The 110215-nt window shown below is 72.7% G+C and carries 110 protein-coding genes and 3 pseudogenes (1 of these 113 cut by a window edge); 70 read left to right on the plus strand and 43 right to left on the minus strand.

Annotated elements, in window-relative coordinates; genetic code table 11:
- Nucleotides 1-278, minus strand: a pseudogene (locus ACFYX3_RS33580) (RNA polymerase sigma factor SigF); the annotation flags it as partial.
- An 87-nt stretch (nt 279-365) separates the two neighbouring features.
- Here ACFYX3_RS33580 and ACFYX3_RS33585 point away from each other — a divergent pair.
- The gene (locus ACFYX3_RS33585) at nt 366-752 is read left to right on the plus strand and encodes a DUF3040 domain-containing protein (RefSeq protein WP_389021677.1); all 387 of its coding nucleotides are present in this window, start codon (nt 366-368) and stop codon (nt 750-752) included.
- Between the two features lie 85 nt (nt 753-837).
- On the opposite strand, the gene ACFYX3_RS33590 is transcribed toward ACFYX3_RS33585, so the two are convergent.
- Nucleotides 838-993: a hydrophobic protein gene (locus tag ACFYX3_RS33590; protein ID WP_389021680.1), complete on the minus strand. Its 156-nt coding sequence runs from the start codon at nt 991-993 to the stop codon at nt 838-840.
- Nucleotides 994-1178: 185 nt separating this feature from the next.
- On the opposite strand from ACFYX3_RS33590, the gene ACFYX3_RS33595 reads away from it, so the two are divergent.
- The 5 genes from ACFYX3_RS33595 (at nt 1179) to ACFYX3_RS33615 (ending at nt 5849) form a co-directional block, all read left to right on the plus strand.
- The gene (locus ACFYX3_RS33595; protein ID WP_382660533.1) at nt 1179-1769 is read left to right on the plus strand and encodes a type 1 glutamine amidotransferase domain-containing protein; all 591 of its coding nucleotides are present in this window, start codon (nt 1179-1181) and stop codon (nt 1767-1769) included.
- Nucleotides 1770-1792: 23 nt separating this feature from the next.
- Entirely contained in the window at nt 1793-1981 is a 189-nt protein-coding gene (locus ACFYX3_RS33600) for a CsbD family protein (protein WP_382660534.1), read from the plus strand.
- Nucleotides 1982-2313: 332 nt separating this feature from the next.
- On the plus strand, nt 2314-3108 hold the full coding sequence (locus ACFYX3_RS33605; protein ID WP_389021685.1) for a polysaccharide deacetylase family protein: 795 nt from the start codon (nt 2314-2316) through the stop codon (nt 3106-3108).
- Between the two features lie 76 nt (nt 3109-3184).
- Nucleotides 3185-5371: a hypothetical protein gene (locus ACFYX3_RS33610; protein WP_389021688.1), complete on the plus strand. Its 2187-nt coding sequence runs from the start codon at nt 3185-3187 to the stop codon at nt 5369-5371.
- A gap of 172 nt (nt 5372-5543) precedes the next feature.
- Nucleotides 5544-5849, plus strand: a complete 306-nt coding sequence (locus ACFYX3_RS33615; RefSeq protein ID WP_376583104.1) for a hypothetical protein — start codon at nt 5544-5546, stop codon at nt 5847-5849.
- A 74-nt stretch (nt 5850-5923) separates the two neighbouring features.
- On the opposite strand, the gene ACFYX3_RS33620 is transcribed toward ACFYX3_RS33615, so the two are convergent.
- Nucleotides 5924-6415 carry a carboxymuconolactone decarboxylase family protein gene (locus ACFYX3_RS33620; RefSeq protein ID WP_382660537.1) on the minus strand — a complete coding sequence of 164 codons (492 nt, stop codon included), beginning with the start codon at nt 6413-6415 and terminating at the stop codon, nt 5924-5926.
- Between the two features lie 114 nt (nt 6416-6529).
- Between ACFYX3_RS33620 and ACFYX3_RS33625 the strand changes: the two genes are divergently transcribed.
- The 5 genes from ACFYX3_RS33625 (at nt 6530) to ACFYX3_RS33645 (ending at nt 12025) form a co-directional block, all read left to right on the plus strand.
- Nucleotides 6530-7453: a pirin family protein gene (locus ACFYX3_RS33625; RefSeq protein ID WP_382660538.1), complete on the plus strand. Its 924-nt coding sequence runs from the start codon at nt 6530-6532 to the stop codon at nt 7451-7453.
- 41 nt (nt 7454-7494) lie between these two features.
- The gene (locus ACFYX3_RS33630) at nt 7495-7836 is read left to right on the plus strand and encodes a GNAT family N-acetyltransferase (protein ID WP_389021694.1); all 342 of its coding nucleotides are present in this window, start codon (nt 7495-7497) and stop codon (nt 7834-7836) included.
- Between the two features lie 383 nt (nt 7837-8219).
- Entirely contained in the window at nt 8220-9629 is a 1410-nt protein-coding gene (locus ACFYX3_RS33635; protein ID WP_389021697.1) for a family 2B encapsulin nanocompartment shell protein, read from the plus strand.
- A 95-nt stretch (nt 9630-9724) separates the two neighbouring features.
- Complete coding sequence (locus ACFYX3_RS33640) at nt 9725-11131, plus strand: family 2 encapsulin nanocompartment cargo protein terpene cyclase (RefSeq protein WP_389021702.1); 1407 nt, start codon at nt 9725-9727, stop codon at nt 11129-11131.
- 15 nt (nt 11132-11146) lie between these two features.
- The gene (locus tag ACFYX3_RS33645; protein ID WP_389021706.1) at nt 11147-12025 is read left to right on the plus strand and encodes a geranyl diphosphate 2-C-methyltransferase; all 879 of its coding nucleotides are present in this window, start codon (nt 11147-11149) and stop codon (nt 12023-12025) included.
- Nucleotides 12026-12081: 56 nt separating this feature from the next.
- On the opposite strand, the gene ACFYX3_RS33650 is transcribed toward ACFYX3_RS33645, so the two are convergent.
- Complete coding sequence (locus tag ACFYX3_RS33650) at nt 12082-13566, minus strand: MFS transporter (protein ID WP_389021709.1); 1485 nt, start codon at nt 13564-13566, stop codon at nt 12082-12084.
- 155 nt (nt 13567-13721) lie between these two features.
- Between ACFYX3_RS33650 and ACFYX3_RS33655 the strand changes: the two genes are divergently transcribed.
- A complete protein-coding gene (locus ACFYX3_RS33655) occupies nt 13722-14162 on the plus strand; it encodes a MarR family winged helix-turn-helix transcriptional regulator (RefSeq protein ID WP_184933033.1) in 441 nt (146 codons plus the stop codon).
- Between the two features lie 75 nt (nt 14163-14237).
- Here ACFYX3_RS33655 and meaB read toward each other — a convergent pair whose 3' ends face one another.
- The 4 genes from meaB to ACFYX3_RS33675 all read right to left on the minus strand — a co-directional run bounded on the left by meaB (nt 14238) and on the right by ACFYX3_RS33675 (nt 19957).
- The gene (gene meaB, locus ACFYX3_RS33660) at nt 14238-15215 is read right to left on the minus strand and encodes a methylmalonyl Co-A mutase-associated GTPase MeaB (protein WP_389021714.1); all 978 of its coding nucleotides are present in this window, start codon (nt 15213-15215) and stop codon (nt 14238-14240) included.
- Nucleotides 15212-17386: a methylmalonyl-CoA mutase gene (gene scpA / locus ACFYX3_RS33665; RefSeq protein ID WP_389021718.1), complete on the minus strand. Its 2175-nt coding sequence runs from the start codon at nt 17384-17386 to the stop codon at nt 15212-15214. Before scpA ends, meaB begins: the two co-directional genes overlap by 4 nt.
- A complete protein-coding gene (locus ACFYX3_RS33670; RefSeq protein WP_389021721.1) occupies nt 17386-19197 on the minus strand; it encodes a methylmalonyl-CoA mutase family protein in 1812 nt (603 codons plus the stop codon). The genes scpA and ACFYX3_RS33670 overlap by 1 nt, the downstream gene beginning before the upstream one ends.
- Nucleotides 19198-19300: 103 nt before the next feature.
- Nucleotides 19301-19957: a class I SAM-dependent methyltransferase gene (locus ACFYX3_RS33675; RefSeq protein WP_376583131.1), complete on the minus strand. Its 657-nt coding sequence runs from the start codon at nt 19955-19957 to the stop codon at nt 19301-19303.
- Nucleotides 19958-20170: 213 nt separating this feature from the next.
- Between ACFYX3_RS33675 and ACFYX3_RS33680 the strand changes: the two genes are divergently transcribed.
- Complete coding sequence (locus ACFYX3_RS33680; RefSeq protein ID WP_389021725.1) at nt 20171-22453, plus strand: MMPL family transporter; 2283 nt, start codon at nt 20171-20173, stop codon at nt 22451-22453.
- A gap of 4 nt (nt 22454-22457) precedes the next feature.
- Here ACFYX3_RS33680 and ACFYX3_RS33685 read toward each other — a convergent pair whose 3' ends face one another.
- Together ACFYX3_RS33685 and ACFYX3_RS33690 are read right to left on the minus strand one after the other, a co-directional pair.
- Nucleotides 22458-23381, minus strand: a complete 924-nt coding sequence (locus tag ACFYX3_RS33685; RefSeq protein WP_389021728.1) for a TIGR03564 family F420-dependent LLM class oxidoreductase — start codon at nt 23379-23381, stop codon at nt 22458-22460.
- Between the two features lie 384 nt (nt 23382-23765).
- Nucleotides 23766-24683 (minus strand): glycerophosphodiester phosphodiesterase, encoded by a 918-nt coding sequence (locus ACFYX3_RS33690; RefSeq protein WP_376583137.1) that lies wholly within the window; start codon nt 24681-24683, stop codon nt 23766-23768.
- 167 nt (nt 24684-24850) lie between these two features.
- Between ACFYX3_RS33690 and ACFYX3_RS33695 the strand changes: the two genes are divergently transcribed.
- Both ACFYX3_RS33695 and ACFYX3_RS33700 read left to right on the plus strand, forming a co-directional pair.
- On the plus strand, nt 24851-25579 hold the full coding sequence (locus ACFYX3_RS33695; RefSeq protein WP_389021732.1) for an IclR family transcriptional regulator: 729 nt from the start codon (nt 24851-24853) through the stop codon (nt 25577-25579).
- Nucleotides 25580-25734: 155 nt separating this feature from the next.
- The gene (locus ACFYX3_RS33700; RefSeq protein ID WP_376583141.1) at nt 25735-26205 is read left to right on the plus strand and encodes a hypothetical protein; all 471 of its coding nucleotides are present in this window, start codon (nt 25735-25737) and stop codon (nt 26203-26205) included.
- Between the two features lie 64 nt (nt 26206-26269).
- On the opposite strand, the gene ACFYX3_RS33705 is transcribed toward ACFYX3_RS33700, so the two are convergent.
- The 4 genes from ACFYX3_RS33705 to ACFYX3_RS33720 form a co-directional block, all read right to left on the minus strand.
- Complete coding sequence (locus ACFYX3_RS33705; RefSeq protein WP_352029366.1) at nt 26270-27712, minus strand: GH1 family beta-glucosidase; 1443 nt, start codon at nt 27710-27712, stop codon at nt 26270-26272.
- Nucleotides 27713-27760: 48 nt separating this feature from the next.
- Nucleotides 27761-28636, minus strand: a complete 876-nt coding sequence (locus ACFYX3_RS33710; RefSeq protein ID WP_389021737.1) for a carbohydrate ABC transporter permease — start codon at nt 28634-28636, stop codon at nt 27761-27763.
- Between the two features lie 4 nt (nt 28637-28640).
- Nucleotides 28641-29648 carry a carbohydrate ABC transporter permease gene (locus tag ACFYX3_RS33715; RefSeq protein WP_389021740.1) on the minus strand — a complete coding sequence of 336 codons (1008 nt, stop codon included), beginning with the start codon at nt 29646-29648 and terminating at the stop codon, nt 28641-28643.
- Between the two features lie 102 nt (nt 29649-29750).
- Nucleotides 29751-31094 (minus strand): ABC transporter substrate-binding protein, encoded by a 1344-nt coding sequence (locus ACFYX3_RS33720; RefSeq protein WP_389021744.1) that lies wholly within the window; start codon nt 31092-31094, stop codon nt 29751-29753.
- Between the two features lie 343 nt (nt 31095-31437).
- On the opposite strand from ACFYX3_RS33720, the gene ACFYX3_RS33725 reads away from it, so the two are divergent.
- Nucleotides 31438-32472, plus strand: a complete 1035-nt coding sequence (locus tag ACFYX3_RS33725; RefSeq protein WP_389021748.1) for a LacI family DNA-binding transcriptional regulator — start codon at nt 31438-31440, stop codon at nt 32470-32472.
- Between the two features lie 83 nt (nt 32473-32555).
- Here the strand turns inward: ACFYX3_RS33725 and ACFYX3_RS33730 are convergent, their stop codons facing one another.
- The 3 genes from ACFYX3_RS33730 to ACFYX3_RS33740 all read right to left on the minus strand — a co-directional run bounded on the left by ACFYX3_RS33730 (nt 32556) and on the right by ACFYX3_RS33740 (nt 37362).
- The gene (locus tag ACFYX3_RS33730; protein ID WP_389021751.1) at nt 32556-34298 is read right to left on the minus strand and encodes a glycoside hydrolase family 6 protein; all 1743 of its coding nucleotides are present in this window, start codon (nt 34296-34298) and stop codon (nt 32556-32558) included.
- A gap of 16 nt (nt 34299-34314) precedes the next feature.
- Entirely contained in the window at nt 34315-35832 is a 1518-nt protein-coding gene (locus ACFYX3_RS33735; RefSeq protein ID WP_389021754.1) for a cellulase family glycosylhydrolase, read from the minus strand.
- Nucleotides 35833-36252: 420 nt separating this feature from the next.
- Nucleotides 36253-37362: a WD40/YVTN/BNR-like repeat-containing protein gene (locus ACFYX3_RS33740; RefSeq protein ID WP_389021757.1), complete on the minus strand. Its 1110-nt coding sequence runs from the start codon at nt 37360-37362 to the stop codon at nt 36253-36255.
- A 313-nt stretch (nt 37363-37675) separates the two neighbouring features.
- Between ACFYX3_RS33740 and ACFYX3_RS33745 the strand changes: the two genes are divergently transcribed.
- The 5 genes from ACFYX3_RS33745 (at nt 37676) to ACFYX3_RS33765 (ending at nt 42282) form a co-directional block, all read left to right on the plus strand.
- Entirely contained in the window at nt 37676-38437 is a 762-nt protein-coding gene (locus tag ACFYX3_RS33745; protein ID WP_389021760.1) for a MerR family transcriptional regulator, read from the plus strand.
- Between the two features lie 289 nt (nt 38438-38726).
- Nucleotides 38727-39371, plus strand: a complete 645-nt coding sequence (locus ACFYX3_RS33750; protein ID WP_389021997.1) for a hypothetical protein — start codon at nt 38727-38729, stop codon at nt 39369-39371.
- A gap of 151 nt (nt 39372-39522) precedes the next feature.
- Entirely contained in the window at nt 39523-41349 is a 1827-nt protein-coding gene (locus ACFYX3_RS33755; protein WP_389021765.1) for an endonuclease/exonuclease/phosphatase family protein, read from the plus strand.
- 71 nt (nt 41350-41420) lie between these two features.
- Complete coding sequence (locus ACFYX3_RS33760) at nt 41421-41885, plus strand: pyridoxamine 5'-phosphate oxidase family protein (protein WP_389021768.1); 465 nt, start codon at nt 41421-41423, stop codon at nt 41883-41885.
- 97 nt (nt 41886-41982) lie between these two features.
- Complete coding sequence (locus ACFYX3_RS33765) at nt 41983-42282, plus strand: hypothetical protein (RefSeq protein ID WP_389021771.1); 300 nt, start codon at nt 41983-41985, stop codon at nt 42280-42282.
- Between the two features lie 41 nt (nt 42283-42323).
- On the opposite strand, the gene ACFYX3_RS33770 is transcribed toward ACFYX3_RS33765, so the two are convergent.
- The 4 genes from ACFYX3_RS33770 to xylA all read right to left on the minus strand — a co-directional run bounded on the left by ACFYX3_RS33770 (nt 42324) and on the right by xylA (nt 46439).
- The gene (locus ACFYX3_RS33770; RefSeq protein ID WP_389021774.1) at nt 42324-42959 is read right to left on the minus strand and encodes a lactate utilization protein C; all 636 of its coding nucleotides are present in this window, start codon (nt 42957-42959) and stop codon (nt 42324-42326) included.
- A gap of 43 nt (nt 42960-43002) precedes the next feature.
- Entirely contained in the window at nt 43003-44406 is a 1404-nt protein-coding gene (locus ACFYX3_RS33775; RefSeq protein ID WP_389022000.1) for a LutB/LldF family L-lactate oxidation iron-sulfur protein, read from the minus strand.
- A gap of 71 nt (nt 44407-44477) precedes the next feature.
- Nucleotides 44478-45194, minus strand: coding sequence for a (Fe-S)-binding protein (locus tag ACFYX3_RS33780; RefSeq protein WP_389021776.1), 717 nt, complete (start codon nt 45192-45194; stop codon nt 44478-44480).
- A gap of 78 nt (nt 45195-45272) precedes the next feature.
- Complete coding sequence (xylA, locus tag ACFYX3_RS33785) at nt 45273-46439, minus strand: xylose isomerase (protein ID WP_389021779.1); 1167 nt, start codon at nt 46437-46439, stop codon at nt 45273-45275.
- Nucleotides 46440-46541: 102 nt separating this feature from the next.
- Here xylA and xylB point away from each other — a divergent pair, with 102 nt between their 5' ends.
- The 4 genes from xylB to ACFYX3_RS33805 all read left to right on the plus strand — a co-directional run bounded on the left by xylB (nt 46542) and on the right by ACFYX3_RS33805 (nt 49637).
- Complete coding sequence (gene xylB, locus ACFYX3_RS33790) at nt 46542-48020, plus strand: xylulokinase (RefSeq protein ID WP_389021782.1); 1479 nt, start codon at nt 46542-46544, stop codon at nt 48018-48020.
- A 77-nt stretch (nt 48021-48097) separates the two neighbouring features.
- The gene (locus ACFYX3_RS33795) at nt 48098-48325 is read left to right on the plus strand and encodes a hypothetical protein (protein ID WP_389021785.1); all 228 of its coding nucleotides are present in this window, start codon (nt 48098-48100) and stop codon (nt 48323-48325) included.
- Nucleotides 48326-48337: 12 nt separating this feature from the next.
- Nucleotides 48338-48925: a histidine phosphatase family protein gene (locus tag ACFYX3_RS33800; protein WP_389021788.1), complete on the plus strand. Its 588-nt coding sequence runs from the start codon at nt 48338-48340 to the stop codon at nt 48923-48925.
- Between the two features lie 214 nt (nt 48926-49139).
- A complete protein-coding gene (locus ACFYX3_RS33805) occupies nt 49140-49637 on the plus strand; it encodes a DUF1877 family protein (RefSeq protein WP_389021792.1) in 498 nt (165 codons plus the stop codon).
- Here the strand turns inward: ACFYX3_RS33805 and ACFYX3_RS33810 are convergent.
- From ACFYX3_RS33810 to ACFYX3_RS33820, 3 genes are all read right to left on the minus strand, one after another.
- A complete protein-coding gene (locus ACFYX3_RS33810; RefSeq protein ID WP_389021795.1) occupies nt 49618-50139 on the minus strand; it encodes a hypothetical protein in 522 nt (173 codons plus the stop codon). The two genes, ACFYX3_RS33805 and ACFYX3_RS33810, sit on opposite strands and share 20 nt — an antisense overlap.
- A gap of 103 nt (nt 50140-50242) precedes the next feature.
- Nucleotides 50243-51190 (minus strand): ketopantoate reductase family protein, encoded by a 948-nt coding sequence (locus tag ACFYX3_RS33815; RefSeq protein WP_389021798.1) that lies wholly within the window; start codon nt 51188-51190, stop codon nt 50243-50245.
- Entirely contained in the window at nt 51190-51756 is a 567-nt protein-coding gene (locus ACFYX3_RS33820) for a winged helix-turn-helix transcriptional regulator (RefSeq protein ID WP_389021801.1), read from the minus strand. The genes ACFYX3_RS33815 and ACFYX3_RS33820 overlap by 1 nt, the downstream gene beginning before the upstream one ends.
- Before the next feature lie 80 nt (nt 51757-51836).
- Between ACFYX3_RS33820 and ACFYX3_RS33825 the strand changes: the two genes are divergently transcribed.
- Together ACFYX3_RS33825 and ACFYX3_RS33830 are read left to right on the plus strand one after the other, a co-directional pair.
- Nucleotides 51837-53048, plus strand: a complete 1212-nt coding sequence (locus tag ACFYX3_RS33825) for an ROK family protein (protein ID WP_389021804.1) — start codon at nt 51837-51839, stop codon at nt 53046-53048.
- A 21-nt stretch (nt 53049-53069) separates the two neighbouring features.
- Nucleotides 53070-53633, plus strand: a pseudogene (locus tag ACFYX3_RS33830) (ABC transporter ATP-binding protein); the annotation flags it as partial.
- Between the two features lie 23 nt (nt 53634-53656).
- Here the strand turns inward: ACFYX3_RS33830 and ACFYX3_RS33835 are convergent.
- Both ACFYX3_RS33835 and ACFYX3_RS33840 read right to left on the minus strand, forming a co-directional pair.
- A complete protein-coding gene (locus tag ACFYX3_RS33835) occupies nt 53657-54565 on the minus strand; it encodes a M23 family metallopeptidase (RefSeq protein ID WP_389021808.1) in 909 nt (302 codons plus the stop codon).
- An 8-nt stretch (nt 54566-54573) separates the two neighbouring features.
- A pseudogene (locus ACFYX3_RS33840) lies at nt 54574-55581 on the minus strand (SPFH domain-containing protein); the annotation flags it as partial.
- 221 nt (nt 55582-55802) lie between these two features.
- On the opposite strand from ACFYX3_RS33840, the gene ACFYX3_RS33845 reads away from it, so the two are divergent.
- Together ACFYX3_RS33845 and ACFYX3_RS33850 are read left to right on the plus strand one after the other, a co-directional pair.
- Nucleotides 55803-57239, plus strand: a complete 1437-nt coding sequence (locus ACFYX3_RS33845; RefSeq protein ID WP_389021812.1) for a WGR domain-containing protein — start codon at nt 55803-55805, stop codon at nt 57237-57239.
- Nucleotides 57236-57718, plus strand: coding sequence for a hypothetical protein (locus tag ACFYX3_RS33850; RefSeq protein WP_389021816.1), 483 nt, complete (start codon nt 57236-57238; stop codon nt 57716-57718). The genes ACFYX3_RS33845 and ACFYX3_RS33850 overlap by 4 nt, the downstream gene beginning before the upstream one ends.
- Nucleotides 57719-57728: 10 nt before the next feature.
- Here ACFYX3_RS33850 and ACFYX3_RS33855 read toward each other — a convergent pair whose 3' ends face one another.
- The 3 genes from ACFYX3_RS33855 to ACFYX3_RS33865 all read right to left on the minus strand — a co-directional run bounded on the left by ACFYX3_RS33855 (nt 57729) and on the right by ACFYX3_RS33865 (nt 60337).
- Complete coding sequence (locus tag ACFYX3_RS33855; RefSeq protein WP_030694261.1) at nt 57729-58151, minus strand: DUF350 domain-containing protein; 423 nt, start codon at nt 58149-58151, stop codon at nt 57729-57731.
- Nucleotides 58152-58286: 135 nt separating this feature from the next.
- Nucleotides 58287-58901: an HdeD family acid-resistance protein gene (locus ACFYX3_RS33860; RefSeq protein ID WP_389021820.1), complete on the minus strand. Its 615-nt coding sequence runs from the start codon at nt 58899-58901 to the stop codon at nt 58287-58289.
- Nucleotides 58902-58960: 59 nt separating this feature from the next.
- Nucleotides 58961-60337, minus strand: a complete 1377-nt coding sequence (locus ACFYX3_RS33865; RefSeq protein ID WP_389021823.1) for a dipeptidase — start codon at nt 60335-60337, stop codon at nt 58961-58963.
- 172 nt (nt 60338-60509) lie between these two features.
- Here ACFYX3_RS33865 and ACFYX3_RS33870 point away from each other — a divergent pair, with 172 nt between their 5' ends.
- The gene (locus ACFYX3_RS33870) at nt 60510-61049 is read left to right on the plus strand and encodes a DoxX family membrane protein (protein WP_389022003.1); all 540 of its coding nucleotides are present in this window, start codon (nt 60510-60512) and stop codon (nt 61047-61049) included.
- A 65-nt stretch (nt 61050-61114) separates the two neighbouring features.
- Complete coding sequence (gene opcA, locus ACFYX3_RS33875) at nt 61115-62026, plus strand: glucose-6-phosphate dehydrogenase assembly protein OpcA (RefSeq protein WP_376583200.1); 912 nt, start codon at nt 61115-61117, stop codon at nt 62024-62026.
- Between the two features lie 37 nt (nt 62027-62063).
- Here the strand turns inward: opcA and ACFYX3_RS33880 are convergent, their stop codons facing one another.
- Nucleotides 62064-62819 carry a class I SAM-dependent methyltransferase gene (locus ACFYX3_RS33880; RefSeq protein WP_389021827.1) on the minus strand — a complete coding sequence of 252 codons (756 nt, stop codon included), beginning with the start codon at nt 62817-62819 and terminating at the stop codon, nt 62064-62066.
- 11 nt (nt 62820-62830) lie between these two features.
- Complete coding sequence (locus ACFYX3_RS33885) at nt 62831-63955, minus strand: cytochrome P450 (protein WP_389021830.1); 1125 nt, start codon at nt 63953-63955, stop codon at nt 62831-62833.
- A gap of 357 nt (nt 63956-64312) precedes the next feature.
- Between ACFYX3_RS33885 and ACFYX3_RS33890 the strand changes: the two genes are divergently transcribed.
- From ACFYX3_RS33890 to ACFYX3_RS33910, 5 genes are all read left to right on the plus strand, one after another.
- The gene (locus tag ACFYX3_RS33890; RefSeq protein ID WP_389021833.1) at nt 64313-65485 is read left to right on the plus strand and encodes a cytochrome P450; all 1173 of its coding nucleotides are present in this window, start codon (nt 64313-64315) and stop codon (nt 65483-65485) included.
- 388 nt (nt 65486-65873) lie between these two features.
- Entirely contained in the window at nt 65874-66155 is a 282-nt protein-coding gene (locus ACFYX3_RS33895; RefSeq protein ID WP_376583208.1) for a hypothetical protein, read from the plus strand.
- Nucleotides 66156-66294: 139 nt separating this feature from the next.
- Entirely contained in the window at nt 66295-66633 is a 339-nt protein-coding gene (locus ACFYX3_RS33900; protein ID WP_389021837.1) for a hypothetical protein, read from the plus strand.
- On the plus strand, nt 66630-66992 hold the full coding sequence (locus ACFYX3_RS33905) for a hypothetical protein (protein WP_389021840.1): 363 nt from the start codon (nt 66630-66632) through the stop codon (nt 66990-66992). The genes ACFYX3_RS33900 and ACFYX3_RS33905 overlap by 4 nt, the downstream gene beginning before the upstream one ends.
- Before the next feature lie 41 nt (nt 66993-67033).
- Nucleotides 67034-67642, plus strand: coding sequence for a response regulator transcription factor (locus tag ACFYX3_RS33910; RefSeq protein WP_389021843.1), 609 nt, complete (start codon nt 67034-67036; stop codon nt 67640-67642).
- A gap of 88 nt (nt 67643-67730) precedes the next feature.
- Here the strand turns inward: ACFYX3_RS33910 and ACFYX3_RS33915 are convergent, their stop codons facing one another.
- From ACFYX3_RS33915 to ACFYX3_RS33930, 4 genes are all read right to left on the minus strand, one after another.
- On the minus strand, nt 67731-69047 hold the full coding sequence (locus ACFYX3_RS33915; protein WP_389021846.1) for a sensor histidine kinase: 1317 nt from the start codon (nt 69045-69047) through the stop codon (nt 67731-67733).
- Between the two features lie 96 nt (nt 69048-69143).
- Nucleotides 69144-70601 carry a SagB family peptide dehydrogenase gene (locus tag ACFYX3_RS33920; RefSeq protein WP_389021849.1) on the minus strand — a complete coding sequence of 486 codons (1458 nt, stop codon included), beginning with the start codon at nt 70599-70601 and terminating at the stop codon, nt 69144-69146.
- A gap of 52 nt (nt 70602-70653) precedes the next feature.
- A complete protein-coding gene (locus ACFYX3_RS33925; protein ID WP_389021852.1) occupies nt 70654-72939 on the minus strand; it encodes a TOMM precursor leader peptide-binding protein in 2286 nt (761 codons plus the stop codon).
- Entirely contained in the window at nt 72936-73226 is a 291-nt protein-coding gene (locus ACFYX3_RS33930; RefSeq protein WP_352029327.1) for a hypothetical protein, read from the minus strand. The genes ACFYX3_RS33925 and ACFYX3_RS33930 overlap by 4 nt, the downstream gene beginning before the upstream one ends.
- Before the next feature lie 296 nt (nt 73227-73522).
- Here ACFYX3_RS33930 and ACFYX3_RS33935 point away from each other — a divergent pair, with 296 nt between their 5' ends.
- The 14 genes from ACFYX3_RS33935 to ACFYX3_RS34000 all read left to right on the plus strand — a co-directional run bounded on the left by ACFYX3_RS33935 (nt 73523) and on the right by ACFYX3_RS34000 (nt 84652).
- Nucleotides 73523-75073 (plus strand): acyl-CoA carboxylase subunit beta, encoded by a 1551-nt coding sequence (locus tag ACFYX3_RS33935; RefSeq protein ID WP_376583223.1) that lies wholly within the window; start codon nt 73523-73525, stop codon nt 75071-75073.
- A 14-nt stretch (nt 75074-75087) separates the two neighbouring features.
- The gene (locus ACFYX3_RS33940; RefSeq protein ID WP_389021856.1) at nt 75088-75261 is read left to right on the plus strand and encodes an acyl-CoA carboxylase epsilon subunit; all 174 of its coding nucleotides are present in this window, start codon (nt 75088-75090) and stop codon (nt 75259-75261) included.
- A 78-nt stretch (nt 75262-75339) separates the two neighbouring features.
- A complete protein-coding gene (locus tag ACFYX3_RS33945; protein ID WP_389021859.1) occupies nt 75340-75597 on the plus strand; it encodes a DUF6059 family protein in 258 nt (85 codons plus the stop codon).
- 95 nt (nt 75598-75692) lie between these two features.
- Complete coding sequence (locus tag ACFYX3_RS33950; RefSeq protein ID WP_389021861.1) at nt 75693-77441, plus strand: fatty acyl-AMP ligase; 1749 nt, start codon at nt 75693-75695, stop codon at nt 77439-77441.
- 18 nt (nt 77442-77459) lie between these two features.
- Nucleotides 77460-79253 carry an acyl-CoA dehydrogenase family protein gene (locus ACFYX3_RS33955; RefSeq protein WP_389021865.1) on the plus strand — a complete coding sequence of 598 codons (1794 nt, stop codon included), beginning with the start codon at nt 77460-77462 and terminating at the stop codon, nt 79251-79253.
- The gene (locus ACFYX3_RS33960) at nt 79250-79570 is read left to right on the plus strand and encodes an acyl carrier protein (protein ID WP_382660590.1); all 321 of its coding nucleotides are present in this window, start codon (nt 79250-79252) and stop codon (nt 79568-79570) included. The genes ACFYX3_RS33955 and ACFYX3_RS33960 overlap by 4 nt, the downstream gene beginning before the upstream one ends.
- Complete coding sequence (locus tag ACFYX3_RS33965) at nt 79567-79884, plus strand: acyl carrier protein (RefSeq protein ID WP_382660591.1); 318 nt, start codon at nt 79567-79569, stop codon at nt 79882-79884. The genes ACFYX3_RS33960 and ACFYX3_RS33965 overlap by 4 nt, the downstream gene beginning before the upstream one ends.
- A gap of 45 nt (nt 79885-79929) precedes the next feature.
- A complete protein-coding gene (locus tag ACFYX3_RS33970; protein WP_389021869.1) occupies nt 79930-80787 on the plus strand; it encodes a 4'-phosphopantetheinyl transferase family protein in 858 nt (285 codons plus the stop codon).
- 145 nt (nt 80788-80932) lie between these two features.
- A complete protein-coding gene (locus ACFYX3_RS33975; protein ID WP_359517533.1) occupies nt 80933-81763 on the plus strand; it encodes an AfsR/SARP family transcriptional regulator in 831 nt (276 codons plus the stop codon).
- A 126-nt stretch (nt 81764-81889) separates the two neighbouring features.
- A complete protein-coding gene (locus ACFYX3_RS33980; RefSeq protein WP_389021872.1) occupies nt 81890-82642 on the plus strand; it encodes a thioesterase II family protein in 753 nt (250 codons plus the stop codon).
- A 38-nt stretch (nt 82643-82680) separates the two neighbouring features.
- Nucleotides 82681-83511 carry a BTAD domain-containing putative transcriptional regulator gene (locus tag ACFYX3_RS33985; RefSeq protein ID WP_389021875.1) on the plus strand — a complete coding sequence of 277 codons (831 nt, stop codon included), beginning with the start codon at nt 82681-82683 and terminating at the stop codon, nt 83509-83511.
- A 40-nt stretch (nt 83512-83551) separates the two neighbouring features.
- Nucleotides 83552-83815, plus strand: a complete 264-nt coding sequence (locus ACFYX3_RS33990; RefSeq protein ID WP_116157716.1) for an acyl carrier protein — start codon at nt 83552-83554, stop codon at nt 83813-83815.
- Nucleotides 83815-84195, plus strand: coding sequence for a SchA/CurD-like domain-containing protein (locus ACFYX3_RS33995; RefSeq protein WP_389021880.1), 381 nt, complete (start codon nt 83815-83817; stop codon nt 84193-84195). The genes ACFYX3_RS33990 and ACFYX3_RS33995 overlap by 1 nt, the downstream gene beginning before the upstream one ends.
- Nucleotides 84196-84205: 10 nt before the next feature.
- Nucleotides 84206-84652, plus strand: a complete 447-nt coding sequence (locus ACFYX3_RS34000; RefSeq protein WP_389021883.1) for a DUF1772 domain-containing protein — start codon at nt 84206-84208, stop codon at nt 84650-84652.
- 50 nt (nt 84653-84702) lie between these two features.
- Here the strand turns inward: ACFYX3_RS34000 and ACFYX3_RS34005 are convergent, their stop codons facing one another.
- Nucleotides 84703-85083, minus strand: coding sequence for a SchA/CurD-like domain-containing protein (locus ACFYX3_RS34005; protein ID WP_389021887.1), 381 nt, complete (start codon nt 85081-85083; stop codon nt 84703-84705).
- A 163-nt stretch (nt 85084-85246) separates the two neighbouring features.
- Between ACFYX3_RS34005 and ACFYX3_RS34010 the strand changes: the two genes are divergently transcribed.
- The 10 genes from ACFYX3_RS34010 (at nt 85247) to ACFYX3_RS34055 (ending at nt 91856) form a co-directional block, all read left to right on the plus strand.
- The gene (locus tag ACFYX3_RS34010; protein WP_116157712.1) at nt 85247-85582 is read left to right on the plus strand and encodes a TcmI family type II polyketide cyclase; all 336 of its coding nucleotides are present in this window, start codon (nt 85247-85249) and stop codon (nt 85580-85582) included.
- The gene (locus ACFYX3_RS34015; protein WP_389021891.1) at nt 85579-86025 is read left to right on the plus strand and encodes a cupin domain-containing protein; all 447 of its coding nucleotides are present in this window, start codon (nt 85579-85581) and stop codon (nt 86023-86025) included. The genes ACFYX3_RS34010 and ACFYX3_RS34015 overlap by 4 nt, the downstream gene beginning before the upstream one ends.
- A complete protein-coding gene (locus ACFYX3_RS34020) occupies nt 86022-87311 on the plus strand; it encodes a beta-ketoacyl-[acyl-carrier-protein] synthase family protein (RefSeq protein WP_389021894.1) in 1290 nt (429 codons plus the stop codon). The genes ACFYX3_RS34015 and ACFYX3_RS34020 overlap by 4 nt, the downstream gene beginning before the upstream one ends.
- Nucleotides 87312-87313: 2 nt before the next feature.
- Nucleotides 87314-88537 carry a ketosynthase chain-length factor gene (locus ACFYX3_RS34025; protein ID WP_376583252.1) on the plus strand — a complete coding sequence of 408 codons (1224 nt, stop codon included), beginning with the start codon at nt 87314-87316 and terminating at the stop codon, nt 88535-88537.
- An 18-nt stretch (nt 88538-88555) separates the two neighbouring features.
- Nucleotides 88556-89017 (plus strand): SRPBCC family protein, encoded by a 462-nt coding sequence (locus tag ACFYX3_RS34030; protein ID WP_376583254.1) that lies wholly within the window; start codon nt 88556-88558, stop codon nt 89015-89017.
- Nucleotides 89014-89475: an anthrone oxygenase family protein gene (locus tag ACFYX3_RS34035; RefSeq protein WP_382660600.1), complete on the plus strand. Its 462-nt coding sequence runs from the start codon at nt 89014-89016 to the stop codon at nt 89473-89475. The genes ACFYX3_RS34030 and ACFYX3_RS34035 overlap by 4 nt, the downstream gene beginning before the upstream one ends.
- Before the next feature lie 33 nt (nt 89476-89508).
- Nucleotides 89509-90261, plus strand: a complete 753-nt coding sequence (locus tag ACFYX3_RS34040; protein ID WP_389021899.1) for an SDR family NAD(P)-dependent oxidoreductase — start codon at nt 89509-89511, stop codon at nt 90259-90261.
- Nucleotides 90261-90581, plus strand: coding sequence for an antibiotic biosynthesis monooxygenase family protein (locus tag ACFYX3_RS34045; protein ID WP_376583258.1), 321 nt, complete (start codon nt 90261-90263; stop codon nt 90579-90581). Before ACFYX3_RS34040 ends, ACFYX3_RS34045 begins: the two co-directional genes overlap by 1 nt.
- Complete coding sequence (locus tag ACFYX3_RS34050; RefSeq protein WP_116157706.1) at nt 90574-90882, plus strand: antibiotic biosynthesis monooxygenase; 309 nt, start codon at nt 90574-90576, stop codon at nt 90880-90882. Before ACFYX3_RS34045 ends, ACFYX3_RS34050 begins: the two co-directional genes overlap by 8 nt.
- Before the next feature lie 113 nt (nt 90883-90995).
- Nucleotides 90996-91856 (plus strand): NAD(P)-dependent oxidoreductase, encoded by an 861-nt coding sequence (locus ACFYX3_RS34055; RefSeq protein ID WP_382660602.1) that lies wholly within the window; start codon nt 90996-90998, stop codon nt 91854-91856.
- A gap of 28 nt (nt 91857-91884) precedes the next feature.
- Here ACFYX3_RS34055 and ACFYX3_RS34060 read toward each other — a convergent pair whose 3' ends face one another.
- Entirely contained in the window at nt 91885-93492 is a 1608-nt protein-coding gene (locus tag ACFYX3_RS34060; RefSeq protein WP_389021906.1) for an FAD-dependent monooxygenase, read from the minus strand.
- 178 nt (nt 93493-93670) lie between these two features.
- Here ACFYX3_RS34060 and ACFYX3_RS34065 point away from each other — a divergent pair, with 178 nt between their 5' ends.
- The gene (locus tag ACFYX3_RS34065; protein WP_382660604.1) at nt 93671-94012 is read left to right on the plus strand and encodes an antibiotic biosynthesis monooxygenase family protein; all 342 of its coding nucleotides are present in this window, start codon (nt 93671-93673) and stop codon (nt 94010-94012) included.
- Nucleotides 94013-94132: 120 nt separating this feature from the next.
- Here the strand turns inward: ACFYX3_RS34065 and ACFYX3_RS34070 are convergent, their stop codons facing one another.
- Together ACFYX3_RS34070 and ACFYX3_RS34075 are read right to left on the minus strand one after the other, a co-directional pair.
- Nucleotides 94133-95371, minus strand: a complete 1239-nt coding sequence (locus ACFYX3_RS34070) for an IS701 family transposase (protein WP_389021911.1) — start codon at nt 95369-95371, stop codon at nt 94133-94135.
- Between the two features lie 65 nt (nt 95372-95436).
- A complete protein-coding gene (locus tag ACFYX3_RS34075) occupies nt 95437-96174 on the minus strand; it encodes an SDR family NAD(P)-dependent oxidoreductase (protein ID WP_376583265.1) in 738 nt (245 codons plus the stop codon).
- A gap of 174 nt (nt 96175-96348) precedes the next feature.
- Here ACFYX3_RS34075 and ACFYX3_RS34080 point away from each other — a divergent pair, with 174 nt between their 5' ends.
- The gene (locus ACFYX3_RS34080; protein ID WP_389021915.1) at nt 96349-97524 is read left to right on the plus strand and encodes a nucleotide disphospho-sugar-binding domain-containing protein; all 1176 of its coding nucleotides are present in this window, start codon (nt 96349-96351) and stop codon (nt 97522-97524) included.
- A gap of 25 nt (nt 97525-97549) precedes the next feature.
- A complete protein-coding gene (locus tag ACFYX3_RS34085) occupies nt 97550-98407 on the plus strand; it encodes an LLM class flavin-dependent oxidoreductase (protein ID WP_116157700.1) in 858 nt (285 codons plus the stop codon).
- Between the two features lie 57 nt (nt 98408-98464).
- On the opposite strand, the gene ACFYX3_RS34090 is transcribed toward ACFYX3_RS34085, so the two are convergent.
- Nucleotides 98465-100072 (minus strand): FAD-dependent monooxygenase, encoded by a 1608-nt coding sequence (locus tag ACFYX3_RS34090; RefSeq protein ID WP_389021920.1) that lies wholly within the window; start codon nt 100070-100072, stop codon nt 98465-98467.
- A gap of 238 nt (nt 100073-100310) precedes the next feature.
- On the opposite strand from ACFYX3_RS34090, the gene ACFYX3_RS34095 reads away from it, so the two are divergent.
- Nucleotides 100311-101327 (plus strand): methyltransferase, encoded by a 1017-nt coding sequence (locus ACFYX3_RS34095; protein WP_389021923.1) that lies wholly within the window; start codon nt 100311-100313, stop codon nt 101325-101327.
- Between the two features lie 75 nt (nt 101328-101402).
- Here the strand turns inward: ACFYX3_RS34095 and ACFYX3_RS34100 are convergent, their stop codons facing one another.
- Genes ACFYX3_RS34100 through ACFYX3_RS34110 form a run of 3 tightly spaced genes read right to left on the minus strand, consistent with a single transcriptional unit; the run spans nt 101403 to nt 104969 of the window.
- On the minus strand, nt 101403-102413 hold the full coding sequence (locus tag ACFYX3_RS34100; RefSeq protein WP_389021926.1) for a methyltransferase: 1011 nt from the start codon (nt 102411-102413) through the stop codon (nt 101403-101405).
- Nucleotides 102410-103900, minus strand: a complete 1491-nt coding sequence (locus ACFYX3_RS34105; RefSeq protein ID WP_389021929.1) for an MFS transporter — start codon at nt 103898-103900, stop codon at nt 102410-102412. Before ACFYX3_RS34105 ends, ACFYX3_RS34100 begins: the two co-directional genes overlap by 4 nt.
- Before the next feature lie 40 nt (nt 103901-103940).
- Nucleotides 103941-104969: a methyltransferase gene (locus ACFYX3_RS34110; RefSeq protein ID WP_389021932.1), complete on the minus strand. Its 1029-nt coding sequence runs from the start codon at nt 104967-104969 to the stop codon at nt 103941-103943.
- Between the two features lie 188 nt (nt 104970-105157).
- Between ACFYX3_RS34110 and ACFYX3_RS34115 the strand changes: the two genes are divergently transcribed.
- The 6 genes in view from ACFYX3_RS34115 to ACFYX3_RS34140 are tightly spaced (at most 35 nt apart) and all read left to right on the plus strand, a layout consistent with a single transcriptional unit that may run on beyond the window.
- A complete protein-coding gene (locus ACFYX3_RS34115) occupies nt 105158-106357 on the plus strand; it encodes a cytochrome P450 (RefSeq protein WP_389021936.1) in 1200 nt (399 codons plus the stop codon).
- 5 nt (nt 106358-106362) lie between these two features.
- Nucleotides 106363-106593 (plus strand): ferredoxin, encoded by a 231-nt coding sequence (locus tag ACFYX3_RS34120; protein ID WP_389022006.1) that lies wholly within the window; start codon nt 106363-106365, stop codon nt 106591-106593.
- Nucleotides 106590-107987 carry an FAD-dependent oxidoreductase gene (locus ACFYX3_RS34125; RefSeq protein ID WP_389021939.1) on the plus strand — a complete coding sequence of 466 codons (1398 nt, stop codon included), beginning with the start codon at nt 106590-106592 and terminating at the stop codon, nt 107985-107987. The genes ACFYX3_RS34120 and ACFYX3_RS34125 overlap by 4 nt, the downstream gene beginning before the upstream one ends.
- A gap of 35 nt (nt 107988-108022) precedes the next feature.
- Complete coding sequence (locus ACFYX3_RS34130) at nt 108023-108880, plus strand: LLM class flavin-dependent oxidoreductase (protein WP_389021942.1); 858 nt, start codon at nt 108023-108025, stop codon at nt 108878-108880.
- 8 nt (nt 108881-108888) lie between these two features.
- A complete protein-coding gene (locus tag ACFYX3_RS34135) occupies nt 108889-110091 on the plus strand; it encodes an FAD-dependent monooxygenase (protein WP_389021945.1) in 1203 nt (400 codons plus the stop codon).
- A 19-nt stretch (nt 110092-110110) separates the two neighbouring features.
- A protein-coding gene (locus tag ACFYX3_RS34140) for an NAD(P)H-binding protein (protein ID WP_389021949.1) crosses the window boundary here: on the plus strand, nt 110111-110215 show its 5' end (the start). Its footprint extends 747 nt past the window's final position; 105 of the gene's 852 nt are visible here — the first part of the coding sequence; the start codon lies at nt 110111-110113; its stop codon lies off the right edge, out of view.

The following is a 110215-nucleotide window of genomic DNA, read 5'->3' on the forward strand; positions in this document are numbered from 1 at the left end:
AACCTCCGGGCGGCGAACCTGACGAGGCTGAGGTTGAGCTCGATCAGCGTGTTGCGGACGTACGCGTACTCGGGAGTTCCCTCCTCCAGGGCCCGTAGCCGGGCGAACAGCGCGACGGACAGGGCCCGGGCGTCGTCCGTGGAGACGGCGGACGGGCAGGCGGGCTCGGGGATCCCGTCGAGCGCCGTCCGGCGGGTGGCGGCCCCGGTGGTGTCGGGCCCCGGGCCGGGGCCGACGGCGGTGAGCGTGGTGTGGGAGCGTTCTCCGGCGGTGGACATGAGGGCTCCTTCATCTGAGGAAAGGATGCCCTTCTTGTGGCGCTTTGACACGAATCCAGGGGGAAGCTGTAGAGACACGACGCGCCCATGTCGGCGCGCCTGGATCGGGAGGAGGTGTCCGCGATGGACGAGGCCCGGCTCTCGGCGCACGAACGGCGCGTTCTGGCGGAGATCGAGGAGCAGCTCAACCAGCAGGACGTCTCGCTGGCCCGCAGCCTGCGCACGATGCGGCGGGCTCCGCGCCTGCACGTTCCCTCGATCGCCCGGGCCCGCCGACACCTTCCCTCCCTCGGCGTCGCGGCGCTCGGCGCCACGACCCTCGCCCTGCTCGTCCTCGCGGTCGCCACCGAGGCGCCGGTGCTCATCTGGACGTTCGCCGCGGTGTGGGTGCTGACCCTGGTCGCCCTGCTGATCCTCGTCGTGCGCTGGGCGCGGCGCCGGACGGCGCGGTCACGACCAGGGGCCGGCGAGTGAGGCACCGGCCCCGGCCCGGACGCACGCACCGCCGCCCCGGACCCTCCGGGGCGGCGGTGCGTGCGATTCCGGGGCCGCGACCCGCTCACCAGCGGTACCAGCGGCCGCTGCCGCTCCTCATCAGGAAGCCGAGCAGCCACAGCACGAGGACCGCGAGGGCGATGTACCAGAGGACGTGGAGGGCGAATCCTCCGCCGAACAGCAAGAGAATCACGAGGAGGACGAGAAGAAGGGCAACCATGGCGGCACCTCCGCTGCCTTCGGAATCCGGCCGGTCGGTGGTCGGCACGGGAACTCGGTACCAGCGCGGTTGCCCCCTTCCTCCGGGAACATGCACGCAGGAGGGACGGAGCTCGACGTTTGAGACGCGTGCGCGGGGTGAGGCGCAGAAGTGGTGGGGGAGCGCCGCCCGAGAGGAGGCCCATCGTGTCGTCCGACGGAAAGCACGACGGAAAGCTCGACGGCAGGAGCGTGCTCGTCCTCACGACGAACCACGGCACGGAACAGGACGAGCTGCGCAAGCCCGTGGCCGTCCTGCGGGAGCACGGTGCCCGGGTCACCGTCGCCGCGCAGAAGGACGCGCCCGTCCGGACCGTCGTCGGCGACCGGCGTCCCGGCGCCGTCGTCCCACCGGACACGACCTTGGCACGGGCGACGGCGGACGGCTTCGACGCCGTGATCGTGCCGGGCGGCACCCTCAACGCCGACCGGCTGCGGACCGACGCCGAGGCGCGACGCCTCGTCTCCGCGTTCGCCGAGGCCGGCAAACCGGTGGCCGCGATCTGCCACGGGCCCTGGATCCTCGTGGACTGCGGGCTCGCCCGGGGCCGCGAACTGACCTCGTACCCCTCCCTCCGCCCCGACCTGGAGAACGCGGGCGGGACCTGGCGGGACCGGGAGGTCGTGGTCGACGGCTCGGCGGGCCACCCCCTCATCACCTCCCGCCGGCCGGCCGATCTCGACGCCTTCGCCGCGGCGATCGTCGAGACCCTCGACGGCGGCGGGACGCCGGCATGACGAGAGAGAAAGGAGTTCGACCCATGCGTGAGAGCGGGATGGAGAAGAGCAAGGGCAAAGCCAAGGAGGCCATGGGGAAGGCGACGGGCGACCGGCGGATGGAGGCGGAGGGCAAGGCCGACCGCGCGAAGGGCAGCGCCCGTGAGGCGATGGAGAAGGTGCACGAGGCGGCCGAGAAGGCCCACGACGCCATGAAGCGGCGCGCGTCCTAGGGCAGGGCCGTACGAGACGGGCGATGGCCGTGACCACCGCCCGGGACATGACGACCGTCGCCCGCGCGATGCCCGACCCGCAGGTCGGCGACCTCGTCGGGACGGTCTCCGCGGACTCCTGAGGCTCCGGCACCGCACGAGCGCCCCGCTGCCCCGTCGGCGGCGGGGCGTTCCGCCGCCCGTTCGGCACGAGCTGAGCGGCCGTCAGCGGGGCGGACGCGATCCGGCCCACCGCCGTCCCGCCAGTTGATCCGGATTCGGTGAAACCTTCCGGCTCCTCGTACCGTCCTCTCACCAGGGAGATGGACGGAAACACGGGGAGTGGGGATTCCATGGGGCAGGGCAAGTACACGGCGCACATAGCCGTGGTGGCTTCGGCGGTAACACTGAGCCTGGCGGTGTGGGGCGCGGCGGCGCTGATGGACGACGAGGCCGTCGCGAAGATGGGGGACACGTCGATCTCGCAGACGCCCGACGGGAAGCCGAAGGGGCCGGCCCAGGTGCGGCCCGCGAAGGTCCCCGAGAGCATCGCGCACGCGGCCGAGCAGGGGGGCTCGGCCGTGAACATCACCATCGACGACGGCCCCGACGCACGGTGGACGCCGCAGATGCTGGACATCCTCAAGGAGAACGGCGTCAAGGCCGTGTTCTGCATGGTCGGCCCGATGGCCAAGCAGAACCCCGACATCGTCAAGCGGATCGTCGCCGAGGGCCACCGGCTCTGCGACCACACCGTGTCCCACGACACCACGATGGACAAGAAGCCCTTCGCGTACCAGAAGCAGGAGATCCTCGACGCGAAGAAGATGATCGAGGACGCGGCCGGGGGAGCGAGGATCGACTATTACCGCGCGCCCGGCGGCGCGTTCACCCCGGACAGCCGCCGCCTCGCCTCCGGCCTGGGGATGCGGCCGCTCGGCTGGAACGTGGACACGAAGGACTTCGAGCAGCCGGGCACGGCCTCGATCGTCAACACCGTCAAGAACGAGCTGTCGAACGGTCCGACGATCCTCTTCCACGACGGCGGCGGCGACCGCAGCCAGACCGTCGCGGCCCTGCGGCAGGTGCTCCCGTGGCTGAAGCAGAACGGGCACACCTTCAGCTTCCCCGTACGCACGACCCCTTGAGTCCCACGCCCGCGCGCCCGCCCCACGGCCCGAAATCCGCATGCACCGGGCCGTGCCGGGCTGGCAGCATGCCGGAATGGTCCACGCTCTCGAACGTCTGATCGTCCGGCACACCCACCGTCTTCCCCTCCCGGCCCACACCGCCCGGAACAGCGGGAACGACGACGGGGGCGTCGCGGCACGGCGGTTCGACGCCGCCCTGATGTCGGCCGGGTTCAAGCTGTCGGCCGGGCTGCTCGAAGAGCTGGCCCGGCTGCCGGAGGAGACGGTGGTCGCCCTCGCCGCCCGCACCCTCGACACGGTCCGCGAGACGGTCGGCGACCACGTCCGGCACAACGTGTACTTCGTCGACTTCCCGGCCAACGTGCCCGACACCTTCGAGTTCTGGATGCGCTGCGTCGCCGAGACCCTCGACGACGACACCGCGCGCCCCGGCGTGCTCCAGCGGCTGCGGGCCGGCGTGCTCGACCTCCTCACCCTCCCGTCGTACGGCGTCTACCGCCACACGTACGAGCAGATGCTCGCCGCGCACGACGAACTGATCGCCGCGGCGGACGACCGCATGACGGTCCTGCACCCCGGCGGCACCCTCGACGACGAGGTCACCGCCCTCTATCTGTCCCTGGCCGGAAGCACCACCCCGCTCGGCGACGACCACCTGCGCGACCTCGCCGTCCTCGCCGCCCACCGGATCGACGGGCCGCAGCCCGAGGCGATCCCGGTCCGGGAGATCCGAGCCGTCGTCAACCGGGCCCGCCTCGACGCCGGCGCGGATCTCCTCCTGGACACCGTCACCGACGTGCTGCGCCTGGCCTGCGCGCTCTCCGACGGGGACGTCACCCTGCGCGAGCCGACCCGGTTCCGCGCGCTGTCCCGGCCCGTCCGCCGCGCCCTGCTCGGCGGCCTCGACGCCGTCGTCGCCGAAGCCCCCGCGAAGCTCGCCGACGTCGCCGCCCACCGCGAGGCGTGGAAGCGCCTCGGCGAGCGGCTGCACCCGCACGAGTACCCGCGCCGGCCGTCTGCCGCGGAGGTCTTCGCCGTCGCCCGGGGCGAGAAGAAGGCGCCGTCCTTCGACAGCCGCGTCGAGGAACTCCTCGGCCGCGGCGACGTCGCCGCGGCCGCCGCACTCCTGACGGCCGCCCCCGGCAGACTGCTGCGCGCACTGGACCGGCTGCTGTGCGCGGCGGACGGGCCGAAGGAACTCGACGCCGTCCTCGCCGCGTTCGAGAGCGCCGTCCCCCAGGTCTCCGGCCGCGTCGTCCTCTCCCTGCGCGAGCACGTCCAGAACCGGGCGGGGACGACGGGGGACCGGCGGGTGTTCGTGAACCGGCTCGGCGGCGCCTGGGTCACCGCCGACACCCGGCCGCCGCTGCCGTCCGCCGTACGCGAACGGCTGTGCGCCGTCCTCGACGCAGAGACGCGGCGCCGGCTGCCCGCCCCCGGCCGGCTGCTCGTCGACCCCGCCGTCCTGGACGTGGCGCTCCCGCTCAGCGGCCGCGCGACCGCCGCGGGGTTCGGCGTCCTGCCGCGCGGCTCCGTCTCGCCCGTAGAGGGCGAGCTGCTGCGCTTCTTCACGTACTGGAAGCAGACCGCGTGCAGCACCGACTACGACCTGTCGGCACTGGTCCTGGACGACGACTACGCGACCGTCACCTGGCTCTCGTACACCGCTCTCACGGCCGTCGAGGGCAGCCACTCGGGCGACATCACCGACGCGCCGGACGGCGCCTCGGAGTTCATCGACCTGCGGCTCGGGGCGGTCCGCGGCAGCTTCGTCGTGCCGCAGGTGAACCTCTTCTCCGGGGAGGGCTTCGAGCAGGTCGAGGAGTCGTTCTTCGGCTACATGCTGCGCGAGACCGAGCAGCGGGGCCGCCCGTTCGAGCCGCGCACGGTCCGCATGAAGTCCGACCTCCGCGGACCCGGCCGGGTCGCGCTGCCGCTCGCGTTCGAGCGCGGCGAGGACGGCCGCTGGCGCGCGCGGTGGCTGCATCTCCACCTGAGGGGCAATCCGTCGGCGAACCGGGTCGAGGAGAACCGGGTGTCGGTCTCCGTGCTGCTCCGGGGCCTGCTCGCCCGCACCCCGCTGACGGTCCGCCACCTGATCGACCTGATGGCCGCCGACGCCACCGCGACGACCTGGTGGGACGGCTCGACGCTGCCGGACGGGCCCGTCACGTACATCGGTCTGGAGCGCCCCGACGGCCTGCCGGAGGGCTCGCGCGTCCTCACCCCCGAAAATCTGCGCGACCTGATCCCCGCCTGACTGCTACGGTCGTCCCGGGCGAGGCCATGAAGAGGCTTCCTTCTCAAAACCACTTGAAATAGTCTCTTCGCTTTCCTCGCCCCTCAGCTTGCGGGACCCCCCGTTCGGACGGTGAGAACGGTCGGAGCGGGGGTAGGGCGTGACCCGCGGCAGGCCGGCCCGTTGTGAGGGTGTGACCTCAACACGACGCATCTCCTCGATCCTCGCCGTCGCCGCCGCCTTCTCGTGCCTCGGCGCGTCCGCGGCGTCCGCCGCGACCACCGCCGACGCGACCGGCCCCCTCGGTCCCAAGATCAACCCGATCAGCGAGCTCGACTCCCTCGCCACGACCGGCATCCCCGAGGAGTCCCGCGGGCGGTTCCCCGGCATCGCGGGCCAGCTGAACGGACTCGACGGGCTGAACCAGCTGGGGCAGCTGCACCAGCTCACCGACCAGGCGGCGCCGGTCACCGGACTGCTCCCCGCGGTCTCCGCCTGACCGACCCGACAGGAATCCCCCGGAGGTCCGGTGCCCCGACGGCACCGGACCTCCGCCGTGTCCGCCGCCCGGGATCAGCGCTTGGCGGGTGTCTCCCGTACGGGGTGCTTGCTCATGATCGAGACCCGGTTGAAGGCGTTGATCGTGATCGCCACCCAGATCACCGCCGAGATCTCGTCGTCGCTCAGCGACCGGCGCGCGCTGTCGCAGGCACGCTCCTGCGCGAGGGCGTCGGCGGGGGCGGTGGTGGCCTCCGCGAGGTCGAGCGCGGCGCGCTCGCGGTCCGTGAAGAGCTCGGTGTCGCGCCAGGCGGCGAGCACGCCCAGACGGCGGGCCGTCTCGCCCGCGCGCAGGGCGGCCCTGGTGTGCACGTCGAGGCAGTACGCGCAGCCGTTGATCTGGGACACGCGGATGTTGACGAGCTCCACCAGAATGCGGTCGAGCCCGGCCTCGGCGGCCGTCGCGCGCACGGCGTCGGCCGTCTGGACCAGCGCGTGATAGGCCTTGGGGCTCTGCTTGTCGACGTAGATCCGCTTGTCCGCCGGGGCTCCTGCCGTGTCGCTCACCGTGCGCTCCTTCCGGGCCGTGCCCGCCTCGTCCGCGAACAGTGCGTGTCACCGTCGCAAGGGCTATCATCGTCCATGATTGTTGAAAATGGAACTATCTCTGGAGGGGTCGGCATGAGTATCGCGGAGATCGAGGTCCTGACGGCGCGGGACGTCCCGCTCGGGGGGCCCCGGGCCATGACCGTACGGCGCACGCTCCCGCAGCGCGCCCGGACGCTCATCGGCGCCTGGTGCTTCGCCGACCACTACGGCCCCGACGACGTCGCCGAGTCCGGCGGCATGGACGTCGCCCCTCACCCGCACATAGGACTGCAGACCGTGAGCTGGCTGTTCAGCGGCGAGATCGAGCACCGCGACAGCCTCGGCAGCCACGCGTACGTACGCCCCGGCGAACTGAACCTCATGACCGGCGGGTACGGCATCAGCCACACCGAGGTCTCCACCGCCCGCACCACCGTCCTGCACGGCGTACAGCTGTGGGTGGCCCTCCCCGAGGAGCACCGGAACACCGCCCGGGACTTCCAGCACCACGCCCCCGAGACGGTCCGCGTCGACGGAGCGGACCTCAGGGTCTTCCTCGGGTCGCTCGCCGGCTCGGCCTCCCCGGTCCGCACCTTCACCCCGCTCCTCGGCGCCGAACTCGTCCTCGACCCGGGCGCGACCGTCACCCTCCCCGTCGACCCCGCCTACGAGCACGGCCTGCTCGTCGACACCGGCGAGGTCCGCATGGCCGGAACGCTCCTGCGCCCCGCCGAGCTCGGATACGCCCCCACCGGGGCCGACGCCCTGACCCTGACGAACGAGTCGGACGCCCCCGCCCGCGCGGTCCTCCTCGGCGGCACTCCGTTCGAGGAGGAGATCGTCATGTGGTGGAACTTCATCGGCCGCAGCCACGAGGACATCGTCGAGGCCCGAGAGGAGTGGGAGAAGGAGTCCGACCGCTTCGGCGAGGTCGAGGGCTACCCCGGCGACCGTCTCCCCGCCCCCGCCCTGCCCAACGCCCGGATCGCGCCGCGCAGGAACCCCGCGCGCCACTGACCGTTCACGGCCCGCACCCACACCCTACGAAAGGCACTCCCATGACCGAGCAGTCCACCACCCCCGTCGTCCGGCGCGTGGACGCCCGTCACCGGTACGAGATCCTCGTCGACGGCGAGCGCGCGGGTCTGACGGCCTACCGCGACCGCGACGACCGCCGGGTCTTCTTCCACACCGAGGTCGGCGAGGCCTACGCGGGCCGGGGTCTGGCCTCGATCCTCATCGAGCAGGCCCTCACCGACGTCCGCGCCTCCGGGATGCGCATCGTCCCCGTCTGCCCCTACGTCGCGAAGTTCCTGAAGAAGCACGACGAGTTCGCCGACATCGCCGACCCGGTGACGCCCGAGGTCCTCCAGTGGCTGGAAGGACAGCTCAAGCGCTGACCCCCGGTCGCTCCGGTCAACACGACGCACGCGAGGGCGAACGCTTCCCCCGTATGGACCAGTCGCGTCCGCCCGGGCCCGCAGGCCCCCCGACCCGGGGGGTCGAACGGGCGACCGAACCTCGGGCGCGGGGTGCGTCGCTGGCCGACTCCCGATGGGTTGGCCGGAAACCTGCAGATGGCAGGGGTAAACATCATTTCGAGCAAGATCACTGCAAGGAGTTAATGCCCTCGGACTCTCTGAGCGAGGCGGGCTCGGCGGCCGTTAATGTTCCCCGAGATCTGGACCGATTCCCGGATCTTCGCCCCCCTTTCATCTTCTTCAGCCGGTTTTCGACGCCTTCGTGCGCCGATCGCCGCCCTCGCCAAGGAGAGCTCGTCCCGATGACCGTTGACGACCGCCCGGTACGGCTGGAGCCGCCCCGGCAGTCCAGCCTCAGCACCGCGGCCGCCCGCAACCTCGCCACCACGACCAAGTCCGCCCCGCAGATGCAGGAGATCAGCTCCCGCTGGCTGCTGCGGATGCTCCCCTGGGTGGAGACCAAGGGTGGCGCCTACCGGGTGAACCGCCGGCTGAGCTACACCGTCGGCGACGGACGCATCGAGTTCGTCCAGGACGGCTCCCGCGTCCGCGTGATCCCCCGCGAGCTCGGCGAACTGGCCCTGCTGCGCGGCTTCGAGGACGTCGACGTGCTCAACGCGCTCGCCGACCGCTGCGTCCAGCGCGACTTCGGCGTCGGCGAGGTGCTCGTCCAGCGCGGGGCGCCCGCCGACCAGATCCACCTGATCGCCCACGGCCGCATCAACCAGACCTCCGTCGGCAAGTACGGCGACGAGGTCGCGGTCGCGACGCTCGCCGACGGCGACCGGTTCGGTGAGAACGCCCTCCTCGACGGCGACGCGGGCTGGGACTACACCGCGACCGCCGAGACCTCCGGCACCCTGCTCACCCTCTCCCGCGCCGACTTCACGAACATCCTCGACTCGGCGCCGAGCCTGCAGGCCCACATCCGGGAGTTCAGCTCGCTGCCCGACCAGCGGCAGAACAAGTACGGCGAGGCCGAGATCGCGATGTCGGCCGGCCACAAGGGCGAGGCCGAGATCCCCGGCGCCTTCGTCGACTACGAGCTCAAGCCGCGCGAGTACGAACTCTCCGTCGCCCAGACCGTCCTGAAGGTCCACACCCGGGTCGCCGACCTCTACAACGGGCCGATGAACCAGACGGAGGAGCAGCTCAGGCTCACCATCGAGGCGCTGCGCGAGCGCCAGGAGCACGAGCTCATCAACAACCCGGAGTTCGGCCTGCTCCCCAACGCCGACTTCAAGCAGCGGATCCAGCCGCACTCCGGCCCGCCCACCCCGGACGACCTCGACGAGCTGCTCTGCCGCCGCCGCAGCACCAAGCTCTTCCTCGCCCACCCCAAGACGATCGCCGCGATCGGGCGCGAGTGGAACCGTGCCGGGCTCTACCCGGACACCATCGAGCTCCAGGGCCACCGGGTCCCGGCCTGGCGCGGGGTCCCGATCCTGCCCTGCAACAAGATCCCGATCAGCAAGGAGAACACCAGCTCCATCCTCGCCATGCGTCTCGGCGAGGACAACCAGGGCGTCATCGGTCTGCGCCAGACCGGTCTGCCCGAGGAGTACGAGCCGGGCCTGTCGGTGCGGTTCATGGGGATCAGCGAGCAGGCGATCATGTCGTACCTCGTCACGACGTACTACTCCGCCGCCGTCCTCGTCCCGAACGCGCTCGGCGTCCTGGAGAACGTACAGATCGCGCGCCGGCGCGACTAGGCCCTCCCCGCAGGCCACCACCACCCGGACCATCCGGGCCGGGCCGGCGTGCCCGGAATCCGGGACGGCCCACCCCTCTCTCCAAGGAGTCACGGATGCCCGATCCCGGGCTTTCCCCTCTGCAGTCCAGCCTGCCCGGCGCCGCGGCCTCGTTCACCGCCCGAGTCCTCGCCGACGCGGCGGCCCACGGCATCGCCCTCCCCCACCTCCTCGCCGACGCACCGGACCTTCCGGCGGCCCCCCACCCGGAAGCCCCGGCCGGGCCCCCCACGGGGCTCACCGCCGGGGTCCCCACCGGGCCCCCCACCGGGCTCGCCGCCGCGGCTTCGGCCGGGGCACCGGTCGAGGCCCCGGCCTCCTCTGCGGTCCCCGCGGTCGACGCCGCCGCCGTAGCGGCGCCGACCCGGCCCGATCCGGGATGGGTGCCGCGCGGTCCCAGCGGTCTCGGTACGGCGGGCCTTTCCCTGGTCCCGCGTGCGGAGCCCCTGGCACCCCGGGCGGCGGCCGTCGAGGCGCCGGCGGACGCCCTGATCATCCCGGGCCTCTACTGGCATCCGGTGCCCGAGCCCGACCCGGTGCGCGTGGAGGAGGTCAGCCTCCGCATCAAGTCCTGGGCGCTGGACGAGATCCAGCTCTACCCCGAGGACTGGGAGGGCGACTTCGACGGGTTCCACGTCGGCCGCTACATGGTGGCCTGCCACCCGGACGCCCCGACCATCGAGCACCTCATGGTCGCCGCCCGGCTGATGGTCGCCGAGAACGCCGTGGACGACTGCTACTGCGAGGACCTCGGTGGTTCGCCCATCGGTCTGGGCGGACGCCTCCTCATGGCGCACACCGCCCTGGACCCGCTGCACTCGACGGCGGAGTACCAGCCGGTGTGGGCGGAGTCGCTCCACGCGGACGCGCCCCGGCGCTCCTACCGCTCGGCCATGGAGTACTTCGTCCGCATGGCGACCCCGTCCCAGGCCGACCGGTTCCGGCACGACATGGCCCGGCTGCACCTGGGCTACCTCGCCGAGGCCGCGTGGGACGAGACGGACCACGTGCCGGAGGTCTGGGAGTACCTGGCGATGCGGCAGTTCAACAACTTCCGCCCCTGCCCCACGATCACCGACACCGTCGGCGGCTACGAACTCCCCGCCGACCTGCACGCCCAGCCGGCCATGCAGCGGGTCCTCGCGCTCGCCGGCAATGCCAGCACCATCGTCAACGACCTCTACTCGTACACCAAGGAACTCGCCAGCCCCGGCCGGCACATGAACCTGCCCGTGGTGCTCTCCGAGAAGGAGTCGCTGTCGGAGAAGGACGGCTACCTGAAGGCCGTCGAGGTCCACAACGAGCTCATGCGCGACTTCGAGGCCGCGTCCGCCGAGCTGGCCGCCGCCTGCCCCGTCCCGAGCGTGCTCCGCTTCCTGCGCGGAGTCGCCGTCTGGGTCGACGGCAACCACTACTGGCACCAGACCAATACGTACCGCTACAGCCTGCCCGATTTCTGGTAAGAACGGATTCCATCTGTGACCAACACCGAGCTCCCCACCGTCGACTCCGCGTTCGTTCCCGCCCCGGCGACGCCGTACCAGGGAGACATCGCCCGTTACTGGAACGCCGAGGCCAGGCCCGTGAACCTGCGCCTGGGCGACGTCGACGGGCTGTACCACCACCACTACGGCATCGGCGCCGTCGACCACGCCGCCCTCGGGGACGTCGAGGACAGCGAGTACGAGAAGAAGCTGATCGCCGAGCTGCACCGCCTGGAGTCGGCGCAGGCCGAGGTCCTCCTGGACCACCTCGGCCCCATCGGCAGCGAGGACACCCTCGTCGACGCGGGCTGTGGCCGCGGTGGTTCGAGCGTGATGGCCCACCAGCGCTTCGGCTGCAAGGTCGAGGGCGTCACCCTCTCCTCCACGCAGGCCGAGTTCGGCAACAAGCGTGCCAAGGAGCTGGGCATCGAGAGCCACGTCCACGCCCAGGTGTGCAACATGCTCGACACCCCCTTCGAGAAGGGCAGCATCGCCGCCTCGTGGAACAACGAGTCGAGCATGTACGTCGACCTGGACGACCTGTTCGCCGAGCACTCCCGCTTCCTGAAGGTCGGCGGCCGCTACGTGACCATCACGGGCTGCTGGAACCCGAAGTACGGCCAGCCGTCGAAGTGGGTCTCGCAGATCAACGCGCACTTCGAGTGCAACATCCACTCGCGCCGCGAGTACCTGAAGTCGATGGCCGACAACCGGCTCGTCCCGCAGGCCGTCATCGACCTGACGCCGGACACCCTGCCCTACTGGGAGCTGCGGGCCACGTCCTCGCTGGTCACCGGCATCGAGGAGGCGTTCATCGAGTCGTACAGGGACGGCTCCTTCCAGTACGTCCTGATCGCGGCCGACCGCGTCTGACGTACCGGTCCACGGCCGAGGGGCGGGTCCGTCATCCGACGGACCCGCCCCTCGTGTCATGCCGCGGCCGTCGCCTTCTCGGCCGCCGGTGCGTTCACCCGCTCGGTACGGGGCGCCTGGCCGGTCCGCAGACCGAGGCGGGCGATGACCGCGACCAGCGCGAAGGCGACGGCGCCGATCCAGAAGGTGAGGGTGAAGCCGGACTCCGCGGGCAGCGGCGGGACGCCGGCGGGGAGGTGCCCGATGGTCTGCGAGGCCAGGATCGTGGTGACCACGGCGCTGCCGATCGCGCTGCCGGTCGAGCGGGAGATGGAGTTGATGCCGTTGGCGATGCCGCTCTGGTGGTGCGGGACGCTCGACATGATGACGGCGGGCATGGCCGCGTAGCCGAAGCTGACGGCCGCGCCGACGATCACACCGGCGCCGATGACCGAGGCGGTGTGGCCGTGGTCGAGGGCGAGCCAGCCGAAGCCCACGGCGCCGAGGGCGGCGGCCAGGGTCAGCGCGGTGCGCGGGCCGCGGTGGCGGACGAGCCGGCCGCCGATCGGCGAGGCGAGCAGGGAGACGATCGCGCCGGGCAGCAGGAACTCGACGGAGGCCCGCAGGATGGACGCGCCGAAGCCGTAGCCGGTGAGGGCCTCGGGCATCTGGACGAGGTACGAGACGCCCAGGAAGTTCGCGAACATGCCGAAGCCGACGAGGACGCCGGCCAGGTTCGCCATGAGCACCGGCCGGTGCACGAACATCCGCATGTCGACGAGGGGCTCGCGGACCTTGAGCTCGGTGAGGACCCATACGACGGTCATGACGGCCGCGGCCGCGAAGCTGCCGAGGGTGCGGCCCGAGGTCCAGCCCCACTCGTGGCCCTGCGAGATCGGCAGCAGGAGCAGCAGCAGGGTGGCGCCGAGGGTGAGCGCGCCGAGGAAGTCGGTGCGGCCGCCGGTCTTGTGGCGGGTCGCGGGGACCAGGAACACGACGGCGAGCAGGGCGATCGCGGCGAAGCCGGTGGCCATCCAGAAGGCGCTGCGGTAGTCGGCGTCGGAGCCGGAGGTGAGCAGGCCGGTGGCGACGAGCGCGAGGCCGCTGCCGAAGGCCAGGGTGCCGCTGACCAGCGACATCGCGCCGGGCAGCTTCTGCGGGCGGACCTCCTCGCGCAGCACGGACAGGGCCAGCGGGAAGATCGCGGTGGCGGCGCCCTGGAGGACGCGGCCGAGGATCAGCAGGGGGAGCGAGGTCGCCAGGGCGGCGACGACGGAGCCGGCGACCATGACGCCGAGGACGGCGACGAGGGTGGGCTTCTTGCCGTGCTGGTCGCCGAAGCGCCCGAGCAGCGGGGTGAAGACGGCGGCGGAGAGCAGCGTGGCGGTGGTCACCCAGCTCACGTTCGCGGCCGAGGTGCCCAGGTCGGCGCGGATGAGGCCGAGGATCGGGACCGGCAGGGTCTGCATCATCGACACGACCATGGCGGCGAGGCTCAGCGCGAAGACGATGAGCGTCTCGCGCCGGGGATCGGCGGCGGGCGGGGTGGTCTCGTGACTCATGGGTGGGGGCCTTCTCAGTGCTTCACGTCGTAGATGTTTGACGTCATCAAGTAATGCGACGAAGGTAGGCCTCGATGGTTGAGGAGGTCAAGTGAATGATTGAGGTGCTTAAGTAAATAATTGATAATGTCAACGATCGTGAGTACGCTCGACGCATGAGCGCGACCACCCCCGAGACGCCCACCAAGCTCCAGCTGCTTGAGCTCCTCGCCGCCATCGGCACGGCCCAGTGGCGCGACTTCGCCGCGGCCGCCGCCCATCACGGACTGACGTCCACGCAGGCCAAGGTCCTCGCCCAGCTGAACGGCCCGCTGCCGATGCGCGCCCTCGCCACGCTCCTCGTGTGCGACGCGTCGAACGTCACCGGGATCGTGGACCGCCTGGAGGGGCGCGGGCTCGTGCGCCGCGAGGCCGACGCCTCGGACCGGCGCGTCAAGAACGTCGTGGCGACCGACGAGGGCCGGGAGGTCATCCGTCGGGTCCGCGAGGAGATGCAGGCCACCCACGGCGCCCTCGACACGCTCGGCGCGGAGGACAGCGCCACCCTGTACGGGCTGCTCGCGCGGCTGCGGCCGGGCATGGAGAACAACGCCTGAGAGCGCCTGCCGCCGGGCATGGAGAAGGGCGCCCGACGGGAATCCCCGTCCAGGCGCCCTTACCCCGTCTCGGTCTCAGCGCTCCCCGAAGGCCTTCAGGATCTGCTCGGCCGCCAGCGTCGCCGTCAGCTCGCCGTCCCTGACCCGCCGCTCGAGCGAGGGCGTGACCTCCCGGACCGCCGGGTCCGTGTGCAGCCGGCGCAGCAGCTCGTCGCGGACCATCGACCACGTCCAGTCGACCTGCTGGTCTTGCCGCTTGGCCGCGAGGCGCCCCGTCGAGTCGAGGAGCGCGCGGTGCGCCCGCAGCCGCTCCCAGACCTCGTCGAGGCCCGCCGACTCCCGCGCGCTGCAGCTGAGCACCGGCGGCGTCCACACGGCGTCGGCGCCGTGCATCAGCCGCAGTGCGCCCGCCAGTTCCCGCGCGGCGGCGCGGGCGTCGCGCTCGTGCGGGCCGTCCGCCTTGTTGACGGCGACCACGTCGGCCAGCTCCAGGACGCCCTTCTTGATGCCCTGGAGCTGATCGCCCGTACGGGCCAGGGTGAGCAGCAGGAACGAGTCGACCATGTTGGCCACGGCGGTCTCGGACTGCCCGACGCCCACCGTCTCCACGAGCACCACGTCGTAGCCCGCGGCCTCCATCACGACCATCGACTCGCGGGTCGCCTTCGCGACCCCGCCGAGCGTGCCGGCGCTGGGGGAGGGGCGGACGAAGGCCGCCGGGTCGACGGCCAGCCGCTCCATGCGGGTCTTGTCGCCGAGGATCGAGCCGCCCGTACGGGTCGACGACGGGTCGACGGCGAGCACCGCCACCCGGTGGCCGAGCCCCGTCAGCATCGTCCCGAACGCGTCGATGAAGGTCGACTTCCCGACCCCGGGCACCCCGCTGATCCCGATCCGCACGGCCTTGCCGCTGTGCGGCAGGAGCTCGGTGAGGAGCTCCTGCGCGAGGGCCCGGTGCTGGGGGCGCGTCGACTCGACGAGGGTGATCGCGCGCGCGATCACCGCCCGCTTCCCGTCGAGCACGCCCTTCACGTACGTGTCGAGACCGATCACAGGTCGTGCCCGAGGTCGGCCGAGAGCCGGGTCACCAGGTCGTGGGCCGCGTCGGGGATCACCGTCCCCGGCGGGAACACGGCCGCCGCGCCCATCTCCAGGAGCGTCGGCACGTCCTGCGGGGGGATGACACCGCCGACCACGATCATGATGTCCTCGCGGCCCTCCGCCGCGAGCTCCTCCCGCAGCGCCGGCACGAGGGTGAGGTGACCCGCGGCCAGCGACGAGACCCCGACGATGTGCACGTCCGCCTCGACGGCCTGACGCGCCACCTCGGCCGGGGTCTGGAACAGCGGGCCGACGTCCACGTCGAAGCCCAGGTCGGCGAAGGCCGTGGCGATCACCTTCTGGCCTCGGTCGTGGCCGTCCTGGCCCATCTTGGCGACCAGGATGCGCGGCCGGCGCCCCTCGGCCTCGCCGAAGGCGTCGACCAGGGCCCGGGTGCGCTCCACGGAGGGGGACTCGCCTGTCTCGTTGCGGTACACGCCGGAGATCGTACGGATCTGCGCCGCGTGCCGGCCGTACACCTTCTCCAGGGCCTCCGAGATCTCGCCGACGGTGGCCTTCGCGCGGGCCGCGCGCACGGCGAGCTCCAGGAGGTTGCCGTCGCCGCCCGCGGCCCGGGTGAGCGCGTCGAGCGCGTCCCGGCAGGCGGTCTCGTCGCGCTCCTCGCGCAGCCGCCGCAGCTTCTCGATCTGCTGGGCGCGGACCGAGGAGTTGTCGACCTTGAGGACCTCGATCTGCTCGTCTGACGCCACCCGGTACTTGTTGACGCCGATCACCGGCTGCCGTCCGGAGTCGATGCGGGCCTGGGTGCGGGCCGCCGCCTCCTCCACGCGGAGCTTAGGGATGCCCGCGTCGATGGCCTTGGCCATGCCGCCGGCCTGCTCGACCTCCTGGATGTGCTTCCAGGCGCGGCGGGCCAGGTCGTGGGTGAGCTTCTCGACGTACGCGCTGCCGCCCCACGGGTCGATCGTCCGGCAGGTGCCCGACTCCTGCTGGAGGAGCAGCTGCGTGTTCCGGGCGATGCGGGCGGAGAAGTCCGTCGGCAGTGCGAGGGCCTCGTCGAGGGCGTTGGTGTGCAGCGACTGGGTGTGGCCCTGGGTCGCCGCCATCGCCTCCACGCACGTCCGCGTGACGTTGTTGAACACGTCCTGCGCGGTCAGCGACCAGCCGGAGGTCTGCGAATGCGTGCGGAGCGACAGGGATTTGGCGTTCTGCGGGTCGAACTGCTTCACCAGCTTCGCCCACAGCAGGCGGGCGGCGCGCAGCTTCGCGATCTCCATGAAGAAGTTCATGCCGATCGCCCAGAAGAACGACAGCCGCGGCGCGAACGCGTCGACGTCCAGGCCCGCTTCACGCCCGGCGCGGATGTACTCCACACCGTCCGCGAGCGTGTACGCCAGCTCCAGGTCGGCCGTCGCACCCGCCTCCTGGATGTGGTACCCGGAGATGGAGATGGAGTTGTAGCGCGGCATCCGCTGCGAGGTGTACGCGAAGATGTCGGAGATGATCCGCATCGACGGACCGGGCGGATAGATGTACGTGTTGCGGACCATGAACTCCTTGAGGATGTCGTTCTGGATGGTCCCGGCCAGCTTCTCCGGCGGTACGCCCTGCTCCTCGGCGGCCACGATGTACAGCGCGAGGACCGGAAGGACCGCGCCGTTCATCGTCATCGACACGGACATCTTGTCCAGCGGGATGCCATCGAACAGCTGCCGCATGTCGTAGATGGAGTCGATGGCCACGCCGGCCATGCCGACGTCACCCGTGACGCGCGGGTGGTCGCTGTCGTAGCCGCGGTGGGTCGGCAGGTCGAAGGCGACCGACAGGCCCTTCTGGCCGGCGGCGAGGTTGCGCCGGTAGAAGGCGTTCGACTCCTCGGCCGTGGAGAAACCCGCGTACTGACGGATCGTCCAGGGCTGGTTCACGTACATCGTCGGGTACGGGCCGCGCAGGTACGGGGCGATGCCCGGGAGGGTGTCCAGGAAGTCCAGGCCCTCCAGGTCCTGCCCGGTGTACAGCGGCTTGACGGCGATGCCCTCCGGGGTCTCCCACAGCAGGTCGTCACCGCCCGCCGCCCTCTTCACGGCCGAGCGCCACTCGTCGGGACCGCCCCCGGCGGCCTGTGCCCCGAGCTCGATCCCGGAGAAATCGGGGATGGACATCAGGACACTCCCATGCGGTCGAGGGTCGTGGAGAGCAGGGCGACGGCGTCGCAGCCGGCGAAGACGTACGTGTCGACACCGGCGTACGACCCGGGGCGCCCGGCGAGGAGGACGTGCTCGGCCCCGGACGCGCGCAGCTCCCCGGCGGCGGCCTCCGCCCCCTCCTCGTACAGCGCGTCGCTGGAGCAGAGGCAGGCCTCGCGGGCGCCGCTCTCCTCGAACGTGCCCTCGGTGACGGCCTCGATGCCGCCCGCCTGGAAGAGGTTGGCGGCGAAGGCGAGCCGGGCCGAGTGCGCGGCCGCCGGGCCGAGCGCCGCAAGGAACACGCGGGGCCGGGCTCCGGTCGCCGCGAGGTGGGCGTCCGAGCGGGCGCGCAGCGCCTCGTACGCCTCGTCGCGCCGGACGCGGGGAAGACCGCCGGACAGCGGCTCCGGCGCGGGCACGCGGTCCACGGGCTTCTCCGCCAGGTGCGGGAACTCGCTGACACCGGTGATCGGTTCGCGGCGCGTGGCGAGCTTCCTGCTGCGGGCGGCCCAGGTCTCGGCGAGCCGCTCGCCGATCGCACCGGAGCGCAGCGCGGCCTCCTGACCGCCTTCGCGCTCGATCGTCTGGAAGAACTCCCAGGCGGCGTGCGCGAGTTCGTCGGTGAGACGCTCCACGTACCAGGAACCGCCCGCCGGGTCGATCACCCGGGACAGGTGGGACTCCTCGATGAGGACGGTGGAGGTGTTGCGGGCGATCCGCCGGGCGAACGCGTCGGGCAGGCCGAGCGCCTCGTCGAAGGGCAGCACGGTGACGCTGTCGGCGCCGCCCACGCCCGCGGCGAGCGTCGCGATGGTGGTGCGCAGCATGTTCACCCACGGGTCGCGGCGCGTCATCATCACCGGCGAGGTCACCGCGTGCTGGCGCTGCGCGCCCGCCTCCGGGGCCCCGCAGGCCTCGGCGACACGGGCCCACAGGCGGCGCGCGGCGCGCAGCTTCGCGATCGTCAGGAACTGGTCGGCGGTGGCCGCGTAGCGGAACTCCAGCTGCCCGCACGCCTCCGTGACGCTCAGTCCGGCCGCGGTCAGACCCCGCAGGTACGCCACGCCTGTCGCGAGCGAGCAGCCGAGCTCCTGAGCGGCCGAGCCGCCCGCCTCGTGGTACGGCAGGGCGTCCACGGTCAGGGCCCGCAGCCCCGGGTACGTGTCGGCGCAGCGGCGCGCCAGACCGGCGACGGACGCCAGGCCGTAGGCCGCGCGGCCGGTACGGGCCTCGTGGCCCAGCGGGTCCGCGCCCAGGTTGCCCCGGGCCGCCTCAGGGGTGACGCCCCGCTCCTCGTACAGCCGCAGCAGCCGCTCGGCGGCCGCCTCCGTCTCGTCGCCCGCGTCGAGGACGACGGGTGCGAGGTCGAGGTAGACGCCGTCGAGGACGGCGTCGAGCGAGGACACCGGGATGCCGGAGCCGCCGACACCGAGCCACAGCGAGGTGACGCCGTTCTCCAGGTCGGCGAGGACCGCCTCGCCGTCGGCCGTCAGGTGGCGCTGGCGCACGTCCCAGCCGCCGGTGGTGTTGCCCTCGGCCCGCCCGCCGCGCACGAAGGGCGCGAAGCCGGGCAGACCGGGGGCGGACGCGGAGTCGCGCGCGGTGTACAGCGGGCGGGTGTCGAGGCCGTCCTCAAGGAGGGTGGACAGGGCGTCCTCGGCGGCGTCGCCGGAGACCTCCTTGCCCGACTTGCGCAGGACACCCGCCACGAGGTGTTGCCACTGCTCATGTGGCGCGTCTGGGAATTCGGACGCCAGGGAGAGCCCGTCGTCAGGCAGGACCGTCATGGCTCGGATGCTAGGGGAGATCCACAAAGGAGCAGAGGGCGTACGACTGTGACCTTCTTCTCTTCCGCATCCCGAGACGGCTGCCCGACCACTGGGACACCCCTCAGACGGGCTCGACCCGCCGCGCGAAGCAGAAGAGATGCTCCTCCGGCGCCGCGCGCTCGTCGTCCGGCCGGAACACCGACACCTCGTGCCGCAGGACCTCGAGACCGCAGTCCTCCCGCAGCGTCCGCACGTACTCCTCGACCGGGAAACTGGACACCCTGACCGGCCGGCCCATCCACTCGATCTCCAGCCCGTCCACGTCCGCCGGCACCGTGGCGGTCACGAGATAGCCCCCGGGCGCCACCCAGCCCGCCATCCGCTCCAGGGAGGCGACGGCCTCCGCCCGGCTCATCATCAGCAGCGGGAAGAACGCGCACACGGCGTCGAAGCTCCCCGGGGCGGCGTCGTAGTCGCGCACGTCCACCTGCTCGAACCGGGCCTCCGGCACCTGCGCGCGGGCGAGCCCCACCATCTCCCCGGACACGTCGATGCCCGTCACCGCGCACCCGGCCCGTACCAACCGGTCGGCGACCGGCCGCCCCGTTCCGCTGCCGACGTCCAGGACGCGGGCCCCCGCGCCCAGTCGGTCCGTCAGCCAGTCCACCGCCGCCAACTGCTCCGGCAGACGGCCGAAAGCCCGCTCGTACGCGATGCCCAGACCGTCGAACAGTTCGGCCGCCGACAGCGGCTTCCGCTCGGAACCCTCTTCCCGCATGCTGCTCCCCTTTCCCGGATGGCACGAGTTCCCGGGATGGCACGAGCTTCCCGGACGTCACGGGCGGACTACCCGCCGCGAGCAGTCTCCTACCCGGCCGCGCGCAGGCCGAGATGCCGGAGCGCGGCGCGAGGCGAAGAATGGACGGGTAGGCCCGCACGACGCGGGTGCCGGAACCGCTCGGGGACTTCCCTATCCGGACACGGCCACGCCATGAACGCAGGAAGCCAGGCCAAGAGCCGGCCAGCACCCTCCCAAGGCGTCCTCTACCGACTCGGCCACTGGTGCGCCCGCCACTTCATCGTCGTCATCGCCCTCTGGCTGGCGGCCGTCGCGGGACTCCAGATCACCGACCGGGCCGTCGGCGGCATGTTCTCCGACGACTTCGCGCTCCCCGGAGTGCAGTCGGCCGAGGGTCTCGACGTCCTCAAGGCGCACGATCCCGCCGCCGGCGGATACAGCTCCCAGGTCGTCCTGAACGACCCCTCGAAGCCCCTCACGCAGGAGTCGTCCGCGGTCAACTCGGCCGTCGCCGCCCTGGCGAAGCTCCCCGACGTCATCGGAGTCCAGAACCCGCTGCCGCCGCCCGGAAGCACCCCGCCCCCGCTCCCGGCCGGGACGCCCAACACCGGCCCGCTCTCCACGGACGGCAAGACCGCCTACATCACCATCCGCTTCAGCGTGGCGCCCTCCACCCTCGGCACCGACTACCTCAACGGCGTCGACGCCGCCGTGCAGCCCCTCAGGGACGCCGGCGTCACCGTCGAGTACGGCGGCTCCCTCGGCGAACTCGCCCGGCCGACCGCGGACGACCGCAGCAGCGAGGCCATCGGCTTCGCCGTCGCGATCGTCGTCCTGCTCATCGGCTTCGGCAGCGTCATCGGCGCCGTCCTGCCGCTGATCACCGCACTCCTCGGAGCGATCTGCGGGCTCGCCCTGCTCGGCCTGATGGCCGCCGCCTTCACCTTCGGGACCGTCTCACCCACCCTGGCCACCATGATCGGCCTCGGCGTCGGCATCGACTACGCGCTGTTCCTCATCACCCGCCACCGCCAGAACCTCATGAACGGCCACGATCCCGCCGACTCGGCCGCCCTCGCGACGACCACCAGCGGCCGCGCCGTGCTCGTCTCCGGCTGCACCGTCATCATCGCCCTCTCCGGCCTCTGGGTCTCCGGCGTCACCTTCATCGGCAAACTCGGCCTCGCGGCCGCCTTCACGGTCGTCACCGCCGTCATCGCCGCCCTCACCCTCGTCCCGGCCATGCTCGGACTCGTGGGCAGACAGATCGACCGCTACCACGTCCGCAAGCCCGTCGCGGAGACCGACGCCGAGCCCGGCGCAGCCGCGCACGGCACCTGGCACCGGTACGCGCAGCGCGTCGAGAAGCGCCCCTGGTGGTTCCTGACCGGCGGCGTCCTGGTCCTGCTCGTCCTCGCCTTCCCCCTGCTCTTCATCCAGCTCGGCCACATCGGCGACGGCGCCGACCCCGAGTCCTTCACCGACCGGCGGGCCTACGACCTGATCTCCACGTCCTTCGGCCCCGGCGCGAACGGGCCGCTCACCGTCGTCGTCGACCAGTCGGCCGTACCCGCCTCCGACCGGGCCGCCCTCGCCACCAAACTCCAGCAGTCGCTCACGGGCGTCCCGAACGCCGCCTTCGTCACCCCGCTCCAGACCACCTCCGACGGGGACGTGCTCGTCGGCACCGCCTACTCGGTGGCCTCGCCGCAGGACGAGAAGACGACCCAGCTGACCAACCACCTCGTCGACGACGTCCTCCCGCAGGCCGTCGCCGGCACCGACGCCCAGACCTACGTCACCGGGAACACGGCCGCCCAGGTCGACTTCCTCGACATCGTCTCCAGCCGCCTGCCGCTGATCATCGCCGTCGTCGTCGCGCTCGCCTTCCTCGTCATCCTGATCGTCTTCCGCGGCCTCCTCGTCGCGGTCAAGGCGGCCGTGCTCAACGTGCTCTCCATCGCCGCCTCGTACGGCGTCGTCGTGGCCGTCTTCCAGTGGGGCTGGGGCGGACCCGCGCTCGGCGTCAACGGGAAGGTGCCCATCGAGAGTTACGTGCCGATGATGATGTTCGCCATCGTCTTCGGCCTGAGCATGGACTACGAGATCTTCCTGCTGTCCCGCGTCCGCGAGGCCTGGCTGCGCACCGGAGACTCCAAGGCCAGCGTGGCCCACGCCCTGGAGATCACCGCCCGGGTCATCACCTGCGCCGCACTGATCATGGTCAGCGTCTTCGCGGCCTTCATCGTCTCCGACAACATCGTCGTCAAGATGCTCGGCCTCGGCCTCGCCGCGAGCGTCCTCATCGACGCCACCGTGGTCCGCCTGCTGCTCGTACCCGCCGTGATGACCCTCCTCGGCAGCCACGCCTGGTGGACCCCGCGCTGGCTGGACCGCATCCTGCCCCACCTGGACACGGAGGGGGAGGAAGCGCTCCAGGCCGCGGAAGAACCCCAAAGCGTCTCGAAGACCTAGTGGTTCAGCCGCGCGACAGCTCGCCGAGCAGCCTCCAGGTGCGGCGGCGGTCCTCCTCGCCCCCGAGGTCCGTCGCGGTGAACACCACCTCCGTCGCGCCCGCCTCGCGGTAGCGCCGCACCTCTGCCGCGACCGTCTCCTCGTCCCCGATCGCGGCCACTCCGGCCGCACCGTCGGCGCCGGAGAGCTCGATCGCCCGCTGGTACGAGGGAATCCGCTCGTACAGCGCGAGCGCCTTCGCCGCCTTCTCCCGTACGCCCTCGGCGTCCGCCGTCACCACGCCCGGCACGAGCGCCACGATCCGGGGCGCCGGCCGGCCCGCCGCCTCGGCGGCCGCGGTCACGGCCGGGACGATGTCCCTCTCCAGCGCCCGCGGACCCGCGAGGAACGGCAGGACGCCGTCCGCGAGTTCACCGCTGACACGCAGCGCCTGCGGGCCCATCGCGGCGACGAGCACCGGTACCGGGGCCGCCCCCGGAACCGCGGCCGGGTAGGGCGTCGTCGCGGTCAGCAACTCCCCGTGGAAGTCCGCCTCGCCCGTCTCCAGGAGCGGCCGCAGAGCGGTGAGGAACTCCCTGAGCAGCCCGATCGGCCGCTCGTACGGCAGACCGAACGCGGTCTCGGTCAGATGCCGGGTGCCGAGGGCGAGCCCGAGGTGGTAGCGGCCGCCGGTGGCGGCCTGCGCGGTCTGCGCCTGGCTGGAGACGAGCAGCGGATGGCGACCGAAGACGGGTATCGCGGACGTCCCGACATGCAGTCCGGGCACCTCGCGCCCGACGATCGCGGCGAGCGAGGGAGAGTCGTAGGCGAAGGTCTGCCCGAACCACGCCGAGTGCAGCCCGGCGCCGTACGCCTCCCTCGCGAGCCGCACGGTGTCGTCGACGGGAAGCTGCCGGGAGGTGGAACTGAGGGTCACGCCAAGAGTCATGCACGGGGCAACGGGCGGTCGGGGGAGGGGCATTCCCGTCTGCGTGTGAACACCATGTGTCGCGCCCGCGCCCCCGTTGTGGGCATGCGTTCCGCCGGGGCGGAACGGGTGGGCACAACGGAACGGCGCCCGTGCCGGCGCCAGAGGCTCCCGCGCCCTGAACCCGCATCGCGAGCGACGGCGCCCTGGTGGTGCGGGTCCAGGCGCGGGACGCGGAGGCGCCGCTGAGGGCGCCGTCCCGTGTGCCCACCCTCCCCCGAGCTCTCGGCTTCGATCGAGCAGGGGGGACCCCCCTCGCCCCGGCGGGACGATTGCCCACACGGCAGTGGGCACCGCCCCGCCGGGTGCGGGCTCACACGGGTGGGGGCGCCGGACCGGTGTCGGTCAGTTCCCCTGGCCCGACGACCAGCCGCCCAGTTCCGTCGGCCGGTTCGTGATGACGCCGTCCACGCCCAGCGCGTCCAGCGCCTTCCAGCGCGCCGGCGTGTCGACCGTCCACACGTTCACGGCCACGCCCGCCGCGTGAAGGTCGCCGACCGCCTGCGGACGGGTGGCGAGCGCGGTGTCCGCGACGTTGTACGCGGCGAGGTCCAGATCCTTGGCGACCGCGACGGGGTCGGCGTCCAGGGTGCTGCGCAGCAGGCCCAGCGGCAGCTCGGGCGCCAGTTCGTGCGCGTACCGCAGGGACGGGACGTCGAAGCTCTGGACGAAGACCCGGTCCGTCATGTCCTGGTCGCGGACGTCCCGGACGATCCGGGCCACCTCGGCGCGCGTGTGCCGGCCCTTGATCTCCAGGAGCAGCTTCCCGCCGCGCTCCCGCAGGTCCGCGAGCTGCGCGGCCAGGGTCGGCACCCGGGTGCCCGCGTAGGCGGGGGCGAACCAGGACCCGGCGTCCAGGGCGTCCAGCTGGGCGGAGGTCAGCGAGCGGATCGCCCCCGTGCCGTCCGTGGTCCGGTCGACGGTCGTGTCGTGGAGGATGTACGGCACGCCGTCCTTGCTGGGCTGCACGTCGTTCTCGATCCAGACCGCCCCGCCCCGCCGGGCCACCTCGTCCGAGACCAGCGTGTTCTCCGGGGCCGCGGACGGCGCACCCCGGTGGGCGATCACCGTCAGCGGCGCCCCCGCCGCGCGCATCCACGGGCTCGCCGCCGCGGCGGACGCCGCCGGGCGGGGCTCGGACTGCGACGGCGGTGCGGCGACGACGAACACGGTCGCGAGCCCCGCGACGGCGGTGGCCACGGCCACCAGTGCGGCGGTCCTGCGCCGACGGGACCGGGCTGCGGGCGGTTGGGCGTCTCTCATGTCCGACCACCCTACGGGGTCCCCCGCCGATCGGGCCGGGCGCGCGGCGACACGACCGGCAGCGCAAGCCCTTCGTCGCAATGGCCGGGTCTGGGGCACTCTGTGACGTGTGCCCGCAGCCGTGCCATCGGGGGACCACGGCCGGGCGTACCGAGTCAGGGGGACTCATGGACACCGGAACGGCACGGAGAACCGGCGGCGTCGCGGAGACGGCCGCGCCGCAGCGCCAGGAGCGCGGCCGGGGAGTGCTCGAAGGAGCGTTCGCGCTGCTCGACGCCCTGCGCCGGAACGGCGACGAGGCCGGGGTGACCGAACTCGCACTCGCCTGCGGCGTGCCCAAGGGCAGCGTCCACCGGCTGCTCGACCAGCTGATCGGCGTCGGCGCCGTCGAAAGGAAGGGCAACCGCTACCGGGTCGGCCCGCAGCTCTACCGCCTCGGCCAGGCCTGGGAACCGCACCCCGGCCTGCGTCCCGCCGCCCGGCTGCCGCTCCAGCGCCTCCGGGCCGCCACCGGCGCCAGCGTCGTCCTCGCCGTGATGCGCGAGGACATGGCGATCACGGTCGGCTCCGTGCCCGGCGACCTGGAGCCGCTGCTCCCCGTACGCGACGGCATCGCGTTCCGCCTCGACACCGCCGCCGGAAAGGCACTGCGCGGGCCGCTCAGGGGCGGGCCGGTGCTCGACCGCGAGGACGTCATGGACGGGGTGTGCTGCGCCGCGCTGCCGGTCCGCGCTCCGGACGGCCGTACGGTCGCGGCGCTCGCCGGCATGGTCCCGGCCGGCCGCGGACTCGACGTCCTCGCCCAGGCCGTCGCCGAGGCGGGAGCCGCGGTGACCCGCGCGCTCGCCCGTGGCGGGCACCGGGGGCCGGTCCCGCCGAGAACGATCGCCTTCTAGCGGCTGTTCCGCCCAGTGGAACGCGCGTAGAGCCGGGGCGGGACCGCCGGGCACAGTGAGTGTCGTGCCCGGGGGGAAACGGCACACCGGGCCCGCCGGGGAAGGCGGACCGGACACCACGTCACACCCGTGACCCGAATGTGTGGGGGGACCACATGCGCAAGAACCGAGTCGTCCGAACGGCCGCCACCGCCCTGCTCGGACTCGGCAGCCTCGGCGCCTTCGCCGGCACCGCGCACGCCGAGCCGATCGACTACGTGAAGATCGAGCTGTTCGAGCTGCACTGCCAGCAGAACAGCGAGGGCGACCACGACGAGGCCTACCTCAAGATCACCGACGCCAACGGCAACGCCGTCAAGGTCTGGCCCGGCAACGGCATCAAGTACCAGACCATGGGAACCGGTTACGTCCGCTCCATGGAGGACGGCAACGGCAACGCCGCGCTCATCCTCGGCAAGGAGCAGGCCCGCACCCTGACCCTGTGGGACTACGACACCACCAGCAGCGACGACAAGCTCGGCGCCACGCTCGTCACCGGCAGCGAGGTCGGCGCCGAGACCCAGTGGCGCACGGTCGAGGGCTCCGGCGGCATCTACGTCATCGGCTACCGCGTCGTCGACATCTGACAGGCGATCAGTACGTGAGCGAGGGCCGTGCCGGACGTCCGGCACGGCCCTCTCCCGTTCCGCCTCAGTGCCCGCCCGGCGCGTGCAGCTCGCCCGAGCGCGCCACCCGCGCGTACCAGCGGGCGCTGGACTTCGGGGTGCGCTCCAGGGTGTCGTAGTCCACCCGCACCGCGCCGAACCGCTTCGCGTAGCCGTACGACCACTCGAAGTTGTCGAGCAGCGACCAGAGGAAGTAGCCCCGCACGTCCACCCCGTCCGCCATCGCCCGGTGCACCGCCTCCAGGTGCGCGTGCACATAGGCGGCGCGCTCCGGGTCGTGCACCGCACCGTCCGGACCCACCACGTCCTCGTACGCCGCACCGTTCTCGCTGATCACCAGCGGGAGTTCGGGGTACGCCGCGGAGACCCGGGTCAGCAGGTCGTACAGCGCGCTCGGGTCGACCGCCCAGCCCATCGCCGTAGGCTCGCCGGGCGCCCGGTGGAAGGCGACCGCGTCCGCGCCCGGCCACGGCGAGTGGTCGCTGTTGCCGTGCCCGTCGTCCTGCGGCTTCTCCGCACCCTCGGGGACGGTCGAGACGACCGTCGGCGTGTAGTAGTTGATCGCAAGGAGGTCCAGCGGCTGGTGCGCCGTCGCGGTGTCGCCGTCCCGGACGAAGGACCAGTCGGTGAGGTGCGCCGTGTCGGCGAACAGGTCCTCCGGGTAGGCGCCCTCCAGCATCGGGCCCAGCCAGATCCGGTTGCCGACGGCGTCGATCCGTCGGGCCGCGTCCAGGTCCTCCGGCGAGGAGGTCAGCGGACGGATCTCGTGCAGGTTGAGCGAGACCGCGATCTGCCGGTCCGCGGGCAGCGCGGCGCGCAGCGCCTGGACCGCAAGGCCGTGCCCGAGGTTGAGGTGGTGGGCGGCACGCAGCGAGGCCACCGGCTCGGTCCGGCCGGGGGCGTGGACCCCGGAGCCGTACCCCAGGAAGGCGCTGCACCACGGCTCGTTGAGCGTGGTCCACCGCTTCACCCGGTCGCCCACGGCGTCGGCGACGATCCCCGCGTACTCGGCGAACCGCTCGGCGGTCGCCCGCTCGGGCCAGCCGCCGGCGTCCTCCAACTCCTGCGGCAGGTCCCAGTGGTAGAGCGTCAGGGCCGGTTCGATGCCGGCGGCGAGCAGCTCGTCGACGAGCCGCCGGTAGAAGTCGAGGCCCTGCTGCACGGCAGGCCCCCGGCCTGTGGGCTGGACCCGGGACCAGGAGACGGAGAACCGGTAGGCGTTCAGGCCGAGTTCGGCCATGATCCCGACGTCCTCGCGGAACCGGTGGTAGTGGTCGACGGCCACGTCACCGGTGTGGCCCTCGAAGACCTTGCCGGGGGTGTGCGAGAAGGTGTCCCAGATGGAGGGGGTACGGCCGTCCTCCGCCGCCGCTCCCTCGATCTGGTACGCGGCGGTGGCGGCGCCCCACAGGAAGTCGGCGGGGAACGAACGGGTGGCGGTGAGCGGCCGGGTTTCGGGCGCGGTCATAGGAGAGGGCTCCCAACACGGGTACGGGGTAATGGAACAGAGGGCTCGTCAGCTCTTCACGGCGCCGGCCGTGATGCCGCCGACGATGTGCTTGCCGAGGAGGGTGAAGACGAGCAGCAGCGGCACGGTGGAGATCAGCGCCCCGGTCAGCACCACGGCCTGGTTCACGCTGTGGTTGCCCGCGCCGAGCCCGGCGAGCGCCACCTGAAGGGTGGGGTTGCCGTCCGGGGTGAGCGCGATGAACGGCCAGAAGAAGTCGTTCCAGGCCTGGACGAAGACCAGCATGCCGAGCACGGCCATCGCCGGCCGGGCCACGGGGAAGACCACGTGCCAGATGATCCGCAGGCTGTGCGCCCCGTCCATCCGAGCGGCCTCCACCAGCTCCATCGGCAGCGCCTCCACGAGGAACTGGCGCATGAAGAACACGCCGAAGGCGGCGACGAGCGAGGGCAGCACCACCGACTGGAGCTGGTCGAACCAGCCGAGGTCCGTGATGATCTGGTAGAGCGGGATCACGCTGAGCTGCGGCGGGACCGTCATCGTGGCGACCACGAGCGAGAGCAGCATGCCCCGGCCCCGGAAGGGCAGTTTGGCGAAGGCGAAGCCGGCGAGGGTGGAGAAGAGCACGGTGGACAGCGCCACCAGGCTCGCCACGACCGTGGTGTTGACCAGCGCCTCGCCCATGTCGACCTGGTTCCAGGCGAATTCCAGGTTGTCCAGGAGCCGCTTGCCGGGCAGCAGCGGCGCCGGGGCCTCCACGACCCGCTCGCCGGTGTGGGAGGCGGCGACCACGTTCCAGTACAGCGGGAAGAGCGAGACGACGGCGGCGACGGTGAGCAGGACGTACGTCAGCGGTCCCGCGTGGTGCTGACGGCCGGCCGACGGGCGGAACCCGGTGCGGCGCGGGGTGAGTGTGCGGGCCATGAGGTCATCCCCCCAGCTTGGTGCGGTTGCGGCGGGAGACCAGCGCCTGGACGCCGCCGATCAGGAGGAGGAGCAGGAGCATGACCCAGGCGATCGCGGAGGCCTGCCCGAGCGCGCCGGTCACCCAGCCCTTCTCGTACATCAGCAGGCTCAGCGTCTGGAACTGGTTGCCGCTGCCGCCGCTGATGCCGACGCTGCCGCCGAAGAGCATCGGCTCGCCGAACAGCTGGGTCGCGCCGATGGTGGAGACGATGATCGTGAAGAGGATCGTCGGCCGGATCGACGGGATGGTGACGCTGAGGAACTGCCGCCAGCGCGAGGCCCCGTCGAGCGAGGCCGCCTCGTACAGGTCCTGCGGAACGGCCTGCATCGCGGCCAGGTAGATCAGCGCGTTGTAGCCGGTCCAGCGCCAGGTGACGATCACCGAGATCGCGATCTGCGCCGGCCACTTGGACGACTCCCAGTCGACCGGGCCGATGCCGGTCCAGTCGAGGATGCCGTTGATCATCCCGTAGTCGGTGTTGAACAGCTGGGCGAAGACCAGCGTCGCCGCCGCGATCGAGGTGGCGTACGGGGCGAGGATCGCGACCCGGAAGAAGCCGCGGCCGCGGAGCTTGTAGTTGAGCAGGTGCGCCAGGCCCAGGGCCATGAGCAGCTGCGGAACGGTCGATATCACCCCGATGGTGAAGGTGTTGAGGAGCGCGTTCCAGAAGAACTCGCTGGTCGCGAGGTCGGTGTAGTTCTCCAGGCCCTTCCACGTCGGGTCGCCGCCGAGCTCGACCCGGTTCAGCGAGAGCCAGCCGGTGTAGAGCAGCGGGAAGAGCCCGAAGGCCGCGAAGGTGAGGAAGAAGGGGGCGACGAAGACGTACGGGATCGCCTTGACGTCCCAGCGGTAGAGGGCGCTGCGCCAGCCGCCCGGGGCGGCACGGCGGCCGCGGGGGCCGCCGGGGGAGGAGGGCGGTGCGGCGGGCGGCGGGGAACCGGCCCGCTTCGCCCGAAGGGAGGTGGCCACGGGGGCGTCCTTCCAGGTCGATGCGTGCGGTGGTGCGGGCGGTGCCGGTCCGCCGCCCGGCAGGCGGCGGCGGACCGGCGGGCGCCCCCGTCCGGACGGGGCCTAGTGGTCGATCTTGTCGTCGACCAGCTTCTTGACGTTCTCCCAGGCCTTGGCCGGGTCGGTGCCCCGCTGCTCGATGTCGAGGATGCCGTTGTCGGTGAGGAAGGTCTTCACCTGGCCGTCGTAGCGGCTGATGACGGCGGGGGTGATGCCGACCGCCGCGCTGGAGAAGATCTTGCCGACCGGGGTGTCGCCGAAGTACGGCAGCTTCGCCTCCTGGACGGCCGAGGAGAGCAGCGTGTCCTTGGACGAGGGGATGTTGCCGTTGACCGCGAAGACCTTGGCGTGCTGCGCCGGGGCGGTCAGCCAGGCGGCGAGCTCGGCGGCCTCCTTGGTGTGCTTGCCGGCCTTGGGCACGGCGAGGAAGGAGCCGCCCCAGTTTCCGGCGACCGGCGGCGCGGCGATGTCCCACTTGCCCTGGTTGGCGGGGCCGGCCTGGTCCTTGATGATGCCGGTCATCCAGCTCGGGCAGGCGACCGTGGCGAACTTCGAGTTCTTGAAGGCCGCGTTCCACGTGCCCTTCTCGTCGAACTGGCGCAGCTTGGCGGTGAGTCCGCCCTGGGCCGCCTTCACGGCGGTGTCCCAGGCCTTCTTCACGCCGGGGCTGTTCTCCCAGTCGAGCTCGCCGCTCGCGTTGGCGTACTGCACCGGGTCGCTGGAGACGACGGCGTTGAAGAGGCCGCTCGCGGAGTCGTGGAAGGCGGTGCCGGCGGGCGCGGCCGCCTTGTACTTCTCGCCGGTCTCGATGAACTTGGACCAGTCGCCGGCCCACAGCTTGCCGACCTCCTCGCGGGTGGTCGGCAGCTTGGCCTTGGCGAAGAGGTCCTTGTTGTAGCAGATGGCCATGGGCCCGATGTCGGTGCCGAGGCCGATGACCTTGCCGTCGGCCGTCGTGGCCTGCTTGACCTTCCAGTCGAGGAAGTCGCCGAGGTTCGCGCCGCCCTCCTTGCCCAGGTCGACCCACTTGTTCGCCATGGCGGTGCCGGTCGCCTCGGCGATGTAGCCCACCTCGACGGCCTGGATGTCGGCGACGCCGCTGTTCTGGGTGAGGCGCAGCTTCAGCGTGTCCCAGTACTTCTGGCCGTCGGAGACGTTCGACTCCTCGATCTTGATGTTCGGGTGGAGCCGCTCGTACTCGGCGTACAGCTTGGCGCCGGTCTTGTTGTCGTAGCCGAAGGAACCGAAGGTCCCGATCCGCAGCGTGATCTTCCCGGAGCCCGAGCCGCTCGCGCCGTCGCTGTCCTCGTCGCTGCCGCAACCGGTGAGCAGGGTCGTGCCGGTCACGACGACGGCGACCGCCGCGAGCGCCGCACGGCGTCCGCGTCTGCTGCTGGAAGTGCGCATTCCACTCTCCTCGTCCAAGGTGGTGCTCTTTGTGCGCCAAGAGGCCCGGCCGGCGTAGGGGGCGTATGGGCTTATGGGGCTGCGTGGGCTGCATGGGAGCGCTCCCACGTCGTTGCCGGAAGGTTGCTGCCTGGCGGGTGTGAGTGTCAAGACATGAACGCGGATTCGTTACCGGAAGGTTTACGGGGGGTTTCGCGGCGCCCGGCGGGTGTCGCGCCGTCATCTCCTGAACGCGGGCGCGTGGCGCGACGAGCTCGCGGTGGACTAGTGTGGGAGCGCTCCCATCCGGTTCGGGGGCGCCGTGGTGTGCCACGAGTGGTCCTACGAGGGGAGTTCGGGAGTCGTGAGCGGACGGCAGAGCGGCAGACCCACCCTGGAGCAGGTCGCGGCCAGGGCCGGCGTCGGCCGGGGTACGGTCTCCCGGGTCATCAACGGCTCCCCCCGGGTCAGCGAGCAGACCAGGACGGCCGTCGCCCGGGCCGTCGCCGAGCTCGGCTACGTGCCCAACCAGGCCGCCCGCGCCCTCGCGGGCAGCCGCACCGACGCGATCGCGCTCGTCATCCCCGAGGCCGAGGCCCGCCTCTTCGCCGAGCCCTACTTCCTCGACCTCATCCGAGGGGTCAGCGCCGAACTCGCCGAGGCCGACAAGCAGCTCCTGCTCACCCTGGTCCGCAGCGAGCAGGAACGGCACCGCTTCGAGCAGTACCTCGCCGCCCAGCGCGTCGACGGCGTCCTGCTCGCCTCGGTCCACGGCGACGACCCGCTGCCCGACCGCATCAGGGAACTGGGCCTCCCGGTCGTCCTCAACGGCCGCCGCGCCGAGGCCGAACCCGTGCCGTACGTCGACTCCGACAACATCGGCGCCGGGCGCGCGGCCGTCGCCCACCTGGTGGGGCGCGGCCGGAGCCGTATCGCGACCGTCACCGGCCCCCTCGACATGTACGTGGCGCGCGCCCGGCTCGGCGGCTACCGGGCCGGTCTCACGGAGGCCGCGCTCCCGCCCGACGAGGCCCTGGTGGCGACCGGCGACTTCACCGAGGAGGGCGGCCGCCGCGCCATGCGGCAGCTCCTCGACCACAGACCGGACCTGGACGCCGTCTTCGCCGCCTCCGACGTGATGGCCGCCGGCGCGCGCGGAGCCCTGCGGGAGGCGGGCCGCCGGGTGCCGGAGGACGTGGCGCTCGTCGGGGTCGACGACTCCCCGGTGGCGCGGCTCATGGACCCGCCGCTGACGAGCGTGCGCCAGCCCATCGAGGAGATGGGCCGCACGATGGCGCGGATGCTGATCCAGGAGATCCACGAGGGCACGGGGGCCGCGCCGGAGGAGCCGCGCCGGCACGTGCTGCCGACGGAGCTGGTGGTGCGCGAGTCGTCCTGAGCTTCCCCCGGCCGGGCTTCGTACGGCACCGCGGCCGGCGGGACCCGAGGGGTCCGGCCGGCCGCGGTCCTCGTGCGAGGGGGCTACAGCGCCGGGTGGGCGTTCTTCAGGAGCTCCTGGAACTGGGCCGAGAACCACTGGCCCGCGAGCGGGGCGTCCGGCAGCGCGCCCGACATGCTGTTCCCGTTACGGACGTTGCCCGTGTACGTCGGGTCGCACATCCGGTCGAAGCCCTTGCCCTCGTTGTTCGGGATCTCCTTGGAGGCGCCGTCGGACTCGCCCGGGGGCTTCATCCAGACGTACGCGTCGATGCCCGCGGCCGGAGCCGCCTGGGGGCGTTCGCCGAGGCCCGCACCGGACTGGTTGCACCAGTTCCCGGGGTTGAGGCGCCGGTCGTAGCGGCCGCCGTCGACGTACGTGTCGACGCTGGTCGTCGCGCCCGGTCCGGTGGGCCGGGCGGTGCCGCCCCAGCCGTTGCGGGAGGTGTCGATCAGCATGCCGATGCCGCTGTCGAAACCGAGCGATACGAGCTTGGCGCGCATGGCCTGGGCGTACGACAGTTCGTCGGTGTACCGGTTCCAGTCCACCCACTTGGACTGGCGTACGGACACGCCGTTCACGCTGTCGCCGATCGAGAAGTGGTCCTCCTTGAGGGCGCTGTAGTTGGCGGTGTTGACGATGAAGCCGTGCACGTTCGAGAGGGTCGAGCCCTCGGCGGTGGCGGCCTGCTTGAACAGTTCGGCGGAGGCGCCGAAGTTGTCGTCCCAGCCGAGCCAGCCGTGGTGGCCGGCGTCGACGTAGTTGTAGACGTTGGCGATCGCGCCGAGCTTCTTGAGCGCGTATCCGACGCCGGTGATGTAGTTGCCGTTCGCCTTCATGACGTCGCAGTTCGGGGTGGCCGTGGGACGCCCGGAGACGTTGGTGACCAGGTTGGGCAGCGAGTCGATCTCGACCGTGGTGACGATCCGCAGCCCCGCGTACCTGGAGTCGGCGAGGATCGCGGCGATCGGGTCGATGTACTCGGTCTTGTAGCGGCCGATCTCCGTCGGGCCGAGCTCGCCGTTGGAGGCGAGGGCGGCGCAGTCGCGGCCCGGAAGGTCGTAGACGACCAGCTGGACGACGAGCTCGCCGGAGCCCTTCTGCTTCAGGGCCTCGTCGAGGTGGGCGCGCAGGCCCATGGACGTGCCGGAACCGTTGATGGCGGCGATCCGGTCCAGCCAGACGCCGGTGGGCTGGTTCGAGACCTTGGTCCCGCCGGGCTCGGCCGCCGCCTTCGCGGACCACTCGGGATTCACGTACACCTTGGCGCCGGCGTACGGGTTGTCGGCCTTGCCGCCGGTCGGCGGGGTCGTCGGGGGTGTGGTGGGAGGCGTGGTCGGGGGAGTGGTCGGAGGTGTCGTGGGCGGCGTGGCGCCGTTGCAGACGACCCCGTTCAGCTTGAAGGTCGCGGGCACGGCGTTGGTGCCGCTGTACGAGCCGTTGAAGCCGAAGGAGGTGGAACCGCCCGTCGCCAGGGTCCCGTTGTAGGAGACGTTCCGGGCGGTGACGGCGGCGCCGGACTGGGTGAGGGTGGCGTTCCAGCCCTGGGTGACCTGCTGGTTGCCGGCGAAGGACCACTCCAGGGTCCAGGCGGCCACCGGGTCACCGGTGTTGGTGACGGTCACGTTGGTGCCGAAGCCGGTGTTCCACTGGTTGGTGATCTGGTAGTCGACCGTGCAGCCGGGGGTGGCGGCGCCGGCGGTGGCGCCGAAGACCGTGGCGGTGGCGCCGGTCGCGGTGACGAGACCGAGGGCCGCCAGGAGGGCGGTGCGGCTGGTGCGGCTCATGAGTCGGGGGTTCCTCTCAGGGGGTGAGGGCGCGCAGGTGGTCGCGCAGCCCGATGCCGAACGGGGTGGGGGTTCCGTCGTACGAGGTGATCAGTGCGGGACCGGACCCGCAGTTCCAGGTGTTCCAGGTCCAGCCCAGGTACGAGAGGCCGCGGTCGTCGAACCACCGCATGACGCGGTCGATGAACGCGTGCCCGCAGGTGTTCTCGCCGATCTCGCCCGCGAGGAGCGGTACGTGGGCGGCGACCGGGGCGAGGGTGTCGCTCCAGCACGTCTCGTCGGCACAGGCGTTGAAGTCGTAGACGTGCCAGGCGGCGGCCAGATTGCCCGCCGGGTCCGTGGGGCGGTACGCGAGCCACTGACCGAGGTCGTTGGAGTACGCGAGACCCGGGACGAGGACGAGGTTCCTCGCCCCCGTGGCGCGGACGGCGTCCACCAGGTCCTGCATGCCGGCGACCTCGTAGCCGATGCCGGGGCAGGCGCCGCCGTCGCGCCAGCAGGACCAGGCCTGCGTGGCGGTGGAGGTCGCCCGGTCCGGATAGGGCTCGTTGAACAGGTCGAAGACGATCCGCCTGTCGTTCTTGAAGGTGTTCGCCACCGAGGTCCAGAACGCCGGGGTGTACTGGGCGTCCGGCATCGGTTTCTGGCAGGAGGCGTACACGTCGGAGCAGGCCGCCGAGTTCCCGGTGTACTGGCCGTGCGTCCAGTGGAGTTCGACCACGGGGGTCATGCCGTGGGCGAGCACCTTGGCCACCAGGTCCTTGACGGCGGCGATGTAGTCCGTACCGCGGTACTCGGGCCTGATGTTGTCGAGACCGAGCCAGCACTCCTCGTTGAGGGGAATGCGGACCGTGTTGGCCTTCCAGCCGGCGATGGCCTGGACGGAGGCGTCGTCGACGGGCCCGTCGAAGAAGCCGTGGCCCTGGACGCACATGAACTCGCCGCCGGAGCGGTTGACGCCGAGGAGCCGGCGGGTGGCGCCGTTCTGATCGGTGAACCTGTTGCCGGAGACGGAGAGTTCGGGCGCGCCGGTGACCGGCGGCGGGGTGGTCGGGGGAGTGGGGGTCGGGCTGGTCGGTGTCGGCGTCGTGGGTGTCGGGGTGGGGGGCGGCGCATCCGTGGTGCAGGGCGTGCCGTCGAGCGTGAAGGCGGTGGGCGCCGTGTTGGCGCCGGTCCAGGAGGCGATGAAGCCGCCCGAGACCTTCGCACCCGTGCCGAGCGCGCCGTTCCAGCTCTCGTTGACGACCGTGACCGATTTCCCGGACTGGGACCAGACGCCTCCCCAGCCCTGACTCACGACCTGGCCGGCCGGTAAGTCGAAGCCGAGTCTCCAACCGTTCAGCGCCGCACCGTTGTTGGTGACGGTCACGCCACCCTGGAAGCCGCCGGCCCACTGGCCGACGACCGAGTACTCCACCGTGCAGGCGGGTGCGGCCGCGGCTCCGGAGGCCGTACCCATGAGGGCGAGCGCGGTGCTCGCCATGGTGAGCGCTGCTCCTGCGAGCAGCGCGGACGGACGCGGGGGATGTCGCATGAGCGAGTCCTCACAGCGAGGGCACACCACGGACGGTGTGCCGACTGGATGGAATCGCTCCCACTGGGTCGGGCAGACCGTAGCGTCAACTGGCGCCAAGGAAAAGAGGAGTTGGGAAGATTCCCCGGCGTTTGGCTTCGACTCCCGCACACACCTTGACGGCACGGGACCCCCATTGCACAGTGGGAGCGCTCCCACTGGTTCAGGGCTTGACCGTCGCACCCCCCGCTCTTCGCACCCCCGTGCCCCGCCGATCCGCGAGGAGACCCCACCCGTGCCATGTCTCCGGCAGCGAACACGCAGCCCGCCCCGTGAGGGCGAACTCCGCGTACGACGAGGCCGGGCGGCCCCTGGGAAGGGACCGCCCGGCCGTCGGGAGGTGCGGGCCAGGGTAGGGCCGGGTCCGCACCCTGCGTCGTGTCAGCTCGGCGTGCCGACCTCGTCCACGCCCAGGTACATGACCGAGGGGCGGACCGGGTTGAAGGCGATGGCGGACACGTCGTCGAAGGCGTTGTGGGTCTTGGTGATCACACCGGTGCCCGCGTCGAGGCGGAACAGGTCGGTGCCGTAGCCCATGAAGTACGTGCCGTACTCGAAGTGGAGCACGTTCGCGTCGGACGGGCTCGGGGCGAGCAGGGTGCTGTTGGTCAGCTTGTGCTCGGCCGTGTCGTCGAGGATCTTCGCGAAGGTGCGGCCGCCGTCCGTCGAGCGGAACAGGTGGCGACCCTCGTTGCCCGAGCCTGGGACCGCCTCGGCGAGGTCGACGCCGATGCCGTAGACGACAGCGGAGTCCGCGGGGGAGACGGCCGTCTGGAACAGGTTCGCGGGGCCGGAGGACAGGCCGGTGGAGGCGGTCCAGGTGGCGCCGCCGTCGGTGGTCACCGCGCCGCCGCGGATCATGGCGCCGGCGACGGCGTGGTTCAGGTCGGTCGGGTCGAAGGTCACGGAGTAGACGCCGGTGCCTTCGGGGAACGCCGGGGTGCCGGTGGCGGTCCAGGTGGCGCCGGCGTTCCGGGAGTCGTAGAGCCGGCCGTCGCCGCCCGCGAGGCGGACGTGCGCGGGGTCGGCCGGGTCCGTGCCGAGGCCCATGACGGCCGCGACCGGGGCGGTGAGGCGGGTGACGGTGGTGCCGTCGATGCGGGCGAGGTAGCCGCCGTTCGGCTCCCACGCGAAGGCGCGGGCCCCGCTGCCGGCGGTGAGCCGGGCGGATTCGCTGCCCAGCGTCGCCGCGTGGGTCCAGGTGCAGCCCGCGTCGGTGGAGCGCTGGAGCTCGCTGTTGCGGGTGGCGAGGAGCGTGTTCTCGGCGCCGAGGGCGATCAGGCCGTGCGTGTAACTGACGGGCTTGAGCGTGCCGGTCGTGCCGGCGAGGGTTGCTCCTCCGTCCGTGGTGAAGGTGACCGCACCGTCGCCGACGACGCGGTTGCAGGTCGGGGCGGCCCAGGTGGCGGTCGTTGCCGCGGTGGCGGCGGACGGCTGGGCGAGGGCGAGGGCAGCGGCGGCCGTGATGACGGCGGTACCGGCTCGCTTCATGGTTGCCTCCCTTGTGGGGTGGGGCGCACGAGGCGCTTGTCGATCTTGTTCTATCCGAGAAAGTTGATCTTGGGCATCATGATCATTTGCCAAACTTGTTGGCTGGAAAGCTTCTTGACGAACGATTTCCTTGAAAGGTCGGTTAACACGAAAGGAATTCCATGTGGCGTGGACGCCTCGGAGGCGTCGGCATCACGGATCCGGGCGGTCTCGGGCCCGGGCTCCGGGAGACTTGCGGTTGACGCGGCGGCAACTCCTACGGTCTTCGTGTGGGGCCGGAGCAGCCGGTCCCCGGCGAGGGAAGGAAACCGTCATGGCCTGGTCGATCGCGGATGTGGCCCGGATGTCCGGGGTGACCTCCCGGACTCTGCGGCACTACGACGAGATCGGCCTCCTGGCACCCGCGTGGACCGCGAGCGACGGGCACCGTCACTACGAGGAGCCCCAGTTGCTGCGACTCCAGCAGATCCTGCTCATGCGGGAGCTGGACCTCGGTCTGCGCGAGATCCGGGAGGTCCTGGACAGCGGGGCCGACCGCGTGACGGTCCTGCGCGAGCACCACGCCCGGCTGCTCGCTGAGCAGGACCGGCTCGGCACTCTGGCCCACACGGTCGCCCGCACCATCGCCGAACTCGATGAAGGCGAGGACCAGGACATGGTGAAGATCAACCGCCCCGAGAACCTCTTCGAGGGCTTCCAGCCCGACCCGGAGATCGAGGCCGAGACGCGGGAGAAGTGGCCGGAGGCGTACGAGCAGTCCCGGCAGGCCGTCGAAGGGCTGACCTCCGAGGCCACCGAGCAGTGGCAGCGCGAGGTCACCGCCCAGATGATCCGCTTCGCCGAGCACATGGCGGCCGGCACGCCGGTCACCGACCCCGCGGTCCAGGCCGAGGTGGACGCCCACTACCAGGGCGTCTGCCGCTTCTGGACCCCGTGCGCCGAGGCGTACCGGGGGCTGGCCCGGACCTATGTCGAGGACCCGAGGTTCCGTGAGAACTTCGACCGGATCGCCGTCGGCCTCGCCGTCTACCAGCAGGAGGCGATGACGGTCTACGCGGAGACCCGGCTGAGCTGAGGTGAGGCGGGGCGGGCCCGGCGACCGTCCCTGCCGCCCGTGACCTCGGGCGGGCCCGGCGACCGTCCCCGCCGCCCGTCACCTTGGGCGGGCCCGGCGGCCGTCGCGTCCGCCCTTGATCTCGGGCGGGCCCGACGGCTGTCCCCTCGCCCGCCACCCGGGGCCGACCCTCCTCTCGCCCGTGCGGCGGAGGAGGGTCGGCCCCTCGGGCGATCCGCCGGCGGCGCCCGGGCGGGATCGTCGTCGGTGACGGGCCGACCGGCGGCCCACCGGTACCGAGGACCGCATGATGAAGACGTCCCTCCGCGGCGAAGACCGAGCACCGGCCGTCCCGGGGCGGTTCCGTGCCGCCTGGCGCGCCGCCCACACTCCCGTCCCGGGCGTCTCGCGCCGCATCCGGGTCCTCGCCTTCGCCGTGCCGTTCACCGTTCTTCCGGCCGGGCTCTGGCGCCTCCCGGCGGCGTTCGACTCCGGGATCGGCATCGGCGAGCGGGTGTACGTCGTCTTCCTCTCGCTCTTCTCCGAGGCCGTCGCGTTCACCGCGATCGGGCTCGTCGCCCGCTGGGGCGAGGTCGTCCCCTCCTGGGTCCCGGTCCTGCGCGGACGCAGGATCCCTCCGGCGGCGGTGCTCGTCCCCGCCGCCCTCGGTGCCACGGCCCTCACGCTCCTGTGGAGTGTGCTGACCCTCGCCACGGAGATCATGGGCACCACCATCCGGGGCGACGCCCTGCCCGCCGACTTCCCGAGCCGGGTCGGTGGCTGGATGGCCGTCTCGTACTACGTCTGCTACGCCCCGCTCGCGCTGTGGGGTCCGCTGCTCGGGGTCCTGACCGTCGCGTACGGCAGGCGCCGCGCGAGAAGCGAGCGGCATCGGGGGGCGGCGGTGGAGGGCGGCAGTAGCGACAGGGGCATGGCAAAACGCCACACTGTGTGACGCGCGTAGAAGTGACACGCGTGGAACACCTTCCGGTTCCCTCCGCGCCATGCGCCGCCACTACAACTGCCCTGCCGCCACGGCGTGTCCCCCACCACGTCCGGCGCGGTGCTCCGCGACCCCTCCACGGCACCTCGCGAAAGGCACCCCCATGACGCTCCGTCACATACCGGCCCGGCGTCGCCGCACCGGCCTGCTGGCCGTCACCGCCCTCGTCGGCTCCCTCACGGCCGGCCTCCTCGCGCTCCCCGCGCACGCCGCCACCGTCACCATCGCCGCAGTCCAGGGCGCCAAGCGGCTCTCCCCCCACAACGGTCAGCAGGTCACCGTCACCGGCATCGTGACCGCGATCCGCTCCACCGGAACCTCCCGTGGGTACTGGATCCAGGATCCGGTCGGCGACGGCAACCCGGCCACCAGCGAAGCCCTCTTCGTGTACACCGGATCCACCACCCCCTCCACCAAGGCCGGCAACCGGATCACCGTCCGCGGCACGGTCTCCGAGTACTACCCCGGCGGCTCCGCCGAGGGCGGCCAGTCGCTCACCGAGCTGACCTCCGCGTCGATCACCTCCACGCTCTCCACCGGCAACGCCCTCCCCGCCGCGTTCACCCTGGACGCGGCCTCCGTCCCGGACGCCTACGCCCCCGACGCCGGCGGCGGCTCCGTCGAGGGCCTCACGCTCGCCCCGTCGACGTACGCCCTCGACCTGTACGAGTCCCTGGAGGGCATGCGCGTCCAGGTCGGCGGCGCTCGCGTCGTCGGTGCCACCACGCCCTACGGCGAGCTCTTCGTGACCGTCGAGCCCACCGAGCACCCCACCCCGCGCGGCGGCACCGTCTACGGCTCGTACGCCTCCCAGAACGTCGGCCGCGTCAAGGTCGAGTCCCTGCTGACCTCCGCCTTCCCGGTCGCCGACGTCGGTGACGTGCTCAGCGGCACGACCGCGGGACCGCTCGACTACGACGACTTCGGCGGCTACGGCATCCAGGCCACCACCCTCGGCACCCTCACCGACGACGCCCTCGCCCCCGAGACCACCCGGGCGCAGACCGCGGGCGAGCTCGCCGTGGCCACGTACAACGTCGAGAACCTCGACCCGACCGACCCGCAGGCCAAGTTCGACCGGCTCGCCGCCGGGATCGTCGGCAACATCTCCTCGCCCGACATCGTGGCCCTGGAGGAGGTCCAGGACAACAACGGCGCGACGGACAACGGGGTCGTCGCCGCCGACCAGACCTACGCCAAGCTCGTCGCCGCCGTCTCGGCCGCGGGCGGCCAGGCCTACCAGTACCGCCAGATCAACCCGGTCGACGACCAGGACGGCGGCGAGCCCGGCGGCAACATCCGCGTCGGCTTCCTCTTCAACCCGGCCCGCGTCGGCTTCACCGACCGCCCCGGCGGCACCTCCACCACCGCCGTCTCCGTCGTCAACAACGGGGGCACCGCGGCCCTCTCCGTCTCGCCCGGCCGGATCAACCCCTCCCACTCCGCCTGGAACGCCAGCCGCAAGCCGCTCGCCGGTGAGTTCACCTTCCAGGGCAAGACCGTCTTCGTCGTCGCCGACCACTTCACCTCCAAGGGCGGCGACCAGCCCCTGCACTCCCGCTTCCAGCCGCCCGCCCGCTCCTCGGAGACCCAGCGCGGCCAGCAGGCCACCCAGGTCAACGGCTTCGTGAAGCAGCTCCTCGCCGTCCAGCACTCCGCCCGTGTCGTCGTCCTCGGCGACCTCAACGACTTCGAGTTCTCGAACACGGTCACCACGCTGACCTCGGGCGGAGTCCTCGCCCCGCTCATCGGCACCCTCCCGGCCGCGGAGCGCTACACCTACGTCTACCAGGGCAACTCCCAGGCCATCGACCACATCCTGACCAGCCCGGCCCTCACCTCGTACGACTACGACATCGTCCACGTCAACAGCGAGTTCGCCGATCAGGCCAGCGACCACGACCCCCAGGTCGTCCGCCTCGTCCCCTGACGCCTCGTCCCTCGTCGTCCGCTTCCCGCGCGGTAGTCGGGCCCCCCGGTCGCCCGGGTAGGGTCGGCCGCATGACCGACAACGAGGGGACGCTGCGCGACGCCGTGCAGCGGAAGAAGGACGTGCTCGCGCGGCTGGAGAAGGAGGTGGACATCTGGGTGGCCTCGGCCGACGGCGACGGGCGGCCGTATCTCGTGCCGCTGGCCTTCCTCTGGGACGGCGACTCCGTCTGGCTGTGCACCCGGCGCACCAATCCGACCGGGCGGAACCTCGCCGCCGGCGGCCGTACCCGGCTCGCGCTCGGGGACACCCGGGACGTCGTCCTCGTGGACGGCGAGGTCACGACGCACCCGAGTGACGAGGTGCCGGTGGCGGCGATCGAGGCCTTCGCCGCGAAGTGCGGCTGGGACCCGCGGACGTCCGGACCCGCCTACGTCTGGTTCCGGGTCCGGCCGGTCGCGGTGGAGGCCTGGTACGAGGAGCCCGAGCTCGCCGGCCGGCACATCATGCGCGACGGTGTCTGGAGCGAAGGCTGAACCGAACCGTTCAGTCTTGACTGTGAACCGGTCTGCATAGTTCAGTCATCCTCCCGGGGCGGCGCCTGCCGTCCGCCGTGACGAGGGAGGCGGAGACATGTTCGCGGTCGTGTACCGGTGGCGGGTCGGTCCGGGCAAGGAGCAGCTGCGCGTCGACGGCCGGCACCGGGTGACCGAGGCGATCCACCGCGAATGCGGGAGCCACGGCTCCCGGCTCCACCGCGCGGACGACGGCACCTGGGTGGCGTACGCGCGCTGGCCCGACCGCGAGACGCGCGAGAAGTGCGGGACCCCCGACCCGGAGGGCGAGGCGATGATGCGCGAGGCGATCGCGGAGTACTTCCCCGAGACCCGCCTCGACATCGTCGACGACCTCCTCGCCGAACCGGGTCGCTGAACCGGCAGCCGGTCGCCCTCGGGCCCGGCTGCCTTCGCGCGTCAGCCGCCGGTCACCAGGAGGACCTCCAGGGTCCGCGGCCCGTGGACGCCCTCCACCCGGTCGAGTTCGATGTCGCTCGTCGCGGACGGCCCCGAGATCCAGGTCAGCGGCCGCCCCGGGGCGAGCCGGGGGAGCGCGAGCGGCACCGAGGCCACCACCTGCTCCGGGGCCCGTACCACGCAGAGGTGCAGATCGGGGACGAGCGTGAGCGCCCGGCGGCCCTGGCCGGGACCGCCGTCCAGGACGATCGTGCCGGTCTCGGCGATCGCCACCGCGCACCCCGTCACCACGGCGTCCGTGCCGTCCAGTTCGTACGGGGTCGACCGGGGCTCGTCGAAGCGCCGCACGGCCTCGGTCGCGCCGAGCCACTCCTCGGGCAGCCCGGGCGGTACGACGACGGTGGCCGCCCCGCGTTCCGCGAGGAGCCGCGCGACGAGCCCGGCCACACCGTCCGGCGTGGTGCGGTGGACGTGGGCCCGGTAGTCGGCGAGGTTCTCGTGGAGCAGGTCGAGGAGGGTGTCGGGGTCGTCAGGGGTGTGGCGCGGCAGGTAGTCGCGTACGACGGCGGGAGGCTCGGGCGCGCCGGCGACGGCGGCCCGGACCCGGGCGAGGACGCGGGCACGGGAGTCGGTCATGTGCGGTGGCTCCTTCTCGTGAGGTGACACGTTCGGGAATCCATCACGTCCGGTTCTTCCTCCACCACTCGCGGAACGGCTCGGCCGGCAGTTCGGGCAGGTCCCGGTGGTCCGTCCACTGGCGGGCTCCCGGTCCCGGCAGCCGCTTCGGGAGCGCCTTCCGGGCCGCGGAGGCGAGGCGCTCGCCCGCGGTGAGGGCGCCCGGGTGGTCGAGGACCCAGGTGGCCGCCTTGATCGCGGCCCGTTCCAGGCGGTGGCCCCGGCCGCCCTCCTCGGCCACCCGCTCGCGCAGGTGCACCAGCACCTCCGGGATGTCGATGGCGACCGGGCAGACCTCGTAGCAGGCGCCGCACAGCGAGGAGGCGTACGGCAGCGAGGCGTCGACCTCGCTCGCGGTGCCCCGCAGTTGCGGGGTGAGGATCGCGCCGATCGGACCGGGGTAGACCGAGCCGTACGCGTGACCCCCGGCCCGCTCGTACACCGGGCAGACATTGAGACAGGCCGAGCAGCGGATGCAGCGCAGCGCCTGCCGCCCCACCTCGTCGGCGAGCGCGTCGGTGCGGCCGTTGTCCAGGAGGACCAGGTGGAAGGCGCTCGGCCCGTCGCCGTCGGTGGTGCCGGTCCACATGCTCGTGTACGGGTTCATCCGCTCGGCCGTCGACGAGCGGGGCAGCGTCTGGAGGAAGACCTCCAGGTCCCGCCAGGTCGGCACCACCTTCTCGATGCCGACGACGGAGATCAGCGTCTCGGGCAGGGTCAGGCACATCCGCCCGTTCCCCTCCGACTCCACGACCACGAGGGTGCCGGTCTCGGCGACCATGAAGTTCGCCCCGGAGATCCCGACCCTGGCCCGCAGGAACTTCTCCCGCAGGTGCAGCCGGGCCGCCTCCGCGAGCTCGGCCGGCGTGTCGCTCAGCCCGTCCGGCGCCGGACGCCCCCAACTGCCCATCTTTTCGCGGAAGATGTCGCGGATCTCGCCGCGGTTGCGGTGGATCGCCGGGACCAGGATGTGCGAGGGGCGGTCCTCGCCGAGCTGCACGATGAGCTCCGCGAGATCCGTCTCGTACGCGGCGATGCCCTCGGCCTCCAGGTGCTCGTTGAGCCCGATCTCCTGGGTGGCCATGGACTTGACCTTGACGACCTCGGTCTCCCCGGTGGCCTTCACCAGGTCCGTGACGATCCGGTTCGCCTCGGCCGCGTCCGCCGCCCAGTGCACGGTGCCGCCCGCCGCCGTCACCGACTCCTCCAACTGGAGGAGATACGTGTCGAGATGGCGGAGCGTGTCGTCCTTGATCCGTTTGCCCGCCTCGCGGAGCGCCGCCCAGTCGTCCAGCTCGGCCACCGCCCGCGCCCGCTTGTCGCGGATGGTGTGGGTCGCGTGGCGCAGGTTGGCGCGCAGCCGCTCATCACGAACGGCCTCGTGCGCCGCCTTCGGAAAGGCGGGCATCCCCACGAACGCCCGCCCGTCACCCGACCGCCGCCCCTCATCGAGCGCCGGCGCGCGCACCTTCTTGTCACTCATGCCCAGGGCTCCTCTTCCGTGCTCGCCAGGATCTCCGCCAGGTGCAGCGCCCGCAGCGGCGCCTCCTGCCGTCTCAGCATGCCGCCCACGTGCAGCAGACAGGAGTTGTCCGCGCCGCACAGGACCTCCGCGCCGGTGGACAGCGCGTTCGTGATCTTGTCGGCGCCCATCGCCGCCGAGACGTCCGGGTTCTTCACGGCGAACGTGCCGCCGAAGCCGCAGCACTCCTCCGCGCCCGGCAGCTCCACGAGCTCCAGGCCCTTCACCGCCTCCAGGAGCCGCCGCGGCCGCTCCCCGAGCCCGAGGAGCCGCAGGCCGTGGCAGGACGAGTGGTACGTCACCCGGTGCGGGAAGTACGCGCCCACGTCCGTCACGCCGAGCACGTCCACCAGGAACTCCGCCAGCTCGTACACGCGCGGCGCCAGCGCCCCCGCGTCCGTACCGAACGACGGGTAGTGATGGCGGACCATCGCCGCGCACGATCCCGACGGGGTGACGACGTGGTCGTACCCCTCGAAGGCCCGGACCGTGCGCCGTACGAGCGGTGCGGTCTCGGCGCGATAGCCCGTGTTGAACTGCGGCTGCCCGCAGCAGGACTGCGCCGCCGGGAAGTCGACGGTCACGCCGAGCCGTTCGAGGAGCCGGACCGTGGCCACACCCGTCGACGGGAAGACGGCGTCGTTGACGCAGGTGACGAAGAGGGCGACTCGCATCACGGTTCCTCGGGGACGGCTCGGGTCGGGCGGCGGCGCTGCGGTACGCAGTGTCGCAGGGGCGGCGCGAAGCGGGGCTCAGCGCACGCCGAGCAGGTGCTCCAGGGCCAGCTGGTCCAGGTGCTCGAAGGCCATCGAGCGCGCGGCGGCCGCGTCCGGGTCGAACGTCTCGTACGCCGTGGGGTCGGCGAGCAGCGCCGCGAGACCGTCGGCGGCCGTGGGGACGGAGAGCTCGGGCAGCCGGGAGGCGGCGAGCGCCGCCGCGACGTCCGGGTCGGCGCGGAAGGCCGCCGCGCGCTCCTTGAGGATCAGGTAGTTCCGCATGCAGTTCTTCGCGGACTCCCACACCCCGTCGAAGCCGTCGGTGCGCACCGGCTTGAAGTCGAAGTGGCGCGTGCCCGCGTAACCGGCCGTCTCGAGGAGGTCCACCAGCCAGAACGCCTGGCGCAGGTCGCCCGCCCCGAAGCGGAAGTCCTGGTCGTACTTGATGCCCGACTGGCCGTTCAGGTCGATGTGGAACAGCTTGCCCGCCCACAGCGCCTGCGCGATGCCGTGCGGGAAGTTGAGGCCGGCCATCTGCTCGTGGCCGGTCTCCGGGTTCACGCCGACGAGTTCGGGGCGCTCCAGGCGCTCGATGAACGCGAGCGCGTGCCCGATCGTGGGCAGCAGGATGTCGCCGCGCGGCTCGTTCGGCTTGGGCTCGATCGCGAACCGCAGGTCGTAGCCCTGCTCGGTGACGTACTCGCCGAGCAGGTCGAAGGCCTCCTTCATGCGGTCGAGCGCGACCCGGACGTCCTTCGCGGCGCCGGACTCGGCGCCCTCGCGGCCTCCCCAGGCGACGTAGGTGGTGGCGCCGAGCTCGACGGCCAGGTCGATGTTGCGGAGGGTCTTGCGCAGGGCGAAGCGGCGTACGTCCCGGTCGTTGGCGGTGAACGCGCCGTCCTTGAAGACGGGGTGGGTGAACAGGTTCGTGGTCGCCATCGGCACCGCGAGCCCGGTGCGGTCCAGGGCGGCCCGGAAGCGCTTGACGATCGCGTCGCGCTCGGCGTCCGGCGTCCCGAAGGGGATCAGGTCGTCGTCGTGGAAGGTGATGCCGTACGCGCCGAGGGCGGCGAGCCGCTCGACGGCCTCCACGGGGTCGAGGGCGGGGCGGGTGGCCTCGCCGAAGGGGTCGCGGCCCTGCCAGCCGACGGTCCACAGGCCGAAGGTGAAGCGGTCCTCGGGGGTGGGTGAGAAGTTCGTCATGGCGTCTCCTGCTACTGGCGGGCGGATTTGTTTTCTGAGATAACTAATACGGGACGGGGGCCGCCGGCGCCAGCCCGCAGTGTCGAGAAATGAGGTGAGAGCGTGCCCGCCAGCCGCTCCGTCGTGATCGGCGTGGACAGCTCCACGCAGTCCGCCAAGGCCGCCGCCGTCGACGCCGACACCGGCGAGCTCCTCGCCCTCGGCCGCGCCCCGCACACCGTCACCGGCTCCGCCGGGGCACGCGAGAGCGACCCCGACGAGTGGTGGACCGCGCTCGTCGCCGCCGTCCGCGCGGCGGTACGGGAGGCGGGCGTCCCGGCGGCCTCCGTCACCGGCATCGCGGTCGCCGGCCAGCAGCACGGCCTCGTCACCCTCGGCCCCGGCGGCCGCCCCCTCCGCCCCGCGCTCCTGTGGAACGACACCCGCTCCGCGCCCCAGGCGGCCGCCCTCGCCACCCGCCTCGGCGGCCCCGCGTCCTGGCCGGCGCGGACCGGATCGGTCCCCGTCGCCTCCATGACCGCCGCCAAATGGCAGTGGCTCCGCGAGCACGAGCCACACCACGCCGACGCGACGACCGGCGTCCGCCTCCCGCACGACCACCTCACCGAACGCCTCTCCGGAACCGCCGTCACCGACCCCGGGGACGCCTCCGGCACCTGCTGGTACGGGACGGCCACCGGCGCCTACGACCCGGACGTCCTCGACCTCATCGGCCTGGACCCGGCCCTGCTGCCGGCCGTCGCCCCCTCCGGCGCCGCCCGCGCCGGCACCCTCACCCCGGCCGCCGCCGAAGCGCTCGGCCTGCCCCGTACCGTCGCCGTCGCCGCCGGGACCGGCGACAACATGGCCGCCGCCGTCGGACTCGGGCTCGGCGGCGCGGGCCTCCTCGACCACCCCGTCGTCAGCCTCGGCACCTCCGGCACCGTCTTCGCCGCGACCCGCACCCGGCCCACCGCCCCCGGCCTCGCCGGCTTCGCCGCCACCGACGGCACGTACCTCCCGCTCGGCTGCACCCTCAACTGCACACTGGCCGTGGACCGTTTCGCCGCGCTCCTCGGCCTCGACCGGGAGGACGCCGCACCCGGCGGGGACGTCGTCGTCCTCCCGTACCTCGACGGCGAACGCACCCCCGACCTCCCGCACGCCGCCGGGCTCGTCACCGGCCTCCGGCACGACACCGAACCCCGCGCCGTCCTCGGCGCCGCCTACGAAGGCGCGGCCTACACCGTGCTGCGCGCCCTCGACGAACTCCTCGCCGCCTGCGGCCTCGACCCCGCCGACCCGGCCGTACGGGACCGACCGCTGCGCCTCGTCGGCGGCGGCGCACGCGGCCGCGCCTGGACCGACACCGTCCGCAGACTCTCCGGCCGCCCCCTGTTCGTCCCCGCCGCCGACGAACTCGTCGCCCTCGGCGCCGCGGCCCTCGCCGCGGGCGCCGTCACCGGCACCGACCCGGTGGCCCTGGCCACCGGTTGGGGCACGGGCGCGGGCGAACTCCTGCCCCCGGTCCCTCGCGACGAGGAGACCTGGGACCGGATCGCGACCGTCCTGGCCGCGGCGACACCGACGCTGCTGCGCTGACCGCCGCATGGATGTGCGAATCCCTGGCATGCAGGGGATCGCCGGGTTACCCTGCGGCAAACGACGGGGGAGGCACGATGACCGCTCTACTGATCCTGTTCGGCGTACTCGCCGGTGTCGGGGTACTGCTGACCGTCACCCTGCTCCGCAGAGGCAGCAGCCGCGCGGACACGGTCGACGGCATCCTCCAGGAGCAGCAGGCCCTCCGCCAGGCGAAGGCCGACCGGATCTCCTTCGGCATCGGCGCCCACAACTCCCTGCCGACCACGAGCGACACCTACGTCCGCCGCAACGGCCGGCCTTGAGGGGCGAATCCCATGGGCGAACTGATCGTGATCAGGCACGGCCAGACCGAGTGGAGCCTGTCGGGCCGGCACGCCGGACGGACCGACGTCCCCCTGACCGACGCGGGGGAGGCGGCGGCCAGGGCTCTCGAACCGAGGTTGGCGGGCCGCGACTTGGCCGCCGTGTTCAGCAGCCCGCTGAGCCGCGCCATGCGGACGGCCGAGCTGGCCGGCCTGAGCAGCGCCAAGCCCGACCCCGACCTGCTGGAATGGGACTACGGCGGCTACGAGGGCCTGACCGCCGAGCAGATCAGGGAGTCGAAGCCGGGCTGGGACCTGTGGCGGGACGGCGTCGCCCCCGGCGACGCCGACCATCCCGGCGAGCGGCTCCAGGAAGTGGCGGCGCGGACGGACGCGGTGCTCGACCGCATCCGTCCGCTGCTGAGCGAGGGTGACGTCGCCGTCGTCGCACACGGCCATCTCGCCCGCGTGCTCACCGTGCGCTGGCTCGGCCTCGACGCTTCCGCGAGCCGACTGCTCGGCCACCCGCATCCGGGCACCCTCGGCTTCCTGGCCACCGAGGACGGACAGCCGTACATCTCCGCCTGGAACGTCCCGTAGCGCACCTGGAAGCCGGCCGCGCCCGCCCGGCCCGGCTGTCCGGGCTGCTCGCGCAGCCGCCGACGATCGAGTGCACCGCCATCCTGGCGGCCGAGATCCCCGGAGGCGCCGACCGAGTGGCCGCGGGCCTCGGGCGGCCCGTTGTCAGTGCCGTCGACTACGTTCGGTGTGATCGGTCCGAGCGGCGGGCCGTCGTACCGGGGGAGTTGTCGCGGTGAGCATCCACCTGCATTTCCGCGCCGTGGCGGAATCCGAGATCGAGGACGACCACACCTGGCTCGCGGCCTTCATGGCCGAGGCCTGGGACAGGCACGCCGAGGAGTACGCGGCCGGTGTCACCGACTCGATCTCGAAGATCTGGGGCTCCGTCAACGACCTCTACACCGCGGCCGATACCGCCGACACGGGCGCCGAAGGCACCTGGACGCTGCCGATCTACGGCGGCCGCGCCGTGGCCCACGGCTCCGACGACGACCTCGGCAACCCGCCCATGATGTACATGGACCCGCCCGAGGTGTCCCAGGCGGCGGACTTCCTCGCGGGCGTCTCCTTCGACGAGCTGTGGAGCGCCGCCGGCAGGAGACTCGTGGGCGGCGGCCCGGACGAGGCGCTCTTCCGGCAGGACTACCTCGAACACCACGAATCGCTCCGGGGGTTCTACGGACGGGCCGCATCGGCGGGCCACGCCGTGATCAAGGTCGTGTGGGCATGAGCCGCCGGCGGCGGTGGTAAGCGATCGCCACCGCCGTGAGCAGCGGGGCCCAGGCCGCGAGCGGGAGGTAGCAGACGAGGAAGAGGGTCTTCTGGAGCGTGCTCTCGGTGAGGTTGCCGGGGGAGTACTGGGCGATGCCCGAGACCGCCACGTACGTGAACCAGCAGGTGAGAGCGACGAGTCCGAACGCCCCGGACAGCGCGGCGAACGTCGCGCCCCGGGCGGAGACCGGCCGGCCGCCGAGGAACGGCAGCCGGCGGGGGAACACCTCGCCCCACTCGCGGACCAGACCCAGCGTCAGGAAGGCGAGGAGTTCGGCGACGGCGGTCAGGACGAGTTGGTAGACGGCCAGGCCGAGCGGCTGGTCGTGGACCCGGGCCACCGGCGCGCCGAACGTCAGGGCGATGCGCCAGAGGCCGGACGGCAGGACGACCAGCGGGACGGCGTGGGCGGCGACGACGGCCCATCGGGGCACGTCCGGCAGGGCCTTGAGTCTCATCATGCCGCCCAGACTGCCGCCGGACCGGATGCCCCGGCGTCGCCCCGGCGGCCGCACCGTCTCCCCCGCGCGGGGGAGACGGCATCCTCCCGTCAGGACCCTGCCGTCAGGCCCCGGCGGTCGTGACCCGCCGCTGGTGGACGCGCAGGTGCAGGGTCGCCAGGTCGAGGAGCGGGGTCGGCACGCCGAGGGCGCGGGCCCGGGCGGTCAGGTCGCCGAAGAGGTGCTCGACCTCGGTGGGGCGGCCGGCCGCCAGATCGCGGTAGAGCGACGGCACCATCGGCGAACCCGGCGCGGACACCACCGCGAGCGTCGCCGCCCGCTCCTCCTCCGGTACGGGGTACCCGGCCGCGGCGGCGACCGCCGCCGCCTCGTCGAGGAGCGCCGGGCCGAGGGCGGGGCCGCCGGGCGCGTCGTACACGTCGCCGACCGTGCCGCGCATCAGGCTCGTCAGCGCACCGAACGTCGTGATGAACACCCACTTGTGCCACATCGCCGTGAGGACGTCGGCCGGCAGCGGCGCGTCGATCCCGGCCCCTTCGAGGACCTTGCGGATCCGCTCCACGCGCGCGGAGGCCGTCCCGTCCTGCTCGCCGAAGGCGAGATGGGCCAGCGGCGCGAGCCGCCGGATGTCACCCGAGTCGTCGAGGGTGGTCACCACCTTCGCGACGCCGCCGAGGACCGCCGGTGCGCCGAAGCGGGCGTTGAGGGCGTCGATGTGGGCGAGGCCGTTGAGGAGCGGTATGACGGCCGTGTCCGGTCCGACGGCCGGCGCGACGTCCTCGATCGCCCGGTCGAGCCCGGTGGACTTCACCGACATCAGGACGAGGTCGTACGGCTCGCTCGATTCGCGCGGGTCGCGCAGCTCGTCGGCCGTGACGAGGCGGGGCTCCACCGTCCACTCCTCGTCCCGCCCCGCGACCCGCAGCCCGCGCTCGCGCAGCGCGGCCGCCCGGGCCGGGCGGACCAGGAAGGTGACGTCCTCGCCGGCACGGGCGAGCAGGGCGCCGAAGTAGCCACCGGTGGCACCGGCGCCGACGACCAGGATCTTCATCAGGATGAACCCTTCGTGGGGCGCCCCGAGGGCGCGGTGGTCAGCAGAGGGGTGAGCAGCCGGTGCGGCCGGGCGAGTGCCGCCGTCACCGGGTCGTCGTCCGGGGCCGAGGGGACGAGCCCCGGGCCGGGGGCGACCAGGACGTCCTGGACGGGGACGGCCGCGCCGCAGCCGGTGCAGCGCCCGTCCGGTTCGAGCGGGGCCTCGTCCGCCGCGTGCAGGAAGACGCGGCGCGGGCCGCCTCCCGCCGCGTAGAACTCCTCGCCCCAGACGGTGAGCGCGCGGACGGCCGGCCAGAGGGCGACGCCCTTGGGCGTGAGCCCGTAGACCTCGCGGCGGCCCGTGCCCGTCCCGGGGCGGCGCGCCAGGACGCCGGCCTCGGTGAGGGTGGCGAGCCGGTCGGTGAGGACGGCCCGGGGGACGCCCAGATGCGCGGCGAACTCGCCGAACCTGCGGACCCCGTAGAAGGCGTCGCGCAGGATCAGCAGCGTCCATCGCTCGCCGACGATCTCCATCGAGCGGGCGAGGGCGCAGGTCTGACCGCGATAGTCGCGCGGAAGCGTCATGGGCGGAGCGTAGCGCAGAAGAGTTCGGTCACCGAACTGTTTTCGCGTGAGCGAAAGGGACGACTAGGCTCTGGCTCACCATGAACCACCCCACGGAACCCAAGGCCGACAAGTCGGGAGTGCGACGGCACAACCTGAGCCTCGTCCTGCGGACCGTCCACGAGGCCGGCGAGACGACGCGGGCGGCGGTCGCGGCCCGCGTCGGACTCACCCGGCCCGCCGTCTCCTCCCTCGTCGAGCAACTCCTCGACCTCGGGTTCCTCGTCGAGTCGGGCAAGACGTTCAGCGGGCAGGCGGGACGGCCGGGCACCGTCCTCAAACCGGCCGACACCGGACCCGCCGGCCTCGGCGTCGAGATCAACGTCGACTACGTCACGGTCTGCGTCGTCGACCTGACCGGCACCGACCGGGTCCGCCGCACCGAACACCTCGACAACCGGGACGCCGACGCCGCCGGCATCCTCGCCCGCGCGGCCCGCGTCGCCGCGGAGGCCCTGGAGGCCGCGGCCGCCCTGCGCCTCGCCCCGGCCGGCGCCGGGCTCGCCCTCCCCGGACTCGTCTCCGGCGGGAGCGTCCGGCAGGCGCCCAACCTCGGCTGGAACGAGATCCCCGCCGAGACCCTCTTCGCCGAGGCCCTCACCGCGCTGCGCCCCGGCACCGCCGGCCTCCCCTTCACCTCCGACAACGAGGCCAACATGGCCGCCCTCGCCGAGCTGTGGTTCGGCGAACTCGGTGACCTCCGGACCTTCCTGCACCTGACGGGGGAGATCGGCGTCGGCGGCGCGATCGTCGTCCACGGCGAACTCCTGCGCGGCGCCCACGGATTCGCCGGCGAGATCGGACACCTCGTCGTCGACGCCGAAGGCCCGCGCTGCCGCTGCGGCTCCCGGGGCTGCCTGGAGCAGTACGCGGGACAGGCCGCGCTCCTCGCCGCGGCAGGTGCCGACGACGTCCCGGACCTCGCGCGCCGCGCCGAGGCCGGGGAGCCGCGAGCCCTCGCGGCCCTCGCCGAGGCGGGCCGGATGCTCGGCCGCGCCCTCTCGGGAGCCGTGAACCTCCTCGACCCCGAGGCCGTCGTCCTGGGCGGGATCTACCCGCACCTGCTGCCCTGGCTGACACCCGCCCTCACGGCGGAGCTCGCCGCCCGCGCCGTCTCCGGCCTCTGGACCCCGGACGCCTCGCGCCTCCGCCCGGCGTCCACCACCACGGACGCCTCGCGCGGCGCGGCGGCCCTCGTCCTCCACGACGTCCTGGCGGACCCCCTGGCGTACGCGACGCCGACCGACGGCTGAGAGCCCCGCCGCCGATCCGGCGTGCTCTGCGGGCTCGACCGTCCCACCTCGGGCCGGGTCCTGCTCGACGGCACCGACCCGGCCGCGCTCTCCGAGCGCCGGCTGACGGCCGTGCGCGGCGAGAACATCGGCTTCGTCTTCCAGAGCTTCAACCTCATCCCCACGCTCACCGCCCAGGAGAACGTGGAGACCGCGCTCGTCCCGCTCGGCGTCAAGGCGGCCGAGCGGCGCACCCGGGCAGCGGAGGCGCTGGGGTCGGTCGGCCTCGGCGAGCGCCTCGGGCACCTGCCGTCCGAGCTGTCCGGCGGCCGGCAGCAGCGCGTGGCGATCGCCCGCGCCCTGGTGAAGCGGCCCAAGGTGCTCCTCGCCGACGAACCCACCGGCAACCTCGACGAGTCGATGCGCGACGAGATCGTGGACCTGCTCGAAGGGCTCTGCGCGGAGCACGGGCCGACCTTCGTCATGGTCACCCACGACAGCGCCGTCGCCCGCCGGGCCCCTCGTCTGGCCACGATCCGGAAGGGCCGGATCACGGTCGAGGAGAACCGGCGGACGACGGCGGACCGGAGCGTGGTCGAGGCCTGAGCGGCCCGAGGGGCGGCACGGACCTACACGGAGACTCCGTGGCTCCGCAGATAGGCCAGCGGGTTCACGTCCGAGCCGAAGTACGGTGTGGTCCGCACCTCGAAGTGCAGGTGCGGACCGGTCACCCGCCCGGTCGCCCCCGACCGCGCGATCCGCTGCCCGCCCGACACGCTCTGCCCGGGCCTCACGTCGATCCTGGAGAGGTGGGCGTACTGGGTGTAGCGGCCGTCCGGATGACGGACGACCACCTCGTAGCCGTACGAGCGGCCGTACCCGGCCGTCACCACCCGGCCGGGACCCGCCGCGCGGACGGCCGTGCCCGACGGCACCGCGAAGTCCTGCCCCGTGTGGTAGCCCTTCGACCAGGAGCCCCGCTGTCCGTAGTACCCCGTGTAGACGTACGAGGAGACGGGTGCCGTCCAGCCCCGCGAGGTGGGTGACGTGGGTGCGGACGGCTTCGCGGGGCGGCCCGTCCGCTGCTCGTACGTCGAGGCGTGACCGGTCCAGTACCAGTGGCCGCGCGACGGGTACCAGTAGACGCGGCACTGCGGGTCCCAGCCCTGACGGCCGTGGAAGACGGGTTCCCGCGTGCGCCCGCCGTCCCCGGAGGCGCCGGCGCGCTTCCGGTACGTGGCGTGGTGGCTGGTCCAGCGCCACTCGCCCGCCTCGTTCCGGAACCAGTACTTCGAGCCGTCCCAGCCGGCGTGCGCCGGGGCGGGTTCGGCGGCGGCCGTGCCCGTGCCCGCGCCGGTCAGGGCGACCACGCCGACGGTCGCGACGACGGCGCGGCGCACCCCGTGCAGGGCGCGCCGCCCGCCGGGTGTCCTGCCGGAGCGGGCCGCGTCCGCGCAGCCCGCGCACGCGCAGTCCTGGGGTGTCTCGTCGGCGAAGGCGGGCGCGTCGAATTCGGGGGTGCGGTCGTTCGGGTCCATGGTCCTCGTCACTCCTGGTTCGGATCGGCCGGGCCGCCGCTCCGGGTGTAGAAGGCCACGGTCAAGTCCTTGACCAGGGCCTGGCGTTCGAAGTCGTCGAGCTCGACGAGCCCCCGGGTGGTCAGCCGTGTGACGGTGTCGTCCACCGCGTCGATCACGCCGGTCAGGACCGAGTCCCGGTGCTTGGCGTCCAGGACGGCGATCTGCCGCCGGCGCATGGCGGCGGCGACCTCGGGGGCGTACTCGATACGGGTGGGCTGGGCGGAGAAGACGGCGACGCCGACCGGCCGGCACTCGGCCGCGAGCATCCGGGTCAGCGCGTCGCCTACCGCCTCGGCGTCCCGCAGGGTCGGCGCGTCACCCCGGAAGGCGTCCGCAGGCAGTTGGGACAGCACGCGCGCGGTGGCCGCCTCGACCTGCTCGCGCAGATAGCCGAGGTGGTCGTCGACCGCGAGCAGCGCGCGGGCCGTGTCCCGCACCGACCACACGACCAGGACCACCACGCGCAGCGCGGAGCCCTCGGCGTCGACGACGGCGATGGGTTCGCTGCGCCAGTGCCGCAGGCGTACGTCGATCCGGCGGCGCAGGACGAAGGGGCTGATCCAGACGAGGCCGGTGCGCCGGACGCTGCCGCGGTAGCGTCCGAAGAGCGAGAGGACCCAGGCGGAGCCCGTACGGCCGCGGGTCAGCCCGCCGAAGGCGACGACGGCGACGACCGCGCAGCCGGCGAGCGCGGCCCACTGCCACGGCGGCGGTTCGGCCGTGCGCAGGGGGCGGGCCCGCCACAGCGCCGCCGCCGCGCCCCCGAGCGCGGTGAGGCCGGTCAGGACGGCGACCCAGCCGGGGACGGCGGGACCCGGACGCTCCGTCAGGTCGGGCTCGGCGGGCGGCGGCCGGCGGGGCAGGGTGACGGCCGTGGCGGGTCCGGCGGCCGGTGCCGCGGACTTGGGTGCGGTCCGGGTGGGCCGGACCGGATCCGACCGGAAGAGGTCGTTCATCGGTATGCCGTCCGTGCTCCGGCGGATGCGGACGGGCAGGGGCCGCTTCTGTTGCTCGGTCATGAGGCCCTTCCGGCCGTTCCTGAGGTGACGGCTCGTCGGATGATCTTCACGCACCATCGTCACAGGGGTGAATGTCCGGAATGCCGCGACGAAAGTCCTGAATGCGCAGGTCTTTGGTCCCTTGGCCACGGCTTCACCGCGGGCCGTTGTCAGTGGTGCCCCCTACCGTTTTCACCATGACGACGACGACCTATCTGGAGCTGTCGCAGGACGGCGGCGGTGCCCACAAGTTCTACGAAGTGACCGTCGAGGACCTCGCGGTGTCGGTCCGTTACGGCCGGATCGGCTCGGACGGGCAGACCCAGCGCTCCACTTTCCCGACGGTGGCGAAGGCCCAGGCCGCCGCGGCGAAGAAGATCGGCGAGAAGGTCCGCAAGGGGTACGCCCCCGCGGTCAGGGGACAGCGTGCCGCGCGCGCCGTGACGCGCCGTGAGGTCACCTCCGCGCCCTCCACCGCGCGGGCCGTCGCCCCCGTCCTCTGGCGCTTCCGCACCGGTTCGGCCGCCTTCGGCATCCACGTCGACGAGGAGCGCTGCTGGGTGGGCAACCAGGCGGGGGACGTCTTCACGCTCGACCGGGCGGGCGAGGTGCAGGCCCGGTTCAGCCTGCCCGACGGCGTCAAGTGCCTGGTCGCCGACGACTTCTGGATCTACGCGGGCTGCGACGACGGCAAGGTGTACGACCTGTCGTCCAAGCTCCCCTTCGCCGCGTACGACATCGCCACCGACGTCGACATCTTCTGGCTCGACATCCACGAGGGCGTCCTGCACGTCGCCGACCGCTCCGGCCGGCTCACCGTCATCGACCACGAGGACGAGCACCAGTGGGCGCGCTCCGGCGCCGGGGAGCACGCCTGGATGGTCCGCGCCGACGGGGACGCCGTCTACTACGGGGACACGAGAGGCGTCGCGGCCCACGCCCCGGACGGCGGCGGCGAGCTGTGGCACACGGCCACCGAGGGCGGGGTCCTCTTCGGCTGGCAGGAGGACACCGCGGTCTACGCGGGCACGTCCCGCAAGAAGGTGCAGCGGCTCGGGAAGAAGGACGGGCGCGTGGAGGCGGTGTACTCCTGCGACAGTCCGGTCTACTCCTGCGCGACCTCGCCCGGCGGCCGGTTCGTCTTCGCGGCCGACTCGGCCTCCTCCGTCTACTGCTTCGCGGAGGACGGCACCCGGCTGTGGAAGCTGGGCACGGGCGGCGGTTCGGCGCTCTCCATGCAGTACCGGGACGAGCGGCTCTACCTGGTGACCACGGACGGTTCGCTGGTCTGCGTGGACGCGAGCGAGGCGGCGATCGAGGCCGCCCAGCAGGGCACGGTCCCGGTCGCGCGGGACATCAAGCTCGCCGCCGCCCTGCCGGTGTACGAGCCGGCGACGACCGTGACCGCGGTGACCGCCGTCAGCGACGCCCCGGCCGGCTCGGTGGTGGTGGAGTGCGTGACCGAGGGCGGCAGGACCCGGGTGCGGGTCGTCTCGCAGGGGTACGACTCCGGGTGGAACGTGCAGTTCCCGCGGGCGATCCGGGAGCCCGGCGCGCGGTACGTGGTGGACGCCCTGCACCCGGCGGCGGGCGGGTTCTACCGGGTCCGCGGCGACATCCGGCGGCTGCTGTGACCACCGGAGCGGGGGGAGTCCCGGGCGTCTTCGAGGCGGCCACGGGCGACGGGCCGCCGCTGTCCCCGGCCGAGGCCGAGCAGCGCTCGCGGGAGGTCCGCGCGGCCGTCGACGGGCTGCTCCAGATCAGGCGGCTGACCCTGAGCCGGGGCGGCGACCCGAGGACCGTGCCCGCCGACTGGGAGCTCCGGAGACCGGTCCGGGCGGTGGCCCTCGCCCTGGAGTCCGGCGGGATCACGCCCTCGTCGGTGGACGCCTCGGGGACACGGCTCTCCACGGGGTACCGGGTCACGGCGGGGGAGCGGCCCGGGACGGCCGTGGTGGAGTGGCTCGGCCCGCCGGGGACGGGCGCCGCCCAGGAGGAGGCGGCGGCCCTGGGTGCCTGCGTGCCGGCCCTCGCGCGGCTCGGCTGGGAGGCGCTGCTCTACAAGGGGCCGCGCGGCCGCCGCTTCCTGGAGGTGGAGCCCATGTCCCCGTGAGGCGCGGGCGTCAGGCGATCGAGGCGGAGACGATCGCCGAGACCGCGATGTTGCAGGAGGCCGTCACCCAGACCGCCGGGTGCGGCTCGGGATCGACGAGGGTGGCGCCGAGCTTCCCCGGCGTGACCAGGTCGACGACGAGGAAGGCCACCGCCATCATCACCAGGCCGAGCAGGCCGAACGCGGCGGTCGAGACGAGCCCCTTGCCGAAGTGGTCGTACGTCGTCCAGATCGAGGTGAAGACGATGCCGCCGATGCCGAGGAGCGCCGAGCTCAGCAGGATCGCGGCGTTGCGGTTGCGGTCCTCCCAGATCTGGCGGCCGAGCTTGCCGGGGGTCAGCAGGTCCACGAGCACGATGCCGAGGATCAGCAGGACCACGCCGAGTGCGCCGTAGGCACCCGCCCGGCCAAGGCCGTTGACGATGTCACTCATGAAGTGCCGGCTCCGAAGGGTTGCGATCGCGGGGATCGATGGTCAAGGACCGGCAAAATGTAGCGTACGGGTGAACGGGGTCCGCCGTCCGCCCGGAGCTCGGGCGGACGGCGGACGGCGGTGGTGCGTATCCGGCTAGGCGCCCGGCGGGAGGTCCTTGGCGCGGGAGCGGACCATGAAGGCCGTGACGAGCTCGACGACGCCGACGACGAGGAGCCAGATGCCGGCGAGGACCGTGAGCACCGTGGCCGACTCCAGCGGGGCGACGATCAGCACCACACCGGCGACCGCGCTGACGATGCCGAGGAAGATCTGCCAGCCGCGCGCCGGCATCGCCGGGTCGGAGGCGGCCGCCACGGTCTGGGTGATGCCGCGGAAGAGCCAGCCGATACCGATCCACAGCGCGAGCAGCAGGGTCGACTGCGTCGCGCCCCGGAAGCAGAACAGGCCGAGCAGGATCGACAGCGCGCCGCTGATGAAGGCCATGACCCGCAGGGCCGTGGTGGCGTGCGTGCCGAACGCGGCGACCAGTTGCATCACGCCGCTGAGCAGCAGGTACAGGCCGAAGAGCACCCCCACCACCCGCAGGGTGGCCTCCGGCCAGGCCAGCACCATGACGCCGAGGATCAGCGAGACGAGACCGGCGACGAGCAGGGCCTGCCAGGCGAAGCCCGCGAGGAGTCCCACGGGCCCGGGTGGCACGTCCCCGCGCGCGTCGCGGCCGTACGGACTGTCGTGAGTCTGTGTCATGGAACCGCACCGGTCCTTTCGTTGCGGGTGGGGGAGGGGAGAGCTGGGGAGGGGCGGGGTCAGAGGGGAGTGGCGTACGAGCTCAGGAAGAGGGCCTCGGCCAGCGCCATGTGCTCGATCTCGGAGGGGTCCACGCTCTCGTTCGGCGCGTGGATGAGGCAGCCCGGCTCCTCGACGCCGATCAGGGCGATCTCCGCCTCGGGGAACTGCGCGGCGAGGACGTTGCACAGCGGGATCGACCCGCCCTGCCCCGACTGGACCATGTCCTTTCCGTACGCTTCGCGCAGCGCCGACCCCAGGGCCCGGTAGGCGGGTCCGTCGGTGCGGGCCTTGAAGGGCTGGCCGGCGCTCTCCGGCTCCACCTCCACCCGGGCTCCCCACGGGGCGGCCGAGGTCAGATGGTCGGTGAGGGCGCGCAGGGCGTCGTTCGCGTCGATCCCCGGTGGCACCCGAAGGCTGACCCTGGCCCGCACCTTCGCCTGGATCGCCGCCGAGGAACCCACCACCGGCGGGCAGTCGATGCCGAGGACGGTGACGGCGGGCCGGGCCCACAGCTCGTCGGCCACCGAACCCGTGCCGACCAGGGACACCCCGTCGAGGACGCCCGCATCGGTACGGAACTGCTCGACCGGGTAGTCCACCCCGTCCCAGGTGCCGTCGTCGGCGAGCCCCTTGATCGCCGTGTTGCCGTGCTCGTCGCGGAGGCCGTCGAGGATCCGGACGAGCGCTGCCAGGGCGTCGGGCGCGGGGCCGCCGAACATGCCGGAGTGCATCTCGCCCTTGAGGGTGGAGACGGTCACGACGACGTTGGTGAGCCCGCGCAGCGAGGTGGTGGCGGTGGGCAGGCCCAGCGCGAAGTTGCCGGTGTCGCAGACCAACAGGGTGTCGGCGGCGAACAGTTCGGGCTGGAGCGGCACGAGCTGCTCCAGCCCGCCCGTCCCCTGCTCCTCCGAGCCCTCCGCCACGAACTTGATGTTCACGGGGAAGCCCCGGCCCTCCGGTCCACCGAGCGCGCGCAGCGCCGTCAGGTGCATGGCGATGTTGCCCTTGCAGTCGGCGGCGCCGCGGCCGTACCAGCGCCCGTCGCGTTCGGTGAGCTCGAAGGGCGGGGTCTTCCAGGCGGCGTCGTCGAGCGGCGGCTGCACGTCGTAGTGGCAGTAGAGCAGCACCGTCGGCGCGCCCTCGGGACCCGGCGCGTGCCCCACCACCGCGTCCGTGCCGTCCGGGGTCGTCACCCGGCGCATGTCGCGGAGTCCGGCCTCCGTGAAGGCCCGTACGAGGAAGTCGGCCGTCTTCGCACACTCCTCGGGCGGGAACTGGCGCGGGTCGGCGACGGAACGCATGGCCACCAGTGCGGTCAGGTCCTCCTTCGCCCGGGGCATCAGCGCCCGGACCTTCTCCCGCAGGGCTGCGGTCTTGGTGGACTCGGCGGACATGCGTACCCACTTCCCTCGGGGACGAAAAGCACCCTCAGTCAAGCAACAGTGGGCAATCGCCGCAAAACATGACTCGTATGGCCTATTCGGAATGCTCTCCGGAGGGCGCCGGGGAGTGGGCGGGACGAGAGTGGACGGCGTACGCGTCCGCCTCCCGCACCTGGAGAACCCCATGGGCCACCCCAACCGACGCGATCTCGGACTGCTCGTGCTGAGAGTCGGCACCGGTGCCGTGCTCGCCGCGCACGGCACGCAGAAGCTCCTCGGCTGGTTCGGGGGAGGCGGCATCGAGGGCACCACCAAGGCGATGGAGGCCATGGGCTTCCATCCGGGCCGCGAGAGCGCGATCGCCGCGGGGCTCGGCGAGGCGGGCGGCGGAGCCCTCCTCGCCCTCGGCCTCGCCACCCCGGCCGCCGGCGCCGCCGCGGCGGGTGCGATGGCGGGAGCCGTCGCCGTCCACGCCCCGGCCGGCTTCTTCGCCGCGGCGGGCGGCTACGAGTACCCGGCGTTCCTCGGCTTCACGGCGGCCGCGATCGGCATCACCGGCGCCGGACGGTACTCCCTGGACCACGCCACCGGACACGTCCTCGACCGTCCCTGGGTGGTCGTCACCGCCTTCCTCGGCACCGCGATCGCCGCCGCGGCCGTCGTCAACCGCCGCGCCCAGGACCAGGCGTCGCCCGACCCGGAGCCGAATTCGGAGCCGGCGTAGGACGCGTCCCGCCGGGGTGCTCGAACGCGTTAGGCTCGCGGCAGAGGAAGGGACGGGCGCCGCACATGAAGATCGATCTGACGGACACCGACTCCAGCAAGATCAACAAGGCGATCCTGCAGGGCCGCCGGGCCGTCGGCACCCCCGCCGTCGGCGCCGTGCTCACCCTCGTCGTCGTCACCGACGAGGAGAACGCGTACGACTCCGTCAAGGCGGCCAACGAGGCCTCCAGGGAACACCCTTCCCGGACCCTCGTCGTCATCAAGCGGCACGCGCGCACTCCGCGTGACCGGCACGAGAACCGGCTCGACGCCGAGGTCCGGCTCGGCACCGACGCGGGCTCCGGCGAGACGGTCCTGCTCCGGCTGTACGGGGAAGTCGGCGCCCACACCGACTCGGTGGTCCTGCCGCTGCTCCTGCCGGACGCGCCCGTCGTCGTCTGGTGGCCCGTCGACGCGCCCGAGGTGCCCTCCCGGGACCCGCTGGGCTCGCTGGCGCAGCGCCGCATCACCGACATGTACGCGGTCGAGGACCCGCTCGCCGCGCTGGAGAAGCGCGCCGCCTCGTACGCGCCCGGCGACACCGACCTCGCCTGGACCCGGCTCACCCCGTGGCGCTCGATGCTGGCCGCGGCCCTCGACCAGGCGCCGCTCACCGTCACCTCGGCCGCCGTCGAGAGCGAGGCGGAGAACCCGAGCGCCGAACTCCTGGCCCGCTGGTTCGAGGTGCGGCTCGGCGTCTCCGTCGACCGGGTCGTCACCGACGGGCCCGTCGTCACGGCCGTCCGCATGGGCACCGCCGACGGCGAGATCCGCATCGACCGGCCCGAGGGCCCGGTCGCGCGGCTCGCCATCCCCGGCCAGCCCAACAGGGTCCTCGCCCTGAAGGTCCGGACCACCGCGGAGCTGATCGCCGAGGAACTCCGCCGCCTCGACCCCGACGAGGCCTACGCGGCGGCGCTGCGCGGCGGCGCCTGACGGGCGCCCCGGCCGCTCGGCCTCGCGGGCCGTGGTGTCAGGTCTTCCGGGTGAAGACCAGGACGACGTCCGCCGCCTCTCTGACCCGGGGGGCGTCCGGGTCGGGGAGGGCGAGCAGCCGGGCTCTGGTCTCGTCGACGAGGGCGGTCGCCTCCCCACCCACCGCCCACGCACCGGTGAACAGGCCGCGCGTCAGCGACTCGGCCATCGCACGGGGCGTCACCTGGAAGGACGTGGGGCGCTCCGACGCCGTCCCCTCGTAGACGAGACCCCGCGCCGCGGCGATCGGGGCCAGCCACTCCGGTCCGTCGCGGCGGCTGCCCTCCGGATCGAGGCGGTCCTCCAACGCTCCTACGAGGACGCCGACATCGTCCGCCGGGCGCGTGCCGCCCGCCGGGATCACCAGATAGCGCCCACCCGGCCGCAGCACCCGCGCGGCCTCGGCCAGGACGGCCCTGTTGTCCGGGCCCGCGTGCAGCAGCCAGGTCGAGACCGCCTGGTCCACCGACCCGCTCCGCACGGGCAGCCGGCCGGCGTCGCCCACGGCCACCCGCGCGCCGAGCCGGGCCTGCGCCCGCGCGAGCATCCCGGGCGAGAGGTCGACGCCGAACACGGTGTACCCCCGTGTCGTCAGCTCGGCCGCCACGATGCCCGTACCGACGCCGATGTCGAGCACCGGCCGGGCCGGGTCGAGCAGCGGCGCGAGCTGCTCCGCGAAACCGGCGGCACGCGCCGTACCACCGCGCGACGCGTCGTACCCCGGGGCGATCTCGTCGAAGTTCGCCGCTGTCACCGTCGTCCCCCTCACGCCTGCGGGGTGAAGGTCACGGGCAGCGTCGCCATGCCGCGCAGGATGCCCTCGCGCCGGCTCAGGTCGGCGTCCGGGTCGGCGAGCCGCAGGTCGGGGAAGCGCCGCAGCAGGGTGCCGATGGCGATCCTGGCCTCCGCGCGGGCCAGCGGAGCGCCCAGGCAGAAATGCACACCATGGCCGAAAGCGAGCTGTTGCGGGACCTCGCGGCGGGCCACGTCGAGGATGTCGGGGCGGTCGTAGCGTGCCGGGTCGCGGTTGGCCGCGGCGAGCCCGATGATGATCATCTCGCCGGGCGGGACGGTGACCCCGCCGATCTCGTACGCGTCGACCGTGAAGCGCGCGACGCCCCGGCTCACCGGGCCCTCGTAGCGCAGGAGTTCCTCGATCGCCCCGGGCAGCAGCGAGGGGTCGTCGCGCAGCGCGGCGAACTGCTCCGGGTGGCGCAGGAGGGCGTGGACGCCGTTCGCGATGAGGCTCGCCGTCGTCTCGTGGCCGGCGAGCGTGAGCAGGATGGCCATGGCCGTCAGCTCGCGGTCGCTGATCTTCTCCTCGGCCTGCGCGGCGCAGAGCGCGCTCAGCAGGTCGTCCTTCGGGTCGGCCTTGCGCGCGGCGATCAACGGCTCGAAGAACTCGGTGAGTTCGGCCCTGGCCAGGGCACCCTTGGCGAGCCGTTCGGGGGTGTTGGGCGGCATGATGAGGCCCACCGCCAGGCGGGCGAAGTCCGGCTGCCCCTCGGCCGGGATGCCGATGAGCTCGCTGAGCACGGCCATCGGCAGCGGCAGCGCGAACTCGGATACCAGATCGGCGGATCCGCGCGCGGCGATCGCGTCGAGGAAGGCGTCGGTGTGCGCCTGGACGCGGGGTGCGAGCGCCTCCACGCGGCGGAAGGTGAAGGCCTTGGAGACCAGGTTGCGCAGCCGGGTGTGGTCCTCGCCGTTGGCCACGAGCATGCTGGCCATCAGGACGTTGGTGCGCTCCTGGTGGGCCATCTCCTCCTCGAGGCCGTTGACCCCGACGGGGCTGCTGCTGAGGCGCGGGTCGGTGAGCGCGGCCACCGCCTCGTCGTAACCGGTGACCATCCAGACTTCAAGAGTGGGATTCAGCCGGACGCGCTGCACGACTCCGTGCTCGCGGATGCGTTCGAAGAGCGGGTAGGGGTTGGGCTGTTGAGCAACGTTTACCGGGACATCGTGGATGATTGTCTGATCTTGGCCGGTCATCTTCCGTAACTCCCCGAAGCTTTGTGAAAGATCTGTGGCAGGTAGTCATACCAGCCACCCCAGTTGCGTGGTAGCGTCACCGGCGCTCGGCTCGGATGATGTTCGAAGAAGCACCGACCAACAGTCGGTGAAGCACCAACGAGGCGTTCCACCCACCGGTGATCCGGCGTCTCGTGCGCTCAACTCGGTCAGCAACCAAGGCCTCAACCAGGCCGGATGTGCAGGGGGAGACGTTTCGTGGAGCAAGCGGCAGCCGTGGACCCGATTCTGGATCTGGCCCGTCCGTCGATCCTGCGGAACCCCTACCCGGCCTACGCCCGCATGCGGGAGACGACGCCGGTCTTCTGGCACGAACTGCTCGGTTCCTGGGTCCTGACCCGCCATGCCGACTGCCTCGCGGTGCTCACCGACAGCAACCGTTTCGCCTCCGACTGGCGCCGCGCCGGCGAGGACATCCCCGCGCCGCTGCTGAGCGTCCAGACCCTCGACCCGCCGGAGCACACCGCCATCCGGCACCTGCTGCTCGACGGCTTCCGCGCCCAGGACCGGCAGGCCCTGCACGACGGTCTGGAGCTCCAGATCGCGGACCTGCTCGCCGAGCTGGCCCGGCGGCCCTCCTTCGACTTCGTCGGAGAGCTCGCCGAGCCGGTCGCCCTCCGCTTCGTCACCGCGTTCCTCGGCGTCCCGGCGCCCGAGCTCGACTGGTTCGTGCCCATGTCCCGTACCGTCGTCGACGGCATGGACGCCGGGCTCTGGCCCGAGAAGCACGAGCCCGCCGTCGCGGCCCGGGCCCGGCTCGCGGAGTACGCCGGCGGCTGGCTCGCGGACCCGCCCAAGGAAGGCCTCATCGCCTACGTGGCCGAGCACGCGGCGGACAGCGGAGTGGCAGAAACGGTTCTTCGGAACAGTCTGCGCGCCGTCCTCCACGCCGGCTACGAATCCGCCTCGCGGCTCCTCGGCAACGCCGCGGCCGCCCTCCTCACCACCCCCGGCGCGCTCGACGCGTTCCGGGCGACCCCGGCCACGGCCGTGGACGAACTCATCCGGTACGACGCACCGGTCCAGGCGGACGCCCGGGTCTGCGTCACCGACACCGAACTGGGTGGCGTCACCATCAAGGCGGGTGATCCGGTCACGCTCTTCCTGGGCGCGGCCAACCACGACCCGCTGCGCTTCGACCACCCCACAGAGCTGCGACTCGACCGCGCCCCCAACCCGCACCTCGGGTTCGGGCGCGGGGCCCATGCCTGTCTGGGCGCGTCCATGGCGATCCGGCTCGCCGGATCGGTCCTCGGGGCCCTGGCCAGGGACTACCCGGACGCACGGGCGGTCGCGGAACCGGACCACCGGCGCAATCTGACCCTCCGCGGTCTCGACCGCTTCGAGGTCACCCTGCGCCCACGAGCGGGGGAGGAGGTTCGACCATGAAGTACTGGCACTGAAACCCACGAGCGTGACGCCCGTCCGGGAGGCGGGCACCACGCCGGTGCACGCCTGACGTGCACCCCGCCGGAGCCCGAGCCCGCTGCGCGGCTCGGGCTCCGGCCCATCCCGGACGCGACGGCACCGGCCACCTCGCCATGACCGGCGCCCTGCCATGTCCGGCGTCCCGGCGCGGCCGGCACCCCGGCATGACCGCAGCCCCGCCACGGCCTGCACCCGCCACGGCCGGGCCGTCTCCTGTGGCGCGCCACCGACACTCCGCGCGGTGAACGCCCCGAGAACGCTCTCGGGCCACCACTCGTGACATCCTCGGACGAACCGCCCACACCGACCGTCCGGCCGTGGGCCTCCTCGTCCTGCGCGGAGGGACACCTTGCTCATCAGCCACGCCGTACGCCACGACGCCCTGCACGTCACGCTCCACCGCGACCTGGACGTCACCAACCGCGCCGCGGCGGCGCTCCAGATCCAGGCCCTCGTCCAGGAGCACCGGCCCGTCCGGGTCGTCATCGCGGTCCCGGCCGCCGACCCCAGCCCCGCGACCCTCAGCGCCCTGGCCCGCGCCCACCGCATGTGCGCCGGCATCGGCGTCCCCCTCACCCTCAGCGGCGCGAGCGACCGCACGTGCCGCCTGCTGGACGCCAACAGCGTCTGAAACGGGTGCGCCGCCGCCATCGGCTGAACTGATCCTTGAGCCGGCCGACTTCGCGATGCTGCTGGGGCTGGGGGAGGCGCCGGGCGGTCGGATGCGTCGGGTCGGCCCGGCCGAGGCTCTTGGACCGACCGCCTCCGGGGTGACCCGGGGCCTGGCCCCGCTGGAGCGGATCGGCCTCGTGACGCGCGAGACGGACGCCCGCGACGGCCGCGTGGCCTACGTCGCGCTCACCGACACCGGCCGCGCACGCCTGACCGACATGCTCGCCACCGCACCTTGGAGCACCCCCATGCGCCCCACCCCCGCCATGCCCTCGCCCCGGCGGCCATCCGCACGGAGGGCCTGCGCAAGATCCACCCGCGCGCGGGGCGGCCTCGTCGCCGTCGACGGAATGGATTTGACGGTACATCAGGGCGAGTTCTCCGGTCTGCTCGGAACCAACGGCGCCGGAAGGCACGGGTCGCCGGTCACGAGGTGAGTACCGACCCGGTCGCCGTGAAGTCCCGTATCGGCGTCGTCTCCCAGGCCGACACCTTGGACCGCGCGCTCACCGTCGCGGACGACCTCGCCTTCCGCGGCCGCTGCTTCGGCATGCCCGCCCCGGCCGCCCGACGTCGCGCGCTCGAAGTCCTCGACGGGTTCGGCCTCCGCGCCAACCTCGCGCCCTCCACCGGTCACATGCCCACCTGGGCCTGCCTCACCGCCCTCACCCCCGGCACCGCGATCCTGGGCCACCTCGCCCTGCGCCGCTTCGCCCGGGAAGTCGGGAACGGCGGCCCAGGGGCGGACCCTTGTCGGGGGCGTCCGGAGCGTGGGCGGGAGGCTGGGCCGGGGTAACATCTGCCCTCGCGATCGAGCGCGGCTGGGGGGAGCTTACGTTGATCATCCGGGTGTTGCTTGCCGAGGACATGCACATGGTGCGAGGCGCTCTGGTGGCGCTCCTCGAGTTGGAAGAGGACATCGACGTCATCGCGGAGCTGGCGAACGGCGACGAGATCGTCCCCACGGCCCTGGAGCAGCGGCCGGACGTCGCGGTCCTCGACATCGATCTGGCGGGCATGGACGGACTCACCGCGGCGGCCGAGCTGCGCGACGTGCTGCCGGAGTGCCAGACGCTGATCCTCACCAGCCTCGGCCGGCCGGGAACGTTCCGGCGGGCGCTGCGCGCAGGGGTGCGCGGGTTCATCCTGAAGGACGCGCCGCCGCGTCAACTCGCCCAGGCCATACGCAGAGTGGCCCAGGGTGAACGGGTCGTGGACCCGGATCTCATGGTGGCCGCGTGGGACAGCGGGGACAGTCCGCTGACCGAGCGGGAGACGGAGGTGCTGCGGCTGGCGGCGGACGGCGCCGAGGTCGCGGAGATCGCGGGCCGGCTCTACCTGTCGGTGGGCACCGTGCGGAACTACCTCACCGCGACCTCGGTCAAGCTGAACGCCCGCAACCGGCTGGACGCGGTACGGATCGCGCGCGAGGCCGGCTGGCTCTAGGCGGTGGGCTGCCGATCGGGCCGGGCGTCGTGAGTCCGGACCGATCGGCAGGACGCCCCCAGGGTCGCTCGTTCCGATCGCGCCGGGCTCAGGAAGCCCCGGGGCTGCTCGACCGGATCACGTCCTCCGGCCGGGCGCGGTCCCGGAGCAGGGCCCCGTGCTCACCCACCAGGCTCTCGTCGTCGGAGGCGTCCGCGTCCGGCACCGGTGCCTCGTGGGCGTCCGCCGCGGCCGAGGCCTCCAGGTGGAACCAGCCGTCCTCGCGCACCCCGGCGGAGAAGGCGCCGCCGACCTCGGAGAGCCGCACGGCGAGGTTGGACAGGCCGCCGTTGTCCCGGACGAGCTGCTCCGGGCGGCACCGGCCGAGCTCGCGCAGCCGCGGCGGCACGCCGTCGTTCGCCAGGCGCAGGCTGATCACGCCTTCCTGGGCGACCGCCTCGATGGTGCAGCGGGAAGCCTTGCTGTGCCGTATCACGTTGGTGACCCCCTCACGCAGCACCGTCGCCAGCACGGTGTCGGCACTCCCCGACAACCGGCCGCAGTCCACCCGTAGATGGGCGTCTATGCCGGCCGCCGACAGCACGGAGCGGGCCGAGGACAGCTCCGTCAGGAGCGACATCGAACGGTAGCTCCGGGCCACCTCGCGGACGTCCCGCAGGGCCTGACGCGACAGCTCGACGATGCTCTCCAGCTCCGCCCTGGCCCGCTCGGGCGAGCGGTTGACCATCGTGTGGGCCAGCTCGCTCTTCAGCGTGATCGCCGACAGGGTGAAGCCCAGGAGGTCGTGCAGGTCCCGGGCGAACCGCAGCCGTTCCTTGATGACGGCGACGCGGGTGATGTCCTCCTGCGCCTCGTGCACGGCCAGCGTGAGGTCGGACAGCAGGGTGAGGCTGTACACGATGATGCCGGTGACCAGCGTCGACATCATCATGTACAGAACGTTGACGAAGGTGCCCTGGTCGGTGTGGGCGGTGCCCACGCCGATGGCCACGATCAGCGCGCCGAACGCCGGGAGCGCCACTCGGCGGGGCAGCAGGATCAGCATGGACGCGCCGGTGAAGCCGCCCATCCCGCCCCACGGCCCGCCGAGTAACAGCACGGGCACGACCGTGAGCAGTGCCTGCCCGAGCAGCGTCCAGCGTCCGTATCTGGCGCGCAGCCGGCGGAACCGCGGGAGGGTGTGGACCAGTTGGAGTCCGAGGATCGCGGGCAGCACGGTGGCGCTGCAGGCGACGGTGACCGCGGTGATCCCTTCGTTGAGGATGTCGACGACCTGCATCGTCAGGAACGCCGCGATGACCGTCCAGACCACGACCAGTGCGAACCGTGGCGCCGGAGCCTCGATGCCGAGGACCCGGACTCCGGGTTCCTGCCTGACGGGGCTCTCCGTGTAACGGTCTGTCATGGCTCTCCCTCTGGTCACACCGGACGGGGGCAACGGTCGATGGTAATGCCGTCCCTTGACGTTGCAGCCAACTATGCGTGGTGTGACGGTTGTTGTTCAGTCCCTTGAGGACACTTCGCGTTCCTCCGGGAGAGTGCCGAGGATGAACTCGCCGACCGCCGACTCCTCCCGCCAGTCCAGCCCGAACGCCTCCGCCGACAGCTGGGTGGTGCCGGTGCCCAGCGCGCACGGTGCCAGACCCATGCCGGTCGCCAGCAGATACAGCGTCTGCTGCACCACGCCTGCGTGCTTCAGTGTCAACGCGTACGCGAGCCCGCTGTACTTCCAGGAGACCCGGGCGAACCTGGCCGTCAAGGTGAGCAGCAGTGCGGGCCGGGCGCTCATGCCCGTGCCGGCCTGTGCCTCGTCGAGGAGTGCGGTGGCCAGCTGTGCGCGGGCGGGCAGCCGGATCAGCGCATGGTCGAGGGGGTCGTAGTAGTAGGCGCCGGGTTCGAGGCCGGCGCATCGGCCCACGGTCAGATAGCACTCCAGCTCGTAGCGCGCGCCGCCGCTCGGGTACGGGCGGCGCTGCGGGGCGCCGGGCCCGGCGGGCTCCCGGACGCGCAGGGAGCGGTGGAGGACCTCACCGAGCTGGTGGAGCGTCAGACCGGTGGTGCCGTGGTCGCGAACCGAACGCCGCCGCTCCAGGACCTCGGTCAGGGAGGTGTCCCAGTCGGGGACGCCGGGGCCCGGCCCGGGCAGCTTGATCCGGGGCCCGCTCGGTGGCTGCTTGAGCCGGGGCGGCTCTTCCTGGCGGCCCCGCAGGGGGTAGGTGGCGCCGAAGTCGCCGTCGCGGCCGCCGGGGCGGCTGCTCCAGTGGAAGCGCAGGTCGTCGGCGGACCACGGGAGCAGCGCGGGATCGTGGTCCTCGGGGAAGACGGCGTCGTGGGGCGCCGTGGTCTGTTCCGCGACCTCCACCATGCCGGTGGCGACGAGGTGGGAGACGAGCGCTCCGACCACCGGGGCAGCCAACGGCATCCGCGCGGCGGCTCGTTCGAGGGTGACGGGCCGGCTGAGCGAGCTGATCAGCCAGCCCGCCTCGGGCCGTGCGAAGACGACGCGGAACTGCGACAGCGGCGACTCCAGCACCATGTCGTGGCCGCTGGAACGCAGCGTGGCGAACCGCGACAGCCGCATCATGTGCCCGGCCGGCACCGGCACCGGATCGAGGCGGGCGCCGGTGACCGTCGGCACCACGGACAGCAGGGGCCGCTCGCCGTCCGGCGCGCCGACGGAGCGTACGACGAGCCCGGACAGCTGCCGCAACGCCTGCAACAGGCGGAGCCGAGCGGCGAGTTCGTCGACACCGGGCACGTTCTCCAGCTGGACGGGGCCGAGCAGCATGCGGCGCAGCGTCTCGGTGAGCACCGCTCCAGGGCGCGGGATGCGCAGGTCGCCCCACCGGGAGTGCAGCACCAGGGCGGAACCCTCCGGGAGTTCCTCCAGCAGGGTCTCCTCCCGCAGTGACCACAGTTCGATCGAGGGGGTGGGCGCTGTACTTCCCAGGGGTTGCACGGGTGGCACGATCGCTCCTGCTCGGGCTCGGCGTTACGCGGCTCGGCAATGCTCAGACAAACAGCGGTATCGGGTTCAGCCCCTCGTACGGCGTCGGCTCGGGCAGTCTGCCGAGGGACACCGGGACGTCGAAGAGTCTCCCTGGGGCGAACCGGGGCCAGAAGTGCCGCAGACCGGGAACCAGGGTCCGCACCACGGGCAGGCCCAGGTCGGGACGGGTCTGATTCAGTATGCACACCTCCAACCCCTTGCTCTCGATGGTTCGGCGCAGGTTCTGGAACTCCTCGAGCACGCCTCCGACACCGCTCCATCCGTAGTCGAGCGGGGTGCGAGCGGGGACGCCGGGATCGGGGGCGAGGTAGGGCATCGCGTCCCGGGCGGCGGTGCGCCACCAGTGCAGGGCGACCTTGTCGGCACAGGCGTACCCGGTGCCGTCCGGGTGGGAGTCGAGGACCGGCGGGAGCATCTGGTTCAGTTCGGTGACCGCCCGGGAGAGGGCGATCGCCGGGTCCGGGTGGGCGCCGAAACCGAAGACGATGTCCTCGGGGGCGCCGACGCCCCGGTCGGTGCGCCGGGACAGCGCGGCGAACACCGGCACGCCGAGGTCCGAAGTGAGGTCCAACGCCCAGACCTCGCGGTGGAGTTCCCGGTGCGCCCGGAGCACCTCGGCGGTCCAGTGGTCGTCGAAGGCGGTCAGGTCGACGCCCGGCTGGCGGGTGCGGTTGTACCACCACAGGGCGACGGCGTCGCGTTCGACGAGTTCGAGGAGACCCTGCAGGGCCGCGTCCTCCAGCGAGCTGCCGGCCGCGCAGCCGTTGGAGTCCGCGCGGACCATCCGCCGGCCGGCCGCGTCGGGGGCGTGGTAGTAGAGCAGCGCGGTCGGCAACAGCACGTGCCGTTCCCGGGTGAGGGACCAGACGGGAGACCAGTCCAGCTCCGCGTCCGGGTCGAACGCCTCGGCCACCTGGTGGAACGGGTGGCCTCCGGCGTTCCACCGGGCGCGCTCGGCGATCTGTCGCTCGTGCCAGAGCTGGCATTCGGCAGGGTGTACGGCGTCCGGTCCGAGCGTGCGCAGCGAGCCCCGTACGACGGACTCGTCGCCCTGCCACCGGCCGCTGATCCGCTCCAGCGCCTCGCACAGCGCGCCGACCCGGGCGTCAAGGGCCGTCCTTCCCTTGCCCGAACTCTCCTGGCGCAGCGAGGCGTTCAGTTCCGTCATGTGGCGGGGCGTCAGGGCCAGGTTGTGTCCTGCCCGGTAGACGTTGAGCAGTTCGGGGCCGCGCCGGTCGCGGCGGATCTCCTTCACGACGCCGGTCACCGGGTCGACCAGGTGGCCGTACCGGTCCAGCATCGCCTGCGCGGACAGCGCGCGGTGGCCTCCGGAGGTGTGCACGGTGCGGTGGCGGTCGGTCAGGACGACCGGCCGGGCCGCCTGGCGGGCCATCAGGGAGGGGTCCCCGCACTCGGGGCACTGCGGGCGCCGGGTGAGCGGGTGCGACCGGCTGGTCAGGTTCAGCGTGTCGAGGGTGACCACGCGGTCGTGCTCCTCGCCGCGGTGTCCCGCCAGCCATTTGACGCACTCCAGGGCGGCGATCTGGGCGCCGAGCGCGCGGGTGGCCGGAAGCCCGGCGTGCGGCACGTCCACCGCGGCCCCGACGTGCGCCACGCGGACCGGCGCCTCGGCGCAGCGGTGGGCGCGAAGCCGGTGGGCCAGGCAGTTCCAGCAGGCGCCGGCCTCCGTGCCGGGCCGGAACACCGGGCCCACCCACAGCGTGGTGCCGCACAGCTTGGCGAGAAGCCACGGGCGGCCGTCGTCGCGGCGGGCCGCGTCCACGGCGGCCAGCCGCGGGTCGAGGTAGTCGGTACAGAGGACCAGGTCGAGGGTGGCGGGGGCGCCGGACTCGGTGACGGTGACCCCGGCGCGACGGCACGCGGCGGCCGCCCCGGAGTCGTCCAGGTCGCCGACGGTGACGATGCGCACCGTCCCGGTCCCGTCCGGGGCCTCGGTGCCGGCGAGGTCCCAGTACGCGCGGGCCGCGGGGTCCTCGGCGCCGCTCTCCTGGGGTGGGCGGTGGCCGAGCAGACCGCAGCGGGTCAGCTGCCCCACGATCTGCGCGACCTGCGCAGGGGGAACGAGGGGCGCCGCGGCCTCCAGCAGGGTGGCGAGGTCACGCGTGCCGTCCAGCAGCGGCGCGAGGGCCGCGAGATGGGGGCCGCGGACCGCGGCGACCCCGTGTTCCGACATCAGGTAGACGGCGTCCCCCGAGATCACCTCCAACCGCAGGTGGCGCTTGAAACCGATGAGCGGCGCCCCGTCGTTCCTCCTGCGCCCGGTCATATCGTCAGGGCCTCCGCGCCGCGGCCGGCGGTGTCGGTCTCGACGTCGCAGATGCTCAGGCAGGCACCGGCTGCCGGGGCGTCGGCGGGCAGCAGTTCGAAGCGGTCCACGACCACGTCGAGTTCCTCGGCCAGCGGCAGCGCGGGTGCGCTCTCCCCGGGCAGCGGCCGGATGCCCGCCTCGGCCAGCACCTGGTACGGGTTCTGCTCGTACCGGCGGCGCAGGGCCGGGTCGGTCCAGGCTCGGACGATCAGCTCTGCGAAACGCCAGTCCTTGTCGATGGACATGCTCTTCCTCCGTTGATCCGGCCGGATCCGGCCGCGAGTCGATGGACGCTGGAGCCGTGTTCAGGCAAGGAGTAAACGAAATCCGAGCGATCCTTGACCAGTGCCGCTCTCACGGGCGCTCCGTGAAAAAGTCATGGCGAGAGCCAGGAGCCCCGCACTACCGGCCGGCTCCGGCGGGTGCCAGGCTGCGCACCGCCCGTGTGCCGCCTTCGCCGGGCGCGTGTCGACCGGGTCTCCAGCCTGCTCCGAGGTGCCTCTCCCAGCGTGACCGCAGCCGTCGCGCGGAGGAGGATGCCATGACCGCAAGGGAACGGGTCGCCGAGCTGCACGAGATCCGGGAGCGGATCCTGCGGGGCCCCGATGACAAGGCCACCGAGGCTCAACACGCCAAGGGCAAGCTGACCGCGCGCGAGCGCATCGGACTGCTCCTGGACGAGGGTTCCTTCCACGAGGTCGAGCCGCTGCGCCGGCACCGTGCGCAGGGCTTCGGCCTGGAGGCGAAACGGCCCTACACCGACGGTGTGATCGTCGGATGGGGCACCGTGCACGGGCGGACGGTGTTCGTGTACGCACATGACTTCCGGATCTTCGGCGGCGCGCTCGGCGAGGCGCACGCCCAGAAGATCCACAAGATCATGGACATGGCCATCGCGGCCGGCGCGCCGCTGGTCTCCCTGAACGACGGCGCCGGCGCCCGCATCCAGGAGGGGGTCACCGCCCTCGCCGGCTACGGCGGCATCTTCCAGCGCAACAGCCGGGCCTCCGGGGTGATCCCGCAGATCTCCGTCATGCTCGGCCCGTGCGCGGGCGGCGCGGCGTACTCGCCGGCGCTGACCGACTTCGTGTTCATGGTCCGCGAGACCTCGCAGATGTTCATCACCGGCCCGGACGTCGTCAAGGCGGTCACCGGCGAGGAGATCACCCAGAACGGGCTCGGCGGCGCCGACGTCCACTCCTCGGTCTCGGGAGTGTCCCACTTCGTCCACGACGACGAGCAGTCCTGCATCGACGAGGTGCGCTATCTGCTGTCGCTGCTGCCGCAGAACAACCGGGAGGCGCCCCCGGCGCGGCCGGCCGACGACCCCGTCGAGCGCCGCAACGACGTGCTGCTCGACCTGGTGCCCGCCGAGGGCAACCGCCCGTACGACATGCGGGAGGTGATCGAGGAGATCGTCGACGACGGAGAGTACCTGGAGGTCGGCGAGCACTGGGCGACCAACGTCATCTGCGCACTCGCACGGATCGACGGCCAGGTGACCGGCCTGATCGCCAACCAGCCGCAGTCACTGGCGGGCGTGCTGGACATCGACGCCTCGGACAAGGCCGCGCGCTTCGTCCAGACCTGCGACGCGTTCAACATCCCGCTGGTGACGCTGCTTGACGTGCCGGGCTTCCTGCCGGGCGTCGACCAGGAGCACGGCGGCATCATCCGGCACGGTGCCAAACTGCTGTACGCCTACTGCGCCGCGACCGTCCCGCGCATCTCGCTGATCCTGCGCAAGGCCTACGGCGGCGCCTACATCGTGATGGACTCGCGCTCGATCGGCGCGGACCTGGCGTACGCCTGGCCGACCAACGAGATCGCCGTCATGGGAGCCGAGGGCGCGGCGAACGTGATCTTCCGGCGGGACATCGCCGCGGCGGAGAACCCCGAGTCGATGCGGGCACAGCGGATCAAGGAGTACCAGAGCGAGCTGATGCACCCGTACTACGGGGCCGAGCGCGGTCTCGTCGACGACGTCATCGACCCCGCCGAGACCCGTGCCGTACTGGCCGCCGGACTCGCCATGCTCCGCGCCAAGCACGCGGAGCTGCCCAGCCGCAAACACGGCAACCAGCCCATGTGAGGAGACGCCCGACGATGTTCGACCTCCGCATCGAACGCGGCACACCCACCGCCGAGGAACTCGCCGCACTCACCGCCGTACTGGCCGCCCTCCTCGCCGCCGCCGGCCCGCCGTGCGCACCCGCGCGCCTGCCGAGCCCGCGCCTTCCGGAGTACGAGTCTCCCCTGAGCTGGCAGCGCGCGGCCTGAGTACGACTTGAGCGCCTGGTGCGAGGCTGTTGCAGCTCCATCCGGGCCCCCACCAGCCACGTACAAGGAGGAGGAACCATGTCGCCCGCCACCGAGCGCTCCCTGGCCGGCTTCCTGCGGCAGCTTGCGATCCTCGGGGTGATGTACGGCTTCATGCCGCCCCCTTCGGTCATAGCCGAGCTGCTGAGCCCCCCGAACGAGGCACGGGTACGCCGCCCGCCCGGGGCGGACCACCCCGAGAAGGTCGTCGTCGACCGCCCGCTCAGCGAGGCCGAACTGGGGTTGTCGCGGCAACTGCGCCGGGTGCGCATGCTGTCCCGGCTGAAGGGCTGGTGAACGGAGCGGACGCGGTCCCCCCGGCTTCGAGCCGGGCTTGAGCGATGGCACACACGCTCGACCGGTGCAGGGAGACCGGACGTAGAGGAGTTGTGGTGGCCAGAGCTGCTGATTTCACCGACCTGCTGCTTCGCCGGGGCGCGGAGCTGGCGGACCGCGAGGCGTACCGTCTCACCGGGGACGGCGACGACGTCATGGTCACCTACGGCCGGCTGGACCGCACGGCGAAGGGGATCGCCTCCCGGCTCCAGCAGCACCGGCCGGGCGGGTCGCCGGTGGTGCTCTGCCACGGCGACACCGCCGGCTTCCTGCCCGCCTTCCTGGGCTGCCTGTACGCCGGGGCGATTCCCGTCCCCGCACCCGTCCCGAGCGGCACCCGGCAGTCGGTCGAACGGCTGGTCGGCATCCTCAAGGACGCCGCCGCCGCGCTCGTGCTCACCGACACCCACCATGCGCCGGCGGTCTCCCAGCTGCTCGCGGCGGCCGGCCAGTCGCACATCCCGTGCCTGGCGACCGACCGCCCGCACCTGGGGGACCCGGACACCTGGGAACGCCCCGCCGTCCCGCCCGACCAGCCGGCGTTGCTGCAGTACACCTCCGGCTCGGTCAGCCGGCCGAAGGGCGTCGTGGTCAGCCACGCCCAGCTGCTCGCCAACCAGGGGGCCATCCAGCGCGCCCTCGGCACCGGCGAGGACTCCCGGTTCGGCGGCTGGCTGCCGTTCCATCACGACATGGGCCTGATCGGCCAGTTGCTGCATCCGCTGTTCCTCGGCGCCTCGACCGTGCTGATGCCGCCGCGCGCCTTCGCCCTGCGACCGCTCCGCTGGCTGCAGATGATCGACCGGTACGGCGTCACGGTCTCCGGCGCGCCCGACTTCGCCTACCGGCTGTGCGTCGAGCGGGTCACCGATCAGCAGGCGGCCGAACTCGATCTCACGCGCTGGGAGGCGGCCGTCAGCGGCGCGGAGTCCGTCCGGGCCGACACCCTGGACGCCTTCGCCGCGCGGTTCGCCCCGGCCGGCCTGCGCCCGGAGGCCCTGCGCCCCGGATACGGCCTGGCCGAGGCCACCCTGCTGGTGGCGGTCGGCGGCACCGGCCCACGACCGGCCCGGCGTACCGTGGACGCCGCCGCCCTGGCCGCCAACCGGATCGAGCCGACCGTGCCCGGACGGCCGTCCCGCACCTTCGTGCCCGTCGGCCCGGTGATCGACGAGGTGGAGGCGCTGATCGTCCACCCGGAGACGCTGTGCCCCCTGCCGGAGGGCGAGGTCGGCGAGATCTGGCTGCGGGGGAGCAGCGTGGCCGGCGGGTACTGGAACCGCCCCCTGGAGAACGCCGAGCTCTTCCGGGCCGCACCGGCCGGGGCCGACCCGGAGGAGGACGGCTATCTGCGTACCGGCGACATGGGCTTCCTCGACGACGGCGAGCTGTTCGTCGCGGGCCGGCTCAAGGAGGTGCTGGTCGTCGCCGGGCGCAACCTCTACCCCCAGGACATCGAGCAGCAGGTGCAGAGGCTCAGTGTGCTGTTCGGATCGGGGGCCGCCTTCGCGGTGGGGGAGGAGCAGGACCAGGTCGTCGTGGTCCAGGAGGTGCGGACCAGCACGCGCGGCGGGGCTGAGGAACTGCCCGCGCTGGCCGACACCGTACGGAGCTGTGTGGCCGAGGAGTTCGGCATCGCCGTGCAGCACGTGCTGCTGGTGAGGCCCGGCACCGTACGGCGCACCACCAGCGGCAAGCTGCGGCGCACCGCGATGCGTCAGCTGTTCCTCAGCGGCCGGATCAAGCCGCTGCACGCCGTGGCCTCCGGCCCCGTGGCGACGGTCGGCCGGCCGGGTCGTCCCTGAAGGTGGGAGAGGGCAGCCGTGGGCGAGCAGGAGCAGGAGGTACGGCGACGGGTCGCCGAGCTGGAGCACGGATTCGGGAATCCCACCGACGCGGACAACCCGGTCGGCACTTCCGCGTTCGTCGCCGCCGACGCCCGCGGGAAACCCCTGGCGGCGGCCGAGCGGCTGCTCGAACGGTACGGTCTGAACGCCGAGTTCGTACCCCGTGACCTCGGCGGCCGGCTGACCGGACTCGACACCCTCGCCCGGGTGACCCGGGTGGTCTTCCGGCGTGACGCCGCCCTCGGCCTCGGCCACGGCATCACCAGCTTCCTCGCCGCGGTGGTGGTCTGGGCGGCCGGCAGCCCGGAGCAGCGGCGGACCGTGGCCCGCCTGTTGCTCACCGGGCACCATCTCGTCTCCGCGTACCCGGAGTTGGCGGCCGGCAGCAGTTTCCTGTCCAACGAGCTGACCGCCACCGCCACCGCCGGCGGCGGACCCGGCGGCTTCCGGCTCAGCGGACGCAAGGAGGCGCTCAACAACGTCGAACGGGCCGCCGCCCTGGTTCTGTTCGCCCGCACCGGTACCGGCCGGGACAGCCACTCCGCGTTGCTCGTGGAACGGGACGCGCTGCCCGCGGGCGGCGTCACCGCGCTTCCCCGGCACCGGACCTCCGGCATCCGCGGCTGCCAGGTGGCGGGGATCGAGTTCGACGACAGTCCGGTGCCGGCCGACGCGCTGGTCGGCGAGCCCGGACGCGGACTGGAACTCGTCCTGCGGATCTTCTCCGTGACGCGCGGCGTCGGCCCCTCCGCGGCCCTCGGCTGCGCGGACACCGCACTGCGCACGGCGGTCGCCTGCGCCGTGGACCGCGGCGTGGTGGGCGACGCCGCCGACGACGTCACCGGCCCGCAGCGCCTCTCGCACGCCAGGAGCACCCTGACCGGCGCCTTCGTCGACCTGCTGCTGTGCGACTGCCTGGCACTGGTGGCGACACGCGCGGTCCATCTGGTTCCGGAGGACGCAGGACTGTACGCGGCGGCCGTCAAGTACCTGCTGCCGCAACTGCTCACCGACACCTCCTACGAGCTGTCGACCCTGCTGGGCGCCGACTTCCACGCCCGGAACGGTGCGTACGCCGCCTTCCGCAAGAACGTGCGCGACCTGCCGATGATCGGCCTCGGCGCGGCCGGCTCCGCGGCCTGCCGGGCCACGGTGATCCCCCAACTGCCCCGCCTCGCCCGCACCGCGTGGTTCGCGTCCGCCGCCGTGCCCGTGGACGGCCTGTTCCGGCTGGAGGCCGACGGGCTGCCCCCGCTGGATCTCGGCCGGCTCAGCCCGGCGGCCGACGGCGACCCGCTGGCCGCCTCACTGGCGCTCGCCGCCGACGCCCCAGGCCCCGAAAGCGACCGGCCCGCCGAACTCGTCCGGCTGCTCGCGGGGGAACTCGCCCTGCTCCGGGACGGCTGCGCGGGACTCGACCGGGACGGCCGCTCCGCGCTCGGCGACCCGCGCGGCCACGCCCTGGCCGAGCGCTACGCGCTGATCCTGGTCGGCGCCGCCTGCCTGGGCGTCTGGCGCCACCAGCGGTCGGCGGGCAGCGGTTTCCTGGCCCGTCCGGAGTGGCTGGAGGCGGCTCTCACCCGGGTGCTGCGGCGCCTCGGCACCGCCCTGCCGAAGGCCACCCCCGACCACGAGGAGCCGCTGCTCGCCGAGGTGCTGGCGAGGTACCGCGAGCACCGCAGCTACGACCTCTACGACACGCCCCTGGCCGGTTCCCCCGGCGCACCCGGAGCGGAGCGAGAGGCACGAGAGGAAAGGGAAGACCGATGACCCACCGGACGTGGCACCGGCGGCACCTGGTGCTCACCGCGCTGGACGGTACCGAGTACGAACTGCACGCATGGCTGGGGGCGCGGCTCCGGGCGGGCGCGCCGCCCGGAATCCGCGGGGACGACGCCGGCCGGCCGCTGCTCGACTTCGGAATGGACTCCGTGCGGCTGCTCGGCCTGATCGGCGCGCTCGACGAGGTCTTCGGTCTGGAGCTGGAGCCCGACGAGATCTACGCGTCGGAGACGGTGGGGGGCCTGGCCGCATACCTCGCGGACCGGGCGACCGCCGCGGGCCGCGACGGGCGGGCCGCGTCATGACGGTCGGCACGGTCACCGCCGGCACGGTCGCACCGAGGCTGCGCCTCGCCCTGCTCGGCGTCAGCGGAATGACACCGGACCTGCTCGACGGCGACGCGCCCGAGGAGTACGACGGCGCTCTGGACGAGGAGCTCCAGCTGGTGGACGACCTCGACTTCGACTCCGTGATGCTGCTGGAACTCAAGTGCCAGCTGGAGCAGCGGTTCCCCGAACTGGGCGAACTGTCGATGCCGGAGATCCTGCCCGAGCTGCGTACCGTCGGCTCGATCCTCGGACTCCTCACCCGGCGGCTCGCCGCGGTCGGGGCGGTCTGAATGCTCTCCTCACCGGACCCGGGGACCGACCCGCGGATCCTGCGTGTGTTCGACCGTCCGATCCAGGTACGCGGACCGGACGGTCCCTGGGCGGAGGTGCGCGAGGCGATCTCCCGGCACGGCAGCGCGCTGGTGCACGCCCGGCTGGACGACTGGCTGCCCGCCGACCTCGGCGACCCCGGCCTGTCCGAGCAGCTCGGGCAGGACCACGCCCGTTTCCGGCGCATGCGGCACCCCATGGTGAAGGCCCGGTTCGTGGCCTCCCGGCTGATGCTCAAACACACCGCCGGAGCGGTGGTGGGCGAGCCGCCAGGGGCGCTGGAACTGGCCTACAAGCTGGGCGGACGCCCGTACCTGCGCGGTCACGAGCAGCTCGACATCAGCCTGACGCACACCGCCGACCTGATCGTGGTCGGGCTCACCCGGCGGGGCTGGATCGGGGTCGACGCCGAGCTGAACGACCGCCGGATGACAGGCCTCGGCACCGAGGCCCAGATGTGCACCCCGCACGAGCTGGCCGAGCTGGCGAAGCTCCCCGAGGACGCGCGGAACAGCGCCCTCGTCCGGTTGTGGACCCTGAAGGAGGCGTACAGCAAGGCGATCGGCCAGGGCATGCGGTTCCGCTTCACCGAGTTCGGCTTCGGGCCGCAGGACCGTCACGCACGGGAGGTACTGCTCCCGGACGGCTCGCCCGGCACCGGCGAGGAGTGGAGTTTCCACACATGCGGGGTGCGGGGGCGCTACACGATCAGCGTCGCCCTGTACGACGCCGGATTCGGCGAAAGCGGCGACGGTCTCGACGCCCTGCGCGTGTCCGGTGGGCTGCTGGCGGAATTGTTGACAGGACCATCATCCGGCGGTCGGCCGGAATCAGCCAGTGCGGAGTTCACGCCCGCCACATGAAGATCTCACCTCCGCCCGCAGACGCACACTCCTGTCCGACTCCTGAAGATCTCACTGTTCCCGGCACGCTCCCCGTGCCACGATCCGGAATGACCGGACGCACCCGCAGCCCGGCAATCCGCGGAAAGAGACGGGGGAGCCACGAATGGAAATTCAGGTGCTGGGCCCACTGACCGCTGCCGTGTCCGGAGGGTCCATCGTCCCGACGGCCGCCAAGCCGCGCCAGATCCTCGCGCTGCTCGCGCTGAACGCCAACCGGGTCGTGTCGGTGGCGCAGTTGATGGAGGAGCTGTGGGGTTCGGACCTGCCCCGCAGCGCCGCCACCACGCTGCAGACCTACATCCTCCAGCTGCGCCGCATGCTGCGTGCCGCCGCCGCCCGCAGCGGGCTGCCCGGTGGCGCCGAGCACGTGCTGGCCACCCGGCACGGCGGATACGTGCTGGAGGTGGCACCCTCCGCGGTCGACGCGAACGAGTTCGACCGGCTGACCGCCGCAGGCCACGCCGCGTTCGGCGCGGGCGACATGGAGCACGCCTCCGCCCTGCTCGGCGCGGCCTCCGCGCTGTGGCGCGGCTCGGTCCTGGTCGACGTACGGCACGGATCCCAGCTGCGGATCGAGGCCACCCGCCTGGAGGAGTCCCGGATCGGGGTGCTGGAACGGCGGATCCGCGCCGACCTGCGGCTCGGCAGGCACCACGAGGTGATCGGCGAACTGTCCGCGCTGACCGGACACCACCCGCTGGACGAGGCGCTCCACGCGCACCTGATCGTCGCGCTGTACCGGGCCGGCCGCGCACCCCGGGCGCTCGGGGTGTACCGGCAGTTGCGTGAGACGCTGATCGAGGAGATCGGCCTGGAGCCGTCCGCCGTGCTCCAGCACCTCCAGCGGGCCATCCTGCGCGGCGAGTCGGTCGACGACTACGGCCTGGAGGGCACGGCGCCCGCCATGCCGGCCCGGGGCAGCCTCGCCGGGTGAGACGCCCCGTACGCCGAAGACCCCTTCGATCGCTTCTCCAGTTCATGTCCAGTGACCTTCCAGAGTCCTTGGCCACCATCGTCGGGCACTGCCTCCCGGTGGTGCCGACGGGGCGAAGGAGGCCGCGTGAACCGGTATTTCGCAGCCAGACCGCGGGACGGGGCGCCACTTCGGCTGTTCTGCTTCCACCACGCCGGGGCCGGGGCGATGGCCTTCGCCGGCTGGGCCGGCCGGATCGGCCCGCAGGTCTCGGTGGTACCGGTCCGGCTGCCGGGCCGGGAGAGCCGGCTCGGCGAAGCCCGGATCACCGATGTCGCCTCGCTCTTCGACGAGTTCGACGAGCACCTCGGCCCGCTCCTCGAACAGGGCCCGTACGCCTTCTACGGCCACAGCCTGGGCGCCCTGGTCGCCTACCGTTTCGCCGAGCACCGGATCGGCTCCGGACGACAGGCGCCCGTCGGCGTGGTGGTCGGCGCCTGCATGCCGCCCGACCTGCCCAATCCGCTGATCGGGGCCGGCCACCTGGACGACGAGGCGCTGCTGGCCCTGCTGTCGTCCTTCGGCGGGGTGCCCGAGGAACTCCTCGCACGCCCCAAGTGGCTGCGCGAGATGCTTGCCACCACCCGTGCCGACCTCAGCCTCGGCCGGGCGCTGCGCGAGGGGGCCCGCAACCCGTTGCCGTGCCCGATCTGGGCGTTCGCCGGGAAGAGTGACCGAGTCGCCACCCCGGGCGCCGTCGCCCAGTGGGAGCGCTGGACCACCTCGTCCTTCCGCTTCCGCACCCTGGCCGGCGGCCACTTCTTCGTCCGCGACGACGAACTTCCCCGCGTGTTGGGCGAGTTGCTCGCCGAGGAGCAGCTGTTCGCCGCCGTCGACTGACCCCGGCACCACCGCGAACCTCGAAAGGAGAAGGCGATATGGATATCGGCCTGCTCGGCCCGCTCCGGGTCGACCAGTCGGGGGTGTCCGTCGTGCCGACGGCCGCCAAGCCGCGCAAGGTGCTGGCCCTGCTGGCCTGCCGGGCGGACCGGCTGGTGTCCGTGGAGTCACTGATCGAGGAGGTCTGGGGCGAGGACCCGCCGCGCAGCGTCCAGACCACCCTGCAGACGTACGTGCTGCAGCTGCGCGGCTGCATCTCCGCCGCGCTGGACGGGCAGCTGCCCGCCGATCTGCCGCTCGGCTCCAAGAGCGTGCTGGTCACCGAGCCCGGCGGCTATCTGCTCGACACCCAGGGCGGCACGCTGGACAGCGCCGAGTTCGACCGGCTCGCCCGGCGCGGACACTGCGCGATGGAGACGGGTGACTGTGTGACCGCCTCCGCCGTCTTCCGGCAGGCGCTGGCGCTGTCACGCGGGCCCGCCCTGGTCGACGTGCAGTGCGGCCCGCTGCTTGAGGCCGAGGCGCGCGCCCTTGAGGAGTCCCGGCTGAGCATCCTCGGCCGGCGCATCGAGGCCGACCTGCGGCTCGGGCGCCATCACGAACTGCTCGGCGAACTGGCGGGACTCTGCGCCCAGTACCCCCTGCACGAGGGCCTCCAGGCGCAGCTGATGATCGCCCTGTACCGGGCCGGACGCCGCAGCACCGCCCTGGAGACCTACCAGCGCCTGCGCACCCTGCTCAGCCGCGAGCTCGGACTCGATCCCTCCCCCGAACTGCGCGAGTTGCAGAGCGCCCTGCTGGAGGCCGACCCGGCCCTCGCCGCGCCACCGCAGAGCGTCGCCTCCGCCCGGCTGCTGCGGGCCATCTGAGCTTTCGCCCGATCCCGTCCATCCCTCAGGAAGGTGCCCGATGAGCACGTTCACCCTGCCCGAGCTGATTGCGAAGCTGCGCGAGTGCGCCGGCGACAGCGACACCTACGACCTCGACACCGACGACGTCATCGACGTCCCGTTCCTCGAGCTCGGCTACGACTCCCTCGCCCTGCTTCAGGTCACCGGTGTCCTCGACCGGGAGCTCGGGATCGAACTGTCCGACGACGAGGTGGCTGCCGTCGAGACCCCCCGGCTGTTCCTCGGCCTCATCAACGACACTCTCGGTCTGCGAGCCGCGTGATGCCGTACGCAGCGATCACCTACCGGGTCAAGCCCGGCCACGAGGACGAGATAGCCGCGGTCTTCGCGGACTTCCAGCGGGTCGACACCCCCGACTACACGGCCGAGGACGGCGGTTCCGCCGGGCGGCTGCTCGGCACCGGCGTGTTCGTCAAGGACGACGTCCTCGTCCGGGTCATTCACTACGAGGGCGATTTCGCCGAGATCGGCCGGCACATGGCGGCCCAGCGCGGAGTGCACGTGCTGGAGGAGCGGCTGGCCCCGTACCTCGCCGAGGAGCGGGACACCACCACCGCCGAGGGCTTCGCGGCGTACTTCCGTGACGCCGTCATGCGGCCCATCGCCCAGCTCACCGTGGACACCCATCCGACCCGGCGCTGAGGGACGGCCCATGACCACGGTACTGGGCGTGCTGGCGCTGCTCGGCAGCGGCGTCACCGCCGGAGTGCTGTTCGCCGTCGCGCTGAGCGTTCTCCCCGCGCTCTTCGCGATGCCGGCCGGCACCTACGTCTACGCGCACCAGCTGCTGGGCCGGAACTGGGACCCGACCATGCCGGTCATCGTCCTCGGTTCGACGCTGGCGGACATCCTGTGGGCGGTGTCCGGCGACGGGGGAGTGCCGGCCGCGGCGGCGGCCGCCCTGCTGCTCGGGGTCTCCGCCGTGTCCCACCTGTGCAACGTCCCGATCAACCGCCGGGTCAAGGCCGTCACCGACCCGGAACGGCTGCCCGCCGACTGGACGGACCCGCGCCCGCTGTGGCGGCGATGGCACCTGCTGCGCTGCGCCCTCGCGGTGGTGGCGCTCGCCCTCAACAGCGTGGCGGCACTGCAGGGTTGACGGATCGGGCCGGCCCCCGGGGAGGGGGCCGGCCCGATCCGCGCGTACGGTCAGGAAGCCGCGGGCACGTCCCGTACCGAGATCTGTGCCACCGTGCGCAGCAGGCTGCGCCGGAAGGTCGCGACGAACCCCTCGACGGTGTCGGTGTCCCGGGGCCGGGTCAGGTACGGCTTCAGCTTCCGTTCCACCTCGCGCACCCCCGGCTGGGACGCCATGTGACGCGCCACCGCGTCCAGGTCGCCCTCGTACTCGATGACCCGCACCAGGGTGTCGTCCCGGAGGAAGACGGCCGTGGCGAGGATGCGGCCGGCGTCCTGCCCGCCCGCGTCGCGCACCCGGTCGGACGCCACGCGGCGGAAGCTGCCGAAGATCTCGGTGAGTTCGGCCTCGCAGCCGGGCTTGATGTCGTAGGTGATGGCGGCGAATGGCATGGGCTCGCTCCACAGGTCGGCACACGGGACGCCACGATGCCAGCACCCGTGACTCGCGTTCGCCTCAAGTCCCTTGCCTGGACGCGCACTTGAGCCAGTCTCCAGGTTGCCCGGGGACAGTCTGGCGTGTCGGTGTCGGCACCCCATCCCCAGGAGGACAGCAGTGCACCGCACCCTGATCGTCGCCCGGCTGAAGCCGGGCAAGGCCGATGACATCGCGAGCATCTTCGGTGACTCCGACGCGACCGAGCTGCCCCACCTGGTCGGCGTCTCCCGGCGCACCCTGTTCCGCTTCCACGACCTGTACTTCCACCTGGTCGAGGCCGATCAGGACATCTCGCCGGACCTCTACAAGGCCCGCAGCCACCCGCTCTACCAGGACATCAACAACCGGCTGGCGGCCTGCGTGAGCCCGTACGACCCGGACTGGAAGGAACCCAAGGACGCCATGGCGAGCCCGTTCTACGTGTGGACCAAGGATGAGGGGCGGCTCCAGTGACCGACACCGACCACACCGCCGGCACCCGTACGGTGAAGGTCTCCGCCGGACAGGTCGAGGCCAACACCAGGCGCGGCGGCGACATGCGGGTGACCCTCAGCCCGAAGACCGTCGGCTGCACCTCCGGCTTCGGCGGCACTCTCACCCTGCTGCCAGGTGACCACGTCACCGAGCACTACCACCCGTACTCCGAGGAGTTCCTCCACGTCACCACCGGTGAACTGGAGATGACCCTGGACGGCCGACCGGTACGGCTGACGGCCGGGGACTCCCTGCTCGTCCCGATCGGCGTGCGCCACCGCCTGGTGAACACCGGAACCGAGACGGCCGGCTGCGTCTTCCACCTGTCCCCGCTGGCGCCGCGCCCCGAGCTCGGGCACGTCGACACCGAAGCCGTCCGGAACCCGGAGGCGGCCAACCCCCGGGTGGGTGGCGGCACGTGAGCGCCGGCGGTGAGCGTCGCGCGGTGATCACCGGCATCGGCGTGGTGGCGCCCGGCGGCGTCGGCAGGGAGGCGTTCTGGCAGCTGCTCACCGAGGGCCGGACAGCGACCCGCCGGCTCAGCCTCTTCGACCCCGCCGAGTTCCGCTCCCAGGTCGCCGCCGAGGTGGACTTCGACCCGGCCGGCGCCGGTCTGACCGCCAGGGAGATCCGGCGCATGGACCGCGCCGCCCAGTTCGCCGTGGTGTCCGCCCGCGAGGCCATCGCCGACAGCGGACTCGACCTGGCCGCCGTGCGCCCCGAGCGGATCGCGGTCGGCCTCGGCAGCGCCGTCGGCTGCACCATGGGCCTGGAGGAGGAGTACACCGTCCTCAGCGACCAGGGCCGGAACTGGCTGGTCGACCACGAGTACGGCGTCCCGCACCTGTACGGCTACATGGTGCCCTCCACGCTCGCGGTCGAGGTGGCCTGGGCCGCCGGCGCGGAGGGCCCGGTCTCCCTCGTCTCCACCGGCTGCACCTCCGGCATCGACGCCGTGGCGCACGCCGTCCAGCTGATCGAGGAGGGCAGCGCCGACGTGGCGCTGGCCGGTGCCACCGACGCGCCGATCTCCCCGATCAGCGCGGCCTGCTTCGACGCGATCCGGGCCACCACCGCCCGCAACGAGGACCCGGAGCACGCCTCCCGGCCGTTCGACCGTGACCGCGCCGGGTTCGTGCTCGGCGAGGGCTCCGCCGTCCTGGTGCTGGAGGAGAAGACGGCCGCCGAGGCGCGTGGCGCCCATGTCTACGGCGAGATCGTCGGCAGCGCCGGGCGCAGCAACGCGCACCACATGACCGGCCTGAAGCCGGACGGCCGCGAGATGGCGGAGGCCATCGGCATCGCCCTCGACCAGGCCCGCCTGGATCCGACGGCGGTCGGCTACGTCAACGCCCACGGCTCCGGCACCAAGCAGAACGACCGGCACGAGACCGCCGCCTTCAAGCGGGCCCTCGGGGACCACGCGTATCGCGTCCCGGTCAGCTCGATCAAATCGATGATCGGGCACTCGCTGGGCGCCATCGGATCCATCGAGGTGGCCGCCTGCGCGCTCGTGCTGGACCGGCAGGTGGTACCGCCGACCGCCAACCTGGAGAACCCCGACCCGACGTGCGACCTGGACTATGTCCCGCGAACCGCCCGCGAGCACCGCACCGACGTGGTGCTGACGGTCGGCAGCGGCTTCGGCGGGTTCCAGAGCGCGATGGTCCTGGCGCGGCCCGGGGCGGTCGCCCACGGGAGGAGCTGACCATGTCCACCGAGCACCGCCCGCCGGTGATCACCGGCATCGGCGTCACCGCGCCGACCGGGCTCGGCGTGGAGGCCCACTGGGCCGCCGTGCTGGCAGGCAAGTCCGGCATCGACCGGATCAGCCGGTTCGACCCCACGCCCTACCCGGTGCGGCTCGCCGGCCAGGTGAGCGGTTTCAGCGCCGCCGACTCGGTGCCCAGCCGGGTCGCCCGCGAGACCGACCACTGGACCCACCTCGCCCTCGCCGCCGCCGAGGCAGCCCTGACCGACGCCGGGGCCGACCCCGCCACGCTGCCCGAGTACGAGATGGCCGTGGTCACCGCCAGCTCGTCCGGCGGCACCGAGTTCGGCCAGCACGAGATGGAGGCGCTCTACCAGCACGCGCCCGCGTGGGTCGGCGCCTACCAGTCCATCGCCTGGTTCTACGCCGCGACCACCGGACAGCTGTCCATCCGGCACAAGATGCGCGGCCCGTGCGGCGTGCTCTGCGGCGAGCAGGCCGGCGGACTCGACGCCATCGGCCAGGCCCGCCGGCTCACCCGGCGCGGCGCCCGGCTGGTGCTCACCGGCGGCACCGACGCCTCCCTGTGCCCGTACGGACTGAGCGCGCAGCTGTCCACCGGCAGGCTCTCCACCGTCGTCGACCCGGCCCGCGCCTACCTGCCGTTCGACCGCTCGGCCGCCGGCTACCTGCCCGGCGAGGGCGGCGCGATCCTGGTCCTGGAGAGCGACTCCGGAGCCACCGAACGGGGTGCCGGACAGCGGTACGGCACCGTGCTCGGCTACGCCGCCGGCTTCGACCCGGCCCCCGGCTCCGACCGGCCCCCCGCGCTGCGGCGCACCATCGAGGCGGCTCTCGCGGACGCCGGACTGAGCCCCGGTGACATCGACGTCGTCTTCGCCGACGGCGCCGGCACGCCCGCCGAGGACCTCGCCGAGGCCCGGGCGATCAGCGCGGTGTTCGGCCCGGGAGCCGTACCCGTCACGGCGCCCAAGGTGCTCACCGGCCGGCTGTACGGCGGCGGCGCGCCGCTGGACGTGGTCACCGCGCTGCTCGCGCTGCGCGACGGCGTCGTCCCGCACACCGCCGGCGTCGAGCAGCTCGCCCCCGGCTGCGACCTCGACCTGGTCACCGACGAACCCCGCACCACCCCGCTGCGCCGTGCCCTGGTCCTGGCCCGCGGCCACGGCGGCTTCAACTCAGCTGTCGTCCTCGGACGTTGACGAAAGGTTGGCGCACCCATGGCAGGCCACACCGACAACTCGATCCTCATCGACGCACCGCTGGAGACCGTCTGGGAGATCACCAACGACCTGGAGAACTGGCCGAACCTGTTCAGCGAGTACGCCGCCGCCGAGGTACTGGAGCGCGACGGCGACACCGTCACCTTCCGGCTCACCATGCACCCCGACGAGAACGGCACCGTGTGGAGCTGGGTCTCGCGCCGCACCCCCGACCCGAAGAGCCGCACGGTCGAGGCGTACCGGGTGGAGACCGGCCCGTTCGAGTTCATGGACATCCGCTGGGAGTACACCGTCGAGGACGGCGCGGTGCGGATGCGCTGGATCCAGGACTTCCACATGAAGCCGCAGGCCCCCGCGGACGACGCGGGCATGACGGAGCACCTCAACCGCAACACCGCCGTCCAGATGAAGCTGATCAAGGACAAGATCGAGGCCGCCGCCCGCCGTGAGCCGCGGTGACCGCCGTCCTCGCACCCCTGGTGGTGCTCCTCAGCGGTCTGGGCGCCGGGGTCCTGCTCGGCACCCAGCTCGGCGGCTGGCCCCTGCTCGCCGCTCTGCCGCCCGACCGCTACGTCCACGCGCACGCCTTCTTCGCCACCCGCTACGACCCGGCGATGCCGATCTGCCTGCTGGGCACGCTCGTCGGCGACCTGGTGCTGGCCGTCGGCGGCCAGCAGCCCGCGGCCCGGCTGCTGTACCTGGCCGCCGCGCTGCTCGCCGCCGCCACCGTCACCATCTCGCTCGTCAAGAACGTCCCCATCAACCGGTGGATCCAGGGCGTCGACCCCGGCCGGCTCCCGGAGAACTTCGACGAGGTCGACCCGCGCCCCGTCTGGGGCCCCTGGAACCGGCGGCGCAGCGCGCTCGCCATCCTCGCCTTCGCCGCCAACTGCGGCGCACTGTCCGTCCTGCTCTGACGCACCCACCGCCCAGCCTCACGGAGGAAGACCATGAACCTGGCCCTGGAGGGCAAGAAGGCCCTCGTCACCGGCGGCACCCGAGGCGTCGGCCGGGGCATCGTGCTCGCGCTGGCCCGGGCCGGCGTCGACGTGGTGACCTGCTACCGGCAGCCCAGCGACCACGTCGGTTCGCTGGAACGAGAGCTGAAGGAGATCGGCGGCGACCATCACGTCCTGCGGGCCGACCTCAGCAGGCCGGAGGAGGCCGCCTCCCTGGTCGAGCGGGCCGGAGCGGCGTACGGCCGCCTCGACCTGATCGTCAACAACGCGGGCACGATCAGCCACGTCCCCTACGCCGACCTGCCGGTGGAGGAGTTCCAGCGGATCTTCACCACCAATGTCACCGCCGCCCACCTCGTGATCCAGCACGCCCTTCCGCTGCTGCACGAGGGCTCGTCCGTCGTCAGCATCGGCTCCAAGGCGGTGGAGGCCGGCATCCCGCTGCGCTCGCACTACACCGCCACGAAGGCGGCCCTGGTCGGCCTCAGCAGGTCGCTGGCCAAGGAGTTCGGCGCGAAGGGCATACGGTTCAACGTCGTCGCCCTCGGCGTGGTGGAGACCGAGAACCTGCACCAACTCCCCGAGGACCAGCAGAAGCTGATGGTCGAGCGCTACAGCGCCAAGACCGCACTGGGCCGGCTCGGCACCCCGGACGAGGTGGCCGGCGCCATCCTCTGGCTCGCCAGCGACCTGTCCCGGTACGTCACCGGGTCCACCGTCAGCGTCGACGGGGGGATCTCCTGATGACGTTCCGGGTCACCCTGCGGATGGAGCTCAAGCCCGGCGCCGAGCACGCCTTCGTCGAGGAGTGGCACCGCGGCACCGACGCGGTCACCGGCCACCCGGCCAACCTCGGGCAGTGGCTGTGCAAGGACGCCGGCGCGGACGGCGTCTACTGGATCATCAGCGACTGGCTGGACGAGCCGCGCTTCCGCGCCTTCGAGAACAGCCCCGCCCACCTGGAACACCGGGCCAGGCTGCACCCCTACCGCAGCGGCGGCTCGTTCCACACCATGGAGGTCACCGCCCACATCCCCGGACCGGCGGCGAGCGCCGATGCCTGAGGTGCGGGTGCTGGTGTACCAGTTCGCGCGCGACGACGCCGAACTCGCCGCCGTACGCGCCGCCTACCACCAGGTCAGCGAACGGCTCGCCAAGGTGCCCGGGATGCTCGGCAACGAACTGCTCCTCCGGCTCCACGACCCCGGCTCGCTGGTGGTGGTCAGCCGCTGGGCGAGCACGACCGCCTTCCAGGACTGGGAGGCCGGTCCGGAACACCGCGACGACACGGCGCCGCTGCGCCCCTACCGGGACACCCGCACCGGCACGCCGTTCGCGGTCTACGAGGTCGACGCGGCCTACTGAACCACCCGCACCCCGCGACCGCTGTCCCCGGCGCCCTCCCCCCGGCGCCGGGGACAGCCCCCTGTCGCGGCAACCCCCTCCCCCCCCCAAGGAACACGAAGGAAGGCGGCACGATGAGCCCCACCACTCTGGCCTTCATCGGACTCGGCAGCATGGGCGGCGGCATGGCACACCGCCTGCTCGGGGCCGGGTACCGGCTGACCGTCCACAACAGGACCGCGGACAAGGCCGCACCGCTCCTCGCCCAGGGCGCCGTGGCCGCGGGCTCGCCGGCCGAGGCCGTGGCAGGCGTCCGCACCGTGCTGCTCAGCCTCAGCGACGAGGCCGCCGTCGAGAAGGTGCTGTTCGGCGAGGTGGTCCCCGCGCTGGAGCCCGGCAGCACGGTCATCGACACCTCCACCGTCTCCCCGGAGTACGCCCGGCACAGCGCGACCCGGCTCGCCGAGGCCGGGCTGCGCCGGGTAGAGGCGTGCGTCGTCGGCAACCCGCTCCAGGCCCGGGAGGGCCGGCTGCGGGTCTTCGTCTCCGGCGACGACGCCGACATCGAGGCGGTGCGGCCCGTCCTGGAGACCATCGGCTCCGAGGTCGTGCCGCTCGGCGCGCCGGGCGCCGCCGCCACCGCCAAGCTGATCCTCAACCTGCTGCTCGGCGCCCAGGTCGCCGCGCTCGCCGAGGCCGTGACGTACGGCCAGCGGGCCGGCCTCGACCGGGACCGGCTGCTCGCGACCATCGCCGGGAGCGGGTTCAGCTCCGAGGTCCTGCGGTTCCGCGCCGAGCTGATGCGCAAGGGCAGCTACCGGCCGGCCTTCTTCCGCTCCGCGCTGATGGAGAAGGACCTGCGCCTCGCCGTCACCGACGCGGCGCGGACCGGTGTCGCGATGCCCGTGCTCGACACCGTACGGGCCCGCTTCGCCACCGTCGTCGAGGCCGGGGACGGCGACCGTGACGCCGCGGTACTGATCGAGCACACCTGAGCCGGACCGCCGGACCGCCGGGGCGGCGTCAGCGGCCGAGCATCCGGGCGAGGGCGGCGTGCAGGGCGTCCTCGGCGTCGTCCGGTGTCCCGGCGGACCGCCAGGCCACCACCCCGTCCGGGCGGACCAGCACCGCCCCCGCGTCCGTCGTGCCGTACGCCTTCGCCCACTCGCCGTCCGGGGCCCCGTACGCCCCGTCGCCGCCGATGCCGTGCACCTGGAGCGGCACGCCGAGGCGCCGCGCCGCCGCCTCGGCCGCCGCCGGCCACGGTCCCGGCCGGGAACCCGTCAGCAGCACCGGGCCGTCCCCGAACAGGTCCAGGGTCGAGCACTCCGTACCGTCGCGCAGCAACGGCACGTGGGGGGCCCGGGTCCCCGGCAGGCCGCGAGGATCGGTCACCCAGACGTCGCCGCCCACCGTGTGGCGCCAGCCGAACCACACGGTGGTGTCGTCCACGAGACCGGGCGGCAGCGCCCGCCGTGCCCCGCGCTCACCGTGGCGCGGCCGGTCCCGCTGGCGCAGCACCGCCTGCCGTACGGTGGCCGCACCGAGCGGCCGGCGTTCGGCTTCGTAACTGTCGAGCAGACCGGGGGAGGCCTGCCCGGCGAGCACCGCGGCCAGCTTCCACGCCAGGTTGTGGGCGTCCTGGACACCGGAGTTCGAGCCGAAGGCCCCGCTCGGCGGCATCACGTGGGCGGCGTCGCCCGCGAGGAAGACCCGGCCGGCACGGAACCGGCGCGCCACCTTGGCGGCGGCCTCCCACGGAACGGCGCCCAGCACCCGCACGGCGAGATCCGGCACGCCCGAGGCGGCCCGCACCAGCTCGGCGCACCGCTCGGGCGGGAAGGCGGCGAGCACCTCCTCGGGCGTGCCGGGGTCGTCGGGGCCGAGGATGACGTCCAGCCGCCATTCGCTCGCGTTGTCCAGCGGGATCAGCGCCCCGCGCACCCGGTCGTTGAACGTGTAGCACATGACGAACCGCCGCTCGCCGAGCTCCTCCGCGAGATCGGCGCGAAAGTGGATCGCCAGGAACCGGCCAAGACCGCCCGTGCCGTCGAACGGGATGCCCAGCCGGCGGCGCAGCCCGCTGCGGGCGCCGTCGGCAGCGACCAGATAGCGCGTCCGCAGCCGGCTCGTCGTACCGTCCGCGCCGTCGCGCACCAGAGCCGTCACGCCGTCGGCGTCCTGCGCGCACGACACCAGCTCGCTGCCGAAGCGGAACTCGGCCCCGGCCCGTTCGGCGGCCCGGCGCAGCACGTCCTCCAGCTCGTTCTGATGGCACAGACACCAGCTCGTGGGCGACAGCGCGCCGAGATCGGAGGAGACCTCGCGGTAGTACTCCTCCTGGAACGAGCCCAGTTCCGGCCCGGCCAGCGACCTCGCGAGCCGCAGACCGCTGTTGCGGGCCAGCGCCCGCGCGGACGGCAGCGCGCGCAGCTCGTCCTCGAGCCCGGCGGCGCGCAGCAGCTCCATCGAGCGCGGGTTGACGCCCCGGGTACGCGGGTGGGCGGACAGCCCCGCGCGTTGCTCGAGGACCAGGCAGGCCACGTCGCGCCTCGCGAGGAAGAGCGCCGTCGACAGCCCGACCAGGCTGCCTCCGACGACCAGTACGGGAACCTGCGGCTGCTCGGTCATCCGGATCTCCTCTGCCGGGGACGTCGGAGGCCCGAGGATCGGCGCAGGGCGTCGAGGACGGCTCAAGAGGGGCCCCATCGAGCGCGATTCGAGTCGGGACGGGCAGCCTGGCACCGCAGGCGACCGGCCGGATCCGCCCGAAGGGCGGACGAGCCGGAAGAACGAGGGGAGCACGGAGATGGCCGAGTACGCGCGGGGGCCGGTGCGAGTGGTCCTGCGGATGGAGATCGCCCCGGGCCGGGAGGCCGAGTTCGAGGCGGTCTGGCTGGAGATCGGCACGATCATCGCCCGACAGCCGGCCAACCGGGGCCAGGTCCTGGTCCGCGACGAGGACCAGGACCGGCCCGTCTACCACGTGTTCACGGACTGGGCCGACGAGGCGAGCTTCCGTGCCTTCGAGCTGAGCGCGGAGCACGTGGAGCACCGACGCCGGCTGGCCCCCCTGCGCACGGGCGGCGCCATGACCGTCAACCGGATCGTCCACGACCTCCGCCCCGCGCCCGCGTCCTCCCACCCCTAGTAGTGCTTCGTTAGGTTCTGAGTCTGTTTCTGTTGCGGGGCAGGGGTCGGCCGCAGGTGGTGCAGGTGCCGGTCCAGCACTGCAGCAGGTCCTGGAGGGTGTCGAGGGCCTGGTAGAGGGTCAGGCCGGCGTGTGGGCTTTTGGGTCGAGCCGCCGCAGGGTGAGGAAGGCCTGGGCGGCGGTGACGAGGGTGACGTGGTGGTGCCAGCCGCGCCAGGTCCGGCCTTCGAAATGGTCCAGGCCCAGGCCGTGTTTGAGCTCGCGGTAGTCGTGCTCGATCCGCCACCGCATCTTCGCCCACTTGACGAGGTCCTCGGCCGGTGTGGTGGCGGGCAGGTTCGATATCCAGTAGCCCGTCGGGGTGTCCTGGCCGTGTGGCCACTCGACCAGAAGGGTGCGGGCGGGCAGGACACCGTCCCATCGGTTGCGGCCGCCGCCCGCCTGCTGGGCCGCGGCCAGGGACTGCTTGCCCGCCGGCCGGACCCTCAGGACGGTGAACCGTGAGGTCATCGCGCCTTTGCTGCCCTGTCGCCAGGTGACCTCGGAGAACTGTTCCGTGCCGGTTTCCTCCGCGAGGCCACTGACGGCTCGGGGCGGGGTGCGGTAGCGGGGCAGGGTCGGCGGTCCGAGCCCGCCATAGACGGGCCGGTGCGGCCGGGCCTGTTCGGCATGGGCGACTTCTTTGCCGGTCAGCGCGAGGACATAGGACAGTCCGCGTTCCTCCAGGCCCATCCGGAACGGGGTGCTGACGCCGTAGCCCGCGTCGGCGACCACCACCGGCGCCTCCAGCTCCCAGCCGGCGAGCGCGTCGAGCAGACCGAGCGCCAGACGCCACTTCTCCTGATGGGCAACGGCTTCTTCCGGCACCCCTGCCCTGCGGCAGCGGTCCGGCTCCTGTGCCCATTCCTGCGGCAGGTACAACTGCCAGTCCAGCGGGCACGAGGCCGTGTCGGTGGCGGCATGGACACTCACCGCGACCTGGCAGTTCGCCCGTTTCCCCAGCGCTCCGCAGTACTGCCGGGCCACCCCCACCGACCGGGTCCCGCACTTGGGGAACGACACGTCGTCGATCACCCACACCTCAGGCCGGATCGCCTCGCTCAGCCGTTCGGCGATCCGCCGCCGCACCGGCAGCGGATCCCACGGCGACTGGTTCACGAACTGCTGCAGGGCCTGCATGTTCCCGTCCGGCAGCCGCTCGGCCATCGGCTGGACCGACTTGCGCCGGCCGTCCAGCATCAGGCCCCGCAGATAACACCCGCCCCACCGCCGCTGATCCCGCCGCGGAAGCGAGGCGAACACATCGGCAACGAACTCCGCCGCCTCACCCCGGAGCCGTTCCACCTCCCCCAGCCTCATAGGGCAAAGATGCCCACCACCAGGCGAGATCACCCGACGTAACGAAGCACTACTAGGGCCTGCCTCTAGACCCCGCCGTCCACGTTCAGCGTCACCCCGCTGATGTACGCGGAGGTGTCGCCCGCCAGGAACAGCACCGCGCCGGCCACGTCCTCGGGGCGGCAGATCCGGCCGAGGGCGGTCATGCCGACGATGCGGGTGACCGCCTCCGGCGGCAGCCCGGCGCCCGGCTCGGTCTCGGTCAGGCCGGGCGCCACGGTGTTGACGCGAATGCCGCGCGGCCCCAGCTCCTTGCAGAGTGCCCGGGTCAGACCGATCAGCGCGGCCTTCGACGCCGTGTAGTGCACCCCGCGGACACGGCCGCGCAGCGCCACCGACGAGCCCACGTTGACCACGGACGCACCGTCGGCCAGCAGGGGCAGCGCCGCCTGCGTGACCAGGTACGCCGAGGTGACGTTGGCGTCCATCACCCGGTGCCACTCGTCCTCGGGCAGTTCCCCGAACCAGACCTGCCCGTCCACGCCGACGTTGTTCACCAGCGCGTCCAGGCCGCCCAGCGACTCCCGCGCCCGCTCGGCCAGCTCCGCCGCCCCCGGCCCGGTGGTCACGTCGGCCCGGACCACCAGATGCCCGTCGCCGGTCTCCTTCAGTTCGCGCACCAGCGAGTCGGCGTCCGCGCCGGCCGTCCGCGAGCACACCACCACGCGCGCGCCCGCACGGGCGAACGCGAGTGCCGTCGTCCTCCCGATGCCCCGCGTCCCGCCGGTGACGAGTACGCGCTTGCCCGCGAGTCCCTGTTCCATCCGAGTCCCCTTCCGCTGCCGTCATGCCCGGGCCGTGCAGGGCCGGGCACACCCTCCCGCGCCGTTCTCGCGAACTCCTGGACGGCAGCTCGAGCAGGCCGCGATCCATCCGAGAGCCCGATGGGGGACCTTCCGGACCGTCAGCTGAACCTCCGAAGAGGGTGGGGCGGATCGATGCGGGTACTGTTCACGACCTGGGCGTGGCCCTCGCACCTGTACGGGCTGGTCCCGATGGCCTGGGCCTGCCGGGCGGCCGGGCACGAGGTGCTGGTCGCCGGCCAGCCCGGGATCTATGACGAGATCGTCCGGACCGGGCTGCCCGCGGCGACGGTCGGGCACGACGTGGACGCGGTGGGGCTGGTCCGCGGCTATGTGCTGCCGTCGCGGACCCTGGCCGCGCCGGCCGCTCCGGCCGGACCCGAGGGGCGCGGCCCGCGCGCCCTGCGGATGTTCCACGCCCACGCGGACTCCATGGCCGACGGCCTCACTGCGCTGGCCCGCGACTGGCGGGCCGACCTGGTGGTGTACGAACCCACCGCCCTCGCCGGTCCGATCGCCGCCGCCGCCACCGGAGTCCCGGCCGTACGGCTGCTCTACGGCACCGACCTGATGCTGCGCGCGCGGCCCCTGCTGCCCGACGTGCTGGCGCCGCTCGCCGCACGCAACGGCGTACACGCCTTCGACCCGTTCGGCGACCTCACCGTCGACCCGTGCCCCGACGAGTTCCAGCTCCCGACGGACCAGCGGCGGCTCTCCATGCGCTACGTGCCGTTCAACGGGCCCGGAGCCGGCACCCCGATCGCACCGCCCCCGCCCGGCCGGCGCCGAGTGGTGGTGACCTGGGGCCACACCATGGCCCGGCTGTCCCCGGCGCACTTCTTCGCCCCCGAGGCGGCCCTGGCCGCCCACGGCCCCGACACCGACGTGGTGCTGGCCGTCTCCGCCGACCAGCTCCCGCTCCTCGGCGACCTCCCGGCCGACGTCACCGTCACCGTGGACACCCCGCTGCGGCAGCTGCTCGCCGACGCCGACCTGGTCGTCGCGCACGGTGGCGCCGGCACCGTACTGACGAGCCTCCAGGCCGGCGTACCCCTCCTGCTCGTCCCCCAGCTCCCCGACCACGCCGGACACTCGGCGCGCGTACTGGCCACCGGCACCGGCGAGGTGCTCAGCCGCGACGAGGCCGACCACGGCCGGCTGCGCGGCCAGATCCGGCGCCTGCTCGAATCCGACCGGGAGCGCTCCGCGGCCCGGCGCCTCGCCGAACGCAACCTGGAGCGGCCCGCCCCCGCCGACCTGGTCGCCGCGTTGGAGCGGCTCACCGACACGCGGGCGGCAGCCGTCCGCTGAGCGCACACCAGAAGGAGAGAGAGCCTTGGAGATCGGACTGGGTCTGCCCACCACCGTCCCCGACATCGACGGCCGGACGCTGCCGCAGTGGGCCCGCCGTGCGGAGGAGTGCGGCTTCGCCAGCCTCGGCGTTCTGGACCGGCTGGTGTACGCCAACTTCGAGCCGTTGATCTCGCTCGCGGCGGCGGCGGCCGTCACCGAGCGGATCAGACTGCTGACCACCATCCTGATCGCGGCCTACCGGGGCGACACCGCGTTGCTCGCCAAGCAGGCCGCCACCATCGACGCCCTCTCCGGCGGCCGGCTGGTGCTCGGGGTCGCCGCCGGCGGCCGGGAGGACGACTACGCCGCCACCGGCACCGGCTACCGTGACCGCGGGGCACGCCTGGACGCCGCGCTCACCGAACTGCGGGAGATCTGGGCGGGCCGCGGCAAGGTCCCCGGCATCGGCCCCGCCCCGGTCCGCCCGGAGGGCGTACCGCTGCTGGTCGGCGGTCACTCGCCGCGCGCGATGCTGCGCTCGGCGCGGTTCGGCACCGGCTGGATCGCGGGCGGCAACTCCGTCACCGCGTACGCCGAACTGGTCCGCCAGGCGCGGCAGACCTGGATCGACGAGGGCCGCACCGAGCGCCCGCGGATGGTGGCCATCCTCTACGCCCACCTCGGCCCGGACGCCGCCCGCGTCGCCGGTGACTACCTGCGCTCCTACTACTCGTTCGTCGGCCCGAAGGCCGAGCGGACGGCCGCCGGCGTCCTCACCGATCCGCGCCGCGTCCGCGACGCCGCCCAGGCGTACGCCGAGGCGGGCTGCGACGAGCTGATCCTGCTGCCTTGCACGGCGGACCTCGCACAGGTGCGGCTGCTGGCCGACGCGGCACTCTGACCGCGACCGCCGAAGGGCCCGCTCCGGAAGATCCGGAGCGGGCCCTTCGCGGTGCGGTCAGCGGAGTCCGGCCGACCTGCTCAGCACGTCCGCGAGCACCTGCTCGGCGTCCGCGCCGCCAGGGCCGGTGGCACGCCAGGCGACGAAGGCGTCCGGGCGGACCAGCACCGCACCGCCGGCGCCGACCCCGTACGCCTCGGCCCAGTCGCGGTCCTTCGGCCGCAGCTCGCTCTCCGGGCCGACGCGGTGCACCCGCAGCGGCACGCCGAGCCGCTCGGCCGCCGCGACGGCCGCCTCGGCCCAGGGGGACCCGGCGTCGTCGGTGAGCAGGACGTACGCGTCCCAGAACAGGTCGATCGTGGAGACGATCCCACCGTCGCGCTCGATCCAGACATGCGGGGCGCGGGTGCCGGGCTCTCCGGTGAGCTGCAGCTTCGGAGTGAGCACCGGGCCGGTGGCGTCGCTGACGATCGACGGCGACGTGTACCGGTAGCCGAGCGTGATGATGATGTCGTCCACCATGTCCGCGCGGTCCTGCTCGGTGGCGTGGCCGTGCCGGATGCGGTTGCGGACCATCGCCTGCGCGGCCATCGCCGAACCGACCGCGTGCCGCTCGTCGTGGTAGCTGTCGAGCAGCGGTTCGCCCGCCCAGCCCTTGAGCACGGCCGCCAGCTTCCAGGCCAGGTTGTGGGCGTCGTGGATGCCCGTGTTGGCGCCGAAGCCGCCCGCGGGCGGGTGCAGGTGGGCGGCGTCGCCGGCCAGGAAGACCCGCTGGGTGCGGAACCGCTCGGCGACCAGCTGGGCGCCCTGCCACGGCACCTTGTCGACGATCTCCACGGCCAGGTCCGCCTTGCCCGCCGCGGTCCGGACGATCTCGACGCAGCGCTCGTCGGTGAAGTCCTCCGGCTTCTCGCCGCGCTCGGGGTGGTAGATCGGTGCGGCCAGGTACGGGTCGCGGCCGTGCAGCCGGGACAGCCCCATCAGCGTGCCGTCGACATTCGCGTAGCAGAGGATGAACCTGCGGCCCTTGAGCACGGTCTCCAGCTCGGGCGCCTTGAAGTAGATGCTGAGTGCGTTGAACACCGTGCCGCGTCCTTCGCGGTCCACCCCGAGGTGTCCGCGGACGCTGCTGTTCGCGCCGTCCGCGCCCACCAGGTAGTCGGCGCGGATGGTGAAGCGCCGGCCGGTGGCCTTCTCCTCGGCGACGGCGGTCACCCCGTCCGCGTCCTGGGTGAACTCCACGAGCCGGGTGGCGAACCGGACGTCGGCGCCGTACTCCCGGGCCTTCTCCACCAGTACCTTCTCGTACCGGTCCTGGCCGCAGCCCATCACCCGCTCCGGGCTGACGGTCGGGCCGTCCAGCGACGGCGACTCGAGCACCACGGCGTCGTCGATCCCGGAGAAGGTGTCGACCTGGATGATGCCGCCCTCGAAGTAGGGGTGCGAGTCGCCCATCTCCAGCGCCCTGATGTCGGCGGAGACGCCGGCCGCCCGGAACAGTTCCAGGGTGCGCGCCTGGAGACCCGGGGCGCGGGGCAGCAGCGACGTGCCGTCGCGCTTCTCCAGCACCATCGTGCGGATCCCGTGCCGCCCGCTGAACAGGGCGGTGGAGAGACCGACCGGCCCCGCTCCCACGATCAGCACAGGGATGTTCACGTCATACATGCGTGTCCCCTCATGAACAGACGAACAGTGCCGGGTTGATCCGCCGCACTGCGACCGGGGAAAGAGTTACCGGCGGCGCCTCGAGGATTCCTGGCCTCGCGGTCGGGCGCCCTCGGGCCGGCGGCCGGCGCTCCGGGTCTCCAGGGAGGTTCGAGGGGCGCTCCACGCCTGGCTGACAGCCTCTCAGGCCGACAGGTGCGGCGCCTGGCAGGCAGGCGTCCAGGAAGGAGTCCTCACCATGACGACCAAGGCCCCGGACGTCGGCACTGCCGCCGGGATCCTGCGCCTCGGCAACGCGTTCTGCGATGCCAAGGCCCTGCTGACCGCCGTCGAGCTCGACCTGTTCACCCACTTGCACAACGCCCCGGGCGGGTCGGCCGGCGAGGCCGAGATCAGGCAGGCGCTCGGGCTGCACGGACGCGGCCTGCGCGACTTCCTCGACCTGCTGGTGGCGCTGCGGATCCTGGAGCGCCAGGACGGCCGCTACCGCAACGCCCCCGGCGCCGAACGGCACCTGGTGCGCGGCGCCGGCGAGTACGTCGGCGGCTTCCTGCTGCGCTCCAGCCGCAACCTCTACCCGGCGTGGGGCCGCCTGGAGGAGGCCCTGCGCACCGGGAAGCAGCAGTCGGGCAGCCACTACGACGAGGTGACGCAGAACCCCGCGATCCTGCGCCAGTTCATCGGCAGCATGGACGCCTTCACCAACGTCCTCGGCGCCCAGCTGATCGAGGCGTACGACTGGTCCGGTCACGCCTCGGTGCTCGATGTCGGCGGTGCCCGGGGCAACCTCGCCTCGCAGATCGTCCGGGCCCGGCCGCACCTCGCCGGGCACGTCTTCGACCTGCCCGAGATGGAGCCCTTCGCCAAGGAGCTGATCGCGGACCTCGGCCTCGGCGGCAGGCTGGAGTTCCACGGCGGCAGCTTCTTCACCGATCCGCTGCCCTCGGCCGATGTGGTGATCCTCGGGCACGTCCTGCACGACTGGGACCCCGGGCAGCGGAGCATGCTGATCCACAAGGCGTTCGACGCGGTCAACCCCGGGGGCACCCTGCTGGTCTACGACCGGATGCTGGACGACGAGCCCGAGCATGCCGAGAACCTGGTGATCAGCCTCGACATGCTGCTCGTCACCGACGGCGGCTCGGAGTACCCGGCCGCGGAGATCGTCGGTTACGCCGAGCACGCCGGCTTCGCCCGTACCGAGGTCGCTCCGCTCGGCGACTACGACACCCTGGTGGTCTGCCACAAGGCCTGACGGGTGACAGGAGCGGCACGAGCGCGGCAGCGCCCCCGGAAGGGCTTCCGGGGGCGCTGCCGCGCTCGTGGGCGGTCAGGGCTTGCGGGCGACGACCAGGGTGTCGAACGCGTCGAGCGGCCGGTGGGTGATCCCGGTGAACCCGGCGTCGCGGGCCTCGGCGGTCAGCTCCGCGACGGTGTACTCCGCGCCGCCGTCGGTGACGAGCAGCATGTTCAGGCTGGCGACCAGGTTCTCGGTGTCGTCCTGCCGTTCGCCGAGCATCCGGTCGTAGATCAGGACCGCCCCGCCGGGGCTGACCGCGTCGAAGGCCTTGCCCAGCAGGTGGCGGCGCTGCGCGGGGTCCCAGTCGTGCAGGATGTGGCCGAGGACCAGGACGTCGGCAGGGGGCAGCGGGTCGCGGAAGAAGTCGCCGGGGTGGAACACCGCCTGTCCGGTGCGGCCCAGTTCGGCCATGTGCTCGTGGAAGAACGGCTCCAGCTGCGGCAGGTCGAAGACGTGTCCTTCCAGCCCGGGCCGTGCGGTGAGGAGCTGGCCGAGCAGTCCGCCCCGGCAGCCGCCGACATCGAGCACCGAGCGGTGGCCGGAGAAGTCGTAGGCCTCGGTGAGCCGGGCGCCCAGGCCCTGGGTGAGCCCGTCCATCATCCGTACGAAGGCGCCGGTCGCCTCGGCGTCGTCGAGCATGCCCGTGTAGTCGGTGTACGCCTGCGGCTCGCCGGTGCGCAGGGCCTCCGCCAGTCGCCCGTACACCGGGTACAGGTTGAGGTCCGAGCCGCGCAGGAAGCCTCCGACGGCGCCGGGCCGGCCGGAGACCAGGAAGCGGGTGGCGCCCTCGGCGTTGCGGTAGCGGCGCCCCTCGTCGCGGCGCAGCAGGCCCAGCGCGGTGAGCAGGTCCAGGAAGTCGGTCAGGCCCCGCCCGTGCAGCCCGAGCCGTACGCGCAGCTCCTCGGCGTCGGCCGGGCCCTCGTCGAGGACGGTGAACAGGTCCAGCCGGACCGCGGTGAGCAGCGCCTTCGCGTCGCAGAACCGATTGCCGAGCCGGAGGATGCCGGCCGCCGTGCCGGTGTCCCAAGCGGTTGCTGTCATGCCGGGTCTCCTTCGTGTGGGCGAGCCTGTGGCCCGGAATCTTCCGGCGCCGGATGACGAGCGGCGCGAGCGGGGAGCAGGAACACCAGCAGGAAGGCCGCCGCGAGCAGCCCCGTCTCGTACCAGAGCACCTGGGAGAAGGAGACGGAGAAGCCGCGGTGGCCGGCGAGCAGGCCGAAGAACAGCACGCCCAGTACGGCGACACCGGCCGCCGAGCCCAGCTGGTTGACGGTGTTGAGGACGCCGGACGCCGCGCCGGCGTCCCGGTCGGGCACCCCGGACAGCACCAGCTGGACCAGGGGAGAGGCCACCAGGCCCATGCCGAGGCCCGTGACCAGCAGCCACGGCGCGAGCTGCCAGGTGCCGACGGACGAGCCGAGGTGCCGGACCGTCAGCAGGAGCGCGACCGTGCCGGCCGTCATCACGGCGATGCCGGCGGCCAGCACCACCCGGCCGAAGCGCCGGGCGGCCAGTGGGGAGACCGAGGACGTGGTCATGGCGCCGAGCGCGTAGGGCATCACCGCCAGGCCGGCGTCGAACGGCGAGAAGCCCAGGCCGTTCTGCAGGTAGTAGGTGAACGGGAAGAAGAACCCGGCCACCGCGGCGAAGAACACCGTGAGCAGCGCCAGTCCCACGGTGAAGGTCCGCCGTTCGAACAGCGCGGGCGGCACCAGCGCGAAGCCGTCCCGTCGTTCCTTGGCCCGCTCGTGGAGCGTGAACCCCACGGCGAGCGGGACCGAGCCCGCCATCAGCACGAACGACCAGGCGGGCCAGCCCAGTTCACGGCCCTGCACCAGCGGGAACAGCACCGCGAGCAGGGCCGCGGTCACCAGCAGCACCCCCATGAGGTCCAGCCGCCTGGCCACAGGAGCCCGCGAGTCGCGGACGCAGCCGGCGACGCCTGCCAGCGCGACGAGTCCCACCGGCAGGTTGATCAGGAAGATCGGCCGCCATGAAAGACCGAACAGGTCGGCGTTGATCAGCAGGCCGCCGAGCATCGGGCCGAGCGCCGAGGACAGCCCGGACAGGGCGCCGAACAGCCCGAAGACCCGGGCGCGTTCGTGGTCCGGGAACGACACCTGGAAGGTCGACATCCCCTGGGTGACCACGAGCGCGCCGCCGAAGCCCTGGAACGCCCGGCAGGCGATCAGGACGCCCGCGTCCGGCGCGGCGCCGCAGCCCAGCGACGCCACGACGAACACCACGATCCCCGTCAGCAACACGCGCTTGCGCCCCAGGAGGTCGCCGATCCGACCCGCCGTCACCAGGCTGAGCGCGAACGTGAGGGTGTACGCCTCCACCACCCACTGCAAGGTGGCCCCGTCGGCGTGCAGCTGCCGCTGGAGGCCGGGGAGGGCCACCACCACGATGGAGGTGTCGATCAGGTCCAGCGCCATCGCGACCAGGACGAAGACCGCGGCCCGCCACCGGGCCGGGTCGAGGCCGCTCGGATCGGCCAGGGTCACGGAGTCGGATGAAGTCGTCATGCGGTTCTCTCGGTGGGGGCTTGCAGGGGCGCGGGGGAGGTCAGGACGAGGCCGGCGCGGCCTCCAGCGCGTGGTACTGGTAGGGGCACGGCAGCGGGGTGGTCGCGGTGAGCTCCAGACCGGCCGCCGCGAACACCCGGCGGTACTCCTCCAGCGTCCGCTCCCGGCCGGTGGTCATCACCAGCATCTCGATGTCCGAGATGGCGGCGCCCAGCGCGTCGGCCGGATCCGCGTCCGCGCCGTTCTCGGGCAGCACGGAACTGAACACCACCACGCGGCCGTCGGCGGGCAGCACCTCGCGGATGTTGCCGAGGATGCGCACGCTCTCCTCGTCGTTCCAGTCGTGCAGGATGTTCTTCAACAGGTACAGGTCACCGCCCGCGGGCACCGAGTCGAAGAACGAACCCTCGGTGATGCCGCAGCGCTCCGACAGCCCGGCCTCCGCGAGCACGCCCACGGTCTCCGCCAGTCCGTTGTCGGTGTCGAAGACGGTGCCGCGCAGCTCCGGGTTGGCCCCCAGCACGGCCGAGAGCAGGGTGCCGCGGCCGCCGCCCACGTCCACCACGTGGCGGAACCGGGTGAAGTCGAAGTGCCGCACGATCGCCGGGGACTGCACGTCGCTGCCGCCGGTCATCGCGGCGTGGAAGGTCGCGGCCAGCTCGCCGTCCTTCTCGAAGTAGTCGAACAGCGGGGCGCCGTTGGCGATCTCGAACGCGGAGCGCCCGGTGCGCACCGACTCCTCCAGCACCTCCCAGGCCCGCCACACCGGCGCCGCCGCGTGCATGTCGGACAGCGGCCCGAAGTGCTCGGCGACCGGGGTCGCCCGGTATCCGTCGGCGTCCAGCGAGAGCACCCCCGCCCGGACGGCCGCGTACAGCAGCCGACGCAGACTGCGCGGGTGGGCGCCGGTGGTCTCGATCAGCTCCTCGGCGGTGCGCGGGCCGTCCTGCACCGCGGCGAGGACGCCGAGGCTGCTCACGGTCGCACCGATCTGGTGGAGGGCGAATCCGAAGGCCAGCGGCAGGTACTCCGCCGCGGTCGCCGGCTGCGTCGGGATCTGACTGCTCATTGCTCTCCCTCTGGGTTCCGTACGGAGGTGTACCGGGGGGAATCTCGCAGCGCCCGATGGAGTCTCGCTCGACCTGCGCTGGGCCGTACCGCGTCCGCGGCGTTCGACCGTGCTTCGAGCGGGTCCCCAGGACGGATGCGCACGCTGGCCCGGTCCGAGCAGTGCGCACAGGAGAGGGCGGTTCAGACATGAGCGGCGATCGGTGCCCCGTCGGGTATCCCCTTCCATGGGCCCCCGCCCCCGACATACCGGAAGGCTGGACGACGCTGCGCGAGCGGCCGCTCCTTGAGATCACGCTGCCCAGCGGCGAACCCGCGCTGCTGGTCACCCGGTACAAGGACGTACGGCGGCTGTTCGCCGACGAGCGGCTCAGCCGCAACACCTTCGGCCGGGCCTCCCGCGTCTCCGCCAGCAACGACCTGTTCGGCGATCCCCGGATCGACAACGACCCGCCCCGCTATCTGACCGAACGCGCCGTCGTCATGCGGGCCTTCAGCGCGCGCCGGATCGAGGCGCTGCGCGTGGTGGTCAAGGAGATCGTCGGGCAGCTCCTCGACGAGATGGCCGCGGGGCCGCAGCCGGTCGACCTGATGGAGGCGTTCGCCTACCCGCTGCCGATCCTGGTGATCTGCCACATGCTGGGCGTGCCGCCGCAGGACCGGGCCAGGTTCCGCCGTCTGATCGACGGCTTCCTGTCCGTCTCCCGGCTGCCCGAGGACGAGGTCGAGGAGTGCCGGCGGCAGTACTGGGACTACCTGACCGAGCTGATCGACGCCAAGCGCGAGCGGCCGGGCGACGACCTGATCAGCGAGCTGATCGAGATCAGCCGCGAGGACCCCACGAAGCTGACCGACTATCAGCTCCAGCACTGGGTGAAGACCCTGCTGATCGCCGGCTACGTCACCACCGCCTCCCAGCTCGGCACCGGCATGGCCGTGCTGCTGCACCGGCCCGAGGTGGCCGCCGAGCTGAAGGCGGACCTGTCGCTGGTGCCCTCGGCCGTCGAGGAGCTGCTGCGCTACCAGATCATGGGTACCTCGCTGGGCACGCTGCGCTACGCCGTCGAGGACATCGAGCTGCTCGACGGCACCACGGTCATCCCCAAGGGCTCCACGGTGCTGCTCTCCCAGGAGGCCAACATGGACGCCGACGAGTTCGAGAACCCGCTCGATCTGGACATCCGCCGCACGGAGAACCACCACCTGACCTTCGGCGCGGGCATCCACTTCTGCGCCGGCGCCGCGCTGGCCCGGATGGAACTCCAGGAGGCCACCGAGGGCCTGCTGCGCCGCCTGCCCGGCCTGCGGCTCGCGGTGTCCGGCGAGGAGCTGAAGCGTCCGGAGGGCGGCTTCCTGGCCGGTTACGCCGAGATCCCCGTGAGCTGGTGACGGCGATGGGCTCCCTGCGCGTCTCCGCCGACCGGGAGACCTGCGTGACCAGCAGCCTGTGCGTCTACCGGCTGCCGCAGGTGTTCGACCAGGACGAGGAGGGCCGCGTCGTGGTCCTGGACGGGCGGCCCCCGGACACCCTGCGCGACGAACTGCGACGCGCCTGGCGAGGCTGCCCGACCCGCTCCATCCAGGTCGAGGGCCTCACTTCCGAGGAGGGCGACACCACTCCATGACCAGCGAACCGCTGCACGCCGAGTCCGCCGCCGGCGAGGCACCGGCCCCGGCTCCCTTCCGCGTCATCGTCATCGGCGCCGGCACCGGCGGCATGGCGCTGGCGCACGGGTTGCGGCGGGCCGGGATGGACGTCGTCGTCTACGAGCGGGACCGGACCCGAAGCGCCGGACTGCACGGGTACCGCGTCGGGATCGGGCCCGACGGGAGCGCGGCCCTCAAGCAGGTGCTGCCCCCCGAGCTGCACGAGACGTTCAAGGCCACCTGCGCCCGGCCGCCACGCCACTTCGTCATGCTCACCGAGCGGCTGCGCACCAGCATCGACCTGCCGTTGCGCCCCGCCGTGGACGAGGAGAGCGGCGAACGCTCGGTCAGCCGGATGACGCTGCGTCAGGTGCTGTTCACCGGCATGGAGGACGTCATCCGGTTCGGCCGGACGTTCACCCATTACGAGCAGCGCCCCGACGGCAGGGTCACCGCGTACTTCGCGGAGGGCGGCGAGGACACCGGCGACCTGCTGGTGGCGGCGGACGGCGTCGGCTCCCGCGTACGCAGGCAGTATCTGCCGCACGCCCGGGTCGAGGACGCCGGCATCATCTCCATCGCCGCGAAGCTCCCGCTCACTCCGGAGTCACGCGCCCTGCTCCCGCAGGCCGTCGCCGACGGCATCGGCCTGGTCCTCGCCCCCCGGGGGTACAGCTGCATCCTGCACACCATGGAGTTCCCGTGGGACGGGGACGGCCGGCCCAAGAACGGTATCGGCGGCGACGACGCCGACCTGGTCCGGCAGTGGCCCGGCCTGCTCTTCGACAACACCCGCGACTACGTCAACTGGGGCTTCTGGGCGTCCACCGACAAGTTCCCGCCGGACGTGCTCAAGCGAGACGGCCGCCAACTGATCGAACTCGTACGGGAGATGACCGCCGACTGGCACCCGAACCTGCGTGAGCTGTTCCGGCTCGCGGACCCGAGCACCTGCTTCCCCATCAACATCCGCACCTCTGTGCCCGTGCCCCAGTGGCCCACCGGCAACATCACCCTCATCGGTGACGCCATCCACACCATGACGCCCGGCCAGGGCGTCGGCGCCAACACCGCGCTGCGCGACGCCGCCCTCCTGACCCGCAGGCTCACCGCCTTCCGGGACGGCCGCAGCAGCCTGCACGACGCCGTCCGCGCCTACGAGACCAGGATGATCGACTACGGCTTCGAGGCCGTCCTCGCCTCCCGGGCCCAAACCGGCGGCGACCAGCCGATCCACCGGCCGTACCTCGGCCGGCTCGCCCTCGCGGCCCTGCGCGCCCAGCTCCACGTCGCGTCCCGGATCCCGTCCGTGAAGCGGCGGATGGCCGACGCCATGCACACCCGTCGCGGCGGCGACCGCGACGAGGACTGACCGACCCACGTACCGTCACCCGAGGAGGAACCACCGTGGACATCGGCGTTTGCCTGCCGATCGGCGTGCCCGGCGCCCAGGGCAGCCGGTTGATCGAGTTCGCCCGCCGGGCCGACAGCCTCGGCTTCAGCAGCCTGACCGTCACCGACCGGGTGGTGTACGACAGTTACGACAGCATCGTCGCCCTGTCCGCCGCCGCCGCGGTCACCACCCGGATCAAGCTGGTCACGGCCGTCCTGCTGCCCGCTTACCGGCCCAGCGCCGTCGAGCTGGGCAAGCAGCTCGCCAGCCTCGACCGGATCTCCGACGGCCGCCTGGTCGTCGGAGTCTCCGCCGGCCTGCGCGAGGACGACTACGCCGCCACCGGCACCGACTTCCACACGCGCGGCCGCCGCCTGGACACCACGATCGAGGAGATGCGGCAGATCTGGGCCGGGGAGGGACCCCACGCCGGCGTCGGACCCCGCCCCGCCCGCGGCGACATCCCGCTCTGGGGCGGCGGCCACTCCCCGGCCGGCCTGCGCCGCGCCGCCCGCCACACCATCGGCTGGATCTCGCCCGGCGGCCCGCCCCAGCGGTACGCCGAGCAGGTCGAGGGCTTCCGCAAGCTCTGGGCGGAGGAGGGCCGCGAGGGCGCCCCCCGGATGGGCGCCAACTGCTACGCCGCGCTCGGCCCGAACGGCGCGGAAGACGCCCGCGCGCACCTGCTCTCGTACTACGGCTACATGGGACAGCTCGCCGAGCACCTGGCGAAGGGCGCCATCACCGAGGGCGAGACGCTCCGCGCGGTCGCCGACGGCTACGCCGCGGCCGGCTGCGACGAGCTGTTCCTGCTGTCGGTCACGGCCGACCCCGGCCACCTGGACCTGCTCGCCGAAGCGGTCCTGCGCTGATGGCGCGGATGCCCGCCACCGGGCGCAGCGCCGTCGTGGTGGGCGGCGGGATCGGCGGCCTGGCCGCCGCCGTCGGCCTGCACCGGACCGGGTGGCGCGTGACCGTTCTCGAACGCGCCCCCGAACCGCGCGAGACCGGTGCGGGCATCTCGCTGCTCACCAACGCCCAGCGCGCGCTCGACCTGCTCGGCGTCGGCGACGGCGTACGACGGCGCGCTGCGTCCATGGCACCCGGCGGCGAAGGTCTGCGCCTCGCTTCCGGCCGCCGCCTGCAGCCACCCGCCGACCCGGCGTTCCTCCGCGCACACGGCCTCTCCCTGATCGTGCTGACCCGCCCGGAGCTGCACGCCGTGCTCCGCGAGGCCCTGCCGGACCGCGCCCTGCGCACCGGTGCCGAGGTCACCCGCGTCGTCGACCTCCCCGACGGCGCGGAGGTCGTCCACCGTACGGCCGTCGGCGAGCGGACCGTGTGCGCCGACCTGGTCGTCGCCGCCGACGGCGCGTTCAGCCGGATCCGGCGCGCGCGGTGGCCACGGGTTCCACCGCCCGTGTACAGCGGCCACAGCGTCTGGCGCGGCATCGCCGAGGGCGTCGACGGCGCGGCCGAGCCCGGCGGCAGCACCTGGGGCCGCGGCCTGGAGTTCGGCCGCATGCCGCTCGGCGGCGACCGCGTCTACTGGTTCGCCGTCGCCAACACCCCGGAGGGGCTGCGTCTCGCCGACGAACACGCGGAAGTGCGACGCCGGTTCGGCCACTGGCACCACCCGGTGCCCGAGCTGATCGCCGCCACCCCGGCGGGCCGCGTCCTGCGCCACGACGTCTACGAGCTGGCCCGGCCGCTGCCCTCGTACGTCTCGGGACGGGTCGCGATGCTGGGCGACGCCGCCCATGCCATGACCTCCGACCTCGGCCAGGGCGCCTGTCAGGCCCTGGAGGACGCGGCCGTCCTGTGCGCGGCGCTCGCCGCAGAGCCCGACGTCCCGACGGCCCTCGCCCACTACGACGAGCAGCGCCGGCCGCGTTCCCAGGGCATCGTCGAAGCCTCCCGCCGCATGGGCGAGTTCAAGCTCACCGAACACCGCTGGCGCATCCTGCGCCGTAACGCCCGCCTCCGCCGCACCCCGCCCACGGCAAGCCAGCAGGGCCTGGCCGCGGTCGGCGACTGGCACCCCCCGGCCCTCGACCCGACCCCCCTGAGGGAAGCGACGTGACCCAGAGAGAGGAACCGACGTGTTTGTCGTGATCGGTGCCGGCGGTACCGTCGGGCGCGAGGTGGTCGCCGGGCTGCGAAGCGGCGGCTGGGCGGTCCGGGCGTTCGTACGGGACGCGGGCCGG

This window comes from Streptomyces sp. NPDC002463, from assembly GCF_042889835.1.
In the GTDB taxonomy this organism is placed as follows: Bacteria; Actinomycetota; Actinomycetes; order Streptomycetales; family Streptomycetaceae; genus Streptomyces; species Streptomyces nymphaeiformis.

Coding starts and splice junctions, on each gene's coding strand:
- ACFYX3_RS34005 (WP_389021887.1), bottom strand. CDS start 85,083: ATGCCATTCGCCGCCATCACCTACGACATCAAGCCCGGCTGCGAGGCC.
- ACFYX3_RS34090 (WP_389021920.1), bottom strand. CDS start 100,072: ATGTATGACGTGAACATCCCTGTGCTGATCGTGGGAGCGGGGCCGGTC.
- ACFYX3_RS33695 (WP_389021732.1), top strand. CDS start 24,851: ATGGACACCGGAACGGCACGGAGAACCGGCGGCGTCGCGGAGACGGCC.
- ACFYX3_RS33745 (WP_389021760.1), top strand. CDS start 37,676: ATGGCCTGGTCGATCGCGGATGTGGCCCGGATGTCCGGGGTGACCTCC.
- ACFYX3_RS33735 (WP_389021754.1), bottom strand. CDS start 35,832: ATGCGACATCCCCCGCGTCCGTCCGCGCTGCTCGCAGGAGCAGCGCTC.
- ACFYX3_RS33940 (WP_389021856.1), top strand. CDS start 75,088: ATGTTCGACCTCCGCATCGAACGCGGCACACCCACCGCCGAGGAACTC.
- ACFYX3_RS33935 (WP_376583223.1), top strand. CDS start 73,523: ATGACCGCAAGGGAACGGGTCGCCGAGCTGCACGAGATCCGGGAGCGG.
- ACFYX3_RS33775 (WP_389022000.1), bottom strand. CDS start 44,406: ATGCCCGCCTTTCCGAAGGCGGCGCACGAGGCCGTTCGTGATGAGCGG.
- ACFYX3_RS33985 (WP_389021875.1), top strand. CDS start 82,681: ATGGATATCGGCCTGCTCGGCCCGCTCCGGGTCGACCAGTCGGGGGTG.
- ACFYX3_RS33685 (WP_389021728.1), bottom strand. CDS start 23,381: ATGACTCTTGGCGTGACCCTCAGTTCCACCTCCCGGCAGCTTCCCGTC.
- ACFYX3_RS34000 (WP_389021883.1), top strand. CDS start 84,206: ATGACCACGGTACTGGGCGTGCTGGCGCTGCTCGGCAGCGGCGTCACC.
- xylA (WP_389021779.1), bottom strand. CDS start 46,439: ATGACGAACTTCTCACCCACCCCCGAGGACCGCTTCACCTTCGGCCTG.
- ACFYX3_RS34060 (WP_389021906.1), bottom strand. CDS start 93,492: ATGACCGAGCAGCCGCAGGTTCCCGTACTGGTCGTCGGAGGCAGCCTG.
- ACFYX3_RS34065 (WP_382660604.1), top strand. CDS start 93,671: ATGGCCGAGTACGCGCGGGGGCCGGTGCGAGTGGTCCTGCGGATGGAG.
- ACFYX3_RS34100 (WP_389021926.1), bottom strand. CDS start 102,413: ATGACAGCAACCGCTTGGGACACCGGCACGGCGGCCGGCATCCTCCGG.
- ACFYX3_RS33765 (WP_389021771.1), top strand. CDS start 41,983: ATGTTCGCGGTCGTGTACCGGTGGCGGGTCGGTCCGGGCAAGGAGCAG.
- ACFYX3_RS33740 (WP_389021757.1), bottom strand. CDS start 37,362: ATGAAGCGAGCCGGTACCGCCGTCATCACGGCCGCCGCTGCCCTCGCC.
- ACFYX3_RS34070 (WP_389021911.1), bottom strand. CDS start 95,371: ATGAGGCTGGGGGAGGTGGAACGGCTCCGGGGTGAGGCGGCGGAGTTC.
- ACFYX3_RS33750 (WP_389021997.1), top strand. CDS start 38,727: ATGAAGACGTCCCTCCGCGGCGAAGACCGAGCACCGGCCGTCCCGGGG.
- ACFYX3_RS34125 (WP_389021939.1), top strand. CDS start 106,590: ATGACCAGCGAACCGCTGCACGCCGAGTCCGCCGCCGGCGAGGCACCG.
- ACFYX3_RS34135 (WP_389021945.1), top strand. CDS start 108,889: ATGCCCGCCACCGGGCGCAGCGCCGTCGTGGTGGGCGGCGGGATCGGC.
- scpA (WP_389021718.1), bottom strand. CDS start 17,386: ATGTCCATCCCCGATTTCTCCGGGATCGAGCTCGGGGCACAGGCCGCC.
- ACFYX3_RS33855 (WP_030694261.1), bottom strand. CDS start 58,151: ATGAGTGACATCGTCAACGGCCTTGGCCGGGCGGGTGCCTACGGCGCA.
- ACFYX3_RS33630 (WP_389021694.1), top strand. CDS start 7,495: ATGACCGAGCAGTCCACCACCCCCGTCGTCCGGCGCGTGGACGCCCGT.
- ACFYX3_RS33635 (WP_389021697.1), top strand. CDS start 8,220: ATGACCGTTGACGACCGCCCGGTACGGCTGGAGCCGCCCCGGCAGTCC.
- ACFYX3_RS34050 (WP_116157706.1), top strand. CDS start 90,574: ATGCCTGAGGTGCGGGTGCTGGTGTACCAGTTCGCGCGCGACGACGCC.
- ACFYX3_RS33835 (WP_389021808.1), bottom strand. CDS start 54,565: ATGGACCCGAACGACCGCACCCCCGAATTCGACGCGCCCGCCTTCGCC.
- ACFYX3_RS33625 (WP_382660538.1), top strand. CDS start 6,530: ATGAGTATCGCGGAGATCGAGGTCCTGACGGCGCGGGACGTCCCGCTC.
- ACFYX3_RS33640 (WP_389021702.1), top strand. CDS start 9,725: ATGCCCGATCCCGGGCTTTCCCCTCTGCAGTCCAGCCTGCCCGGCGCC.
- ACFYX3_RS33820 (WP_389021801.1), bottom strand. CDS start 51,756: ATGACGCTTCCGCGCGACTATCGCGGTCAGACCTGCGCCCTCGCCCGC.
- ACFYX3_RS33865 (WP_389021823.1), bottom strand. CDS start 60,337: ATGTCCGCCGAGTCCACCAAGACCGCAGCCCTGCGGGAGAAGGTCCGG.
- ACFYX3_RS33755 (WP_389021765.1), top strand. CDS start 39,523: ATGACGCTCCGTCACATACCGGCCCGGCGTCGCCGCACCGGCCTGCTG.
- ACFYX3_RS33975 (WP_359517533.1), top strand. CDS start 80,933: ATGGAAATTCAGGTGCTGGGCCCACTGACCGCTGCCGTGTCCGGAGGG.
- ACFYX3_RS33925 (WP_389021852.1), bottom strand. CDS start 72,939: ATGACCGGGCGCAGGAGGAACGACGGGGCGCCGCTCATCGGTTTCAAG.
- ACFYX3_RS33915 (WP_389021846.1), bottom strand. CDS start 69,047: ATGACAGACCGTTACACGGAGAGCCCCGTCAGGCAGGAACCCGGAGTC.
- ACFYX3_RS33700 (WP_376583141.1), top strand. CDS start 25,735: ATGCGCAAGAACCGAGTCGTCCGAACGGCCGCCACCGCCCTGCTCGGA.
- ACFYX3_RS34115 (WP_389021936.1), top strand. CDS start 105,158: ATGAGCGGCGATCGGTGCCCCGTCGGGTATCCCCTTCCATGGGCCCCC.
- ACFYX3_RS33690 (WP_376583137.1), bottom strand. CDS start 24,683: ATGAGAGACGCCCAACCGCCCGCAGCCCGGTCCCGTCGGCGCAGGACC.
- ACFYX3_RS34040 (WP_389021899.1), top strand. CDS start 89,509: ATGAACCTGGCCCTGGAGGGCAAGAAGGCCCTCGTCACCGGCGGCACC.
- opcA (WP_376583200.1), top strand. CDS start 61,115: ATGAAGATCGATCTGACGGACACCGACTCCAGCAAGATCAACAAGGCG.
- ACFYX3_RS33870 (WP_389022003.1), top strand. CDS start 60,510: ATGGGCCACCCCAACCGACGCGATCTCGGACTGCTCGTGCTGAGAGTC.
- ACFYX3_RS33860 (WP_389021820.1), bottom strand. CDS start 58,901: ATGACACAGACTCACGACAGTCCGTACGGCCGCGACGCGCGCGGGGAC.
- ACFYX3_RS33605 (WP_389021685.1), top strand. CDS start 2,314: ATGGGGCAGGGCAAGTACACGGCGCACATAGCCGTGGTGGCTTCGGCG.
- ACFYX3_RS34095 (WP_389021923.1), top strand. CDS start 100,311: ATGACGACCAAGGCCCCGGACGTCGGCACTGCCGCCGGGATCCTGCGC.
- ACFYX3_RS33650 (WP_389021709.1), bottom strand. CDS start 13,566: ATGAGTCACGAGACCACCCCGCCCGCCGCCGATCCCCGGCGCGAGACG.
- ACFYX3_RS34105 (WP_389021929.1), bottom strand. CDS start 103,900: ATGACGACTTCATCCGACTCCGTGACCCTGGCCGATCCGAGCGGCCTC.
- ACFYX3_RS34030 (WP_376583254.1), top strand. CDS start 88,556: ATGGCAGGCCACACCGACAACTCGATCCTCATCGACGCACCGCTGGAG.
- ACFYX3_RS33770 (WP_389021774.1), bottom strand. CDS start 42,959: ATGACCGACTCCCGTGCCCGCGTCCTCGCCCGGGTCCGGGCCGCCGTC.
- ACFYX3_RS34025 (WP_376583252.1), top strand. CDS start 87,314: ATGTCCACCGAGCACCGCCCGCCGGTGATCACCGGCATCGGCGTCACC.
- ACFYX3_RS34045 (WP_376583258.1), top strand. CDS start 90,261: ATGACGTTCCGGGTCACCCTGCGGATGGAGCTCAAGCCCGGCGCCGAG.
- ACFYX3_RS33825 (WP_389021804.1), top strand. CDS start 51,837: ATGAACCACCCCACGGAACCCAAGGCCGACAAGTCGGGAGTGCGACGG.
- ACFYX3_RS33780 (WP_389021776.1), bottom strand. CDS start 45,194: ATGCGAGTCGCCCTCTTCGTCACCTGCGTCAACGACGCCGTCTTCCCG.
- ACFYX3_RS33675 (WP_376583131.1), bottom strand. CDS start 19,957: ATGCGGGAAGAGGGTTCCGAGCGGAAGCCGCTGTCGGCGGCCGAACTG.
- ACFYX3_RS33710 (WP_389021737.1), bottom strand. CDS start 28,636: ATGGCCCGCACACTCACCCCGCGCCGCACCGGGTTCCGCCCGTCGGCC.
- ACFYX3_RS33965 (WP_382660591.1), top strand. CDS start 79,567: ATGACGGTCGGCACGGTCACCGCCGGCACGGTCGCACCGAGGCTGCGC.
- ACFYX3_RS33930 (WP_352029327.1), bottom strand. CDS start 73,226: ATGTCCATCGACAAGGACTGGCGTTTCGCAGAGCTGATCGTCCGAGCC.
- ACFYX3_RS34110 (WP_389021932.1), bottom strand. CDS start 104,969: ATGAGCAGTCAGATCCCGACGCAGCCGGCGACCGCGGCGGAGTACCTG.
- ACFYX3_RS33655 (WP_184933033.1), top strand. CDS start 13,722: ATGAGCGCGACCACCCCCGAGACGCCCACCAAGCTCCAGCTGCTTGAG.
- ACFYX3_RS33815 (WP_389021798.1), bottom strand. CDS start 51,190: ATGAAGATCCTGGTCGTCGGCGCCGGTGCCACCGGTGGCTACTTCGGC.
- ACFYX3_RS33670 (WP_389021721.1), bottom strand. CDS start 19,197: ATGACGGTCCTGCCTGACGACGGGCTCTCCCTGGCGTCCGAATTCCCA.
- ACFYX3_RS33720 (WP_389021744.1), bottom strand. CDS start 31,094: ATGCGCACTTCCAGCAGCAGACGCGGACGCCGTGCGGCGCTCGCGGCG.
- ACFYX3_RS34080 (WP_389021915.1), top strand. CDS start 96,349: ATGCGGGTACTGTTCACGACCTGGGCGTGGCCCTCGCACCTGTACGGG.
- ACFYX3_RS33585 (WP_389021677.1), top strand. CDS start 366: ATGTCGGCGCGCCTGGATCGGGAGGAGGTGTCCGCGATGGACGAGGCC.
- ACFYX3_RS33845 (WP_389021812.1), top strand. CDS start 55,803: ATGACGACGACGACCTATCTGGAGCTGTCGCAGGACGGCGGCGGTGCC.
- ACFYX3_RS33590 (WP_389021680.1), bottom strand. CDS start 993: ATGGTTGCCCTTCTTCTCGTCCTCCTCGTGATTCTCTTGCTGTTCGGC.
- ACFYX3_RS33760 (WP_389021768.1), top strand. CDS start 41,421: ATGACCGACAACGAGGGGACGCTGCGCGACGCCGTGCAGCGGAAGAAG.
- ACFYX3_RS33945 (WP_389021859.1), top strand. CDS start 75,340: ATGTCGCCCGCCACCGAGCGCTCCCTGGCCGGCTTCCTGCGGCAGCTT.
- ACFYX3_RS33995 (WP_389021880.1), top strand. CDS start 83,815: ATGCCGTACGCAGCGATCACCTACCGGGTCAAGCCCGGCCACGAGGAC.
- ACFYX3_RS34055 (WP_382660602.1), top strand. CDS start 90,996: ATGAGCCCCACCACTCTGGCCTTCATCGGACTCGGCAGCATGGGCGGC.
- ACFYX3_RS33600 (WP_382660534.1), top strand. CDS start 1,793: ATGCGTGAGAGCGGGATGGAGAAGAGCAAGGGCAAAGCCAAGGAGGCC.
- ACFYX3_RS34075 (WP_376583265.1), bottom strand. CDS start 96,174: ATGGAACAGGGACTCGCGGGCAAGCGCGTACTCGTCACCGGCGGGACG.
- ACFYX3_RS33795 (WP_389021785.1), top strand. CDS start 48,098: ATGACCGCTCTACTGATCCTGTTCGGCGTACTCGCCGGTGTCGGGGTA.
- ACFYX3_RS33810 (WP_389021795.1), bottom strand. CDS start 50,139: ATGATGAGACTCAAGGCCCTGCCGGACGTGCCCCGATGGGCCGTCGTC.
- ACFYX3_RS33990 (WP_116157716.1), top strand. CDS start 83,552: ATGAGCACGTTCACCCTGCCCGAGCTGATTGCGAAGCTGCGCGAGTGC.
- ACFYX3_RS33800 (WP_389021788.1), top strand. CDS start 48,338: ATGGGCGAACTGATCGTGATCAGGCACGGCCAGACCGAGTGGAGCCTG.
- ACFYX3_RS33680 (WP_389021725.1), top strand. CDS start 20,171: ATGAACGCAGGAAGCCAGGCCAAGAGCCGGCCAGCACCCTCCCAAGGC.
- ACFYX3_RS33610 (WP_389021688.1), top strand. CDS start 3,185: ATGGTCCACGCTCTCGAACGTCTGATCGTCCGGCACACCCACCGTCTT.
- ACFYX3_RS34120 (WP_389022006.1), top strand. CDS start 106,363: ATGGGCTCCCTGCGCGTCTCCGCCGACCGGGAGACCTGCGTGACCAGC.
- ACFYX3_RS33705 (WP_352029366.1), bottom strand. CDS start 27,712: ATGACCGCGCCCGAAACCCGGCCGCTCACCGCCACCCGTTCGTTCCCC.
- ACFYX3_RS33730 (WP_389021751.1), bottom strand. CDS start 34,298: ATGAGCCGCACCAGCCGCACCGCCCTCCTGGCGGCCCTCGGTCTCGTC.
- ACFYX3_RS33960 (WP_382660590.1), top strand. CDS start 79,250: ATGACCCACCGGACGTGGCACCGGCGGCACCTGGTGCTCACCGCGCTG.